We start from the raw sequence: 115,343 nt of genomic DNA, 5'->3' as shown, positions 1-115,343 counted from the left end.
ATTTCCCTTAGTAGACGCACAGGTCGACAAAACCCTGACGTCACATCGCCATTTTTTTTACGACTTTTTTGCTTTGCTGTTACGCGGCACGATCAGTGTGCTGTCACCCTGCTTCTTCAGTACCACCGGCAGCACGGCGGGTAGCGCTCTGGCAAAACTGTCCAGCCGCTGCAATTCGAAACTTCCTGTGATGCGCAAATCCGCCAGCTGCGGATCTGCCTGATAGTTCACCGCACCGTAGCGGGCGAATTCGGCCAGCGCCAGCGGTAGCGGGGTGTTATCAAAGTTGACTCGCGCCTGCTGCCAGGGGGCGACCGCCTGCGGAGCAATGGCGTTTTCTGCCACCAGCAAACCACGGGCATCACTGCGGCCCTGTTGCCCGGCGCGCAGCACCTGAAGATGAGCATCAGCCTGAGACAGTCCAACGGTTTTCACCAATCGCCACCAGCTGTATTCCCAGCCTGACAGCGGGCCAACGCGCACGGCACCGGAACGCACTGCGACATCCACCCCTTCCCCACTCATCGAGTGCGGAATATAACGAACGCTGAAGGCGGTGCCGAGTACCGTCACCCGTGACGGGCCACTACGCACCGTCAGAGGGCGTTCTGCCTGATGCGCCACCTGGAAAAAGGCCTGCCCCTGCTCCAGCCACACTTCGCGCCGCTGCGGATAAAAAGCAACATGCAGCCGGGTGCCTGCATCCAGATTCAGTTCACTGCCATCAGGAAGGGTAATCAGACGCTGTTCGCCGCGTGCAGTGGCGTAGCTCTGTTCGAACTGAGCCGGGGCGAGGCTCTGCCAGGCAGGCCAGACCAGCACCGCCAGCAACAGCATCGCCATTGCAGGCCAAAGCAGTCGGGTCCGCCGTGTCGGGGCGGACAGTTCGCGCCGGGTTTGCTGGCGCAGGCGGGCAATATCAGCCGCAGGCAACGCACCCAGTTGCTGCCACAAGCGCTGCGCCCGGGCAAACTCAGCAGCATTGTCGTCATCAGCCTGCCAGCGCGCAAACTCCCGCTGCTGCCGGGGCGTTAACCCCGCCTGCTGTTGTAGTAGCCAGTGCTGGGCTTTCTCCGCCCGTTCGGTGCGTGAGGAATCAGAGGTATTCATCGCATTATCCCTTGCTGTCCTGCCAGCGTTCGCTGCATTCCCGGCAGGCCGTCATCGCCCGAATAATATGTTTTTCAACCATATTGGTAGAAATCCCCATCTGCTTCGCCACCTCATTCTGTGAGAGCCCGTCAAAACGGTGCAGCACGAACGCCTGACGACAGCGCGGTGGCAGACTGTCGATAGTCGCCACCAGTTGAGCCGCATACTGGCTGCTTTCGGCCTGAGCCTCAGGCTGCCAGCCGCCGGGTGCGACAATACAGGATTCATCGATGTCATCAAGGTTTTCATGGGATTGACGCTGCTGATGGCGATAGCGGTCGACCAGCAGGTTACGTGCGATGTGATAGAGCAGGCCGCGCGGTGATTGCACCGGCCCACCGGATGGCAACGTCAACGCCCGGCTGAACGTTTCCTGCGTCATCTCCTGGGCGCTGTCGCGGTCGCGCAGCTTACGCGTCAGAAAGCGCAGGACTTCTACGTAATACTGTTCAAACGCTGACACGATAGGTTCTCACTGGCGACAGAGCAAAGCGGCCGCCTGAGCGTAGCATTAAGTTGAATGATAATCATTTTTATTATTACGCGAAAGGAAGAACTATTTTCGGGCAGCCAATGTCATGCAACGTCAATCTACTGCGTGAAATAACGTTGTCAGTCAGCGTTCTGCAAGCAATGTAAAACGCTGTCAATTTTCAATCAAATTATTTGATATAGATGAGCAAATCACTCCGCTATCACTACTTCATTAGCAAGCGTAGTATTGCTTTCAACGAGGCAACAAGCCTCAATCATACAAACTTAATAAAGGAACTACCCCATGAAATCCATCAAAACTTTTGCAGCAGTTATCGTGCTTTCTACCGTTTCTTTCGCCAGCTTCGCACAAAGCGTGACAGCAACCGGTTCAACGCTGGACAGCGCAGAAGCCAGTATCGCCGCTCAGGCACAGCAGGCGGGTGCATCGTCTTACAAAATTACTGAAGCCAATACCAACAATGGCGTTCACATGACAGCTGAACTGCTGAAATAACACCGACAGACAGTTTACGGTTATATGCCCGGTCCCTGGATAACAGGGAACGGGCATACCCGATCCTGCAATCAGACAATCACTGGCACATAGTAGTCGATGCGACCGGTAGCGGAACTTCTGATGCGCTGCGGATCGATGCGCTCAATATCGTAGCCATCACGGCGCACCGCGCCCGCTGTCGGCAGAGCATGTTCATAAATCAGCTTGATGAAATCAGCGAACTGCTGCACATCGCCGCTGAAAGTGAAATGCAGATAAGTTTGCTTTTCGATATCCACCTGCACCAAAGGCTCTTCCCCACTTGCCGTATCAGGATCAAAGCAAGCCAGGTACTGCAGGGTGGCGCAATCATCGGCACGCGGGCCACCTTTGATCACATTGGTCAGACCGTACAGCGCGGTGGGTTTTGCCACCGCTGACGCCAGTCGCTCCCGCCATAAAATGGCGCGTTGATCCCAGCAAAAGTGGCAAATGGTATCCAGCGTGAAAGCATAATCCGTCACGCGCCCCTGCAAGGTCATCGCATCCAGCTCGACCAGTTGACCTTCAGGAACAGCCATTTCGCTGAGGTTAATCGGCGGACACAATCCTTTGCATGACCAGTGCAACGCATCACGATACTGTGCGGGCGTCACATTGAAATGGCGCTTGAAGGTTTTGTGGTAGACGTTATGGCTGGAGAAACCGTGCTCACTGCCAACGGAGTCGATCTGTTTATCAAACAGACGCAGCATCACTGCACTGGAGGTCAGCCGCCGCTGACGACAATACGATGCCAGCTTCTGCCCGGTCACCTCTTTGAAAATACGTTGCAGATGCCATTTTGAATAGCCCGACTTTTCAACAAAGTCGTTAATGGTCAGCGGCGTATGGATATTCCCTTCCAGCCAGTGCAGCAGTTGATGAACAACTTCCTGTTTGAAGGTCGTTTTCACGATAAAGGTCGCTCTCTGGTGAGTGTCAGCAAAATGTTTTTCAGGGATAACGCGTCACGAATGCCGCGGCCATTACCCAGTGAATAGGCCAGCCATGCGCCATCAGCCGCCAGTCGTGCCACCTCATGCTGTGGAAGACTGTCCGTCTCGTGGTGGCGTTGCAGTCGCCCCGCCAGCCACAACGACCAGCGTTCACACAGCTCGCGTGATGCCATCATCGACAGCGATAACGGGATCCTCAGGCTTTTCTCCGCCTGTAAAATGTCATCAAACGCCACGCTAATATACGCACGTGTGAAGCAACCGGATGATGGCTCATCAGCGGCCATAACACGGTCAATAGCTTGTTCATTCTCCGCGAGGAAACTTTCGAAGACCGCATCCAGCAGCGCCTGCTTATGGGGAAAATGATGAAAGAACCCGCCTTTCGTCACGCCCGCAGCAGCAGACACGGCCTGAACAGTGACGCCTGTCAGCCCCTCGAGGGCGGCAAGTTCGGCAGCGGAGTGGATCAGCGCCGCCCTGACCTGTTCCGGTTGTTTTTTACGCTTATAACCCCGTTCACAGCAGAGCGCTTCGCGCAGTGAATGAGATGATGTGGGATGTTTAATCATGACGTTTTCGGCTAAAAGATACCACGCGGTATGTTTGCAGAAAGATAGCATAATTTTGGAAATATCTGGTTTTTTTTACCTTTACTGACACCGGCCAAAAATGAAATTTTTAAATCTTATTTGTGCACAATAAAAAAAATAATCTGATGAGCATCATATCCTGAGTATTTAGTCCTCTGCCTGTACTGTTGCCCTGTGGGCAGACGTGATAGTTTTTTGTCATTGCTTATATCAGGGAATCCAGGATGAAAAAAACCACATTAACGGACATCGCCCGCGAAGCTGGCGTGGGTGTTGCCACGGTCGACAGGGTACTGAACCGACGAGCTCCCGTTCGCCCGGACACCGAACATCGCGTGGTTCAGGCCGCGTCCCGGCTCGGCTATCGTTTTGATCCTGATTTTCTTAACGTCAGCGCCCCACGCCAGAGTTCAGGTTCGCTGCGGATTGGCGTCATTCTGCTGTCGCGTGACTACTCGTTCTACGATACGTTTTCCCGGGCACTGGAACAGCACGCCGCACCGTATTTACAGGAGGGCACCCGCATTGAATTCGCCTTTCATGATATCCATGCCATTGAAGAAACGGCGGCAACGATTGATGAACTGAGCGATCACGTTAACGTGCTGGCACTGATCGCGCTGGATAATGCGCTCATCCGTCGGGCGGTGGAGAAAGCCACACAAAAAGGCGTAAAAGTATTTACCGTTCTCTCCGATCTCTCGCCCTGTGGCCACGCCGGGTATATCGGCCTGGATAACCGAAAAGCGGGCCGAACCGCCGCATGGGCTGTTCAGCGTCTAAGCGGCCCACCGGGAAAAGTCGGGGTGATTGTCGGTGATAATCGCTTTTTATGTCAGGAAACGTGCGAAATCAGCTTCCGTTCGTACCTGCGGGAATACGCCACCGGCCATACGGTACTGGAACCGGTTAAGAGTTTTGAAAACGTTGAGCGGGGCTATCAGGTCACTGCCGAACTGATTCATCGCCACCCGGAATTGTCCGTGATCTATGCGCCCTGCGGCGGCGTGGAAGGTGTCGTCAATGCCCTGCGTGACAGTGCCCGGCGGCAGGACATTACGTTAATCTGCCACGGCCCGTTGCAGGATGCTCAGCTGGCACTGATCGACGGCACGCTGGATATCATGATAGCCCATCGACTGGACGAGCTGGCCGCCCGCGTCATTGAGGCGATGCAGCAAGCCAGCACAGAGGAACGTGGTGGCTTTATCGCCCTGACCAGCAGTTTCGAATTGATAACCAAAGAGAATTACTGACGCACTGCGGGTCAACAGCGAAATCCGACAGAACTATCGAATAACTCACTGAAATAGCGGAAATGATAGAATATTATCATTCAAAGCTATCAAAAATAGTGAGATCACCATCAAAAAACAAACATTCCATCATTGTAGGTAATGGAATGTTTGTTTGATACTCCCTTCAAATAATAATTGAAGGATCTCCTCCGTGCCTCTATCAACACCAAAACATAACATGGCCTATGTGATGGCGATTTGCGCCGTTGCTGCCCTCGGTGGTCTGCTGTTTGGCTATGATTCGTCGGTCATCTCCGGCGCTATCGAACCTATCAGCCACCACTATCAACTCTCACCTGCCGAAACGGGCTGGGCGGTGTCTAACGTCATCATCGGCTGTGTTATTGGCTGTCTGGTGGCAGGAAAACTGGCTGACCGTTATGGCCGTAAAAAAATGCTGATCGTCACCGCCATTCTGTTTGTGGTCTCCGTTGCCGGCACTGCACTGGCCCCGGACTTCACCACCTTTGTGGTGTTCCGCATTATCGGCGGACTGGGCATCGGCCTTGCCTCGGTGATCTCCCCTATCTACATTGCCGAAGTCGCGCCGAAAGATTATCGCGGTCGGGCCATGACCATGCACATGATCTGCTGCGTTGGCGGCCAGGTGCTGGTCCTGCTGACCAACTACCTGATTGCCAAAAATGCCGATCCAGAGTGGCTGAATGCCTACGGCTGGCGCTGGATGCTGGGTGCCGCCTTTGTTCCCTGCATCCTTTTCTTCCTGTTTGTCGGTTTTATTCCTGAGTCACCCCGCTGGAACGCGATGGTCGGCCGCAACGAGCAGGCACTGAAAACCCTGTCGCGCATCTCCACCCCTGAGCATGCACAACGCGTGATGAACGAGATCCAGGAGTCGCTGCGTTATAACGCCGATAAACAGGTGAACCGCGAGCGTGTCAGCTTCAACCGTAAGACCTCGATCTTCCTGGTGATTGGCGTTGGCCTGGCCATCTTTAACCAGCTCACCGGCATCAACGTCATCCAGTATTTTGGCCCGACCTTGCTGATGAACGTGACCCATAACATGCAGGAAGCGATGTACATGACCATCTGGCTGGCGGTGCTGCAGTTTGTGGGCGTGGTGGTCGGCATGATGCTGATCGACAAAATGGGACGCAAATCACTGCTGCTGATCGGTTCCCTCGGCTCTGCCGTCTGCCTGCTGATCACCTTCTATACCTTCTACAGCGGCATGACCGGCTGGGTCTCCGTTATCGGCCTGTTCGGCTTTATGTTCCTGTTCGGCGGCACCTGGGGCCAGGTGGTGTGGACGGTGATTGGTGAAATCTTCCCCACCCGCCTGCGCGGTGCTGGCATGGGCTTCTCTATCTGCGCCATGTGGGCCGGTAACTTCTTTGTCAGCCAGTCCTTCCCGATGATGAACCAGAACGCCTATCTCAACGATAACTTCCACGGCGCCTTCCCACTGCTGCTGTTCGCGGTGTGTTCACTGGCTTCCTGGTGGTTTGTGAAAGCTCTGCTGCCTGAAACCAAAGGGGTTTCACTGGAAAAAATGGAAGCGCTGATTCTGGAACGCTTCAACACCCCCCAACAAGAAAGCAAAACAGCCACTCGCTGAGTGCGATTTATTGATAAAGAAAGGACACCGAAATGACTATTCATATTGCTAACGCACCCTGCAGCTGGGGCGTCGATGACCCAAAGAACCCGCACCTGCCGCCGTATGAGAAAGTGCTGAAAGAAGCCGCACAGGCCGGTTACAAGAGCATAGAGCTGGGTCCCTGGACGTATCTGCCAACCGACCCGGCACTGCTGACCGAAAAACTGAACCAGTACGGGCTGACGATTGTGGCGGGCACCATCTTTGACGATCTGGTGAGCGAAGCGAACTTCCCGGCGATGATTGAGCTGACGCATAACCTGTGCCGCAATGTCTCGCAAGTGCCGACGGCAACCCCGACTCACGGCGACAACCTTCCTGCGCCCTACCTGGTGATTATCGACTTTGGCGATGCAGAACGCGCACGTCTTGCCGGGCAGTACGATAAAGCCGTGCGCCTGTCCGACACCGACTGGCAGCGCATGATGAGCCATATCACCGAGATCAGCCGTATCGCCAAAGGGTACGGCGTGCGCCCGGTTATCCATCCGCATGCAGGCGGCAGCATTGAGTTTGCCGATGAATTGGCAAAACTGGTGCAGGACATCCCGCACAGCGTGGCTGGCCTGTGTCTGGATACCGGGCATCTGTACTACGCCGGTATGGACCCGATCCCTGCGCTGGCACAGTACTTTGACCGTATCGACTACCTGCACTTTAAGGATGTTAACGACAAGGTATTCCGCGATGTGATCGCCCGTGAGCTGGACTTCTTCACCGCCTGTGCCGAAGGGGTGATGTGCCCGATTGGCAAAGGGGCCATCGACTACCCGGCAGTGCGTGCCTTCCTGGTCGAACGCCACTACCAGGGCTGGATCACCATTGAACAGGAACGTGACCCGCGCAATGCCGATGGCAGCCTGCACGACGTGACCGAAAGCCTGCGTTACCTCAACTCTGTTGGATTCTGATTAAGGACTTACCATGATTAACGGCATCAAACCTCTCGATCGCTCCCTGCGCTGGGGCATGGTTGGCGGCGGCGGCACCAGCCAGATCGGCTATATCCACCGTTCAGCGGCACTGCGTGACAACACCTTTACCCTGGTGGCGGGCGCATTTGATATTGATGCGGCACGCGGCCGCGCCTTCGGTGAAAGCCTGGGCGTGACGGGCGATCGCTGCTATCCCGATTATCAGACGTTATTCCAGCAGGAAGCTGGGCGCGCTGACGGCATTGAAGCCGTATCCATCGCCACGCCGAACAACACGCATTTCGCCATCTGTAAAGCCGCGCTGGAATCGGGCCTGCACGTGGTGTGTGAGAAACCGTTGTGCTTCACCACCGCAGAAGCCAAAGAGCTGGCGGAACTCAGCAAAAAACAGAATAAAATCATCGGTGTCACCTACGGTTATTCAGGCCATCAGCTGATCCAACAGGCGCGCAGCATGATTGCGGAAGGCCTGCTGGGCGATATCCGTATTGTGAATATGTCGTTCTCCCACGGCTTCCACAATGAAGCGGTGGAACTGGCGAACCCCAGCACCCGCTGGCGTGTTGACCCGAAATTTGTCGGGCCAAGCTACGTACTGGGCGATCTGGCCACGCATCCGATGTTCCTCGCGGAAACCATGCTGCCTGACCTGAAAATCACGCGTCTGATGTGTTCCCGTCAGAGCTTTGTGAAAACCCGTGCGCCGCTGGAAGATAACGCCTTTGTGCTGATGGAATACGACAACGGTGCCGTGGGATCGCTGTGGTGCTCTGCGGTGAACTGCGGATCGATGCATGGTCAGAAGATCCGCGTGATCGGATCGAAAGCCAGCCTGGAGTGGTGGGACGAGCAGCCGAACCAGTTACGCTATGAAATTCAGGGCGAGCCGGTACGCATTCTGGAGCGCGGCATGGGCTACCTGGCCCCGCGTGCGCTGGAAGAAGACCGTATCGGTGGCGGCCATCCGGAAGGGTTGTTCGAAGCCTGGTCAAACCTCTATCGTCGCTTTGCCGTAGCCATGGATGCCACCGATCGTGGTGATAAAGCGCTGCTGGCAGACTTCTGGTACCCGGATGTTCATGCGGGTGTTGCCGGTGTGCAGTGGGTTGAGCGCTGCGTTGAGTCGGCCGATGCCGGCGCGACCTGGGTCGATTTCGAATAACGACGCGAGCGGGCGGACCGAAACAGCAGGTCCGCCCCTACAGCAATCGCCTCAACGTAGGGTTCGACCTTTTTTTCCGGTCGAACCCTGCTGATGGTTTTCACTCACCATAATGAATACCTTCTTTATCCAGCTGTTTTTAGCTGAATCTGTAGAACTCATTTTTAACCCTCCGTATTTTCTTTATTTTTTCATTATTTTTACTAAAGACAACCCCCTTGAATATGTGTAATAACTCACATTGCGTGAGTTTAACTTTCGCGAATTTTAATTATGACACAATGATTATCGTTCTGGTTCATGATTGCATATCAAATCATAACTTCATCAGTAATTTTACGTTTAAAAAACAAGGAAGGTTTTATGGAATATTTCAAAGGAACGGGGATATATCTTATAAAAGAACAGATATACACCAAGTCAGGATTACCGAGCATTGCAAACACAATAGGCCCAACCTCTATTCAGGTTGTAAAGTCTGTTTATCATTTAATGAGAGAGCAAGAATTGTTTTATAATGATAGCCCGGTGAACTATAGCAATGTAAACACTTGGGGTAAATTCAAAATTTCTTTTGGCATTGGCATTAGTGAAAAAGATAAAAAGAATGGAAAACTAATTTTCAACCTTGAGTATTGCGGTTTTAGTACTTTTATAACTCCAATTGATGGGTTCGATAGAATTTTACCCAGGTGGTTATCTAGCAAACATAAGATCAGTGCGCCAACACCCTACAAGTTCGGAAGGGATCCGATAAGTTCCGTGAATCTTTATGACAGTATAAGATCAAAATTCTTTATTGAAAATGGTGGGGATGGCGCACCTGTTTCCCTGGCGAAGTATAATTCAAAAACAAAAGAGATAATATACATAAATAGTGAGATTGAATTTATATCCATAGCTAAAAAACTAATGAAAATCAAGTAACTCACGATCAGTAAATAAATACTTTAAATATAACCGAAACAATTAACAACCAGCAAGGAATTGAGAAATAAAATATATCTTTATTTTTCTTGCTGGAATTCACATAGAGCAGAACTATTAGCACCATGAGTATTATGGAAATATAGGAAACTTGCAGAGGAACACTTCCGTTTGCAACAACAAAAGAAAAATACAACATAATGCTGGATACAATTTTAAAGAGTTTTATCTCCTTGGTGAAGGCAATAACACCAACACACAAAAACATTAAAGAAATTATTTCAGCCATTTCATTTCTCCTTCCTTGAAAAATTATTTTCATATTATCATTGTTGTTTTGTTTTTGTAAGAAAAATAAAATTAATGCAATAATTTTATTTACCTACCAGTTCCCTGCAAGATGACTAAGCTCTATCCATCCTGATGACAGTGACCAGCCCCACTATTGGTTATTCCCGCCGTGTCGGTTGCGCGCGAATATACTGCCAAAACCGTTCAGCGGAAAGGTTCAGCCTGGAGCCGGAACGGTAAACATAGGCGCTGATCCCGAGGGAAACAGAAGGGTCCATAATTGCCAGTTTTCCCTGGCTGAGTTCCTCTTTTATTGAGTACTGCGGTAACCAGCCCACACCCTGCCCGTTAACGATCATACGCTTTAACAGCTCACTCATCGACGAGACAAAACGCAGCGTAAAAGTGTCCTCAGACAATGTGTCGATCACCTGGTTAACCTGCCGTCCCATATAGCTGTCGGTAGCGTATTTCATTAACGGCAAAATATCGTGGCTCAGGGAGTACAACGGCTGACCATCATCATCGCAGGGGGTGACCAGATGGAGATGAGAATCAAAAATCTTGTGATGAACAAAGGGATAGTTCATTAACTCTTCGTTATAAAAACTCAGAATAAAATCACATTTTCCCTCTTTCAGGTTATAGACCGCATCATTCACATTAATCGATTCCACATAGTGGATGCGCTCATTACTGTCGTTGTATCCGGCAATCATTTCGGGCAGCCACAGCACGGAAAGAGAGGGCGCGGCATCGATCTTGATGCTCTGCCGGAGGTTATCTAACCCTTTGATGCGGTTGAGCTGAAAATCCATATCGTCCAGCATATTGCGCGCATAGCCGATGAAGTTTTTACCCTGTTGCGTCAGCTGTAACGGGTTTTTGCTGCGATCAAAAATCATAAAACCCAGCGCGGATTCCAGCGACTGTATGCGTCGGCTAAACGATGACTGTGAGATGTTCCTTTTCTCCGCCGCCAGGGTAAAGCTCCGGCTCTCTTCCAGTGCAATCACATCATAAAACCATTTCACTTCAAGGTTACCGATCACCGCTGTCCGTCTCCCGCATCGCAAAAATAGTATGCAAATTTTGCATCCAGAATAGAAATTATGCAATTAAAGCATCTGTTATCCGGTGCTAGTATCCGTGGAATAGTTCGCAACAAACCATTAACTCATCCTCAGCCCCTAAATAGTCAGGTATCTCATGTCCAGCACTGCATCCCTTAACACAGCCTTGTCAGACCTTGGAATCACCGACCTCCAGGACGTGATTTACAACCCCAGCTATGAACTGCTGATGGCGCATGAAACCGCGGCGGACTTAGTGGGCTGGGAACGCGCAACCATTACCGCCTCCGGTGCAGTAGCCGTGGATACCGGGGAATTCACCGGACGTTCACCGCGTGATAAATACATCGTGCGCGATGCACTGACCGAAGATAACGTCTGGTGGTCGGATGCCGGTCAGGGCCGCAACGATAATCATCCTCTCTCACCTGCCGTCTGGTCAGAGCTGCGTGCACTGGTCTGCACGCAGCTGTCAGGTAAAAAACTCTACGTTGTCGATGCCTGGTGTGGTGCGAATAAAGACTCGCGACTGGCAGTGAGGGTGGTGACCGAGGTCGCCTGGCAGGCACATTTCGTGAAGAACATGTTCATTGTCCCTTCCGCAGAAGAGCTGGCGAACTTTACCCCTGACTTCACCGTGATGAACGGCTCCAAGTGCACCAACAGCCAGTGGCAGGCTCAGGGGATGAACTCTGAAAACTTTGTGGCCTTCAACCTCACCGAGAAAATCCAGCTTATCGGCGGCACCTGGTACGCGGGTGAAATGAAAAAAGGTCTGTTCTCGGTGATGAACTACCTGCTGCCACAGCGTGGCATCGCCTCGATGCACTGCTCTGCTAACCGCGGCGCTGCGGGTGATGTCGCTCTGTTCTTCGGCCTGTCAGGCACCGGGAAAACCACGCTTTCCACCGATCCACTGCGCGAGTTGATTGGTGATGATGAACACGGCTGGGATGCCGAGGGCGTGTTCAACTTCGAAGGCGGTTGCTATGCCAAAACCATCAACCTCAGTGAAGCCGCAGAGCCGGAGATCTACCGCGCTATTCGTCAGGATGCGTTGTTGGAAAACGTGGTGCTCAAAGAGGATGGAACCGTCGATTACGCGGATGGCAGCAAAACCGAGAACACCCGCGTGTCCTACCCCCTCTCGCACATTGAGAATATTGTCAGGCCGGTGTCCGCCGCAGGTCACCCGTCGAAGGTGATTTTCCTTGCCGCTGATGCCTTCGGCGTACTGCCTCCGGTCTCACGCCTGACCCGCGAACAGATGAAGTATCACTTCCTGTCTGGGTTTACCTCAAAATTAGCCGGAACAGAACGCGGCATCACCCAGCCGACACCGACGTTCTCGGCCTGCTATGGCGCGGCGTTTTTAATGCTGCCGCCAACGTGCTATGCCAGCGTGCTGGAAGAAAAAATGAATGAGACTCAGGCGGAAGCCTGGCTGGTTAACACCGGATGGAATGGCGCAGGCAAGCGCCTGTCACTGCGGGATACGCGCACTATCATCAACGCGATCCTGAACGGCACCATTGAGCAAAATGATAGCCAGTTGCCGATCTTCGGGCTGGCTATCCCGGCGCAGGTGCCGGGTGTTGACGATGCGCTGCTCGACCCGCGTAATGGCTGGGAAAGCGCAGAAGCGTGGCAGCAGGCAGCCGAAAAATTAGCCCAGCTGTTTGTCGCGAATTTCGAGCAGTACACCCGCACGGAAGAGGGTGCACGCATCGCCCAGGCAGGCCCGACCGCATAACAGGCAAAGCCGGCATTGAGGCTTTTTCTGCCTCAATGCCGATAACTGACTAAAAACGGATCTCTTGCGTCGTCAGCAGCTGCACAAATGGCCCCGACAACGTCGCATTATGATGGGCAATAATCTGCTCTGCCGTTAACACCGCATTATCCGTGGTGCTGTGTGCATCGCTTACCAGCACCACCTCAAATCCCCGATCTGCCGCCGCACGACAAGTGGTATCCACGCAATATTCGGTCTTCATCCCCACGATCACCAGCCGTTTTATCCCGGCATTCTGTAGCCAGGCCAGTAACGGTGTGTCGGCAAAACAGCTCGGACGCGTTTTGTTAAAACAGCGGTCAGAATCCAGCAGTGGCAGTTCAGGTGCGATTTGCCAGAGTTCACTGCCTGCGGCAATCGGTGAACCCGCCGCGCCGGTGTGCTGGGCAAAAAACAGCGGTATCTGCTGCGCGCGCGCCGATGTGATCAAATAGGAAACGTGATCCAGCAACTGTGCTTTGTTATGGGGCACCTGCGGGCCGTGCAGTAAACCTGCCTGCATATCGATCACGAGCAACGCGGAGGCGTCAGACATGGCATTTCTCCTTTATTCTGGCTTCAGTTGAACCGGCAACAACGGAGAACAATGCAGCCCCGTCGGTAACCGGCGGGAGGGGAAAGGTTTGCTAACTACTCAGCCACGCAAACTCGCCACTCTCCGCCAGAAGCGGTGGTGGTCGTGGTGGTGAGGAACAGCTGAGTATTTTGCATAGCAGTCAGATTCGCGCAGGACGCACGATGATGCAATATTTTTATAAAGTGATTATCAGAAGAGGTGATAACCATCGGTCAAATCCCTGACCGACGCGTTATCGAGGGTGTTCGGTGCAGCCGGCGCTTAAAGAACAGCGCCTGGCGGTACGTGTTTGAAGGTGTCGACATAAACCCGGAACACGTATTTGAAGAATTTTTTCATGATGACCTGTTTGCAGCTTTTGTTGAAAATCGCTAAAAAATTATACATGCCGCGCGTTTTTCAGGCAATATTTTATGAGCCAGATCACAAAATTGAGTTAATTATGCCGATAAAAAGGTAAACCGTTGCTAAACGGCAAACCCGGCCCGGGATGAAATCCCGACTTGCTGCGCAATTTTTTCCAATATTTCTGCAAGATGCCTGATGATAATGGCGGCCTCACTCATCCTGGATCGGACGCCAATGCCCTTCTCTAATGGTTTTCTCCTCAGTCTTTCCCTGTGCCTGGATATCGGCATCGCCAACATTGCGATGATCACCCTGGCGATGCAGCGCGGTTTTTTCCATGGCTTCTGGCTGGGGATCGGCACCTGCGTGGGCGATCTGATCTATGCGGTCCTCGCGATGGCCGGAATGGCGGTGCTGCTGCAGTTCACTCCGGTACGCTGGGTATTGTGGATCGGCGGCTCCCTGATCCTGCTGTGGTTTGCCTGGAAGATGGTGCAAAGCGCCCTGCGCCCGACCGCAGAACTGAGCGCCGGGGATATCGGTGAAGCACTGAGTCTGCGCCAGAATTTTTTCCGAGGCATCTTCCTTGCCATGTCCTCACCCACGGCAATCCTGTGGTTTGCCGCCGTCGGCGGGGCGTTGATTTCGCGGATGAGCAGCAACGGCACCGCGGCTTCAGGCTGGTTCCTGAGCGGATTTTTCCTTGCAGGCGTTGTCTGGACGGCCGTGCTGTGCACGGTGGGCAGCGTGGGCGGACGGATGCTGGGGGCAAAGATGCTACGCTGGTCGTACATCGCGTCAGCGGTGATTTTTTGCTACTTCGCGGGTTACGTTATCCTTTCCGGTTACCGTGAATTTATTGGCTGAAGATACGCAGATAGTGATGCGGCGTAATGCCCATCATCTTCCGAAAGCTGTTAATAAAATGGCTCTGATCGTAGAAACCCAGCCGGTGCGCCACATCCAGCGCACTGTGCTGGTGCCGTAGCAGGTTACGCGCTGCCAGCAGGCGCAGCTGCATATGATATTGCAACGGCGCAATGCCGATCTGCTGGCGAAACTGACGCACAAAATGATATTTACTCAGCCCGGCGGCGGCGGCCAACTCATCCAGCGTCATCTTCATCGTCAGATTGTCACGCATGCACTCCAGCGCCCGCCCGATGGTGACGGGTGCCAGCGGGGTCTCCTCCCCATGGCTGTGTTTCAGCAGTTGGCTGGTCAGCCACAGCAGGTTTTGCTGCTGAACCTGCTCTTCATCCGGCGACAACACATAACCACATATCGCCGCGAACAATGCGGGATCGCGCAGCACCCCTTCCCGCAGGATCGGCAGTGATCGATCGGTGAGATCGGCAAAAACCTGTTGCGGTAAATGAATGCTAAAAAACTCAACCGGCTCGGCTCCAAACTGCGAAGACTGGAGCGTTTCAGGGTTATAAATGGTGATATCCCCGGCATGAACTGACAGGGTTTGCTGATGGAGGCTGAGGGTTTCAATGCCGCTGAGATTCGCACTGATGACATATTCTTCGTGGGTGTGCAGCGGGAAGGCCGCATGACTGGCGGTCAGATGTGAACATTCAATGTGATTACGGCTGTTCCAGTCGACTACCGATAACGCCATACCCACTCCGCCCCAGAAAGAGGCCGGAATTTCTGTTTACCGGCCCAGATGTTCAATCAAAATACTACAGCCGATACCAATGAGCACTACGCCGCCGAAAATTTCTGCCCATTTTCCCATCACCGGGCCAAGGAAGCGCCCCAGCAGAATACCCGCAGAGGCCATGACCATGGTGGAAAAACCAATCGCCAGCGCAGTGGTGACGATATTCACCTGCAAGAAGGCCAGGCCGACGCCGACTGCCATAGCATCCAGGCTGGTGGCGACAGCCGTACAGGCCAGCAGCCAGAAACCGTGGCTGGTTGGCGCTTCTTCTGGTTTGCACTCTTTCTTACGCACACCTTCAACGATCATCCGGCTGCCAAGAATAAACAGCAGTCCGAAGGCCACCCAGTGGTCCCACGCCATGATGTACTGGCTGGCAGCCAGACCAATCGCCCAACCAATCAGCGGTGTCAGTGCTTCAATCACACCGAAGATCAAACCGGTACGCAGTGCTTCTTTCAGGCTGGGGCGATGCAGACTGGCCCCTTTGCCGATAGCGGCCGCAAAGGCATCCATCGACATAGCAAAAGCCAGAATAAGAGTGGCGTATAGGTTCATTGTATTTATCCGGTCTGAAACCGCAGTTGCGTTCCAGTTCGTTAAAACATCAGCTTATGTTGGAAAAATAATCACAAGCTCGTTCAAGTGAAGCGCATCCTAGCACGCTAATCGCCAGAAAAAAAGACAGTAAAATCAGGGATTTGAGTATAGCCCTGGCTATACTTTTTAACGATTGCTATTTTAGCGGGGAAAATGTGGGCGAAAACTCTAAAAGAATTACCGTCTTACAAAAAGTGTAGGGATATACATCCCTGCGGGGGTTGGGGGATATTTCGCCACTTTTCAGCATCAATATCCCCACCTCATATGTCCTGAATAATTGGCGCTGGATCAAGGCGGTAAATAAATGCATCCCGATGAGCTGACTTAAGTCAGTGACTCGGGTAAGTGCATGCAACCAACGCAGAGCCAGCGTCAAGTATGACGGACATTACCAGACGCGGAAAACACGTCCGGTATCGATTCCCTCTACACTACGGCGATAGGCCAGTGCCACACGGCTTGCCGCTGCGCTTTCAAAACCGGGGAAGAACGGGCCGTAGCTTTCCAGCGATTCGGTTAAGACCGTTGGGCTGACGGCGTTAATGCGCAACCCGTTCAGTTCATTGGCCGCCGCCAGTACAAAGCCTTCCAGCGCGGCATTGACGGCGGTGGCATTGACCCCAGTGCGGATCGGCTGCTGGGCCAGAATCCCCGTTGTCAGCGTGAAGGAACCGCCGGGATTGACGAATGCCTGGCCGATCAGCACCAGCCGCACCTGCCCCATCAGCTTGTCCTGTAGCCCGCTGTTAAACTGTTCACTGCTCATGTCAGCCAGCGGGCCAAAGTGGACACCGCCTGCCGCTGAGATCACCGCATCTACCTTACCCGTTTGGGCAAACAGCGCTTTGACACTCTCCTCACGTGTAAGATCGACTTGAAAATCGCCCCGGGTTTTCCCCACGCGAATGACCTGATGGTCGCGCCCCAACTCCTGCACAATGCCCTGACCCACCGTACCTGATGCGCCAATCACTAAAATTTTCATGTTGTGTCTCCTGCCTGATGAATGAGTCCGGTCAGTGTGACGCAGTGCAGTTGCGGGATAAATGCGCGATACTTTCGGGAACTCCAAACCCAGAGTTTGCAATCATGGATAAATTACGCAGCATTGAAGCCTTTATCTGCGCTGTTGAGAGCGGCAACTTCAGCGAAGCCGCGCGGCGGCTGGATATCACCGCCGTGATGGTCGGTAAACATGTTCGCCAGTTGGAAACCGCGCTGAATACCCGCCTGTTGCAGCGAAACACCCGACGCCAGCATCTGACAGAAGCCGGAGAACGTTACTACCAGCAGTGCAAACAGGCACTGGTCCTGCTCAGGGAAGCGGATGAAAGCGTGGAAAATATGAAGCAGACGCCGTCCGGCTTGCTGCGTATCAGCGCCCCGCTCAATCTGGGGGCCAGCGCTATCGCGACCGTCGTCACCGGCTATCAGTTACGTTATCCACAGGTGAAGATCGCGCTGGATCTCAACGACCGCTTTGTCGATCTGATTGCCGAAGGGTTTGATTTTGCCATCCGTATCGGGGGGCTGAAGCATAATGAACCGCTGGTTGCCCAGTTTCTTGGGGAGTATCAGATGGTGGTGTGCGCAGCGCCGGACTATCTGGCACAACACGGCACGCCACAAACGCCCGGGGATCTGCATCGGCACCGTTGCCTCGCCAATATGGCATGGAATAAGAATAACGCCTGGCAGTGGGGCGATGTCACCTGGCCTTTCGACAACAGCTTTACCTGTAACGATGGTCAGGCGCTGCGTCAGGCGGCGCTGGCCGGTGCCGGGTTGATACTGCAACCGCATATTCTGCTGGCGCAGGATATTGCTGCGGGTCGGCTGGTGCCATTGCTGCAACAGTGGCAACCGGCCAGTCGCCCGATTAATCTGCTGTGGCGCCAGGACCTCAGCCCGTCGGAAAAACGTAGCAGCTTTGTGCGCTGGATGCGTGAGCAAGTGCCCGCAGCCCTGGTGGTTAATGATTGAAGACGGTCTGGGATTAACAGAAAATAGCCGCAACTGACTAACACGGAATTGTGATGAAAAACCCGTTTGAAACTTTCCTGATGCCAATGAGCGCCCTGCTGCTCGGCTTTCTCTCGGCGCTGCTGCTGCCTGCGCCTTCATTCGGTCTGACGCTGGCACGCAGGCTGGTAGAGATGTTCCACCTGGCAGATATCGGCCAGCTGTATACGCTGGTGTTCTGCCTGTGGTTCCTGCTGCTGGGCGTGATTGAGTTTTACATCATCCGCTTTATTTACGTGCGGTTTATTCGCCCGTAAAAAAAATGGGCCGATCTTCTGTTTCGGTCGGCCCGTTCAACAAAAGAACTATGGAAAGAACTCATGTAACATTTTCTCTTGTCCCAGCGTAAAGACCAAGAAATCAGATTCTTTAAACTTATTTTCTTTAATTAGTTCGTGTCTTAACGCTTCAAATCTTTTGTCATCCATAAAAAACAGGGCACTGATATAGTCTGAATCAATAGCATTTTTTTCTTCAGACAGAGCAATAACTTTTTTATAGCACCCCTCGTCTCTTTTCTCTAGCCGTTCCTGCAACATACACTGAGTGAGTAAGTTAGTCCGCGTGAGGTTTTTCTTGTTCATCGCACGGAGATATTTCAACCCTTCTTCATAATGTTTTTCTGCAATCAGATTATTGATATACATATTTCTGATGGTGATATTTCCTGGGTTTTCATCCATTAATTCTTTAAAAGAAGAGAAGATTTTATTCTTCTCTTCTTCATCTGAAAAAATCATTTTTTTCGTGAGTTCAACGGCTTCCTGGGTGGGTTCATCTCTGGATAAAGAACCATCCTTCGCTGATGCACAAGAGCAAAGAAAGACCATCACAAAGATAAATAAAACAAAAAAACCGAAGAGTCAATTTTGCTTTTCATAAGAATCCATATTGAATTTATTTAATGAAATACGTTGAGTCATGTCTAAGGGAAAAGGCCTTACTGTTCCTGTATAACCCGTATCTAAAACATATCCCGCCTGTACTTCTAAAATTGGATGTATGTTTTTCTTATATGAAATTATAAAAATCGAACTACCGATAAGTATTTCATCTAAACCGAGGGAAAATGATTTACCTTTGGTATCAAGTATATATTTATTATGATTAACATTATTTTTTACTGTACACCAGGGTATGACTTTCCCTGACCCGTGAGTAAAACGAAATGATTTTATCGGCATTATATCCCTCTTGTTTTTCATCTTCCATATGAGGACTCAGGTTGATTTCTTTTTATTCAGTCGTCAAGCTCAGTCCATTGTATTAATGAAAAATGGATAAAACCCGAGGTGCCGGTACAAATCATCGGAACGGGGTGACCGGAAAAATGGTCTTCATTACGGTGGGTGCAAACTATCGGTTCGCGGCCACCTGGATTCTGTAGGGGCGGACCTTCTCTTTCGGTCCGCCCGTTTTATTTATCCGCTAAATATCATCGCAATACTGCTGGAAAAAATCAGCAATCCAACGAAAAACAGCACGATAGCCGTAACGGCATTCGAATTTTTCATGATCTCTTCTCCTCAGAACCACTGACCGAAACGGCGCATATAAAGACGTTTCATGCCCTGCGTCACCAGGCAGTAGCCCAGCAGTGTCGCCAGCAGCCACGGGAAGTAATTCCACGGCAATGGCACCAGCCCCACCGCATGGCCCAGCGGTGAGAAGGGAATCAAAATACCCAGCGCCATCACCAGCCCGGTCATCAGCATCACCGGCAACGCGGCGCGGCTCTGAATAAACGGAATTTTCTGCGTGCGCAGCATATGCACCACCAGCGTCTGCGACAGCAACCCTTCAACAAACCAGCCAGACTGGAACAGCGCCTGCGCCTCAACGCTGTTCGCGGCAAAGACATGCCACATCAGCCAGAAGGTGGTGATATCGAAGATCGATGAAGTGGGCCCCATCCACAGCATAAAGCGACCGATATTCTTCGCATCCCACTGACGCGGTTTACGCAGAAACTCCTTGTCCATCTTGTCCCACGGCAGCGCCAGCTGGGACAGGTCATACATCAGGTTCTGCAAGAGCAGATGAATCGCCATCATCGGCAGAAACGGAATAAAGGCGCTGGCCACCAGCACGGAGAACACGTTGCCGAAGTTGGAGCTGGCGGTCATATTCAGGTACTTGATGATGTTGCCAAACGTCTCGCGGCCTTTGATCACCCCCTGTTCCAGCACCAGCAGGCTTTTCTCCAGAAGAATGATGTCTGCTGACTCCTTGGCGATGTCAGTTGCACTGTCGACGGAAATCCCGACATCCGCCGCGCGCAGCGCCGGGGCATCGTTAATCCCATCACCGAGGAAACCCACGGTGTGCCCGTTACCTTGCAGCGCCTGCAACACGCGCGTTTTCTGCTGCGGGCTGAGACGGCAGAACAGGGTTCTCTGCTCTACCAGACGTGCCAGCTCAGCATCACTGATACGCGCAAGCTCACTGCCGCACAGCGGCTCCCCCGGCTCCAGCCCCACGTCCCGGCAAATTTTGCTGGTGATCACTGCGTTATCCCCGGTCAGTACTTTGACCGTCACACCCTGTTCATGCAGTGCGGCTATCGCGGCAGCCGCACTCTCTTTCGGCGGGTCGAGGAACGTCAGCAGGCCAGTAATGACCAGTTCACGTTCATCGGCGGCGCTGAGCTGAGTGATTAGCGAGTGCTCACTTATCTGGCGAGTTGCCACCACCAGCACACGGAAGCCCTGCTGGTTATAGTCCGCTGCTAACTGCCGAATCTGACGGCATGTTGCTTCATCCAGTGGACGCACTTCTCCTTCATCCTGCCACCAGGCTGACACCGCCAGCATCTCCTCCACCGCCCCTTTACAAATCAGGGTCTGCTGGCCATCGTCTGCGACCAGCACCGACAGGCGGCGGCGTTCAAAATCAAACGGCAGTTCATCGATTTTACGAAAGCGCCACAGCCCACTGACGGCAGCGTTACCCTGGCTGAACCCGAGTACTGCGCGGTCCATCAGATTTTTTACCCCGGTCTGATGACGGCTGTTAAGCCAGGCCAGTTGCAGTACGCCATCATCACTGTTGCCCCGCACATTGAGGTGCCCGGCGAGAATGATTTTGTCCTGGGTTAAGGTGCCGGTTTTATCACTGCATAACACATCCATCGCCCCCAGGTTCTGGATAGCATTCAGACGCTTCACGACCACTTTGCGTTTCGACAGGGCAATCGCCCCTTTCGCCAGATTGGAACTGACAATCATTGGCAGCATTTCTGGCGTCAGGCCAACGGCGACAGCCAGCGCAAACAGCAGCGCATCGCTCCAGTCGCCTTTGGTGTAGCCATTAATCAGCAAGACCACCGGGACCATCACCAGCATAAAACGGATAAGTAACCAACTGACACTGTTGACGCCACGGTCGAAGGAGGTTTGTGGGCGCTCACCGACCAGCGACTTCGCCAGGGAACCAAACCAGGTCTGATTGCCCGTTGCGACCACTACCGCCGTCGCACTGCCGCTGGCCACATTGGTACCCATCAGGCAGATACCGGGCTGGCTCAGCAAATCTTGCTCATCGGCCAGCGGGCTGGCGCGATGAAGATGACTGTGGCTGTCGTATTTCTCGATCGGCAACGCTTCACCGCTCAGCGCCGCCTGGCTGACAAACAGGTCGCGTGAGGAGAGCAGCCGCACGTCTGCCGGGATCATATCGCCTGCTGATAACAGCACGATGTCGCCTGGAACCACCTCCTGCAGCGGCACCTCAATGCTGACCGCTTCACTGTCGGCATGGCTGCGGCGCTGTACCGTAGCGGTGGTGCTGACCAGCGATTTCAGGGCTTCTGTGGCTTTATTGGTGCGATATTCCTGCCAGAAGCGCAGCAATCCACTGAGACTAATCATCACCAGCATAATGATGGCACCGGTCAAATCGGTCTCTTCTCCCCGGCGTAGCGGGAGGATGTAGTCGGTCAGCACGCTGATGGCCGCCAGCACCATCAGGATCCAGATAAACGGATTATTAAACGCCTGCAACAGCTGGGTCAGCGCTGCCGGGGCATTATCACTGGCGATTTGGTTGGCGCCGTACTGCTGTAAACGTGCCGCCGCCTCTTCACGGGTGAGGCCCTGGCGTTGGGTATTAAGACGAGCGAGGGTGTGATCCTGGCTCTGGGTGGCCGCGCTGGCGATCGCCAGGTCACGTGCCATTTTCAGGTTGCTCTGGTGCATTTTCATCATGCCATTCCTTGAACAAAGGTGTTTCACGCGCAGGCATAGCACGCCTGCACACGAGGATTTTTTATTGATTCAGGGGGGAGGCGACGGGCAGGATGAACAGCAGGCTGGAATTATTTCCGCACGCGCCTCCTGTTATCACACCACTGCCTCTCCCGGGACGGAGGTTCTTTCATCGTTATGCTCCTGTGTGGGGTTAAATCGCCTGGTCTGGCGCTATCCGCCAGTGCACCGCACTGACACTCTTTTCCAGACTGATGCGGCAGACAATACTTTCAATCTCCCGCTGCGCGGCGGGAAATGCCATCACGTCAGCGCTCACTTCCAGATGACCCGGGCGGGCGATATCCGCGCTGTATAGCGACTGCAGGCGCAGCGCCATTCCATTCAGCGCTTGCAGGATCAGCGTGCGCACCAGTATTTCATCTTCACTGCCGCACACAATCTGAATGCGGTAGCGCTGCTCCGGTTCATGCTCTGTCGCGCTGGGCCGGGTATTGATACGCTGGGCCGCTTCACGCAGCAGGATATTGGCGCATAGCAGCACCAGGGTTGCTGCGGTGGCATTGGCAAACTGCCCAAGACCGCACAGCACGCCCACTCCCGCAGAGCACCACAGCGTTGCTGCCGTGTTCAGCCCGGAGATGTTCATTCCCTGGCGCATAATGACGCCGGCACCTAAAAAACCGATACCGGAAACAATCTGTGCGGCGATACGCCCAGGGCTGTCCGGCGAGGTGCTGACCGAACTGAGAATAAAAATAGCCGCACCGGTGGCTACCAGCGCATTGGTACGCAGGCCAGCCATACGCTGTCGCCACTGGCGCTCGGCACCAATAATCGCCCCCAGCGCTACCGCCAGGGTCAAATGCAGGATAAAAGGAGTCCATGTCATCTTTGTCGTTCTCATTGTCGTCTCACGACGGGAATTGAGATGCGCACAGGCGCACCGGTTGCACAGGAATTAACGCAGGCAGCCCGGAGGAAAAAGATGATGACGTTGTGGTGTGAAAACAAAAAAGCGCATACGCAATCCCAGTCCGGCCACAGGCTGGACATCTTAAAGTTCTTTATACGGGATGCTACTGCTCTGAGAAGAGAGGAAACATAGCCCGCCGATTAACGGCAGGCGCACAACGGAGTGGGCCTGCCTTTATAACGCGTGAGTTACAGGGTGACTGTCCAATTGTGTGCTCCTGAGAAGAAAGTGACGAGATTCTATTCCGCCGAAACCAGGTTGTAAACCGTGCTGATAGTTTCCTTTCTAAACCTTTTATCAACAATACTAAGAATCTCCTTATCTGCCAGGTCGCCACCTGAGGAGGCAGCCAGTTGAAAATCTCGATACCTGGTGATTAATTCGCCAAAGAACAGCATTAATGGCTGAGACATAACTTTAATTTGGCTATTTTGCAGTGATTCACGCCAGAAATAGTCGATTTCACCCTGCCATCCACCCGCAAATATCGCGGAATGAAAATTATCCTCTTTTCGCTGGATTAACCCGCCTTTTCGGTGCTTTTTCGCCATTGAATGCGGCTTTGCCTGTGCGTAAGATTCGTTGTTACGCCGTTTACATTCACATTCAAATAAGAAAAATTTATGCAAGCTTCCATCGCGCCATCCATCGACACCGATCCCAACGCCACGCCCGTCAACTCTCGCGGTAAAGTCGTTATTGCTTCACTGGTCGGCACTGCTATCGAATTCTTCGATTTCTATATTTATGCTACTGCCGCGGTAATCGTGTTCCCGCATATCTTCTTCCCACAGGGTGATGCCACCGTTGCCACGCTGCAGTCACTGGCCACCTTCGCCATTGCCTTTATCGCGCGCCCTATCGGTTCAGCGGTGTTTGGCCACTTTGGTGACCGTGTCGGGCGTAAAGTGACGCTGGTCGCCTCGCTGCTGACCATGGGAATTTCAACCGTGGCGATCGGCCTGCTGCCGAGCTATGAAACGATTGGCGTGTTTGCCCCCCTGCTGCTGGCGCTGGCACGTTTTGGTCAGGGTCTGGGACTGGGCGGCGAATGGGGCGGTGCTGCACTGCTGGCCACGGAAAACGCTCCGGCGAAAAAACGCGCCCTGTATGGCTCCTTCCCGCAGCTTGGCGCGCCGATTGGCTTTTTCTTTGCCAACGGCACCTTCCTGCTGCTCTCCTGGCTGCTGACCGACGAACAGTTTATGAGCTGGGGCTGGCGCGTGCCGTTTATCCTCTCAGCGGTATTAGTGCTGATCGGCCTGTATGTGCGCGTCTCATTGCATGAGTCACCGGTTTTCGCCAAAGTACAGAAAGAGAAGAAACAGGTGAAAGTGCCGATTGGCACCCTGTTCAGCAAGCATCTGGGTACCACCATTATTGGTACATTCATCATGCTGGCAACCTACACCCTGTTCTATATCATGACCGTCTACTCCATGACCTACGGCACCACGCCCGCGCCTAACGGACTGGGTATTCCACGTAATACTTTCCTGTGGATGCTGATGCTGGCGGTGATTGGTTTTGGCATCATGGTGCCGATTGCCGGGCTGCTGGCCGACCGCTTTGGTCGCCGCAGGACGATGATCGTCATTACCCTGATTATTATCGGCTTTTCGATGATCTTCCCCTCGATGCTGGGTTCCGGTAATCAGATGCTGATTATGGCTTTCCTGGTCTGTGGCCTGAGCATTATGGGGCTGACTTTCGGACCGATGGGCGCACTGTTACCGGAGCTGTTCCCGACCGAAGTCCGTTATACCGGAGCATCGTTCTCCTATAACCTGTCGTCGATTCTGGGTGCATCCATCGCGCCATATATTGCCACCTGGTTAGCGCACACTTACGGGCTGTTCTATGTCGGCGTTTACCTGGCGTCGATGGCCTGCCTGACGCTGATTGCGCTGATCCTGTGCAAAGAAACCCGTCACGAATCGTTGTTTGATTGATATTGCCTGATGGCGGGTCGGGCATGCCCGACCCCTACAGCGGATCCAGGGGCGAGGCATGGGTACAGACCGACCACATGCCTCGCCCGTATCGATGACTGTAGGGGCGAGGCATGCCTCGCCCGTGTCAATGATTGTAGCGGTGAGGTCTGCCTCGTCCTTATCAATATCCGCCCTGCACGACGTTATTTCCCACTTTTCATCTGCTGCAATACGCGGCTGCATTGATTATCGTCGTTGTCACTCGGTGAGATCAGCGCCAGCAGCGCCGCTGCCGGGGCCACCACGGCACCTAATGCCACCGCCGCCGCACCACGAGCAATCAGTGGCCCGGGTTTCACACCGGCATCGGGATTTTTAAAGGTGCCACGCACATACAGCGGTGAGCGCAGCGTGATAATCCTGATGCCTTTGCTGTCCGGGTTAATCGACAGATCCAGCCGTTCGTTAGCAAAATTGGTGGTGCCGGTAATATTGATAATCGCGTTTTCAGTATCGAAGACAAACAACCGTGACGAGGCCAGCCCGTTGTTCACCTGAAGATTGGCGGCCGCGCAGTTGATTTTCACTTCATCATCACCAAACAGCTTACCCACCACGTAGTTACCCACGTTCAGACCCACAATTTCCATCAGACTGCGGCTGATCAGGCCATCGTTCATCAGCAGCTTCAGGTCACCGTTGCTGGTTGCCAGCAAATCGGCCACTGAATTACCGCGCCCGCTCAGCGTCGCATCACCGTTCATCTGGCCAAGCGCACTCTGCATCGCTTCCACGCCCGGGAACAGCTGCCGCAGCTTCAGATTGCGGGCATGGAGATCCACGCGTCCCTGCATTGGCGATTTGTCGCCTTCCAGCCGGACGCTGGCATTCAGGTTTCCTCCCGCCATGCCGAAGCGCAGCGGGTCGAGGCGCAGATCGCCGTTTTTCAGGATCAGATGAGTGGAAAGATCGCTGATCGGCAATGAGCTGCTGTGCTCTATGCGCCGACCTTTGAATGTCACATCCGCATCCATCACATCCCAGTTTTTCGTGTCGAACTTATCATGCGGCAGCACGCGATCGGCGGGCTGCGTGGCGGCCTCTCCACGTTGTGCCTTGGCCTTTTCGGTCTTTTCACTGCCTTTACCGGAATTGACGCCAATCAGCGGGCCGAGATCGGCCATACGCAGCTGACGCGACTCCAGCGTCCCTTCCAGCTTAGGTCGGGGTTTGCTCTGACTGTAGGTCAGGGAACCATGAATATCGCTGTCGCCGATATGGCCGTTAAAGCCCTGATAGCGAAACACCGCACCGGCGGCCTGCTGGAAACGCGCCGTCAGATGGCCATCCGTTTCATACGGCGGCGTATCCGGCAGCAGAACGCCCGTCAACCCATAGAGGTTGGCCAGGGTATCACCGGAGAAACGCAGGCGAATATCTACCCCGCCGAGGTTCATCGGGTCCTGCACGGTCCCCGCCACCCGCACGCGCGTGGTGCCACTGCGGATATCAGCCTGAATCGGGAATGGCGTATTCTGGCTGCGTAACGACAGCATGCCGCCCATTTTGCCGTCACCGTTCAGTTTCTCGTTGTTGTACGTCCCGCTGACTCGCCAGCCGAAGACAAAATCTGCCGCCCCTTTTTGCTGGTCGTTGCCTCCTGCCAACTGGGCATAAGGCACCGGTTTACCCAGCGGATCGACGGTGATCTGCACATCCGCCTTATTGATCGCATCACGATAAGCGATGTTCCCCTGGTCAAAAACGATATTATCCAGACGGAACGACCATGCGGAAGGCGGCTGATTTTCCTGTTTTGAGTCACTGCCCGCGAGGTTAAACGTCCAGTTATTTTTGCGGTCGGCCGTTTGCACCAGCTTTGCGGTCGGTTGTTGCAGTTTGATCCACGGCAGATACACCTGCTTACTCAGCAGCGCCAGGGGTGAGAGAGTGGCGTCGATACGCGCCAGATGCAGCATGGTGACATCAGGAATGTCAGGAGGGTTACCCAGCATAATGTCCTGGGCATGGACGTGCGGCCAGGGCACCCAACGACGCCAGCCAGGTTCGCTGCGGTTGCGCTCCCACGCCACACCCAGATCGCCACGAATGGCAAACGGGCGGTTAATCTCGGCAGAAACTTTCTGGTTGATGGTGGGCTTCAGGCGATTCCAGTCGAAGGTGGCGATCACAATGACCATCACCACCACCAACAGCACAAAAATCCCGGCAATCCAGCTAATGACTTTCCCCGTACGCGACATTCGTCGTCTCCTTGATGGCTATCCGTCTCTGGTTAAAGATAGTCGAGACGACAGCACATGGGATCAGACGAGGTTCAGCGGCAATGCCTCAAGCTGTTCAAACGGCATAGGACGGGCAAAGAAATACCCCTGTGCAGCATAGGCAGGAGAGTTACGTACCTGCTCCCACTCTTCAGGTGTTTCTACCCCTTCAACAATCACCCCTTTGCAGTAGCGATTGATCAGGGCCAGCAGCATTCCAAACAGATTTCGGCCCTCTTCGCTTTCACGCAGCAGGATAAACAGCTCGCGTGCGAGCTTGATGTAGTCGTACTTCAGTTCGGTCAGCGCGGAGAAGTTCGCCATGCCGGAGCCGAAGTCATCCAGCCACAGCGGCCCCAGTTCAGGCATCTGCGCAACAATCACTTCCTGTGGCAACACATGGTGCTCGACCAGTTCAAAACGCACCCACGGGCAGCGTGCAATTAACTGACGAACGGTTCTGTTATGCTGGATTTCCAACAGCGTTGGCCCGTCGATATTGACGGAGGCGACGATGTTAGTACTGGCAAATTTTCTTTCCCATTTAGCCAGCAGCGTCAGCTGCTCGGCCACAATATGCAGGCGTTGAGGGATCTCAAGCGTTGCAAAATAAAGCTCCGGCGAAACTCTCTGGCTCGGCGCGGATGGGTGAAACACCGCTGTGAGCAACTCAATTGCCATCAGGCTACCGTCTACCCGGTAAATCGGCTGGAAGTTATAGGAACGCTGACACTGTTGCCAGTAAACAGGTTCTTTAAGCTGCTCTTGTTCGACGATTGCGTTCGGTAACCGGTGACTGAGGCTATTCAGCACCATTATTATGATCCTTTATTTGTGAGACCGCCTTCGTATGGCATCCCGTGTTGCAAGTATCGGCACTGTCCCTGAGAACTTTATCGACATACAGCCACGTTAGCCTTGCTAAGATTACCCATCTTTTGCCCTTTCAATCGCTAAAACAGGCGCTGTTTAGGGCGTTTTATCATCAGTTGGCCCGGACTAAACCCACGTCACAATAAAATTAAAACATCGTTTTAAATCATTGACTGTTGCCCCGCACGCAGCGAGACTGAACGCAGACTTTTCATTGAGCGAATGACCATGACGCAACAGAAACTGGCCGTGATCGGCGAATGTATGATTGAACTCTCCCAGCAGGGTCGCGATATGAGCCGGGGATTTGGTGGCGATACGCTGAATACCGCGGTGTACGTAGCTCGCCAGGTACCAGAGCAGGCGCTGCGGGTGGATTATGTGACCGCATTGGGTCAGGACAGCTTCAGCAGTGAGATGATCGCCGCCTGGCAAAGCGAGTCGCTACAGACCGGCCTGATCCAGCGCATGAAGAACAAACTGCCAGGCCTGTATGTGATTGAAACCGACCCGCAGGGTGAGCGTACGTTTTACTACTGGCGCAACGATGCTGCCGCGCGTTACTGGCTGGAAGGCGAGCGTGCAGAAGCGATCTGTCAGCAGCTGGCCCATTATGACTATCTCTATCTGAGCGGGATCAGCCTCGCGATCTTAAGCCCAGAGAGCCGGGAAACCCTCTACGCCCTGCTGGCCGCGTGCCGCAAAAACGGCGGCAAGATTATTTTCGATAATAACTACCGCCCACGCCTGTGGCAGAACCCGCAAGAGGCGCAGAGTGCCTATCAGGCAATCCTCGCCTGCACCGATATCGCGTTCCTGACGCTGGACGATGAAACCCTGCTGTGGGGCGAAGCCAGCGTAGCAGACGTGATTGCACGCACGCAGCAGGCGGGCGTCAGTGAGATTGTGATTAAACGCGGTGCCGATGCCTGCCTGGTAGCGAATGGCAGCGAGCCGCTGCTGGAGATCCCCGCGGTGCGTCTGCCGGCATCAGCGATAGTTGATACCACGGCAGCAGGTGACTCCTTCAGCGCTGGCTACCTCGCCGTACGTCTGACTGGCGGGAGCGCAACCGAAGCCGCACAGCGCGGCCACCTCACCGCCAGTACGGTGATCCAGCATCGCGGGGCGATTATTCCCCGTGAGCGGATGCCTGCGCCTCGCTAACGCGCGGCACGGCCAGCAGCCAGGTATCACGTAGTGCGGAGATCGTTGCCCCGCGCCCTTCTCCGCCATTGGGCAGATCCCAGTTAGCCTGACGGATCGCCGCCTGATAGCGATCGCTATTACGCTGATTATCGGCCTGCGACAGCAACGGGATCAGGCGCACGCCAATACGGTCAAGGCTGTGGTAGGGCCAGATTTTGTTGTTGCCGCTGTACGGTGCCATAAAATCCAGCGCTGTCAGCAGGCTGGCCTGCTGCGGGGTACGGTAATGCCACAGATCGCCGGTATGACTGTTCTGCGCCACCGTGGCCAGCGCGGTCAGTGCCTGCAAATTAAACCAGCTGTAGTGGAAAGATCGGGTGCGTGCCAGCTCTTTCGGCTGGCTGCCATCGGCAGCAATCTGGTGATTCATGCGTTTTTTTGCCTGCTCCAGCATGGGTGTGATCGCCTCAGGCCGTTGCAGATACCAGGCAATACCCGCCACCTGCACGTTGTACCAGCTACCGTGATTATTCTCCGCCTGCGCTTCCCCCTTACCCTGTTTGCTGGTCTGTAGCCAGTGCAGGTAATCACTCATCCACTGCTGCATCTGCTGTTCATCCTGCGCACGCCAGCCAGGCGCGGTGCGCAGCATCAGCAGGGAATCCACAATCCGCGTGGCAAAGTAACGTCCATCGAGCACGCCGGATCGCCGCCCTTCCGCCTTGCCCGGTACGCTCTGGGCCCAGTTCAGGTTAGGGTTCATCCGCGTGGCAGGATCGAGAAACCAGTGGCGGATCAGGGCGATCGCGCGATCGGCATACCGTTCATCGCCGGAGAAATACCAGGCCAGCGTCAGGGTCTGTACCCGGGCGGTAAACGTCGCCAGCCGCACACCGTCGCTGTCATTGTTCTTGGTTGAAGGGTTGATTTTACCGTCACGGCGTACCCACGGCAGCCCATCCGGAGACGCGTCATCTGGCCACCAGTAGGCACTGAGGCTCAGGTAATCGTGTTTTGAACCGCTGGGAGGCGTAAGCCCTTTCTCTGTCACGCTCAGCAGTGGCGCAACCAGCGCCTTATCGGCCTCGTGCTGTAGCTGATGCCAGGCTTTCAGTGTCAGCGTGGGTGCCTGCTGCTGCTGCAACCGCGTTTTATTCAGCACCAGGTCATCCTGGTTGAGAAACGCATACTGCTGCGCAAACAGGGGCAAACTGACGAACATCCCCAGACATAAAATCAGGATATAACGCACACTGCGTTTCATCTTCACTCTCCGTTCAGATTCCGTCTGACAGCATAGTCTCTGACAGTAAAATATGCCGTTCTGATGAATCAATAATATTAAGTCAAATTATTACCGGGGAAAGTTCCTGAGCAAAGAACCATTATTAATGAGTAAAAACAGCAGCCGCATAAATAGTTTGTGTTTAGGTCAATATTTAAAAAAATCTAATGTAAAAGCCGCCCAGAGCAGCAATGACAGTGCATCAGGCCGGAAAAAAGAAAGAATTGAGTATATTCCGAAATTGATTACCGATGAGGTGAAATAGTAGACGGCGGAAAAATAAAGCGGCACAGTTTCTGTTCAATACGCCGTGATAAATATCACCTTCCTTTTTTCTACGGCTTCTATAATTTCTAATTATTGTTGCAGCAATAATATTGAGGCGCCTATGAACGCAGAAATTTTCAACCTCTGGCCACACGGCGATGCGCCAGGCGCCAGCGATTCACGGGCGCAGCCGCAGATTATTGATTTGGCCAAACCTTATGAGCCCTTCGACCGTGCTGCCAGCGGCGTCCGCTGTCCGGAGCTGGCGGTGTGGTACCCGGAACAGTCGAACGGCATCACGCTGCTGGTCGCCCCTGGCGGCGGTTACCAGCGCATCATGATCGATAAAGAGGGCAGCGCCCTGGCGATGTTCTTTACCTCTATGGGCTATACGCTGGCGGTCATGACCTATCGTCTGCCCGCAGATGGTCACCATGAAGGTGCTGATGCGCCACTGGCCGATGCCCAGCGCGCCGTCAGAGTGCTGCGTGAACGTGCGCTGCGTGGCCGCAATGGTGAGAAAATTGTCATGATGGGTTTCTCAGCCGGAGGGCATGTCGCCGCCAGTCTGGGAACGCGTTTCGGTGAAAAACTCTATCCGGTGCAGGATGCTGCTGATGCGCGCTCTCCGCGCCCCGATGCGCTGGTACTGATCTATCCGGTCATCAGTATGCGTGACGGGCTGGCTCATAGCGGGTCGCGTCTGCAACTGCTGGGTGAAAACCCAGGCCAGAAGGAAATTGACGCGTACTCAATGGAGAATCGCGTGAGCGATAACACACCGCAGACGCTGCTGATCCACGCCGTTGATGACGCGTCAGTCCCGGTGAATAACAGCATGGTGATGTTTAGCGCTTTGCGTGAACATCAGGTGCCGTGCGAGCTGCACTTCTATGAAAAAGGCGGCCACGGCTTTGGCATTCGCAACGTGGCCGACCTGCCGCTCGCCAGCTGGCCGATGCTGGTCAACGAATGGCTACGCGCGCGGAAATGGTGATATCACGGGCGGGCCAAAACAGCGGGTCCGCCCCGTGATCACACCTGTCACTGTGCCGGTGCGCTGCCGTCCGTTTGTGCCGCGTCCGCTGGGGCAGCCACTGGCGCTATCGGCGTCATAATTTTCTGCCAGCTTTCGAGCAACATCTTCACCTTGGTTTCAGGTTCGCCCTGCGGCTGCATCAGCACCATCGTCATATCCTGGGTTAACTGCTGACGTAGCTCCTGGTTGAGCTGGTCGAGGGTTAACTCTGACAGGAAAGTCTGACGCAGTTTCTGATATTGCTCAGGAGCGATATCCACCACTGCGTTCTGTTGAGAGCGAAGGCGCTGGCTCATCAGAACATCGGTATCGGTGCGTGCATAGGTGGCAAACAGCTTGGTCAGTTCACTTTTCTTCTGCGTCATCAACGCATCGAACTCCTGCTGAGTCAGCCCTTTATCACGCACGTTGACCATCTCTTTGGCGATCAGCTCCAGGTTGTTGTTCAGTGCCGCGTTGTCTGCGTCCATATTGATGGCACACTGGGCGCGCTGATACAGCACCCGGCAATCGAAGCCAACCTGCATTCCCTGGGTTTTGTTATCACTCAGGACTTTCTGCACATGCCAGAACAGCGCTTCACGCGCCAGATCGCTCTGCCAGTAGCGCAGCAGGTTTTGTGATTCGCGGATGGGCTGCCACGGCGTATCCCACACCAGCGACAGACGATCCTGGCTAATACCGTTGTTCACCAGATTCACCGGCTGCTGTGGCAACGGCGAAAGCGTTGGCATCGCGGAAGGCTGATCGCGCTTGCCCTCCAGCGGGGAGAACACTTTATTGATTTGCTCGGCCAGGCTGCGGCTGTCAACGTTACCCACCACAAACAGCGTCATGGCATCGGGCGTGTACCACTGCTTATAGAACGCATAGAGCTGCGCCATATCGACCGGGGTTTTTACCGCGGCGGCCGGGTCATGCGCCAGCATCGAAGAGCCTTTCAGACGGTAACGCCACCAGACATCCTGCGGATTACCCGGCCAGGTGGCAATCGGGTCATCAGCATTGAGGGCGGTGTTCACCACCTGATCGTTAATCGTCATTTTACCTGCGGTTGCCGCCAGCCAGTTCAGGGCTTCTTTCAACATTTCCGGGCGGTTATTCGGCAGGCTCAGATTGTAAAGCGTGTAATCGTATGAGGTGATGGCTGGCGGTTGGGGGTGCTGCGGATCAATACTTTGCTGCCACAGTGAGCGCTGCTGCGCCGGATCCAGCGTGGCATTATGCACCAGCGCCAGACGGGGTAACAGATGACTGTAGCCAGCCTGCTGGGCGCTTTCAACCAGCGAGCCCGTGTTAACTAACAGGCGAATTTCAACGCGGTCACTTGGACGCTGCGGGGTGGTGAGCAACTGCCAGCTAAAACCGTTCTCCAGTTTGCCCTGCTGCCAGGCAGGATCGGGTTGGAGTGTTTCAGCCTGTACAGTGCTACTGGCCACTGCCAGTAAGATTCCACCAATCAATAAACGAATTCTGGTGCCCTGCATGTGAACCCCTACTCAATCACAAACCAAATAATTATCACTGGCGGTCTACGGCCTGATTCTGTCACGGTGACAGATGGCTCCGGAAAGCCACTGTTTTTAAAAGGAACAGCTCTTAGACCACGCATCGACGAGGATGTCACACAGCGGAATGAAAAATCATAAAATAATATGAGGGTTATTATGCAAATGCCCGCCGTGAGGGCAAGTCACGACGGGCATTTGAGGTGATTTTTTGTGAATTAAGTACTTATCGCGATGTTTCAGGCTACTTTTTGCTGCTTTTTACTCGCATTCAACGTCTCTTTTAACTGCTTTTCGTCCAGCTGACCCACCCATTTGGCCACCACCACGGTCGCCACGCCGTTACCCACGAGATTCGTCAGTGCGCGGGCTTCGGACATAAAGCGGTCAATGCCGAGAATCAGTGCCAGGCCCGCCACCGGCAGGTGCCCAACGGCCGAGAGCGTTGCCGCCAGCACGATAAAACCACTGCCGGTCACCCCTGCTGCACCTTTCGAGGAGAGCAGCAACACCACCAGCAGGGTAATCTGATGCCAGATATCCATATGGCTATTGGTGGCCTGAGCGATAAAGACTGCCGCCATCGTCAGGTAAATCGAGGTGCCGTCGAGGTTGAAGGAGTAACCGGTGGGTATCACCAGGCCGACGACCGATTTCTTACACCCCAGCTTCTCCATTTTATCCAGCATACGTGGCAGCGCCGACTCAGAAGAGGACGTCCCCAGGACAATCAGCAGCTCCTCTTTGATATAGGCAATAAATTTGAAGATATTGAAACCAACCACGCGAGCAATCAGCCCCAGCACCACCACCACAAACAGCAGGCAGGTGATGTAGAAGCAGATGATCAGTTGGCCGAGCTGTACCAGTGAACCCACGCCGTATTTGCCAATGGTGAAGGCCATCGCACCGAAAGCCCCGATCGGTGCCAGGCGCATAATCATATTGATGATGCCGAAAATGACCTTGGAGAAGCTGTCGATAAAGTTGAACACCAGCGTGCCTTTATCGCCCATACGGTGCAGAGCAAAGCCAAACAGGATCGCGAACAACAGCACCTGCAAAATATTGCCGCTGGCAAAGGCACCAATGACGCTGCCCGGGATCACATCCAGCAGGAATGCCACCACGCCCTGCTGTTCAGCCTGCTGGGCGTACATCGCCACCGCTTTAGCATCCAGCGTAGCCGGGTCAACGTTCATGCCCACGCCAGGCTGCAACACGTTCACTACCACCAGGCCGATAATCAGCGCAATGGTACTGACCACTTCAAAATAGAGTAGCGCCACGGCACCGGTGCGCCCGACCGCTTTCATGCTTTCCATACCGGCAATACCGGTCACCACGGTACAGAAGATCACCGGGGCAATAATCATTTTGATCAGCTTGACGAAGGCATCACCCAGCGGCTTCATCTGCGCGCCCAGCTCCGGGTAGAAATGCCCGAGCAGAACACCGACGGCGATAGCTGTCAGTACCTGGAAATAAAGACTTTTGAACAGGGAAGTTTTCATAAAGGTATCCGTTAACCGCGTTAATTGTTGTTTTTTAGTCCAACGACAGCGCGAAAGTAACATCCGGTTAACAGGATTGGTACGGGGTGGCCCGGCGTGGGGCCACCTAATCGACATTTATAAGAGCTGAATCACGTCAGCAGAAAGTTGTATAACTAAAGAAAGTAGAAGGTAGACCCGCGTCTCAGGATTGTGACAGATAACGTTGCTCAAATTGCGGCAGCGGCAGCGCCTCTGAATACAGATAACCCTGACCAATAGAGATACCCCGTGCCAGCAGCCAGTCACGCTGCTCTTCGGTTTCCACACCCTCGGCCACGACGTCCAGATGCATTATCTCAGCGATGAAAGAAACAATTCTCACCATACTGTCATTATTCGGCAACGCGGCGACAAAGCTGCGATCCATTTTTAGTTTGCTAATCGGCAGCGTTTTAAACTGATTCAGCCAGTTCAGATTGGCATAGCCCATACCGAAATCGTCCAGCGCGATGGAAACGCCGGTTTTCTGTAATTCCTGCAAAAGGTGCAGCGCCTGCTCTGGCTCACCGATCTGGGCGGTTTCAGTGATCTCCAGCATCAGACGACCAGGACGGATGTCATAACGCTGAATCAGCTCCTGTAAATGACTGACCATTGTGGCTTCGCGCAGTTGGATTGCCGAGAGATTCACACTCAGCGTCAATTCGATCCCCTGCTGCTGCCAGTCGGCCAGGAGGCGGCAGGAGGCTTCAAACACCCAGCGGCCCAGCGCGGTAATCACCCCAATCTCCTCCGCGTTAGTAATCAGATCTTCCGGCAGGCACCAGGAGCCATCGGGCTGACGCTGGCGCAGCAGCGCCTCAGCGCCCACCAGCTTACCGCTGTTCATATCGATTTGCGGCTGCAACCACAGTGCAAACTGCTGCTGCTCCAGCCCCTGCAAAATATCATGTTCCTGGGTGAGCCGTTTCTGCGCGCGCTCGGTTAATGCCGGGTCGAAGAACAAGATCTGGTTTTTCCCCTGATGGCGTGCTGAGACCATGGCCGAGGTCGCGCGGGCCAGCAGATCGGCGGCACTCAGGCTGTCGGCTTCACGCAGTACCATGCCCACGCTGATATTCGGCCGCAGCTGCATATGCTGCAAACCGATCGGCTGATTCAGGCGCACCATCAGAGTCCGCGCCAGCCGCAGTCCACGGAACGGGTTATTCGCGCGTTTCACCAGCAGGGCAAAATCGCAGATCGACAGCTGCGCCAGTACCGTACGCTCATCAATACACTCGCGCATTTTCTCCACCAGCGTCAGCAGCATGGCATGACGTTGTTCGTCGGTGACCAGCCCGTTGGTCTCCAGCAGCGTTTCAATACGCACCACGATCAGAGTAAACATACCCGCCGGGCCAACAGCGCGCAGATGCTGCTCCAGCAGCGCCAGGAACAGCGTTTTATTCGGCAGGCCGGTGAGAGAAAAATGGGTGCTCATGTGGCTCATCTCATCAAAGGACGATGCCAGCATCTTCTGGTTACGGTTGTAGTGGCGGATCAACATGCCGATTTCATCATCACGATGATGACGCGGCAACGACAGCTGATGACCGATCGCCTGTTGCAGGCTCAGGTCCCGCAGCTCGTGGGCAATATTGCGCAGCGGGCGCACCATCAACCGATTAATACACCAGCTGATAGAGACAGAGAGGATCAGCGCCAGCAGCAGATAGGCGGTGACCATCGTCGAGACAGCACTAAGGATAAACTGATACACGCGCCAGGAATCGGCCTGCAACACCAGTATCGCCAGGGGCTTAGGGTTGGCCGGTTGGACAGAATAGAGAGGGACCGTGATTTGCACCGGCAGCTCAAACAACTCCATGATAAAACGTGGCACCGGTTTCTCGGGCTCAAAGTCCGTATGCAGCGCCTGGAGCCCATTGGGCAGCACCACTTCTGCGCGCGCCAGAATACCGGCCGGACGCAGTGAGTTAAGAATATATTCAGCCTGAGGAATATCCGCTTTGAGTACCGCCTGTGACAACGGCTGGCGAACGGTATGTGCCACGTTCTCCATTTGCTGGGCGTAGTCGATTCTGCGCTGCTGCACAAAATGAAAAAGCTGTATGACGATAAAAATACAAATGGTCACGACTGCAACGCTGGAAATCGTCGCCATTTGCTTAATCGTTAACGAACGACTGACGCGCAAGCCTGTTCTCCGAAGCACCGAATCTCTGATTCAGGGCATATAGGGCAAAAAAACAGTCCCGAGTATATCCTAAGGCAAGCGTATTTTAAGCTATCACGCCTCGCAATCGTTCGTTTAGGGGTTTTCCTGGTCTTCCTGTCCCCTTTTCAGGCTCCCTGCGCATTATTTAAAATCTGCATAGGGGATCAGCGGCTGCGGCGGCATATCCAGATCGCCCTGCCAGCCCGCCATCGAATAGCGCAGATACATCAATCCGTGGCTGGGGGTGTAATCCTTCGCCTGCTGAATATCCACCCCGAGCCCCAGCGTCCAGTGTGACGATAACCGCCGTTCCACCAGCGCCTGTAACGTGTAGCCAACGCCGCTGCCGCCCCCGTCACTGCCCGGCGGATTATCGCGGGTCAGGTCGCCAAAACTGAGAGGATAGCGCGGCTGAGCACGCGTTTTTGAGTGGGACAGCGAAACCGAACCGCCAAGGTCAAATGACCAGTTTTCTGTGCGCTGACGGAAGGTGACAGGCACTGACACTGACGCATAACGCTGTGGACTGTAGTAGCCGCCCTGGCCGAGAGAGTAGTCGCTGAGATCCTTCGCGTAATGCCACAGCATGCCATTCAGGCCAATCGTTGCGCGGCGGTTATCCTCGTTAATCCACTTATAGTAGTAGCCACTCATCAGGCGTTCGCGAGAGTTATCCGCCACGTTAGTGCCGCCGATCTGATGAGCGCTGATATCGGCCCAGATGCCATGTGCCTCACCCCGGTCATAGCTCAGGCCAATGGCACCCCCGGTAGCCACCACCCCGCCCCAGGTTTTTCCACTGGCCGGGTTCGGGTCGCGCGCCCCGGCAAAAGCCAGTAACGAGCTGGAAATCGGTCGCCGTGAGGCGGTCAGCGAAACACCCACCTCATCAATATCGGTATTCCAGGTCAGGCCCCCTACCCAGTTCGTGACCTCGAAACCGAGTGGGGTGGTGCCGAGATCGGCTGACCAGCGATCGCTGCGATATCCTGCGCCGATGCTGGTGCCATTCTGGTGCTGTTTAACGTCCTGGCGGCACTGCGCATCGTCATTGGCGCAGGTGCCGAAATTTTCGGTGATATTACCGCTGCTATTGCGTGAAAAGGTCCCCGCCGACACATCGACATTGTCCAGTCGTAGCCAGCTACGGCCCTCATCCCAGGGCGTTTCCGCCTGCAACATGGTGGTACGTGCGGTGAAATCTGAAATACCGCCGGTGCCTTTATTACGCGAGTAATCTTCTTCGAGCGTGAACACCGTATCCTGCTGCTTATACAGGTCGGCACTGTCGCTGCGGATACTCCGTTTCAGCCAGTCATCGCGCACATCGTTACGCGTCAGCCGGGTAAAGGTATCGTTATCGACCGGGGGCTGTGCAGCAATACCGCTGGACACCATCGCCTGCCGGTAATCGTTCAGTGCGGCCGCGGACTGGCCCTGTGCGGCCTCCAGCCTGGCGGCATCACGCAGGACCAGCGCACTCAGCTCCGACGGGCTCTCTTTTTCTGCCTGCGCTTTCAGCCCGGCATACTGTGTCCGCGCACGATCGGTTTCACCGATGCTCGCCCAGGCATTCGCCACCCGGCGTCCGTTGCTGAGGCTGGCTGCACTGACCACAGGGGGCAACGCCTGTAACAGACGCTGCGCATCAGCAGGCTGCTGCTGCGCTATCTGAGCATCAATCTGGTCGAGCAGACGCTGGCTTTCCAGACGGTCTGACAACGCCTGAATATCGGGCGTCCACCGGGATTTTGGCAGAGTATTTAGCTGCTTCAACGCGGCATCATCGTTATCACGCCCGGAGAGCCACAGCCCGTAGGTATAGACCTGTGCCGGGTCCTGCGGCTGGCGCCGGGCCATCGCCGCCATCACCGCCTCTGCCGCTGCCGTCTGGCCGTTTTCGCGCAGCGCTCCGGCGTAGCGATAATTCAGCCAGACATCATCCGGGGCATCCGGCTGCGCCTGGCGATATTTTGCTACTGCCTGCGACCATTTCCCCTGCTGCCCCAGCCGATCGGCCTCATCACTGAGCGCACTGCTACGCAGACTGGCAAGGGTATCGCCCAGCGCACGCTGCTGCGCAACGGGCAGGGTATTCAGGAAATCCAGCGCCCGCTGCGGGGACTGTTGCTGATAAACAGCGGCCAGCCGACGCACCGCCGTGGTGTTACCCGGCTCAACGCGCAGCGCTTCGCGGTAATGCTGTTCGGCCTGACTATTGTCCTTACGGGCCAGCGCCACATCACCCAGGCCAATGCGCGCATAGCCGTCACGCGGGTCAAGCGGCCGTGCCTGCAGGTAGTAACGCTCTGCCGCGCGAGTATCCCCCTGCGCCAGCGCCTTATCGCCCTGTTCAATGGCCAGCCAGTACTGATTCGAACGCAGCAGGCTCTGCCATTTACTCACGTCGTCACCCTCCGGGGCAGCAGCGATCGCCTGGCGAAACCAGGTCGTGGCAGCCGCACGGTTACCGGCCTGAGTCAGCGCCTGGCCGCGTGCGCCCAGCGCCGCGGCACGGGTATCCGCTTGTGTGCGGCCGACATCCTGCTTTATCAGAGTAATCGACTGCTGTAGCTCTGCATTGCCCGGTGCCTGGCCGTCCAGTGCCTGCATTTCTGCCAGCGCCAGCGCCTGCTGGCCGGGCAGCCGCGCCACCAGACGCCAGTACTCCAGCGCAATATCAGTTGACGGAAACGCGCCGTGGAATAGCTGGTCCCAGGCGGTCCGGGCTTCCTCCAGCCGACCTGACGCCGCCAGTAGCCGTGCCTGCTGGAACTGCTGACGCCCTTCCGGCGTGATCAGCAGCATACTGGCTGCTGCCTGCCGCGCTGCCGCCGAAGACGGGGCAATCTGATTAAGCTGGCTCATCAGCCGGGCAGCGGTGGCCTGATCGCCCTGGCGCAGCGCCAGACGCAGTTTTGCCGCCAGCACATCCGGGTTATCCGGGGCAATTTTGTCCAGTCGGTAGAGTGACTGGGCGACCAGGTCGTACTTATTGGTCGCCTCCCCGGTACGCACCTGTTGTAACAGCCACGCTACCGGCGCCACACTGTCCGCCGCAAAAACGACACTGAGCGGCAACAGGAGAACAGGCAGCAGCAGCCCATGCAGCGGGCGCATCACTCTTCGTCATCCTCGTCGTACAGACGACGACGGCTGATGCCGCGCATCACGCGCCAGACCAGTACCGCGAACAGGATCACCACCACACCCGCCAACGCTGCCAGCCACAGCGGGTGCGTCGCCAGCAGGTTCCACAGGCGCTCCCACCACGGCAGGTGCCCGACATAATAGGTCTCACCCACACGCAGACTGTTAACGCCGGACTCTCGAATAATCGACACCGACCCAAACATCGCGTCCCGTTTGCCGCTGTCATTCATGGCATCGGCCAGCAGTCGCCATGCCTGTGGACTGTCGGCCAGCAGTGCGACCACGCTACGCTGCTCAAAGAACGGCGACTGGAAGCCCACAACGGCGGCCATCGGCCCGGCGGAAACAATGGTGGTCTGGCTTTCCGGCTGCCGATCGACCGCCGGGCCGTCAACGCTGCTGAGTACCGGCTGACGCAGCGGTTTGTTAACCCAGCTTTTTGCCGCATCCACCAGCAGATTAATTTTGCTGTCATCTTTTAAGTCTGCGGGCAGGCTGCCAATCATCAGCAGGTCAGCATCCTCTGTTTTCGCCTGCGACCAGTTATCAGTCAGGCGAACCTTCATCGCCGGATAGCCGCTCTGTGCGCTGATGGTGGCCAGTGCGTCGAGCATTGCGGTCACCTGCTCAGGCTGCGGCTGCGCGTTGACCAGTACCAGGGTCTTCGCCAGGTCGGCCTGACGGCTGAACGGGAACCCGGCGGAGGCAAAAGCACGCAGGGACGGCATTTCGATAAAGTGGCGATAACCCGAGAAGTCGACGGTGGAGCTACCGTCGATCACCACGTGATTTTTGACCGGCACCACCGTTTCACAGCGCCCGTCGGCGGTTCCACCAATAAAGGTCAGGGCATAGTCAAAATCGAAGCGCAGCTGATTGACCACATCCAGGCGCAGTGCCGGGATCGTCAGGTTAGTACTGCCATCCTGCAGTCCCTGGATCAGCGGAATGTGTAGCAGCTGCTGACTGCGGTCTTTCTTCACCACCAGCGGGTAGTCCTGCACAAACTGATTATTCAGGTGAACGGCCAGTCGTGAACTGTCGTTCAGGATCGGCGAGGTGTAGCGATAGCGCAGATCCATATCAATCCCACGCGCGCGGATCAGGAACAGGTCCGGCGGCAGATTGAGGGTGAAATTGAGCGGCGAAGGTTGCAGGCCATCAGACTGCAACTGCCCCTGATACTGCTGCAATTCCGCGAAGGTGGTGGCGCGGTCGGTACGCACCCAGTTGGGGGCATCGTAAGGCTGACGGTCAGCCAGCGGTTTCAGTGAGTCAACGATGGACGTCTGTCCACGTAACAGCAACTCCCCCTGCGCGATCCCCTGAACCGCCATAATCAGATCGTTATCGTCACGGCCCATGACCAGCAGCATTTTCTGATAGGGATTGTCTGGCTGGCTGACGATCGACACGGTCGGCTTATTCACCGGCGGAAGATCCTTCAGGAAATCCGGGCGCTTAGCGTTGGTCGCAAACACCACGGCATGCTGATCCTGCGGCAGCTGGTTGTACATCACCGGGAAGTTCTGCCCGCGCCACTGCGCTTTGGTACCAAACCAGGACGCCAGAATACCCGCCGCACGCTGTTCGGCAAGGTCCGGCGCTGAGGCAAACACCACCGGCAGCGACATCGGACGGTTATCGCGGCTGTCGAAGAACGGTTCCGGGAAATGTGAAAGATCGTTGGTCAGCGGCAGCTTTTGCAGCGTCAGCTCCAGACGGCTCTCTTTACCGATATCCAGCCATATCGAACTGTACGCCGGGTTTTCGCAGACGTTGGTGTAATGTCCCACCAGCTCAAAACGAATGCGGTTGAAATCACCAATAAAACGCGGGTCAATCGGCACTTCCACCTGGTTCTCTTTTCCCAGCTGTTCGGCGGTGAGCGTCACCAGTCCGACCATTTCGTCATTCAGGTAGATTTTCAGGTGCGACAGCGTCGGGAGCAGCGCGGGGGACGGGCGGAAACTCAGCATCAGCAGCGCCTTTGTCGCCACCTCATCGCTGCGCACGCCAAATTCAATCTGCCCCTCGGGATGGGTGCCGCGCAGGGAGAAAGCCCCGGGCGGCGGCGCGATTTTTGCAAAATTGAGCACGGACTCGCGCAGCGGTGCAGCGGGCAGCGGTGATATCACAGGCGCCTGTGGCGTGGGGATATCGGCCGCCTGACTCAGTGGCATCACCCCGATCAACAGCGCAGTAAACCAGCTTTTTTTTATCATCATCATTTTATCTTCACTGTTGCGTCACGGGGCTGCGCACGCGCCCCACACCATGAGGGAGGAAAGAGGTTATCCACGCTGCCAGCGCGGTTAAACCAACAAATAACTGGCGCAGGCGCGGTGGCCCGTACTCCGCCAGACGCAGATAGCCTTTAAAGCCCAGCACCACGATATCAACCAGACTTTGTACCGGTTTATCTTCCGGGAAGCCGTCCTGCCAGAGTGCCCAGGTATCGGCCCGGGCAAAGGTGCACTGAATAAATTCAACGTGCTGCTGCGTCGTCAGGTTATCCAGCCGGATGCCCGCCCGGCGGCCAAAGGTGCGCTGCACAATGCACGGGAAGCTGAACTCCTGCTGGCCCCGTTTAAGCAGTAAAAATACCGCCTCATCATCGCTCAGCGCATTGCCTTCACGCAGCTCCACCCCAACGCCACCGTCTGAATAGTCACGCAACGTGCAGGGCAGCAGATGCCCGTCTGCGCGGGCAATCGCCGCAGGCATCGCAATCTCCACGCGATGCGCTTCACGGATCTGCCGGGCCTCAACGGACACCGCCACCGCGCCCCCCAGAATAATCAGGTTGTAAAACACCCAGATCAGGCTGACCAGCACCGTCAGGATCTCGCTGGGCGGGCCGTATGCAAGGCGCCAGACGGCAGCGACAACGCCGGCAAGGTTAATCAGCACCAGGCACATATAGGGGCGGGTGATCACCCAGTCGAGGTGCTCTTCCGCGACCAGCCCGCCCTTGGCCGTAACGTTGAATTTCCCCTTATGCGGATTCAGCAGCGCCACGGTGGTCGGGCGCGCGATATACCAGGCCAGCACGGTTTCATAGACCTCACTCCAGAAGGAGTGCCGCCAGCGTCCCTGGATACGCGAGTTGGTCAGACTGGTGTGCAGCATATGTGGCAGCACGTAAATGGCGATCGCCAGCGCCGGGGCGAAGATAATAAACGCGTGGCACAGCAGGAAGGCCAGCGGGGCCAGCAGGAAAATCAGCCGGGGAATGCCCGAAAGGAAGTGCAGCATGGCATTGGCGTAGCACAGGCGCTGAACCAGCTTCAGCCCTTTGCCGAGCAAAGGGTTGTCCAGGCGGAAAATTTGTACCATCCCGCGCGCCCAGCGTATGCGCTGCCCGATATGCGCCGACAGGCTCTCCGTTGCAAGCCCGGCGGCCTGCGGAATGCGGATATAGGCCGAGGTATAGCCTTTACGGTGCAGGCGTAGCGAGGTATGGGCATCCTCCGTGACGGTCTCAACGGCAATCCCGCCTATTTCCTCCAGGGCGCTACGGCGCAGGACCGCGCAGGAACCGCAAAAGAAAGTGGCATCCCAGACATCATTCCCATCCTGGACCAGCCCGTAGAACAGCGTGCCCTCATTGGGCGTGCGGCGAAATCGTCCGAGATTACGCTCAAAGGGGTCCGGCGAGAAGAAGTGATGCGGTGTCTGCAACATCGCCAGTTTAGGATCTTTGAGAAACCAGCCCAGGGTCATTTGCAGGAACGAGCGCGTCGGCACGTGGTCGCAGTCAAAGATGGCGACGTACTCACTGCGACACACCGTGCGCAGGGCATGGTTAATATTGCCGGCTTTCGCATGCTCGTGGGTCTCGCGCGCCACATACTGAATGCCAACGCTGGCGGCAAATTCACGAAACTCCGGGCGTTGCCCATCGTCCAGCAGATAGATCGTCAGCTTCTCTCGCGGCCAGTCGAGGCCCAGTGCAGCATAAATGGACGGCTTAACGACGCTTAACGGTTCATTGTAGGTTGGCACCAGCAGGTCAATCGTCGGCCAGCTATGAGTATCCTCCGGCATCGACACCGGCTGACGGTGCAGTGGCCACAGGCTCTGGAAATATCCCAGTAACAGCACCACCCAGGCATAAGTTTCAGCGGCAATCAGCAGCAAACCAAAAAACAGGCTTAGCCGATCATCCCAGTTCAGCGTAACGGTATAGCGCCACCACAGATAACGGCAGGAGATGGTCAGTGACAGGACAATCATCATCATGACCGGCAGGCGGCCCGGAATACGCCGCACCACCATCGCCACCATCCACAGCACCACAACAAAAATAAACTGCGTCCAGATATCAAACGGCTGCGAGATGCACAGCAGGGCCAGCGCCGTAGCCACCAGCACCGCCACGCTGAACAAGGCTTTGCGCAGCCACGGATGCAGCTGATTTAACCAGCGCTCACCCCGGCTCTCCAGCCTGCTGCCTTGCGCTTTTTGCGACAGGCGGTGCAGCCAGCGATGAAAAAGTTTGCGCCTGAGTGCCAGCGGGCGGAAGGCATTCAGCCGCACGCGCTCACTGCGCGGTGAGGCATCAAGCGGCATAAACAACATCAGCCACAGGCTCTGCACCAGATAACGCAACAGATCCGCCGGGCGTGGACGTTCCGGCGAAATCTGCGGGTAAAGATGGCGACGGCGGGCACGCACGGACTGCCACTCCGGGGATTCAAATCGCAGCAGCGTCCAGCCCAACATCACCAGCAGGCACTGGAGCGCGGCGGCCAGCACCGGGGTACGATGACGGCGATAGTCGCGATAACGCTGGTGTAATGCCTGCCACACCGGGGGGATCAACAGCCAGCGCAGCGGGTTCATGCCGCTTTACCTTTAAGGTTGACCAGGCACCAGGTCGCCAGTGTCGCCATCTCCTCTGCCGCCAGGCTGAGTGGGCGATATTCGCCCAGCGGTTGCTTGCTCAACAGCGCTTCGGCCACTGCCTCATCGCGATGGATCACCAGCGGAACCATCGCCCTGAGCGAGCTTAACCACAGCTGGTGCAAATCCTGCTGCGCCTTGCTGACGGAAGTAAACTGGTTGATCAGGAACAGGGTGTTGGCAGGAAAGCTCGCCTGATGCAGGCGCAGATGGCAGTTGCCATCCGGGTTGAGCACCAGTAAATGGTGATCGGCCTGCAGCAGCGAAGGATTCAGATGGGATAACTCCGCCGGGATATCCAGCAGTACCCAGCGATACTCGCTACGCAGGGCTTCAAGACGCGTGGACCACGGGGTCAGTAACGCTTCAGGCTGACGAAAATAATCCTGTCCTTCTTCACGCGGAAGCTGCCCAAAGGGAATAAAGTCGAGTTGCGCGGTATAACGCATCGCGCTCTGCTGCCACGGCTGCTGGTGTCGCATGCTGTGTGCCCAGCCACGGGACTGTGTTACGGGAGAATTAAAATGGGTACTCAGCTGATTATGTGGTGAAAAATCAATGGCAATAGTCCTTTCCCCAAGGCGGTTCAGCGCCCAGGCCAGCCCTGCTGTGACAGAAGTGGTACCCACACCGCCACGTAATCCCGACAATGCAACGATCGGCATTAACTTTCCTTATTCTGAAGTGCACCCAATTCTGTCAGTAGTGGCCATCGCGCATAAATGGCAGCCAGTCTTTCCTGACGGGCAATATCGATATAACGAAATGCGCCGAGTGAAAATGCCTCCCCCAATGCACTAATATCATCAGGTGGCTCACTCTCGATTTGTAAAGCAGGACGCTGATTTTTATTCATCTTTGCCAGCCATTATGCAGGAACAGGTCGATTTAATAATACACATTTGTCACGTTAATGAGTTAAAGCTCATTGCTTTACCATGCCAGAAAAGACATCGATGGCGCACGACCCCACACTGACCGCCGTCAGTGGTCAGACTATCCCGACAATCTAATGCATAAAAATGTGAAAGCGATATCAATGATTCACTGGCACCTGTTAAGTAGTAATGTATATTTACAGTATAACAAGCGGTATGAAAAATTTTTTCCAGGCTGCCATCACGCTGGATTATTCCTGGTGCAAAAAAATCTTATGACGATTTCATTTACCTTAGGGCTTGGACAGGTTCAAAATGAATTAGTGTTGATGCAACCGCCAGGCTGCTACTGGGTCACAGTAAACAGGCAGGAAGATGCACGCCTGCTGGTGCGCCAGACGATAGCCGCTCAACGAGCGTTGACCCTGATCAGCACGACTGAACCTCCCCACAGCCTGCTGACACCTGCCCCACAAGGCGGCCCGAATAAGATCCCGTTATTCTCTTTGCCTGAAACGACCGAAGCGCTGATGGATTTAGCGGAAGATTTTTCCCGGGTATTAGCCAATAAACCCCGATTCCTGATTTTTTATACCGCCTTCAGTACGTGGGAGACGTTATCGTCCATTGAGTTAAATAACTGGCTGAAGGGGATTCAAAAATGGTTAACCGCGCGAAAATCAACATTGTTGATTATCACCTCCGGTCCCGGCGTTAATCTTCTGCGCAATGATTTACAGACACGCTATCGCCATCTGGATGGTTTGTCGCATCTTGAATGGCAACAGGACAGCTGGAATTACCGGGTTAACTGGTGGTGTAATAAAAGTGGCATGCTGGCAGATCGTGCGCTGCGCCTCACTTTGATTCAGGATGCTTTCCAGCAAATTAATGAAGAAGAGCAAAACACACCGTTAACATTAAATGATGAATATCTTTATCTGGCAGAAAAAACGGTACTGGAAGGTGCGCCCCCTCTTTCCAGCGCATGGACGCTGTTTGATGATAACAGCCAGCTTGCCAGCCGGGCACAGCAGGCCAGTGCCGCCACGGTGATCTTTAATCTGCATCATAACGACCAGATCGCGACTCTGGCGGGTGATATTCACGGCCTGCGCCGCACGCGCGGCAGCGCCCTGAAAATTGTGGTGCGTGAAATGCAAACGTCCCTGCGCTACAGCGATGAACGCCTGCTGCTGGCCTGCGGCGTGAATGCCATCGTGCCCTTCAATGCCACTATGTCGCGTTTTCTGACCACTCTGGAAGGGTTGCAGGGGCAGTTCTATAACCGCCATGTGCCTGCTGACCTTGGCGTTTTACTGCGCTCCATGCAGCCACTGCAGGAGAAAGGCTACCTGCCGCTGGAGCATTTTTGCCGCTCAGTGGCACGGTTGATCGATAACACCATGCTGCCGGAGGATGGCAAAGGTCTGCTGGTGGCCCTGCGTCCCGTTCCGGAACTCAGCCCTGAACAGGCACTGACGCTGTGCAAGCCGCGACGCTACGGTGACCTTGTGACGCGTATAGAGGACCGGGTGTATCTGTTCCTCTCTTCCTGCCGTTACAACGACCTGGATACGGCATTGCAGTACATTTTCCATCTGCCACCCAACGAGATTTTCACCAACCGGATGGTGTGGTTTGAAGATTTACAAATCCTCTCGGAAGTCAGGCAGATAACCAGTATGTTGCCCAGCGCCTGGCGTGATGCCCCACCGACTGAGACCCACGAATTGGCGGCCGATACCAAACAGCCAGAGATCCGCCTGGTGCCGGAAGAAGTGACGCTCGCCACCCGTTCAGATAAAGAGGGCCCGCAATGACACTGATGGATGGGGTGCAGATCGTCATTCTGCTGCTGTTGATCCTGTTATTACTGAAGCCTTTTTACAGCCGCTGGCTGCCCAAAAAATGGCGCGGGATCCTGCACCGTGTTCTGCCCCCCCGCGCCCTGAAATATGAAGGGACCTGGCGGCGAAAATCTCCTGATTCGGAAACCAAGAAACGATGAACGATCGCCAACCTGTCACTTCTTCTTCCCCCCCTGTCTGGCGCTACTGGCGCGGGCTGGGCGGCTGGAATTTTTACTTTCTGCTCAAGTTTGGGTTGCTGTGGTTTGGCTACCTTAATTTCCATGCGCTGAACAATCTGATTTTCCTGGCGTGGCTGCTGATGCCGATCCCATCGGTGAAGCTGCACCGGCTGCGTCACTGGGTCTCCATTCCTATTGGTATTGCCCTGTTCTGGCAGGATACCTGGCTACCGGGCCTGCAAACACTGCTTAGCCAGGGCGGGCAGCTCGCCGGGTTTTCCGCCGACTATCTGCTGGACTTAACGACCCGCTTCATCAACTGGCAGATGGTCGGCGGTGCCTTTATTCTGCTGGTGCTGTATCTGTTCCTTGCCCAATGGGTGCGGGTGACGGTGGTGGTTTCGCTGATGCTGGTGTGGGTGAACGTAGTGAACCTCGCCGGACCGGCATTTAACCTGCTGCCTGCCGGGGAAGCCACACCGCCGGTGGCAACAAACCCGGCACCTGAGGCCACAAAAAGTGCGGCAAGCGGTATGGAAGAGACGCTTCCTCCCACCAGCGCCAACCTGACGGCTCATCTGAACGCCTTCTATAACAGCGAAAAACAGCGCATTACGCAGTTCCCGGAGACGCTGCCTGCGGACTCCGCGCCCTTTGATATTCTGGTGATCAATATCTGCTCGCTGGCCTGGTCAGACATCGAGTTTGCGAAACTGCGCAATCACCCACTGTGGCAGCACTTTGATGTGGTGCTGGATAACTACAATGCCGCGACCGGCTACAGCGGCCCGGCGGGGATCCGCCTGCTGCGTGCCAGCTGTGGTCAGAGTTCGCACAGCGATCTGTACAAACCGGTTGATGAGCGTTGCTATCTGTTTGATAACCTGGCGAAGCTCGGCTTTAAGCAACAGCTGATGCTGGACCATCCGGGTGTATTTGGCGGTTATTTGCAGGAACTGCGTGATGACGGCAATTTACAGGCACCGCTGATGTCACAGGCCGGGCTGAAACCTCAGTTAACCTCGTTTGACGGGGAACCAGTGTTTGATGATGCCCAGGTGATGCAGCGCTGGCTGGATGACCGGCAGAAAAGCAGCGAGGCCCGCAGTGCCACTTTCTATAATCTGATCCCACTGCACGACGGCACGCGTGAACTGGGTAGCAACAAAACCGCCCCCTGGGAGCCACGGGCGAAAAAGCTGTTCGATCAGCTGGATGATTTTCTGACCAATCTGGATAAGTCCGGCCGCCGGGTGATGGTGCTGGTGGTGCCAGAGCACGGTGCGGCGCTGGAAGGTGACCGGATGCAGATGTCCGGCCTGCGCGATATTCCCAGCCCGTCGATTACCCATGTTCCGGTGGGCATCAAGTTTGTTGGGATGAAGGCACCCCATGCTGCACAGCCGCTGAATGTCAGTACGCCGACCAGCCTGCTTGCGATTTCCGAGTTGGTTTCCCGCGTGGTTGATGGTCAGGTGTTTAATGCCGCCAATGTGAATATGGCGACACTGACGGCTGATTTACCCCAAACCCCGGTGATCTCCGAGAATGATAATGCGGTGGTGATGATGTATCAGGGGAAACCGTGGATTCGGCTGAACGGTGGGGATTGGGTGGCGTATCCACAGTAGGGGTCGGGCATGCCCGACCCGTTTCAGGGCGAGGCGTGCCTCGCCCCTACGCAAATGAGGGTGAGTAGCCTGTCCGTTGCAGGGATCGGGCGTGCCTCGCCCCTACGCAAAATGAGGGTGGGTAGCCTGTCCGTTGTAGGGGTCGGGCATGCCCGACCCACAGGCATTAGCGGTCGTTCAGTGCCAGGAACGTCAACAGACGCAGACTGGCCGAATAATAATCCTCACTGCTGTTCAACGCATCATTAATATAACCGGTATCATCCAGCGTCAAATCACGCACCGCCAGCAGACCGCCCGCCATATTGTACGGCGCTTTATCGTTACTCAGCACATCAATCCAGGCCGGCGTTTGCAGCCGCTGGAAGTTCATCCAGAAACGCTGGAACGGCACAAGTTGCAGCGAGGCAGGATCATACCAGTGCAGATAAAGCGGAACACGGATTGCATCATAACTGAAACGCGGCGGCCAGGCGGTAGCCGGAGCCATTGAACCGTCGGCGTTCATTGCCACCCAGTCCATTGGCAGGCCACTGTCACCAAAACGCATTTCAGAGAGCAACTGCGTACCGTCGTCAATCAGAGCATTCCACACCTTCAAATGGCTGCGGGCAGCAAAGTCACGCCATGCCGGGAAAACAAAGTAAGACGGGTTGAGGATCACATAGCTGGTTTTGTTAAAACCCTGGGCGCCAGGCAACATAATCGTCCGCCCGGCAAAGGTGATCACATTGCGGTCAATAATCGCTTTTTGCAGACGATCGGACGCTTGTAAATACGCCGGTACGTTCCACTTATTGCCCGCTTTCAGCAGGGCCCAGGCGATCAGCACATCACCATCAGAAGCGTTGTTGCGGTCACTGACCGGGTCGCTGGCACCGGGGGTGTACTTCCAGTAGAACAGACCGTTGTTCGGATTGCTGAGGTTCTTCTGCGTCCAGCCCCACAGGCTGTCAAAACTGCTGCGGTCGTTGTAATACACCGCCATCAGCATCGCATAGCCCTGGCCTTCCGTGTGGCTGACATTCTTATTGCCCGTATCCTGGATACGTCCTTCGGATGTCATAAAACGCGTTTTAAACGTGCTCCAACCCTCTGCGGCACTGGCCTGGGACATCCCCAGCACCAGTGCGAGCAGAATCATGCCTGTCCTGAGCATTGCCATCATCATATTCCTCACGCCTGGTAACGAAAACGCAGTGAGCTTTCACCGGTTTCTTCACAGGTCAGGGCAACGTTATCGCTCCCTCCCTGACCGCGCAGCCAGCGGGCATACAGGCCCAGCAGAACCGCACCCAACGCCAGACGCCACTGACGGTCTGGCATCACCCCATCGCCCGGCGGCAGCGCCAGATGATCGATAACAATCGCCGTCTCCGACGGTTTAAGATCAACAAACCCCCAGTTGAAGCGCGCCAGCACCTGATTGATCTGTGCTTCCAGATCCGCCACGGTAGCGATCGCGCCCAGCGGGTAACGGTGGGCCAGGTTATCGCCCATCTGACGTAAAAAAGCCTGACTTTCGCGCTCACCGGCGTTATTCAGCATCCCGTTAATCATCACACTTAGCAGATCAAACCAGCCCGGCTGATACTGCTGCTGACGGTAATATTGCAGGGTGCGTTCCTGTAACTGACTCATGCTTATTTGCCTCCCAGCATGTAGCGGAAGTAGAGCTGCGCTGTACTTTCGTTATAGTCGCCAAAGGTGTCATAGCCCAACTGACCGCCAATGGTAACGTCTTTGTTGATCTTGTAATCGGCACCCGCATGCAGGTTATAGCCGATGCCGCTTTTGCTGCCGCCGGAATATTGATCTTCTTTGCTATATCCGTCGTCAACAAGCTCTTTCAGCAATGCCTGGTAATCACTGTTATTCGGGAAATAATCGCTTTTATCCTGCGTATAGGACTGATAGCCCGCCGCGCCACCGATCTTCACGCTCAGGTCATCATAGGTCTGCGTAAACTCGACCGGGAACGACACGCTGACATAGTTCTGCGGGCTGAAGTAGCCGCCCTGTCCGTAGCTGTAATAACTGAGGTTTTTAGAGAAATCCATCCAGCTCAAGCTAATACCGGTTTTCAGCTCGCGGTCATTAAAGTGGAACGGACGCACATAGGCACCGGCGTTCCCCACTAACGAGGTGTTGCTGGCGACGTTTTCACCGATATAGCTGTAACCGCCTGCGCCCACATAGAATCCGGCATCGCCATCATCATAACTTAACAGCGCGTTACCGCCGTTTTTGGTCACGCGACCCCAGCTCTTACCAGTGAACTTGTCTTTCACACCCACATAAGAGAGCAGGCTGTCGGTGACGGCACGGCGTTCACCGGTCAGAACCAGTGTCAGGTAGTCCGTCAGCTTCGGCGCCCACTTTACACCACCGACCAAAGTACTGAGATCCTGACCAAGCGGCGTGCTGCCGAGGTCAATTTTGTAGCTGTCACCACTCAAGGCCAGGTTAAGCTCTACGCCGGAAGCTGTCTGTGAATCACCAGAACCGTTACCGTCACTGTCAACATTGGGTTTGAATGAAGAGGCTTTTAAATAATTCCGGATATCTTTATTGTTATCAATATAGTTAAGGTTATCCAAGCCCGTTGACGTTAGTGGATTTAAATCATCAAACTTCAGCAATTTAAGCTCATCGATATTCAGCTCAGGATGCGCAGCGAGTAAAGCCGTCCGTGTTGCATTTGTGTTCGTGTCATTGGCTTCGCCCGTTATAGTCGAGACCAAATTATTTACACCCTGCTGGATCGCACCTGTTCCTGAACGGCGATAAGCATCCCCATCAGCACTACCCGCACTCAGCGTCATTGGCGTTACGGTAAACTCAAAACGCGCATCACCCAGCGGAGAACTTGACCACACCAGCGGGGCTTTGGCTTCGGTCAGCTTACTTAAGCCGTTTTCGCCGTCACGTCCACGGATCTGCACGCCCCCCTGCATCCAGGTTCCGGTATCTTTCGTCAGATCGTCCATCATGGTGTCGATCTGGTGCAGCGTCTGGTTCTGCTTGAGGGCGGCCTCTGAGCCACCGCCAACCACCGTCAGGCCGCCGCTGACACCCTCAATATCACGGTAGTCACGTGCATCCGGTGCCTGCTGCCAGGGCATGGTATTGCCATACACCGAAGGTGATTTGCGTACCGTCATGGTGGTGCGGTTGATAAACGGGTTATCTGATAACGTCAGCCCGCCAATACCGACCGTGCTGCCCACGCTGCTGCCATCCAGGCCAATCATCTTGCCTTTCGCCGTGCGCAGATAGCTCAGCGCCTGGTTGTGGTCGCCTTCCGCTTCGGACACTCGCGCCAGCAGCAGCAGACGTTCCGGTGAAGGTTCCCCGCGCAGGCCACTGGCCAGACCGCGTGCTTTTGGCACGTCATTCAGCGCCAGGGCAGTATTGATTGCCCCTTCGCGCGCGTCCTGGGTCTCGGTGTCGCGCGTCATCAGGTAGTCGTAAACCACCGCCGCTTCTTTGTTCATTTTGCCGGACTGGTACAGACGCGCCATCGCGAACATCAGATCGGTGTTCTGTGGATCTTTCTGCAGGGCACCAATCAGCTTGTCGTAGGCCGCAGCATACTGTTTGCGTTCGCGCAGGTTATCCACTTCATTGATCACCCCGCCGTTACGCAGACCTGCCAGCTGTTCGCTGGTGCTGCGTGACTGCAATTCCGGGTTACTGAGGAAGGCCTGCCCTTCTGCGCCCAGGCCCGCCTGGTTCAGTACCGCCACCTGTGCCGCGTAGTCACCGGCATTACCCTGCACGCCGCGCTGCATATTCGCGCGCACCAGAGCCACCGCCGTGGACATATCGCCCGCCTGCGCCAGCCCTTTCGCCAGGTTACCCACATCGGCCGGGTTCTGTGGCGGGTTCGCCGCCAGCGCTTTCAGCGTATTCGCTGCCGCTGCATTCGAGCCCTGCGCCAGATACTGTTGAGCGACGGACATCTGTTGATTGAAGTTCACACGTTGCACCAGCGCACGCATATCAGCATTCTGGCTGCGAGCAGGAATGCGGGACAGCAGGCTCTGCGCCTGTGCCCAGGCACCGCTTTCGCTGGCAAACAGCGCAGCAGCATACACTTCATTGCTGCTGGCACCGTTACGGAAGGCAGGCTGCATCACACCCGATGCGGCGGCGGTATTGCCCTGCTGCTGATAAATACGCGCCAGATCGAGGCGCAACCAGCCGTCAGCCGGGAAGCGCTGCATGCCCTGTTGCAGGATGCTGATGGCGCGCTGTGGATTACCCGCAGCCAGCGCCTGTTTCGCTTCACGACGTACCGGCTCGCTGGTCGCCACCGGACGTGGGGTCACCGCTTCGCGCACGCTGGAAGGCAGCGAGGCCAGCAGCGTGTTGGCTTCGGCGGTATTGCCCTGCTGACGCAGCACATAGAACAGCCCTTCTTTCGCCGGGCGGTTATCTGCATCACTCGCCAGCACATCACGATAGCTCTGTGCGGCCTGATCCAGTTGATTATTACGGCGCAGCACGTCAGCGCGGAACAGCTTCGCCGCTACGCCTTTCTCGCCCGCCGCCTGCGTTAACGGTTCACTCAGGCTCAGCGCCTGGGCGCTGTCGCCGGATTTCATCGCCTGCTGCGCACTGGCTAGCTGACCGTAGAAACGGGCATCTGTTGCCTGCTGCTGGCGCTGCTCGCTGTTAGTACCACCCAGCTTCGCGGCACGATCCAGGTAATCAGCCGCTTTGGCGTAATTACCGCTGCGCTGCGCCACATAGCCGAGGCCGGCCAGCGCATCCGCATCTTCCGGGTTGGTTTGCAGGACCTGGTCGAACGCGGTTTGCGCACCCGTGACGTCGCCGCTGTTCAGTGCGTTAAAGCCCTGGCCTTTCGCTGCGCCGCCCACGTTTTTACGGAAGTAGTCCATCACCGTCTTATCCTGCGGATGACGTTGCTGGTAATTTTGGTACAGCGGGGCATCCCCGGCTTGCGGACCCAGCCAGAGCAGGGCCTGACGCAGAGAGCGGTCAGCATCGGCATTGCCGCCTGCCAGCCCTTCCAGCGTTTGCAGACCTTCACGGCGGGTCGCTTCCTGATAGGTTAGCGCTTTACCGAGTGCCAGCTTCGCGCCCGTATCCTGTGGATGCTGTGCTGCAAACTGGCGCAGGTTGTCTACCGCCTGCGGCAGCATGGCGCGGTCACCGGCCATTGTCAGGTAATACTCCGCCGCCACACTGGCAGGAGGCTCGGTGCCTTTAAAGGTATTACGCCAGGTCTGTAATGCGGCGGCGGTGTTGCCGCTGCGCGCCTGCTGACGTGCCAGCGACAGCTGCGCCGCCGGAATCGTTTGCAACTGGCGTGCGTTATCCAGCTCAGACAGACGCGAATCCTGCGGAGACACCTGACTCAGGCGTGCACGCCATTTAGCCGCCGCTGCCCCGTCACCGCTCTGCTGGGACCAGAGCGCCATCAGATACAGCGCCTGGGTGTTGTTGCCGTCAACCATCAGCACTTTGTTTAACGCATCACGCGCCAGCTCATCATGGGCTTTCTGATGCCAGTAGTTCGCCTGGTCAAACAGCGCCTGAATCGCCGGGTTACTCTCTGCGGCAAACAATGGGGATGCCATCACCGACAGCGCAAGCCCGCTGCCAATCATCCAGCAATGACGAATTCTGGCGGTTAATGGGGTGAGTTTGGTTTTCATCATTCTTTTGTCTCGCCAGAGCTATTGGAATTATTATTCGGTTGCAGACGACGCCGTGCATGGCGTTTCAGCAAGACATAGACACTCAGGCCCACCACCGTTGAACAGAACAGCGCCAGCAACGACAGCAATACCGCATGCTGGTTGGCATACCACACGACCATCATGTACCACGGCATCTGCCCGCTCGGGAACTGCGCGCCAACGCGGAAGCTGCGAATACCGTTTTCATCCGTAATGATCGCCGTATCGCCACGAATACCGGCGTTAATCCGCGATGAAGTCATGTCGGTATGCAAACGGGCCAGTTGGTTATCATCCGTTGCCACCGTCATGACCACGAGGCGGCTGCTGTTCCACGGTGAGCGATAGCTGATAAAGCCACGCCAGTCTTCATTTGACGAGAAGTAACGGTCAGCATCCAGCGTCTGGCGATACCAGTCACCCGTCAGCCAGCCACGCAGGTTATCCAGTATATTCGGGACTTTAACGCCCAGCGTATGGTTATTCAGCTCATACGGTGAACTCTCCAGCATCTCGCGGTTAAAGCTGGCCTGCGACAGCGTGGATACCGAGAGAATATCGCTGTTTTCCAGACGACCGCGCAGTGTGCCGGTCGTCGGAATACCAAACATCACGCTGTTCTGACTCAGCGCCGCACCCGTTGCATTACCCGAACGCCCTGCCATATCCAGCAGCGTGCTGATTTCAGCATCGGTTGGGTTTGAGGGCAGCAGCAGCACCGTCTGCGAATAGTCAGCCAGACGCGAGAACGGGAAAGAGGCACCCACGAAGTAAGAGAGGTTCGGCAACAGCGTAAAGTGACGGGTATGACTCAGATCGATAAACGAATCATCCTCAATCCGGCTCTTAATGTTGTTATTGGTCAGCACGCTACAGGGGGCGCTGGCCTTGGGTTTGATGTTGAAATAGAGCTGCATCTGGTTGTCGCCGTAAATCAGGTACGGGTCCAGTCTCAGACTGTATTTCTCCTGACGTGCATCGCCGCCAAGGCGATGCCAGATGTTCTCCAGCAGGCCCACTTTGTTCACCGTCAGGTTACGCAGGAAGGTGCCGTTTAGCGTGACGTTGAGCAGGGAACGATCTTCATCAATCCAGCTTTCTGACGGGAAGCGATAGTTCAGCTGCACCGGAATGCTGTCACCGTCCCACAGGAACAGATCTGGCGCGGCGCGGAAGTTGACGCGCAGCGCATCGTGCCAGAGGCCGGTGGTGGTCAGGTTCTGATCTTTACGCAGCAGCTCGCTCAGGCGAACCGGGCGGTCGGTATTAATCCAGCGTGGCGCATCGTAAGGCTGACGAAGCGGCATACTCTGCGGAGACACGGCCAGCGTAGACTCATCCACGCTGAGGGGTTGGATCAGTCGCCAGGTCGCCTGACGCAGCTGGTCGTCGGTTTTCCCGATAATCAGCAGCAGTTTATAGACCGGGTTATCCGGGTTATTCACGATTTGCAGTGACGGACCTTCGCTGTCCGGTAACGTCAGGCTGCCAATTTTCTCGCCGGGGTGACCAAACACCACGCCGTTTTTCTCGGGCAGTTGTCCACGAATCACCGGGAAGTTGATGCCGCGATAGTCTGCCTGAATCCCCATCCAGGATGACAGGATCGCCGCTGCACTGACTTCACCTGGCGTCACATTTTCGCCGAAGATCATGGCAACGCTGGACGGACTCATCCGCAGGGGATCAATAAACGGACGTGGGAAATTACGCAGGCTGGTGCCGATGTTCAACTGCTGGCCTTCCAGCGACAGCGTGGTTTTCGGCAGGATTGTCACCTGATACAGCTGATCGCTATCGCGCTCACAGATTAACTGGTCTGCATCGTTAACTTTGAAGCTCAGGTTATTGCTCGATACCACCATCGCAGCGGGAATATCCAGCTGATAATCTTCGCTGGCACGGTCGGACGCACTCAGTGGCAAGGTGCCCAGTGGCTGACCGTTCAGCATCAGTTGCAGCGAGGTGTTACGCGCTGCCAGTGCCTGTGACACTTTCAGCGACAGGTTCAGACGCGCATTGGTGATGACTTCATCCGTCGGCAGTGTAAAGACGATGCCTGACTGCAACTGTCCGCCGGTCAGTGTAATACCCTGCGTCTGGCCCATCTGCGCCACGCTGACCGTACTGGTCAGCGGCTGGTTGAGCATCACCGTTTCTGCTGGCGCCGCATCGTCCATCACCGGGGCCGGTAACGGTGGCAGGCCCGCAGGCAGCCCCTCATTAGTCCCCGGCGGCAGTGCGGCTTCTTCGCCCGCAGGTAAGTCGCCTTCCGCAGCAGCGGCAGGCTGATCGTTTTCTTGTAACTCAGCAGACGGTGCAACAGGTTCCGCAGCCGCACCGACATCGGCCGGCGGCGGAATATCAGACAGCGCGCTGCTGTCCTGGGTCACGCTGGTCGGATCGGCCTGAACACTGCCCAGGGTAAGCGCTGTACTCAGGCACAGTGCGCGCAGTAATAAATGCTTCATGCCACACTATCCTCTTCCGCTTGTGCCAGACGTTTTTTCTTGGCACGACGGTCTTTCCACGTTAGCCAGAACAGTTCAAATACCGTACGAATAATGGTTAACAACGAACGCAGCGGATTATCTTTACGTCCTTCCGGCTGAATCCATGCATCGGCACGCGACAGCACCACACGCACCAGTTCACGGCGGCGCGACAGCGGCATTTCGTGGAATTGCAGACGGATGACGTCATCTTCAGCACCGATAAACTGCGCAGGGATGGAGATCACACCGGATTGCAGGATGACATCAATCGCTTCAATCTCATCGTTTTCATGACGCTGGTCCGGGGCCTGAATCTGCGCCCCCCCCATCGACAGGTTGATGGTGGTGGCCCGCGAAGAGATGCCGCTGGCGTAATGCACTACGACCGGCAGACTGACATCAATACGGATGGTTTTACGCACCTGCTTGGTCTCACGCGCAACGGCGATGGCGGCCATCAGAATAATCAGGCTGAAGAAAGCCCAGCCGACGTTTAGCGCAATCACGTAAGGGTCAACGCCAAAGTAATCATGGGCGGTAGCGCGGATGATGCCGCTGACCACACCCACTAGCAGCAGCAGGGCGCAGATCACATGTGGACGAACGATGTTAAAGTCGAAGAAACCGACATCCAGCAGGCCGCCTTTATCCGTCACGTTAAACTTACCGTGCTTCGGTGAAATCATGGTCAGGAAGGTCGGGATCACCAGATGGAATGCCATCACCGTTTCGTATATCTCCCCCCAGAAGGTGGCACGGAAGCGACCATTCATTCGGGAGTTAACATACAGCGACATCACCAGATGCGGCAGCACATAAGCAAAGATCAGGCTGGCTGATGAGTGAATAATGTTCAGGTTAAACAGCAGGTAGGCCAGCGGTGCCGTCAGGAAGATGACGCGCGGCAGACCAAACTGGAAGTGCAGCATGGCGTTGAGATAGCACAGACGCTGCTGCCATTTCAGACCCCGGCCCAGCAGTGGGTTATCGACGCGGAAAATCTGCGTCATGCCCCGCGCCCAGCGGGTACGCTGAACAATATGCAGGCCCAGACGTTCGGTCGCAAGACCGGCCGCCAGCGGGATCGCCAGGAAGGCAGAGCCCCAGCCCAGACGCTGCATTTTCAGCGCGGTATGCGCATCTTCGGTGACGGTTTCAACCGCAAAGCCGCCAATCTCTTCCAGCGCTGAACGGCGGATCACCGCACAGGAACCGCAAAAGAAAGTCGCGTTCCAGTTATCGTTACCCTGCTGTACCGGGCCGTAGAACAATGCGCCTTCGTTAGGAATGTCACGTGCGGCTTTGAGGTTGCGTTCAAACGGGTCCGGTGAATAGAAGTAGTGAGGCGTTTGCAGCAGCGCCAGCTTTTCATCTTTCAGGAAGGCACCCACGGTCGCCTGGAGGAAAGTACGGGTCGCGACGTGGTCACAGTCAAACACGCAGATCAGTTCACCTTTGGTGATTTTCATCGCGTGGTTGAGGTTACCGGCTTTCGCATGGCGGTTATCATCACGGGTGATGTAACCCACGCCCACATCGGCGGCAAAGCGGGCAAATTCGCTGCGCTTACCGTCATCAAGCAGATAAATTTTAATCTTATCGCGCGGGTAGTCGATGCACTGGGCGGCCAGCACGGTATCACGCACCACATCCAGGCTTTCGTTATAGCTGGGGACGTAAACATCCACGGTTGGCCACAGGCTGACATCGTCCGGCATTGGCTCAATAGTACGTTTAAGCGGCCATGAGGTTTGCAGATAACCGAGGATTAATATCAGCCAGACATAAAGTTCGGCAATAAATAACCCGATACCGAGAATGGCTTCTACTTCAGAATTAAAATGCAGCGTTTCCGTTGCGCGCCAGTAAATATAACGCGTAGACATCATTGCGGAGAGAATCACCATCACCAGCGAGATTTTTTTGCTCTTACTGATCCCTAATAAGAACAGGATCGCGATAGAGATTAAGCCGAAAATATATTGTTTCTGACTATCCATCGGCGTGATGATGATCACTGCGGCTAAGGGGGATAATATCAGCAGCAGCAGATAAAACATGACTTTATTCATAAGTCATCCTGAATACGGATTGTTATAGTTCGTGGCAGCCCCAAATAATCGGACCGCGCGTCTTCAGGCATCCCTGCCTGGCAATATTCCGGCGGTTAGCGGGACTTTAGCGGGGCGTGCATTTCACCGTCACCGACTTTGATGTCAAGCAACGCGGCAAGGCGTTTACCGATCAGCTCAATGTCAAATGCCGCGGCAGAGACCGGGCTAAAATCAAAAATAGACTGCTGGGAAGCATTGGCTTCCGCCACGCTTTCATCGCGGTTGACGATGCCCATCAGCTTGTCGCCGAGGCGTTGCTGCATGAAAGCGGTAACATCCCGGCTGATATTGCGGCGGCTATCGCTTTGATTAAGAACGAAATAATGACCATCACGGTGGTTGAGTGGGCCACCAATCATTTTCTCATTTTCAATTTGTGGTAACAGAGACAGTGAGGCCGTGTCTGCCAGCATAACCACTAAATGCATATCGGCCAGTGCAGCCATAGCTTTAAGGGCCGGACCCGGACCCGGAGGGAAATCAGCGATGATCACCAGCCCGGGATAGTTCAGGACCGTATGCAGACCACGCGCAAGAAAGTTAGAATCCTTGGTTAAATTCTCTTCGAATTCAACACGTTGCTCTTCTGTCGCCTCGCCATAAGGCAGAACAAAAATATTGCCACCCGTGGTAAGAATGGACTGACTCCAGTCAGAAGATTCGGCGGACTTCGCCACAAAACCACGGCTATCGGCCAGCGGAACACCAAAGTGCAGGCGCAGCGCATTTTGCACGTCAAAATCGATCGCCAGCACCTTACTGCCGCCACGAGCGAGGGCGTGAGCAAGGTTGGCTGCCATGGTGGTTTTACCCACACCGCCTTTAGGGGAGCAAACACAAACTAACGGCATGAGGCAATTTTCTCCAGCAAGGGATGTAACAACATATCTTTCGGAAGTGCAGCGGAGCCCGGCGCGGCTGCCGTGCTAAACAACTGTTTGTAGCTCACATTCGCCGGTGCTTCGACAGCAGGCGAATGTGCCGGCATAACGGGTTGAGCGTCAACAGCCTGCGGTACGTGAGCAGTGCCGGCCTGGAACACTGGCTGTGCCGGAACGACAGCGGCTGGCTGTGGTGCAGGCGCGGTACTGACGGCCAACTGCGCTAATAGTGAGCTACCGGATACCGTCGTTTGCTGTGCAACCGGCATGGCGCGCAGCGGAGCAGGCTCGGCTGCCGGTGCCTTAACCGTCGAGGGTTCAACCGCTTCAGCAGGCGCAGCGGCAGGCTGCAACGAGGCCGAAATACTGTCGAGCAGCGAGGCGCCAACACGATCTGAAGCGCCCGGCGTGGCAGGCACAAAGGACTGAACCGGCAGCGATGATATAGCCGGCGCGTTTTCCACCGATGACGATGTAAAAGCAGCAAAATCAACCGGTTGAGGAACAGCCCGATCAATACGCTGACTGTTATCCAGCACCGACCCTGCGCCCTCATTCAGCAACTGTTTGATGATGGCCCAATTGGTGGTTGTCGAGTTCAGCGTTTGCTCAGACATATCTTTGAATTCAATGTGGTTTGTTTGCGTTTTTTCCTTAAAACGCTGCAGGTCATCATAACTGTTCATATGTCTGATCGCGCAAGGTGGATGATTTCGCGGCAATATAACATACATTTTTAAATAGTTCAGACTATTCTCATATCATAGAAGAAACACTTTTAATGAGCTAATAACCTGAAATTTAATAAAAAAATATAATTACATAAGTGATATATCAGCCGGGTGATTATTTGTCTTAATCGTCTATTTATGACATTTTGATGTGAGCTATTTCGTGAAAATGAAATACCCTGCTAACTCTTACTCTTTCATAGCGGTTCATTTACCTCTGTAATATTCTTTCCAGTACATCGTTTTTTCTCTTTTCGCGTACAGGCTACCTAACCTACTGAAAAGAAACGTCTGTTGCGCGTGTTCTGCTCATTTCTGAGCACCTGGACTTAGAATCGATACATTAGCCTGCTTTTCATACAGCATAGCAGTACTTCATGAATCTCGTATTTCTCTTAAGCATTTCATCCGGCTTATGAGTAGAGGCATCTGAAAAATAAGAAGGGAAAAGACTGGTTGGGGCGGCGGCGCCCGGTCGATAGCGGGCGGGAAATGCAAAATGGCCCTTCCGGAGAAGAGCCATTTTCAGGGTAGCCAGATAGGTCAGGCCTGACTGTTTTCGTCCTGCTCCACGGCAAAGCAGGCTACCTGTTGTGCGCCGAAGGTTTTCAACTGCGGTTGCAGCTGCACGCAAGTGCCAAACTGGCGGCGGCAGCGTGCGTTAAACGCACATCCCGGCGGCGGATTCAGCGGGCTTGGCAGCTCACCGGTCAGTTTAATACGCTCACGCCGCTCATCCGGGTTGAGACGTGGCGTCGCTGACAGCAGCGCCTGAGTGTAAGGATGGCGCGGATTGGCGAAGATCTCTTCTTTACTCCCCTTCTCCACACAGCGGCCCAGATACATCACCATCACCTCATCCGCGATATGTTCCACCACCGACAGGTCGTGGGAGATAAACACGTAAGAGAGGCCGAGGTCCTGCTGCAGGTCCATCATCAGGTTCAGCACCTGCGCACGCACCGACACGTCGAGCGCTGATACCGGTTCATCGGCAATCAGCACGTCCGGGTCCAGCATCAACCCGCGTGCGATAGCAATACGCTGACGCTGGCCGCCTGAGAACATATGTGGGTAGCGATCATAATGTTCGGTTTTCAGGCCAACCTTCGCCATCATCTCCAGGGTTTTCTCCCGGCGCTCGGCGCGCGTAAAGTCCGTATTAATCAATAACGGTTCTTCGAGGATCTGACTGACCTTCTTACGCGGGTTCAGAGAACCGTACGGGTTCTGGAAAACGATCTGGATTTTCTGGCGACGAAGCTTTTGCGCCTGCGGGTCATGCTTCAGCAGATCCTGCCCCTGATAGAACAGCTGACCTTCCGTTGGCGTTTCAATCATGGTCAGCAGACGGCCGAGCGTTGATTTTCCGCAACCGGATTCCCCCACCACGGCCAGCGTTTTGCCCCGTTCCAGATCGAACGAGACACCATCCAGCGCTTTGACCAGACGCTCCTGACCAAACAAGCCTTTTTTAACCGGATAGTGCTTTTTCAGATCGATCGCCTGCATCAGCAGCGTCGATTTATCGTGTTCAGGCTTCATAAGTGGGCCTCCCGGCATCATCCAGTGGGAAATGACATTTGGACTGACGCCCGGCAATATCACGCAGTGGCGGTTCCTCGTTGCGGCAGCGATCTTTGGCATACGGGCAGCGTGGGTTCAGCAGGCAGCCGTTCGGGCGATCATACTTGCCGGGTACCACCCCGGGTAACGAGGCGAGGCGCGCTTTATCCGCCGCGAACTCCGGCAGCGCACGCAGCAAGGCCTGGGTATAAGGATGGCGCGGGGCTTTAAAGATATCTACCGCCTTGCCGGTTTCCACCACCTGACCTGCGTACATCACGATAATGTGCTGCGCGGCTTCCGCCACCAGCGCCAGATCGTGTGTAATCAGGATCAGCGCCATATTCTCCTGGCGTTGCAGGTCAAGCAGCAGCTCAATGATCTGCGCCTGAATGGTCACGTCGAGCGCCGTGGTCGGCTCATCAGCAATCAGCAGCTTAGGTCGGCAGGCAATCGCCATGGCGATCATCACGCGCTGGCTCATCCCCCCCGAAAGCTGATGCGGATACACATCAAGGCGCGACGACGGGTCAGGAATACCAACCTGGTTGAGCAGGTCGATAGCACGCTGACGTCGGGTACGTTTGTTGCCGCCCTGATGCACCTTGATGGCTTCCATAATCTGGAAACCCACGGTGTAGCACGGATTGAGGCTGGTCATCGGGTCCTGGAAAATCATCGCAACGTCGGAGCCCACCAGCTGGCGGCGCTCTTTTTCCGAAATGCGTTTCAGGTCTCGCTGGTTAAACACCAGGTTGTCTGCCATGACTTTGCCGGGGTAATCAATCAGCCCCATGATCGCCAGCGAACTGACGGACTTACCGGAGCCGGACTCACCGACAATACCCACCACCTGCCCCTGCTCAACCTGGTAGCTGATGCGGTCGACGGCACGGAAAGGTGCTTTTTCGTCACCGAAATGCACCGAAAGCTTATCTACAGTTAAAAGTGCCATCTCGCTGCCTACTGTTTGAGTTTCGGGTCAAGAGCGTCGCGTAAACCATCGCCCATCAGGTTGAATGCCAGTACCGTCAGCAGAATGGCAACACCCGGGAAGGTGACCACCCACCAGGCACTTTGCGCAAACTGCAACACGTCGGAGAGCATGGTGCCCCACTCCGGTGTTGGTGGCTGCGCACCCATACCCAGGAAACCCAGCGCGGCCATATCGAGGATCGCGTTGGAAAAACCGAGAGACGCCTGCACGATCAGCGGTGCCAGGCAGTTTGGTAAAATATTGACGAACATCTGACGTACAGCTCCGGCCCCGGCCACGCGGGAGGCGGTCACATAGTCGCGCGTCACCTCCACCAGCACCGCCGCACGGGTCAGACGGATATAGTGCGGCAGAGCAACGAAGGTCAGCGCTATCGAGGCGTTAACAATCGATGGACCAAAGATCGCCACCAGCACCAGCGCCAGCAGCAGGCTTGGCAGCGCCAGCATAATATCCACCAGACGCATAATCGCCGCATCCACGGAACCGCCAACGTAGCCAGCAATCAGGCCGAAAATGACGCCGAAGATCAGGGACAATACCACCACCAGACAGCCAACCAGCAGCGAGAGACGGGCGCCGTACATCAGGCGCGACAGAACGTCACGGCCAACATCATCCGTGCCGAAAACATACTGCCAGCTGCCACCTTCTTGCCAGGCTGGCGGACGCAGTAACGCATCGCGGAACTGCTCAGCAGGCGCGTGGGGCGCCAGCACGTTGGCAAACACCGCGATAATAATCATCAGTACCACGTAAACCAGGCCAATCACTGCACCTTTATTACGCTTAAAGTAGTGCCAGAATTCCTGTAACGGGGTCATCGGCTTGGGTGCAGCGTTGACGCTGCCTGGATCCACAACAGACATGTTGGCCCCTTATTTCTTGTGACGGATGCGTGGGTTAACCACACCGTAAAGCACGTCGACCAGCAGGTTGACGAAGATAATCAGCGTGGCCACCATCAGCACCCCACCCTGAACCACCGGGTAGTCGCGGCGCTGAAGTGCGTCGATTAACCAGCGCCCCAGGCCTGGCCAGGAGAAGATGGTTTCCGTCAGGATGGCACCCGCAAGCAGCGTACCGACCTGAAGACCAATCACCGTGACCACCGGCAGCATGGCGTTACGTAACGCATGCACCACAATCACCCGCATCGGCGTCAGCCCTTTGGCACGTGCAGTACGGATATAGTCTTCGCCGAGCACTTCCAGCATCGCCGAGCGCGTCATACGCACAATCACGGCCAGCGGAATGGTCCCCAGCACAATGGCGGGCAGGATCATATGCATCACAGCATCTTTGAAATCACCGGGTTCGCCCCAGATCAGGGTATCAATCAGCATAAAGCCGGTGAGCGGCATGGTGTCATCAAGAAACACCGTATCGCCAATGCGCCCGGATACCGGGGTCAGGTTGAGCTGCACCGAAACCAGCATGATCAGCATCATGCCCCACCAGAAGATCGGCATGGAGTAACCGGTCAGGGAGATGCCCACCGCCGTGTGGTCAAAAATGGAACCGCGTTTAACCGCAGCCAGCACGCCTACCGGGATACCGACGGCAACGGCAAACAGCATCGCGCAGATACCCAGCTCAAGCGTGGCCTTAAAGCGCGGGACGAACTCTTCCCACACCGGGACACGGCTTTTCAGTGAGATGCCGAGGTCACCATGCATCACGCCTTTGATATAGGAGAGATATTGCTGCCAGAGTGGCTGATCCAGACCGAGCTGGGCCATCAGCTGTGCATGACGTTCAGGGGAGATACCGCGCTCGCCCACCATGATCATCACCGGGTCACCGGGGATCATATGAACAAACGCGAAGGTTAACAGGGTGATACCGATAAACGTTGGGATGACAAGCCCCAAGCGTCGGAGTATGAACTGCAGCATATTCCGCATTCTCTATTAGTTCCTGCCAGCCGTAACCAACAGGATTATTATTGCTCACATCTTGCGCGCGAAAATCCTCAGGGGACATCCACCCGCGACGCAGCGAACCGCGCCTTGACGACCTTTTTGCTTCCTGGCAAGAAGGGTCAGGCATGCCTGACCCCTACAAATAATGATGTGGGACGGGTCAGTCCCGTCCCTGAACACTATTCCTGGATATCAACCTGAGCGAAGTAATGCCCGCCTAACGGATCAACAACATAGCCTGACACTTTCTTACTCACTGGCTCGTAGACCGTAGAGTGCGCGACAATCAGCGCTGGTGCCTGGTCATGCATCACAACCTGAGCCTGTTTGTACAGCTCGATACGTTTGTTGTGGTCGTCGGTGGCACGTGCTGGCTGGATCTGATCTTCAAACGGCTTGTAGCACCAGCGTGAATAGTTCGAGCCATCTTTCGCGGCTGCACAGCTGAACAGGGTGGCGAAGAAGTTATCCGGGTCCCCATTGTCGCCGGTCCAGCCCATCATGACGGTCTGGTGTTCACCGGCTTTAGCACGCTTCAGATACTCGCCCCACTCGTAGGTGACAATCTTGGCTTTCACACCAATTTTCGCCCAGTCGCTCTGAATCATTTCAGCCATACGACGTGCGTTCGGGTTGTACGGACGCTGTACTGGCATCGCCCACAGATCGATAGCGAAGCCGTCTGCCATACCGGCATCTTTCAGCAAGGCTTTAGCTTTGACCGGATCGTACGGATAGTCCTGAACGGCATCGTTGTAGCCCCACATGGTCGGTGGGATCAGGTTTTTCGCTTCCTGGCCCGCCCCCTGGTAGACCGCTTCGATGATCGCTTTCTTGTTCACTGCCATGGTCAGCGCCTGACGAACTTTCAGGTTATCCAGTGGCTTTTTCTCAACGTTAAACGACAGATAACCGACGTTCAGACCTGGCTGCTCCAGCAGGTTGATGTTTTTATCCTGCTTCATGCGTGCAATATCAGCCGGGTTCGGGTACGGCATCACCTGACATTCGCCTTTCTGCATTTTGGCGTAACGTACGGAAGCGTCTGGAGTGATGGAGAACACCAGGCGATCAATTTTCGGTTTAGTACCCCAGTATTCCGGGTTGGCTTTGTACAGAATGCGCGAATCTTTCTGGTACTGCTGTAACTGGAACGGGCCCGTACCGACCGGGTTAAGGTCCAGTTTTTCCGGCGTACCGGCTTTCATCATATTGTCAGCGTATTCAGCCGACAGAATGGAGGCGAAATCCATGCCCAGGTCGGCCAGGAACGGCGACTCAGGACGGGTCAGCTCGAAACGTACAGTAGAGTCATCCACTTTCACGATTTTGCTGATCAGGTTCGGCATGTCCATGCCTTCGAAGTATTCGTAGCTGCCGCCAGACACGCCGTGATACTTGTTATTTTTATCCAGCTGACGTTCAAAGGTGAATACCACGTCATCGGCATTAAAGTCGCGCGTCGGTTTAAAGTCTTTGGTGGTCTGCCACTTCACGCCTTTACGCAGGTGGAAGGTGTAGGTTTTACCGTCAGCACTCACATCCCATTTTTCTGCCAGCGCAGGATGTAATTCGGTGGTACCAATGGTGAATTCCACCAAACGGTTATAGATCTGACGCGAGCTGGCGTCATAGGTGGTGCCAGAGGTGAATAACTGCGGGTTAAAACCTTCAGGCGAACCTTCAGAACAATACACCAGGGTCTTCGCCTGAACACCTGTAGCCATTAACAACGCGATCGCGCTGAGACCGACTTTCAGCATCCCGGATTTAGCCAGGGAAATACTCATGCTTATGCTCCAATAGTGATGTGATGTTGTTGTGTGCATACCCGACTTACTGTTTTTGGCAGAAAGAGGAGTAGTTACGCCGGCCGATAATTTTTTTGAGTGGCCTGTGCGTGGTGCCTTGCGGCATCAGTCAATCTGACGGGATGTGGAGACGTTCTGACGATGCAGAAACTATCAGAAAAATCCCCTTACCTTTTGTACTGAGGCTTCAATTTGTCAATTGTTTCAGGGAACGTCAATACAAGCGTAGGGTATTTACTCAGAGTGTGAGAAACAGCAAGCAAATATAAAAAAAACAATTTAATAACATTTGTAGCGTAAAACGTTATTACGTGTGATGAATACCACATTAAACCCTGGGTTAATGGCATAACTACAGAACATCACGCCGAAAAAAAACCCACAAAATAATCCACAAACAACCAATTTCCACCCGATAAAATGGTCTATATGGCTAACTTATAGATAAAAATGCTGCAACGCTAAGATAAGAAACAGGCAACAAGTCACATTCGGTCATAAGAAAAACGCGTTGCGAATTAAGTGGCAATACAGGCGGGATAAGGATTTATGCGGTTTTATGGGAATTGATTTGCAAAAAAGGGGGGCTGTTCAGAGGTTGAGCGGCAGCAGATTATTCGGTTGGATGATGGCAAACGTAGGGCGAGGCATGCCTCGCCCAGGTCAGGGTCAGGAATGCCTGACCCCTACGTTTGTTTATGGTTTAGCACACCAGTTGTTGGCCGGATTTATTCCACCATCGGGAGAAGTATAGCCGAGGCATCCCATGATGGTGTCAAACAGCTCCACATGGCGGTGCGTCTTGCCCGCTTTCTGCTCAGCCTGCAGGCGCTCAAACGCGCTCTTATTGGCCGGGTCTGCCAGATATTTATCCGACGCCCAGACAATCATCGGCACACGGAACTGCTCCGGCGGCGCCATATTGCGTGGCGTACCGTGCAGGTGCATGTTTTCGCTGATGGACTCACCATGATCGGCGGCGTAAAACACAATCGCTTTCTTATCACGCAGCTGGTCAAACACGCTGTCCAGCATCGTATCAACATACAGAATGGAGTTATCGTAAGCGTTAATCAGCATCGCTTTACTGCAGGTATCATCCACGCCCATGCACTCCGGCTGGTAGCGAGCGAATTCACGCGGATAGCGCTGAGAGTAAAGATAGTGAGAGCCTTTAGTATGCAGGATCACCAGGTGCTTACCTTTCGGGTGGTCGTCAATCGACGATTTCAGCTCCGGGATCAGCAGCATATCGTCCACGGATTTCCCCTGGTTACGCTTCTCTGAGCCAATCTGTTCGCGGAAGGCATAGCTGTCAGCATTGGTGTTGTTGTAGAACCACACCTCACTCTGCATGGCGTACAGATCCGAACTGAAGCCCAGCGATTTCAACACCGAAAAGACATTTTGCTCTTTCAGCGTGCGTCCCGGGTTATCCATCGTTCCCCCTTCACGCACAAACATGCAGCGCAGGGAGAGTTTCGTGGAGGTATCACAGGACTCGCCGCGGAACGCCACCAGGTTCTTCTCTTTTGACAGCTTTGGCGTGTTGTCACGCTCATAGCCCAGCAGCCCCATATGATCCCAGCGGGTGGTTTCACCAATCACGAACACGACATAGGTATCATCCAGCCCTTCAGGCGCCTTATAGGTAAAGTTTTTTGCCGGATCGAACAGATCATCGCTGTCCATTTTTTCGTCATAGCTGGTGTAGGCAAACAGCCCGACCGCTGTGAGCCAGTTGGACGGCAGGTAAGAGTGCGCCACCACCCCGCCATAGCTCGGCAGGTCAACGTTGGTCAGCTTCTCATTGGCACTCTGCACCTTATCGAAATAGCGAATAGGGCCCCAGGTCAGCAGCAGCGCCAGCAGCAGCGTCAGTAATGGCTTGATGCGCTGGCCGGGCGTTTTAAGCTGCTCCAGCAGCGTCATGCGCAGGCTGCTCCACCAGATCAACGCCAGCGGGATCAGACTGACCAGTACCATCCACAGGACAAAGTGATAACCCACCACTTCTTTAGACAGGTCGGTATCGGTGGTCATCACGGAAGCGACAATGCCGTAGCCAATAACGACATTAAAGAAAGCCATGTAGTAGCTGGCTGAGACAGAGATCAGCACCAGCAGGCTGGCGGTAACGCGCCAGAACATTTTTCCACCCAGCGATAGCAGACGTAACAGGAAGAAGGTCAGCAGGATCGCCGCCATCCCTTCTGCCAGTGCTGAAAGCCATTGCATCATTTCAAACTTAGCGAGGAAGGGATCAAATCGACGATAAAATACCGGAAGATTTAAAAACAACCCGATGTAGACAGCCAGCAACAGCGACAACTTTTGCTGGGTAAACAATTTAATAGAATTCATTCGACCTTAATCCTGGCGTAACCTAAACAATTGCTAACACGATCTGAACGCTAATCAGACCCTGGTACGGCGTCAGAGTTCGGACGCAATACCGATAAACCTTAAGGCCGTCCATAACCAGAGGAATCTGATGATAAATGAGGGGTAACAATCCTTCGCAGGGGGCGTAGTTAAACACACTCAGCAGGGTTAGTCTGTGAGGATATGTAATTTCGGCATTTTACGTATCATTGAGAGGAAGGTGCGGAATCGTGCCGCGAACGGTATGCAAGAGTGTGGGATCAGATACAGCAGGAATGACGATAACCGGGGCGACAGCCCCGGTCAGACGGCTTAGTTGATAATATTCAACGTCACGTCAATATTGCCCTGGGTGGCATTGGAGTAAGGGCAGACGATATGGGCGGCATCGACCAGCTTTTTCGCCTCAGCACTGTCCATGCCCGGCAGATGAATGTTGAGGGTCGCTTCAATGCCAAAGCCCGTCGGCAATGGACCAATACCCACTTCCCCTTCAACAAACGCCTCTTTTGGCATAGCGAACTTGTCACGCCCCGCCACAAACTTCATCGCTCCGAGGAAGCAGGCAGAGTAACCCGCCGCGAACAGCTGCTCAGGGTTAGTGACATTGCCACCTGCGCCGCCCATCTCTTTCGGCAGGCCCAGCTGGATATCCAGCACGCCATCGGAAGAAGTAGCGCGGCCTTCACGGCCACCGGTGGCTTTTGCTTTTGCACGGTATACAACTTTTTCTAACGACATGGTGTGTTTCCTTTTTTAGTTTTCACGCGATTAAATCGCACACTATTTATATTAATAAAGCTTTTTGACTCAAAGAACAAGGGCAGATTAGCCGTTCAGATTATTGCGCAGAATTTCCAGTTCGCCTTTTAGCGACTGTAATTTTTCCATCTCACAGGACGTAGCACCGATCACTGATTCAGGGATAGCCCGCGCCTGCTGGCGTAGTTCATGTCCTTTATCCGTCAACGTCACCACCACCTGACGTTCATCTTTACGCGAACGCAGACGGTGCAGCAGCCCGGCAGTTTCCAGACGTTTCAGCAGCGGTGTCAGGGTTGCAGAGTCAAGAAACAGCCGCTCACCGATCTCCGACACCGTGACGTCATCCCGCTCCCACAGCACCATCATCACCAGATACTGGGGATAGGTGATATCCAGCGGGGCCAGCAGCTGCCGGTAGATCTTATGCAGCGCCAGGTTAGCGGAATAGATCGCGAAGCACAGCTGCCGGTCGAGCAACAGTGGCGCATCCGCCGCTTTTTTGTCATCTTTATCTGTAGTCATGAAAAATAATATAGATAGCGCACTATACAATTGCAAGCGACTTTACAGGCAGGGAGAAAAACGATGCAAACTCTGGAAGAACGGGCGCAGCGCTACGCCAGCAAAGCCCATGCCGCAGCAGATCAACGCCGAAAATACACCGATGAGCCTTATATCGTGCATCCCGCTGCGGTGGTCGAACTGGTGCGTAGCGTCAGTGACGATGAAGAGATGCTGGCTGCGGCCTGGCTGCACGATACTGTTGAAGACACCAGCAGTACGCTGGAGGATATCCGCACCCATTTCGGCGAGCGGGTGACATCGCTGGTTGAAATGCTGACCAACCAGGGTGCCGTTGCCGGACAAAACCGCACCGCACGTAAGCTGGCCCATTTTCGCCATACTCAACAGGCCTCTGCTGACGCGCAGACCATCAAGCTGGCGGATATTATCGATAATACCCGCTCAATTATTCATTTTGATCCGCATTTTGCCCGCGTCTATCTGATTGAAAAACGGGTGCAAATCCGTCTGCTGACCGCAGGGCATGCCACCCTGCACCAGATGGCCGATCAGGTTATCGAACAGGGGATTGCGCAGCTTGGTCAACCTCCCCATAACGTTCCCGCCAGCTGGTTTGAACAGCAGGAGAAAAAATACCATCCATAACAATTAGTTGAATTAAAAAAATGCAAATTACATGTCATTATGTGCTCTATATAAGACAACCGCATAAAATGACCAGTTCTGTTATGGAACATCCCTATCATTGCCCCCCAATATTGACCGGGGGGTAACATGTCGACTGATTTATCGATTATAAAAAATAAGATATTCACATTTTTAGGCGCTGCTTTGTTTCTTGGCATGATGATGGGGTTGCTCTTTGCTGATGTCGTCTGGATGAATAATGCCGTCCATGAAACCTCATTGACTGAAATGGCGCAGGAAATCATGCTGGCAGTCATTGCCTGTCTGTTTTTTCATCGCGCCTGGCGTTCTCCGGCGCAGCGGCCGGTGATGATTCTGGTGCCCGGTTTCTTCAGTTGCATGCTCATTCGTGAGCTGGATTTTTTGTTTGATACGATCAGACACGGCTGTTGGCTCTGGTTTGCCCTTGCGGTGACCCTGGCCTGCGTGGCAGTCGCGCTGCGTAACCCACGTAGCATCATCCCGGGTCTTGCCGCCTTTGTGAGCCAACCGGCATGGGGCCTGTTGTCTGCCGGGATGCTGACAATTCTGGTCTTCTCACGGCTGTTCGGTATGCACGAACTCTGGGAACATCTGATGCTGGATGGCTATAACCGCACGGTGAAAAACATGGCGGAAGAAGGCAGTGAACTGCTGGGGTATTCACTTTGCCTGTTTGCGACTTTCGGCTACTTATGTCAGGAAAAACGCCGCGTCTGAACCTGTCGTCCCGTCAGTGTCCTGCTGACGGGACGCTACTGCGGCGTCCCCCTGCCCGGCGTCAGCGATCCCCGTCTTCTAAGCGTCATCCTGCGTTAATAAAAAGTTCATCCAGTCCCGCTAGCTTAGGCCCACTTCTTATTGCAAAGACGCACAGCTGGCATGAGTTATCTCTCTCTTCACCATATTCACAAAGCCTGGGGCACCAAAACCGCGCTGAACGACATCAGCTTTGAGGTGGCAGAGGGTGATTTTATCGCGCTGCTCGGGCCTTCCGGCTGTGGCAAATCAACCATGCTACGCACCATTGCCGGGCTGGAATCGGCCGACAGTGGCGCGATCTATTTCCAGCAGTCCGATGTGACAGCATTGCCGCCTTCACAGCGCAAACTGTCGATGGTGTTCCAGTCTTACGCGCTGTTCCCGCATCTGAATGTGCGGGAAAATCTGCTGTTCGGGCTGCGCGCCCGGGGTGAAGATAAGCGTCATTTTCCCTCACGTCTGGCCGATGTCAGCCGCCTGATGGAGCTGGAACCGCTGCTCGACCGTCTGCCGTCCCAGCTTTCCGGCGGGCAGCAGCAGCGCGTGGCGCTGGGCCGTGCCGTGATCGCCAACAATAAACTGTGCCTGATGGATGAGCCGCTTTCCAACCTCGATGCCAAACTGCGCCAGAGCATGCGCCGCGAGATCCGCGCCATTCAGAAAAAGCTCGGCCTGACGATGCTTTACGTGACCCACGATCAGACCGAAGCAATGAGCATGGCCGATAAAATTATTCTGCTGAATGACGGCAACATCGAACAGCACGACACCCCGGATAACCTCTACAACAACCCGGCCACGGTATTTGCTGCGCAATTTATCGGAGCCCCACCGATGAACATCATCCCGCTGCGCCGTGAAGGCAACCATCACTACCTGGGCGAGATGCCGATCCCGGTGGTGCAGTACGGCGTTGAAGCCGGATTGAGCCTCGGATTGCGCGCCGAGGATATTCAACTGACCTCAGCCGAACATGCCGCTCTGACTGCCCGTGTGCTCAGCTACGAATACATGGGCGCAGACACGTTGCTGGTCTGCCAAATCGCCGCCTGTCAGGAGCCAATCACCGTCAAAGTGGCCGGCATGAGGCGCTTTAGCGAGCACAGCCAGGTCGGGCTGCAATGGTCTGCGAGCAAACACTATTTCTTTGTCAGCGCCAGCGGCAAACGCTGTTACGGCGCGGAACAGAACGTTTTACCGTCAGAACAAAAATATGCTGTTTAACCACTCTTTTATCGCTCAAGGGAAAACCATGTCTCCAGTTCTCCGTTTCTCACGCCTGACGTCTGTCCTGTTACTTTGTGCTGCCTCATCTGCTTTCGCGGCCGACCCTGTAAAACTTCAGATGTATTACCCGATTGCCGTGGGGGGCAAAATCAGCCACACCGTCGATACGCTGGTCGCTGACTTTGAAAAACTGCACCCGGATGTCAGCATTCAGCCTGTTTATACCGGTGACTATGCCACGACAGTGACCAAAGCCCTGACCGCGTTTCGTGGCGGCAATGCGCCACAGCTGGCCGTAATTGGTGATATCGAAGCCTATTCTCTGATCGACGCGGGTGCGATTACCGCGGCCAGCGACCTGGCGAATGATGCCGAGGGCAAAAAGTGGATTCAAGGGTTCTATCCGGCATTCCTGCGCCATATCGAAGGCAAGGTGTGGGGCATCCCGTTCCAGCGTTCCACCGTAGTGATGTACTGGAACAAACAGGCGTTTGAGAAAGCCGGTCTGGACGGCGAAACCCCACCCGCTAACTGGCAGCAGGTGGTCGACTTCGGTAAAAAACTGGTGGTGAAAGACGACAAAGGCGTCAGCCAGTGGGGCATTGAGATCCCGTCCACGCCGAACGGCTACTGGAACTTCCAGGGTCTGGCGGCCACCAACGGCAGCCGCCTGGATAACGGCAAAGGCACAGCCGTGGCCTTTAATACCCCGGCCAACGTCGAAACCTTGCAGTGGCTGACCAACCTTGGGCAGAAAGAGGGCGTGTCGCCGAAAGGCGCAATTGCCTGGAGCACCACACCTCAGGACTTTATCAGCGGCAAAACCGCCATGATGGTGACCACCACCGGTAACCTGACCACCGTGCGTGACAACGCCAAATTCCCGTTCGGCGTCGCCATGCTGCCGGAGAAAACCCAGCGCGGCAGCCCGACCGGCGGCGGTAACCTTTACGTGTTCAAAAATGCCACTCCTGAGCAGCAAAAAGCCGCGATGACATTTATTCGCTGGGTATCAGCACCTGAGCAGGCCGCTCGCTGGAGTATCGCCACCGGCTACGTGGCGACCTCACCTGCCGCGTGGGACACCACGGTGATGCAGGATTACGTCAAACAGGTGCCACAGGCGCTGGTCGCGCGTGAGCAGCTGAAATATTCACAACCGGAACTCTCGACCTACAACAGCGTGCAGATTCAGGATGCCCTGAACCATGCGGTTGAAGCCGCCGTCACTCAGGAGAAAACCCCTGAGCAGGCGCTGGAGTCGGCTCAGAAGCAGGCTGACCGCTTGCTGAAACCTTACCAGTAACGGACACCTATGCGCTCTCTTCACACTCTGGCACCGGCTGCCCGCAATCGGGGTCTGTCAATGCAGATTTATGGCTACCTGCTGCTGTTACCGGCACTGGGGTTTCTGCTGACGTTTACCCATTATCCGGCGGTGGCCACGATGTGGGAGAGCCTGTTCTCTGCGGCGCGCAACGGGCATCCGGCCCGGTTCGTCGGGCTGGATAATTACGCCGCACTGCTGGATGACGACATTTTTATGCTGTCGCTGCGTAATAACCTGTTGTATGCCGCGGTCACGATCCCGCTGGCGGTGTGGCTGGCCCTGCTGATGGCGCTGGCGGTGAATCGCCGCCTGCGCGGCAGCGCGCTGACTCGCGCCGCTTTTTTTATTCCTTCACTGCTGCCGATGATTGCCATCGCCAACCTGTGGCTGTTTTTCTACACGCCCCAGCTCGGCCTGCTCAACCAGCTACTGACGCTGTTTTCGCTGCCGCCCGTCAACTGGCTGGGGGACCCCGACAGTGCGCTCTGGAGCCTGATGGCCGTTTCCGTCTGGCGTGAGGCCGGGTTCTTTATGATTTTCTATCTGGCGGCATTGCAGCAGATAGACCCGCGGCTGAGTGAGGCGGCAGACATTGAAGGCGCCTCACGCCGCTATTTCTTCCGCCGCGTGCAGTGGCCATTACTGATGCCCACCACGCTGTTTATTTTGATCAATGCCTCGATGAACGCGTTCCGCATCGTCGACCAGGTGATCGCCATGACCAACGGTGGACCGAATAACAGCAGCAGTCTGCTGCTCTATTACATCTACCGTACCGCTTTCAGCTTCTGGGATTTACCGGCCGCTTCCGCCATGACCGTGGTGTTGCTGGTGATCCTCGGCGCGATTGCTTTAATCAAATTCCACCTGCTGGATAAGCGAGCGCATTACCAATGAGCCTGACCATGACGCTTCCCGCACGGTCGTTTTCGCTGGGCCGTCTGTGCCTGAATCTGGCGATCTGGCTGGCCGCCCTGCTGTGGTTTCTACCGATTCTGGTGGCCGTTTGGGTTGCCATTCATCCTGCATCGGATCAGGGCACCTTTGTGCTGTTCTCCCCGCTGACATTGCAGAACTTTATCGATGCCTGGCACGCCGCACCGTTCGCCCGCTATTTCCTCAACACTACGCTGCTGGTGCTGATGATTGTGATCTGCCAGCTGGTGCTGGCGACAATGGCTGCCTATGCGCTGGTCCGTTTTCGCCTCAAGTTCTCCGGTCTGCTGTTTGCCCTGATCCTGCTACAGCTGATGATCAGCCCCGACGTGCTGATCCTCAACAATTACAAAACCGTGGGCGCGCTGGGGCTGCGCGACACACTGTGGGGCATTGCACTGCCCTATCTTGCTTCGGCCTTTGCTATTTTCCTGCTGCGTCAGACGTTTAAAAGTATTCCTCTGGTGCTGGAAGAAGCGGCGATCGTTGAAGGTGCCAGCCGCTGGACCATTCTGCGCCGTATTTATGTGCCGCTGGCCAAACCGGTGTATATCGCGTTTGCGCTGGTGTCGATCAGCTTCCACTGGAACGATTTCCTCTGGCCGCTGGTGATCACCGACTCGGTCAACGTGCGGCCCATTACCGTCGGTTTGCAGCTGTTTTCCGCCCCGGAACAAGGGGTACAGTGGGCGCTGGTCGGGGCCGCAACGCTGATGACGTCATTGCCATTGCTGGTGCTGTTCCTGATTTTCCAGCGTCAGTTTGTTCAGTCGTTTATGCGTGCCGGCATCCGCTAACGGAGCGATATATGTCTTTTGAAACCACACCGCACCCGCTTTCTTCTCTGCAACGTCAGGCGCTGGGCGCTGCGGCCATGCTGTATCAGCCACCGGTGATGCGCTCCACTCATCCCGCCGACGGCACGCTGCGCTTTGGCCTGATTGCCGACCCGCAGTACGCTGATGTGGAGGCAGATGTGCCGAAAAATCTCTATTATCGCCATGCACTGCACAAGCTGCCTAAGGCGATTGCCACCTTTAACCGCAAGCCGCTCGATTTTGTCGTCACGCTGGGTGACCTGGTGGATCGCCACTGGTCAAGCTATCAGGCGCTACTGCCGCTGTATGAAACACTGCATCATCCGCATGCGATTGTGATTGGCAACCATGATGCGCAGGTGATTTCTGACCGCCTGACATCGGCGCATACGCCGCCAGCGGGCTTACCGAAAAGCTATTATCAGTTCCGCCTTGCAGGCTACCGCTTTATCGTGTTCGACGGTAATGACATCAGCCTGTATTGCAATCAGGGCAACGGTGATGACCGTCAGCAGGCGAAAGCGATACTGGCCGACCTGGTGGCCCGTCAGCAACCGCAGGCCGAGCTGTGGAACGGCGCGGTGAGCAGTGCTCAACTGGCATGGATTGAAACGCAGCTGCAACAGGCCCAGCAGTTGGGAGAAACCGTGGTGGTGTTTGGTCACTATCCGCTGGCCCCGCATACGGGTCATATCCTGTGGAATGGCGGTGAACTGGCTGATTTGCTGTGCCGCTATCAGGTACGTGCCTGCTTTACCGGGCATGACCATCGCGGTGGCTATGTGCGGCGCGACAATACCGATTTTATTATTATGAAAGGGATGCTCGACGGCGCGGAAGACGTCCCTTACGCGGTGGTGGAACTGCTGGATGGCGTCGTGACTGTAAGGGGATACGGAAATGAAATCAGCCGGATACTGACAAAAGATTAGTACTTATCCGATTCTTGCGGCAACGGGCGGACGGCAGCAAGAATCGGCATGACGAAAAGAAGAATATTAAATAATATGACGCTCAAATATTTTATAGGGCGATTCGCGCTCAGAATAGTTGACGATCGAGATCCCAAGGGTTTTTGCATTCTCCTGCGCCAGGACCATTTTTCTCTCGATATATTCCGGGCCATATCGCATTGGATCAGGCGTACCATGGCCATAGAAAAAGTCTTTTTCAAACCCCTGAAAATAATTATCCGCCCACTCTTTTATGGTTTTTTCTTTTTTATTATTAAAAAAATTCTGAATATTAGGCTTGTCGTCCGCGACCCATTTATCCGTTTTATTTTTGTTATAGTCGTGGTCAAACCCAAGCAAACCAATTCTTTCTGGCGATAAACCCAGCATTATCCAGTACAGGCCCTGGAAAAAAGAGGTGTAGCCAATATTTATTTCAATATCAAAGCCTGTATCCGCCTGAATACCCAAACGACGGGCACCTTCATGAATAACCGCAGAGTATTCTTCATGCCTGATCTCATGTTGATAATTCACGCAAGAAGGGAAATTCTCCTTCGGAAAATCATTAGGATGTATCCAGTAATCAAACTCGCCTCCCTCATAGATACGCCAGGCATTATTGAGGCACACTTTGATATGGTCGTGATATTTATCACTACGCGCCTGCTGGGCCGATAGACCGCTTCCGACAAAAAGAACCTTCATAAATATAATCCTTTATATTTTTCAACATGTTATTCATTTGATTTCTGAGTTTTTCGCGTTCCCAAACGCGGTGGCAACTTATCAGTTCAAGGTCATAGCGACAATGAGTAAAAATACTATTTTGAGGCGAAAAAAAGCGAATTTTCCTGTTATTTTTTCAGGGACGGTGAAAGACCTGAAAATCAGACGTTGCGCCCACCGGAACCCCGGCGGGCGCAACGCATCAGCCGTGAGCTTTAAAAGTTATACTGAACCCCGATGCGCAAGCGGGTCTGCCTGTCATCGGCGGTTTTCCTGACAGAAACATCACCCACCTGCACATACGGCGTCCACTGCTTATTGATGTTATACGCCACCTTCAGATCCTGCTCATAATCCCATTTGTCGTTGTCGTATAACACCTGGTCACTGTGCTTATAAATATAGTTATATTCAAAGCGCCAGTCCGCCAGACGATAACCCAGCCAGAGTTCACCCCGGTTCGTTTTCTTATCATCCGTATTTTCTTTCGTCGAGCGCGTATATTCATAACGGTAGCGCACGTTAAAATAAATACCGTTTTCAAACTGGTATCCGGTGGTTAAAAATGGCTTATAAATACTGTTATCCGAACTGGATTCCAGGGTGAACCCCGGCTGCAGGAACCAGGCGGGCGTGACTTTGTACTGATAACTGACGGTACTTTCTGTACCGCTATCCACCAGATCGGTAAAGGCTTTATTCTTATTATCGCCCCCCGATTTCCATTTGGCTTCCAGTGAAAAACCAAAGCCATTATCAAACCGGTGTGACACCATGAATCGATCTTTGTGTTGTTTACTGTCGTCCAGCCACTCATGGCGAACGTCGAGAGTGACGGCCTGACTACTGGCGCTGGCCAGCAGCAGACCGCAGAGCAGCAGTCTGTTATTTTTCATTTTGGTATCCCAGAGAGTTTGATGTTATTTTTGGATCGTACTTTTGATTAATTCACTCGTTTTCACGTGATAAAAAACATTCGTGTCATCGGTATTCCCGCTGACCACATCGTCATATTTCCCCGGCACGGTACGCAGAGAAATATTGCCGCTAAACGTGCCCTGTTTATCTGGCGGGGTGTAAGGCGACGGACGGAACAGGAAGTTAAACCGCTGGTTATCCAGCGCCCGGTTGCCTGCAATAATCAGCGCGCCAGGATTGAAGTTATCGCTGAAGCCATCCATGCCGTTGTTCAGTGCCATGTTGTTGCGCGCCACATGTGCCACGGGCAGCCCTTCGCCTCCCAGTTTGAAGCCGTTGCTGCCGTTATTTACCGACAGACTGTTTTCGATGGTGACGCTGCCGTTCGGGCCGTCTTCAATTTTGTTGAACAGGTCAAAACCGTCATCAATATTGTCGTGGGAATAGCAGTTCACCAGGTGGTTGCCCTCACCGACACGCATTTTCACCGCAAAACCGTCAGCGTTTTTCCGTCCCGGGTCCTGATTACCCCAGGACTCAGCGTTGCTGATCAGATTATGGCTGGCCCACAGCGCGCGGCCGATGCCATCCGGTGAGGCGACCCAGATGCCGGTATCATCGGCATGATGAGCACGGACGCGGTCGATATGGTTGTGACTGCCGGCAATATGGAAACTTTTCTTCGTGACGGTGATGCCCTGAATATGCCAGTAGCTGGCATTGAGCGTCAGACCGTTAAACACCACGTTGTCGCCCAGCGGCCGCAGCATTTTACGGTGCTGCCCGGTGCCGCTGGCCGTGGCAGGGATCACCGTGGCCGGATACTCGCCCTCCGCCAGCCACAGCGTGCCGCCCGGCGCCAGCAGATTGACGGCGCTGGCTACATCCAGCGGATGTTCACGTGAGCCATCGTTATCCGCAGCCCCCTGCGCGGAAGCGTATAACGTATCCGGATGACTGACCTGCGCCAGGCTTAGCGGGTACGTTTGCGTCAGGCGCTGGCCGTTATCCGGTGTAAAGGTGACCTTAAGATCGCGCGGCGTCGATGTGACCTTCACCGGCAGCGCCACTACGTCGCCGCCACGCACTCTTTTCTGGCGCAGCAGCACGGTGTCACCACGTTCTATAGTGATCAGACCGTTGCCGTTGGTGCGCAGCTGGAACACGCCGTCACGCCTGGTGAGGCGAGGGGATGACATCACTTCAATACGCGATTGCAGCACAGGCGCGATATACGGCGCACCGGGCTGCGTATGTGCCTCACTGAGCGTCAGCGTGGCGTGATTCACCGTGATGCTGGCATTACGTGACGCAAAGAAGCCGACGTAATACTGCGTTTTATCCAGTTGGGTGATACGGTCTGCACCCGCCACCGTTTTGCTGCTCCATGCGCTGCCGCCTTGAGGGGCATACGCCACCTCAAACCCGCTGTCTGTTCGGCTCAGACGCAGTGAAAAATGCTGTGGCGTATTCAACGATTGATACGGCTCACGCACGATGCCGATGCCGGTATTGCCCCAGGGCTGCTGCACGCCCTGACGGGCCACCAGCGCCACCACGGGCAGCTTGTCACCGATCGCCATCACCGTATTCATCACCATATTCGAGGCGGCCGGTAACTCTTCAATGCCCGGCTGAACAGCGGGCGCGCGTGCAGGGCCTAAAATATCGCGGACCAGCAATCCCGCGCCTTCCTGCCCGGCCGGTTTTGCCCCGTTTTCCGGGCCGAACTGATTCAGCGTGATATCGGCTTCCAGCAGGAAATTGGCGTCCGCCGGTAAGCGCGTATAGAAATACGTCAGACCATCGTGACTGTTCCCCACCTTGCCGCCACGGCTTTCCAGCGTGAAGGGCGTGGTGAGCAGGCTGCCTTCTGCCGGCACCGCCTTACCCCCGGCCAGCAGGGTTTCATTGCGGCCGATTTTGTCTGCCAGTACGTTGGTGGCAAAATTAACGTCGGTCGACTGACCAAAGGTGATGCTGTGCCAGACCAGCGTGCCAGGCTCCGGCAGCGCCGCCGCAACGGGCGCGCTCAGCCCGAGGGACAACGTGATAATACAGAGTTGACGTTCCCACATAATCATTCTCATCCTTTAGGCGCAGGGCGCCGCTGGCCGGGTTTTCCGGCCAGTCGGTAGGTGGATAAATCGCGTGTTAAATCGGGGTATTACGGATGCTGTGTGCGGTTCACCAGCGGTTTCGGTGCAGGCTCCTCAACCAGTTCAACGGCAGGGGTATCGAAGATTTTGCGGCACACTTTGCTGTTGCCCCAGCACTCTTCATAGGGGTAACCGATCAGCTCTTCCATCACTAAGCGCACGTCTGGCTGAACATGCCCGATCAGCCCACCCGATTTGATTCTGGCGACTTCGCCCAACACCACCAGGTGCGTTTTGCGGTTCAGCTTCATCTGATGGCTGAAGACCATCGCCATCAGCGCCAGCGCAATCACGCCCACACAGAAGACCAGCGCAATTGCCGTAATAGCACTTTCCGGCTGCGTTTGAGATTTAGACTGGAAGCCGTAGAAGCTGAGGATGGCGCCCATCGCGAAGACAATGATCGAACGCATCAGCTTGCCGGAAAAGGTCATGGCACCGGCGTAGATCCCTTCACGGCGACGGCCGGTAAAGGCTTCATCGATATCCGCCAGGAAGGTATAGACCGTCCAGGGAATGTAGTAGACGCCGCCCGTACCAATGCCGAATACCACGGTGATGCCCAGCATGGCGGCGGTGGCGTACTGCTGCGGCAAATGCAGGAAGTGCAGCAGGCTGTAACACACCACGGAGAACACCACGATGCCCAGCGCCAGAATGTAGGGTTTGCTGAAACCGTGCTTGACGCAGATGCCGATAAAGATCGCGGTGGAGAACAGCTGTAACAGGGAGTTAAGGCTGCTCAGGCCCGCCACCATCGCCGGGTCGTACTGCAACACGAAGATGATGAAGTAGGTGAAGACCGAGGCGAACAGCCACTCGGCGCCGAACCCGCACAGGTACATACCCAGATGTTTGCGGAACACGCGCAGATGGAAGGTCGACTTCATATCGCGCACCAGCGTCAGCATGGTTTTCGCCAGCGTCATTTTCTTCTCATCGACCGGCGTCGTCTCTTCTACCGGGCGTTCCCAGGAGGAGATATACAGCATGATCATCGCCACGCATAAAATCACGCCGTAGGTCAGCGCCGTGAAGAAGAACGGCTCGGCAGATTCTTTACCGTAAATGAGAATGAACTGGCCAGGGATAAATGCCGCGAGGAAATTGGCCACCTTACCGAAAATCGCCTTGTAGCCGGTCAGCTTCGAGCGCGCCGAGAAATCGGTGGTCATCTCAGTGGCGAGGGTTTCATAAGGCACCATCACCGAGGTGTAGATCAGCTCAAACAGCACGTAGGTTGAGAGGTAGTACCAGAACCCGAAGCCTTCCACCCACAGCAGCGGGTAGACCATCATCAGCGGGATGCCGAGTAAGATAAAGAAGCGACGGCGGCCAAAGCGTTTGCCGAGGCGGGTTTTGCCGAAGTTATCCGAAAGATAGCCCATCAGCGGATTACTGATCGCATCGATGATGCTGGCAACAGAGAAGATCGCCGACGCCTGTAACAGCGTCAGCCCGCAAAAAGTGGTATAGAAGTAAAGCAGCCAGATACCGGCAATCGCCAGCGCCCCGCTACCGAGTAAATTACCACCGCCGTATGCCAGCTGATGTCTGAAGAGAATTGGTTTTTCTACGTTCATGTGAGCCCCGCCCAGAGAGATTTTATAAAAATGAACCGTTGTTTTATTTTTATAGATACGGTGTTTTATATAGATCTCCCCACTGAATAGATGTGAATTAACTCACAGTTAAAACAGCGGGCGGTGATTTCTCAGACAGATTTGCGAGACATGTAACATTCTTATCAATAAAACGACTAAGCCAGCCTCACCTGGCCCACCGTGATGCCGCGTAAAAATGATGAAATAGCTGTTATTTTTACTACAATACAGACACTTAAATATAACAATTTGTCCGAAGCATCCCGGTGAGAAAAGAAAAAAACGTCCCACTACCTGCGCCATCTATCCCGCTTTTCTGAACAAAAAACGGCTGTTTTGTGATCGGCTTTGCATTTCTGGCAGCGACTGACCCCGTAGCCTTCTCCACGGTGGTAATGTGTTTTCATATTTATGAAACAGCATTTCAATTAAATGAAGGCGCTCAACACAGAGCGACACTCATGGCCACCGATGGAGTGAATCATGGCAAAAGGTTCTCAGATCCAATTCAACTTCCACACCGTTCAGGATGCGCAGACCGGCGCCCGGGTGACGCGCTTAACGCCACCTGATGTGCTGTGCCACCGTAACTACTTCTATCAGAAGTGCTTTACCCGCGACGGCAGCAAGCTGCTGTTTGCCGGAGAGTTCGACGGTCATCGTAACTATTACCTGCTCGACCTGAAGTCGCAGAAGGCGGTACAGCTGACGGAGGGCGCCGGCGATAACACCTTCGGCGGTTTCCTGTCGCCGGATGACCAGCACCTTTATTACGTAAAAAATGAACGCCTGCTGCAACGCGTTACGCTGGCTGACTTCAGTGAGGAAACCGTCTATCAGGTGCCGGATGCCTGGGTCGGTTACGGCACCTGGGTGGCCAACAGCGAGTGCACCAGCCTGGTAGGGATTGAGATCGACCGCAAGGACTGGACGCCGCTCTCTGACTGGACCATTTTCCAGTCGTTCTACCACAGTAACCCGCACTGCCGCCTGCTGCGCATCGACTTGCTCAGCGGCCAGTCTCACGTCATCCACGAGAAAAATGAGTGGCTGGGGCACCCGATCTATCGTCCGTTTGACGACAGCACCGTGGCATTCTGCCATGAAGGCCCGCACGATCTGGTGGATGCGCGTATGTGGCTGGTGAATGAAGACGGCAGCAACGTGCGTAAAGTGAAAGAACACGCGCCAGGGGAGAGTTGCACTCATGAGTTCTGGGTGCCGGACGGCTCTGCGCTGATCTATGTTTCCTATCTGAAGGGCCAGCACGACCGCCATATTCGCCGCTTCGACCCGCAAACGGGGGAAGACATCAGCCTGATGACCATGCCTGCCTGCTCGCATCTGATGAGCAATGATAACGGCACACTGCTGGTCGGCGATGGCTCCGGTACACCGGTAGATGTGAAAGATACCGCCAGCCATACGATTGAGAACGACCCGTGGCTATACCTGTTCGACGCCCAAACGCGCCAGTACGCGCCGCTGGCTGCACATAACAGTTCCTGGCAGGTGCTGGACGGTGACCGCCAGGTAACCCATCCGCACCCCTCTTTCTCGCCGGACGATCGCCACGTACTGTTCACCACGGATTACGAAGGGCTGCCCGCGCTCTATCTGGCGGAGATCCCGGACGCCCTGCGCCACTCATTAAGGAAGGATTAAACCGTGTTTATCTACAAGCAAGACAGACCCTTACAAGACCTGGGCGATGGTGTGAGCCGTCGCGTTCTGGCCCACGGCGGCAGCATGATGGCGGTGGAGGTCAGCTTTGAGACCGGGGCCATCGGCCCGATGCATAACCATGTGCATGAGCAGCTTACCTATGTGCTTTCCGGCCGCTTCCGCTTTACCATCGGCGATGAAACTCACGAAGTCGGCGCGGGCGATACGCTGTATAAAAAGCCGGACATTGTTCACGGCTGCATCTGCCTGGAAAAAGGCGTGCTGTTAGACACCTTTACCCCGCAGCGGCAGGACTTTTTATAAGTTATCGTGCCCAATAAAAAACCGGTGCTGATTCAGCACCGGTTTTTTTATGCCTGAAGAAAGAGAGCGCGTTATGCGAGGATTTCACGCACAAAGTTTTCGATCTCTTTGTTCTGGCTGTTCTCGAAGAAGCATTTCTGGAAGCGCTCGCCGGAGACCGCCGTTTTTACCAGCTCTTTATCGATAGCGCGCAGTGTATCCAGGTAGTTCTCTTTAACGATGGCGGCTTTCACCTGATTTAAGATGCCGGCATTGCGTACCTGAGGCTCTTTACGATCGGCCGGATAGCCCTGACCTTTCGCACCGCTAAAGGCTTTTTCGAAGATAAAGCGCACGTTCAGCTCGGCACCCCAGCCAAATCCTTTGGCAAACGGCAGCGACAGCGCATTGCCGTTGTTGATCTGGGCAAACAGGAAGGCGTCTGCCGGGTCAATGCAGTAACCGCAGATCACGCCCGGATGCAGGTTCAGCGACATCAGCGCGCCCTGCCCGGTGCCGCAGCCCGCCACCACAAAGTCCACCGCCTTCGAGTTCAGCAGAATGCTGGCCATGATCCCCAGGTGAATATAGGTCAGGTGGTGATCCTGCTCGTCTGACATGCCAACGTTATACACCGGGTACTCTTTCTCCCCGGCGACCGCGTTCAGCTCTTTCAGGATAATCGCGTTTTTAGCCGCCTGGCTGTTTTCCATCATCAGTGCAATTTTCATTTTAACGTCCTCTTGGGTGCAGCGGGATCGCCCGCTGCACATCAGTGAATTAGGGGGTATTAACGCGCCAGCCAGCCGCCGTCGACGGCGATGGTGTAGCCATTAATATAGTCAGATGCTGTAGATGCGAGGAACACCACCGGCCCCATCAGGTCGGCTGGCAGGCCCCAGCGCCCGGCCGGGATGCGGCCGAGGATCTCTTCGCTACGGGCTTCATCGGCGCGCAGCTGCTGAGTGTTGTTGGTGGCCATATAGCCGGGTGCAATCGCGTTGACGTTGATCTGGTGCTTCGCCCATTCGTTCGCCAGCAGACGGGTGACGCCCATCACCGCGCTTTTCGAGGCAGTATAAGAAGGCACACGGATACCCCCCTGATAAGAGAGCATCGACGCAATGTTAATAATTTTCCCGCCTGTTCCCTGCGCGATAAACTGTTTTGCCACCGCCTGCGACATAAAGAACACGGATTTGATGTTCAGGTTCATCACGTCATCCCAGTTCTTTTCACTGAAGTCGATGGCGTCTTCACGGCGGATAATCCCGGCGTTATTCACCAGAATATCCAGGTGGCCCATCTCGGCGACTGCGCGCTCCAGCAATCCCGGGATCACTTTGGTGTCACTGAGGTCGGCGGTCAGGCTGAGGAAACGACGCCCGGTTGCCGCGATGCGTTCAATGGTCTCTGTGGGTTCGACAATATTGATACCGACAATATCGCAGCCCGCTTCCGCCAGGCCGAGCGCCATGCCCTGGCCTAAACCGGTATCGCATCCGGTCACCACCGCCACTTTTCCCGACAGGGAGAAATTATCCAGAATCATGTTATTTCCTTGAGTTTGACCAAACATGTTCAGGCGCTTGCCGTGACCCTAAAGTGTGCGGACAGTGCCCGATACCAAAACTGATACAGGCAGCTTAACGGCAAAGTGGGGTAAACTCAACAAAATGAAACGATGTTTCATTTTATATAAACCTGAGTATCTATTTTTGCTGCGGGGATCACATCCTGGAGAGTTCAGGAATGATGTAGAGGCCGATCATCTTTTCCGATCGGCCCGGGCGGATGGTGTGTACCACGGGCCAGGTCTGCATCACAAACAGGAGTGGCTGCTCATCCGGCGTCAGGTCCGGGGCCAGTTTGAGCACGCCGGATCGGCAAAAGACGCATCCATGCGGGCCTCGACACGCGCCGTCCTGGCGCGTGACGCCCGGCTTACCTCAAGCTGGCCCCCTCCACGCAAAATCGTACTCGCTGTCGGTTTTAAAAACCCAACGCGATTGCGATTTCTCGTAGGGGTCGATCATCTTTTCCGAACGACCCTTTATCATTGGTTTATTTAACATATTGGATCATCACCTAAGCCATAGGTGCAGGCATAAGGATCGGTCCATTGGTTGTCTTTTAGAAAGAAAGTGGCTGCCTCTCCATTATCGAAGATTACAAGCCCCAGACCGCTGGATTGCACCGTCCAGTGCCCGGAAGAACCATCTTGGAATTTTACTTCGCCAGTAGAAACACAAGGTGAATAGTATTCATGAAGCAGGTTCCCACTTTTTTTTGACTCTTTAGCCTGGTTGAAAAAACGGATCATCTGTTTATTCGTCGGCCTGAAGACCTTACAAGCTTCTTCTTCATTTTTGTCTGTACGTCCATCGTAATGTAATCCTATCCCTTCAACGTCAAGTTGACTGACTTCTCTTCCCTGTGCTTGCGTTGAAATAAAGAAGAAGATGAATAAGACAACACTAAATGATTTTTTAAATTTTACCATTGTGCTGTACTAGCCTCCGTTTCGTTTTTTCTTCCTATTTCCGGATGACGATATATTTCATTCATACTGACGTTGAGTGTTTCAGATAATTCTTTAATTAACCATGTCAAAGAGTCATTTTGTCGCGCATTGACTGCCTCATAGATATATTCGTCTTTACCCGTTTTTTTGTTCTTAACCTCTACTGACTCACCCACAATCTCAATCCCAATACTATCAACATTGCTCGGGAATCGGTCAGGGTAGTTTTTCAATTTCTCAATCTGATGCACTTTGTCAGAATTTCTCCATGACTTTTCCAGTTCAGCCACTTTTTGAAAATCCGTCGGTTCGCATTTTTTGGTCAGAAAACAGCGGGATTGTAATTTTCCCACATGCCAGGTGATCTGGAATAACGAAGCGGTCTGATAGATGGTGCCATCTCTGTCAATCAGGAAGTGAGCGCCGGTGGCGCCTTTCGTTTGATAACTGTGAAAGGTACTGCTGGCTGTCGGCGCATTGGTCTGATGCACAACGATGCCATTAACCGCATCCATCTTTCCACGCTCAATATTATTGAATATTTTCAGGATGATGCGTTCTGCATCAATATAACCACCCTCGTCGATATAAAGCATAAGTCCCTTCCTTAGGTTACAAAAATCAAATAATGGCGTTGGCTTTAATGTCATACCCCATGGAAACCGTGCCTGCCATTCCGCCCTCTGCATTTTGCAAAACATAATCCATTTTCACCCGTGAGAATGATAACCCGACCTTTTCTCGCGGACTGCGCATGGTGTCATAACCGAAAGACTCAACCCGGGTAATGATCACCTCCTCTAAGGTCACACGCAGATACTCCAGCGGAGAGCCGCCGGCTTTGCGAACGGTCAGCACGACTTCCGGTATGTGCTTGCCAGTAAGACAGTATTGAAGAAGATTGGGGCTGGCTTTATCGAGGCGGTGATCGAAGTACAGATCGCCGACGGTCGACTTTCCGGCCCCCCCGCCGCTTCCTGAGTGCATGTTGGCAGGCTGACTGACGGCCCATTTCCAGCGTATAACCTCAATCTCACCTTTATGTGAAAAATCCAGAGATTCACCCTCAATCCCCTTAAATGTAATGAAAATATCCTGAGCCATACGTCCTCCTTGTATATGAGTAAAACGATAAAACTCATGGCTATTGGTTTAGCCTGAGCTTATTAGTGGAATAATTAATAAGCTGAATATTTATAAACAAGGGAAGGTACGGCTAATTGAGGAGGGTTATAAATAGTAAAAAAATGATTTTCTAATTGTTGCTGAAGAGATGAGGCCTGCTATCCGCTGTGCGATTAACACAACCCTGGCGAGGCCTCAAGTAAAGGCGTTAAATTTTCTTGCAGCTTTCCAGCCAGCCGGCGGTATCAATCTTGCCGTTCTCCAGATATTTCTGCTGGTTCTGCCAGTGTGCGGCCAGGAAAGGTTTGAGCCCGGACAGACGCTTGTTCAGGGTCAGCATCTGATCAAAGACGCCAACCTCATGTTTCAGCCCTTCCTGCCCATATAAGGTCGCCGAATCTACCAGGCTACTGGCGTAGTAACTGGTCACCTGCTGTAAACTTTTTGTTTGCTCACCCAGTTTGGTTTTACGGATAGCACAGTTCTGATCGCTGCTGTCTTTATCCTTACACAGCGCCTCATAGTTATGTGTGAGGAAATCGAGGAAGCGACCATCATCCTGCAGCTTGGTGCAGAGGAACGATCCCAGGTTAAGGCTGGCGCGGATCGATTGCGCGCGCTCTTCCTGCTGCTGCTGATTGCTGGCCCGCAGCTGACTTTCCAGGTCATTGAGCTTTTTCTTCAGTGCGGCATCATCTACCCCTGAGGCCAGCGTTCCCAGTGCTTTGACGGTGTCTTTCGCTTCATCTTTTTTCTTATCTGCACCGCTACTGTCTGCCCCGAGCGCAGCCCAGCTTTTTTCCAGCTGCTTAACCCGGCCCGTTGAGGTCATCGCGGGGGCTACCAGCACCAGACGCAGCCCGGTGGTTTTACTGGTCGCAGGGCTGGTACTGTCGTAATAGTTCACCTCTTTGCGCGCCGAACTGCGGATCTCCGCTGCACTGGTCTGGAAGTTGCCCCCGCGCACCACAAAGCCCCCAGCCTGACCGTGCAGGCGATTGAGTTTATTGAGATAAAACGGGGTAAACATCATCTCCGAGACATTGCCCAACATATCATGCAGGCCAAGAGGATTCGGGCTGAGACGCCCGATCAGCTGCACCTTGCCATTGGACGATTGCGCACCGGAATACCACTCAAAGTTTTTCATGTCATCCATTGGATAATGGACATCACGAAACTCCGCGCTGTTGACCTTCAGTCCGCCACGGGCAGCAAACTCCCACTCCACCTCCGTAGGCAGGCGTAAAAAGCCAGCGATACCGTCTTCTTTCGGCAGTTTATCGGCCGCATTACTGCGTAGCCATTCATTGTATTTATTCGCCACGCTGACCGCATCAAACCAGCTGATACCGGTCTCCGGCACGCTGAGTTTACGCGACGGCGTGGGGCAGGTTCCCTGCGTCAGTGCCTGATATTGCAATGCGGTAAGCTCATATTTTGCCATCAGGTAATAACGGCCTTTGCTCTTACCGGCATCGGAGAAGCTCCCGGCGATAAAAGCCGGATAGCTGTGTTCAACAAAGCCCCATTCTCCGCCATCCTGCCCCAGCGTGATCGGCAGGTCATCAAGGGGGCCAGCAAGGGGAATCTCGACCCGGCGAAAAGCCATCGATCCCTCGCAGGGCATCGGCAGAATGATATCGTCATCATCAGGTTTAGGATTGTAGCTATCGCCTGTCCAGGGCTCGGCCAGGGCAGGTGCGGCACTGGCGAGCAAAGCCAGAAACAGCCAGGATGACAATGAGGAAGGCGTAAAGGTCACGAACAGTCTCCGCTAATCAGTAATAAGAAAATAAGGGTGGCAGCATCACACCTCGCGCAGACTCTGCGCGGGTTCAATATGGATGGCACGGTAAGCGCCAATACTGGCGACCAGCAGCGCTACCACCGCCGTCAGGGCCATGGCCAGCAGGCTATGCATCGGCGTGATTTTGCACAGCATCTGCCCCGTGGCCTGGCTACCCGCCAGCGCCCGGTTAAAGACCTGGCTGGCAATCAGATAGATGCTGTAGCCACCGACATACGCCAGCAAACTGAGCAGACAGCCCTGTATCATCACGTAGAGGCCGACGGCCGGGCCGGTGAAGCCGAGCAGGCGCAGGACAGCGATATGCTTACGTTTGCGATCGACGTTGGCGATAAAAGAGCCCACCAGCGAGGCGATGCAGCCGATCAGGGCCGTCGCGGCGATGGTATTAAAAATCACCCCCAGCACCCGGTTAATGCTTTTCACATTTTCAATATCTGCCAGGCGGCTGGCGGTTTCGATGCGCTGCGCCCGGAGATCGCGCTCAAGACCGGCCACCTGATCAATATCTTTGGCGTACAGTCGGGCGCGGGCATAGCGCGGTGACATGTCGCTGAGGGGGTTGCCGCTGCTGACGCCGAGGGCCGGGGTAGCGAAGCCGTCACGGAAATGTTCCAGCATCAGTAACAGGGTCGGGCGAGTAAAGATGGCCGGGCGATTGAAGTAGGTAGCCGGTAAAATACCCACCACGGTCAGACGCTGACGCCCCCACTCGCGGCGCTCTTCAAACAGGCGGTTCACCCGGAGATCGATCGTCTCCCCGACGCTGACGGCAAGCTTGCGTGCGGCTTCCTGGGTTAACACCACCTCATTGTCATGACGCAGGATAAGGCTGCCCAGTAACGGGTCACCTGACGCAGTGGGGATCACTTCGGCGCTTTCGATAAAATGGGTGCTGTCGGTTTGCAGATCGGCCAGCGTGTTCAGCGAACGCGTCTGCCCGATAGCAAAGCCCACGTCGGGCCGCTGTTGCAACTGTTCGATCCAGGCCTGGTCATAGCTGTTGCTGCTCAACATGCGGATCTCAAGATTACGCGGGTCTTTCGCCAGGTCGTCCTGTAACTGGCTGACAATGCCAAAACGCAGGCCGAACAGCAGCAGCAGAGGGGCTATCACCGCCACCAGCGAAGAAATGATGCAAAAGGAGATGGTGCGGTCGTGCCACAGGTCCTGCAAAGCGAGCCGGGCAAGCAGCGGAGTTCGGTTAAAGGACAAAGCGGGTTTCCCCCTGGACAGGCTCTGATGAATCGGCCGGATTCACGGCTGGGGCATCGGTGCGGGCGATCAGGCAAGGTAAGCCGAAACGTTCGACCAGTGGCCAGTCGTGACACACCACCAGCGCCATCATCCCTTCCTGACGCACCAGCTCAATAAACAGATTAAACAGCTGCTGCGCATTGTGAGGATCCAGCGCGGCGGTGGGTTCATCCGCCAGCACCAGCGCGGGACGATGGACAATGGCCCGGGCAAAGGCGGTTCGCTGTCTTTCACCAAAGGATAACTGCGCCGGATAGCGGGCCAGTAAAGGGCCCAGTTTCAGGGTGTCGATAATCCGGTTCAGCAGGGTTTTGTCGGGCGTTTTGCCCAGCAGCTGGCAGGGCAGGCGGATATTGTCGCGCACGTTCAGATAGGGAAGCAGGCCGCCATTTTGCAGGACGAACCCTAACTGGCGTGCACGCATATCGGCCAGCTCCGCCTGACGATCGCCATTGAGCAAGGCGGCAACATCCCGTTGCCCGCTCGCCTGGCTCAACATAAAACGCCCGATGTGGCTGGGGCGCAGCAATAAGCCGATGGCTTCCAGCAGCGTACTTTTACCACAGCCGCTTTCGCCGGTGACAGCCATCACCTCGCCCGGCCGCAGTGCCAGCTGCGGCAGCGAGACACGGTGGGCCTGGCTTCCCTGCCCCCGGACAATACACAGGTCCTCAATGTGCAGCATCAGGGCATCATTTCCAGCGGCACCGGGTAGACGCGATCGCGCGGATCGCTGCCAGCGGCAAGCTCAACCCAGCGATCAACATCGGCGTTATATTTCTGGTAGTGGCGCAACTTGGCCGACAGCGTGCGAATAAATTTCTCCTGCGACAGCCCATCCCAGCTTTTCCATGTCTCTTCGTCCAGATTCAACACGTCGCTGCGATAAGGTAAGTCGGCGAGATATTCGCCCAGCACCCCGAGATCGTTGATTTTGGTATTATCCTGCTGCTTAAGCTGGTTAGGATCGGCGCCCATAGTGGCGGCGACAGTACGTAAACGCTCAAACATTTTTGCCGGAGAGATCATGCCCTCGTTCGCGGCTTGCAGGATCTGACTGACCACATCGCTTAAATCACTTAGCTGTCCCTTAGTCAGCAGCACCCGCACATCCGTGGTGGGGATATTCTGCTTAATCAGGTCACGGTCGCTGATCCAGGCTTTAAACACCAACGGTGCCTGGGTGCCGTTCTTTTTGCCGAGATAGGCCAGCTGCATTGCATGACCAATCAGCGCCGTATCCTGCAGTAATTTCTGCTCGGGCGTCAGCTTCTTACCATCATCTTTGGCATAGATCGCACTGCCGATGGCTGCATCCCCCATATAGGCGGACTTCACCTGCGCGGTAATGGCAGAGGCCAGGGCATCAATCTGCTGACCAAAGACGGACAGATCGCCGGCATCCACCGTCTGGTACAGGTTGGACTGCGTGCTGTCAAAGTTAGAGAGATCGCGATACTGGCTTTCTGCTTTAGCGTGGTCATCTTTGCCGCTGGCGGTTTTCAGGTGCAGGGTATAGATGGCGATGCCACGATTGCCCGCCTCCAGGCGCAGCTGGCTGGCATCCAGACCGGTACCTGACAGTTTATTGCTGCCCTCAATGGCACCGGCATCGGTGATTAATACCACGTAGCGGGCGCCAAACGGGCTCCAGTCGATGTCGTCGATAGCCGACATCACACCGGCATAGGCATCTTCGTCATACAGCGAACTGGAGACTTTGGCTTCTTTCAGGTCGGCGACCTTTTTCAGGAAGTCCGGGCCATCTTTCACCTGATTGGGATCGGCGAAGATTTTGGTGCTGAATTCCAGGCCCGGCACCGCTTTGGTGTTTGAGCGATAGGACACCAGACCAAATTTCACCTGCTCCCCCAGATTTTCCTGTTTGATTTTATCGTAGATCTTATTCACCGCTTCCCTGGTGCGATCGATATACGGTCCCATTGAAATGGTGGAGTCGATAACAAACACCACCGAGGCGTTGAACCCTTTGATTTTGTTAACGCTCTCTTCTTCTTTGGCGGCGGCGGCGGTGGCGTCGGCTTTACTCACCGAAGCGACGTTCAGCAGGCGGGTATAGAAGCCCTCTTCTGTCATCACCTCTTCACCGCTGAGGATCGGCAGCAGGTAAAACTGCTTTTGCAGATCGACAAATAACGCCGGTTCCTGGGCCTGTACCCCGTCTGCATGGCCGTCACGCTTCAGTTTGGCACGCAGCGGTGCAACCAGAGAAACCGGGTCTGCTGCGGAGAGAATATCGTCCAGACTTTTTCGCTCTTTGAAAAACAGCAGGCGGTCGCGGTTGGCCGGATTGGTGAAGGCCAGGGTCAGCTGCATTTTCCAGTCAACGGTGCAGGCCTGGGGTAACCAGCCGATTTTTTTGCCGTAGCTGTCGGGCCCGACTTCGATCCAGCTTGCGCCCTTCACCTCTGTTTTTTGGTAAACGTACAGACTGCTGAAGGCGGGCTGTATCGTGCCTTTCGCTTCGCCAGCAGCGTTGCTCAGAGTGCAACCCGGCGTGGTGAGTACTCGCTGAAATAAGGTTTTTTTCCCTTCCTGCAGCAGCGGTTTATCGCCATCAGCGGCCAGCGCATGGCTGGACAGCAGCAGGGCACACAGCGGCAGCGCCAGACGCAACATCGGGGAAGGGATCATTTTTCCAGCTCCTCAAGGCGTTGTTTGACCTGTTTATTGTCCGGTTCAGCCTGCAGTGCGGTCTCGTACCAGTAGGCTGCCGTGTCTTTATCCGCCGTTTTGAAGCACTCGCCCGGCTGATGGGATTCAGGATCGTATTCACGGGCGTAAGCGATGGCGATCTTACTGTCACCCCCCTGTGCGCGGTTGGCATACAAACGCTGTGCCACGCCGCATTTCTTCGCCTCTTTGGCGGCCTGAATAATGGTCAGTAACGCCTCGCTGTCGAGCTTCTGCTCAACACAGCCCTGCACGAAATCGAGCTCTTTCTGGCTATTCAGGTTAGCAACGGTACAGGTGCTGGCAGCGGTGGTCTCTGCCGTTTTTTCTGCGCCTGCCGCAGGTGCCGAAGAGGGTTCCGTCGTGGCCGACGCTGGCGGCACCGCGGCGGCGGACGTGGCTTCCTGTTGCGCATCGGCAGCAGCAGGGGTGGCAGTATCGCGCCCCAGGAACCACCAGAGCCCGGCGGCGATCAGCAGCAGGGCCAGCACGGCACCGGCGATAATGGCGATCAGCGGTACACGGGATGGCGTGCTTTTCCCTTTGGGTTTATCCGCAGCAGACACGGCAACCGTGGGCGCAGGCTGGACAACGGGCGGGGCAACCGGGGCGGCTACCGGCGGGGACACCGGTTCCGGCGTGGGCAGCACGCTGCTGCTGCTGTAGTTGCCGGTCTGGCCACGCGCCTCCGACGAGAACAGCTCATCGCGCGCCAGCTGGAGCGTGGTGTTACGCACTTCACCTGAGGCCAGTTTGACCTGGATTTGCACCTGGCTGGCATTGGCCAGCAGTGGGTCAAGGATCGTTGGGCCAAGACGAAAACCACTGCCGCCTGCCAGCGCATAGCCGCCAGCGACGGTAAACCAGTGTTGTGCCGCCCCCCATCTGCCATCAGGTTGCAGGTAATCCTGCTCGTTGTTGCAAAGAATAAAGGTCAGGTCAGACAGGATGGCCTGCTCGCCGCGCAGGCGCACCATCAGTTGTGCCGTACCCGGCGCTGCCGGTTGGCAGGCAAAGATTTTAGCTAGCATGGGGTGTTCTCTTGTTTCAACTGGCGGATAATCTGACCCAGCTGCTGGTTATGTTCGAAGGAGATATCGCGCGTGGCGCTGTGACCGGCGTTGTCCAGAATGACGGTCATCAAGGCCGATAACCAGTCACCCATCCAGGCCACACCGGGCTGCGGTGCCACGGCTGCCAGCTGAGGTAACGCATCGCCGGTCAGCGGTGTCTGACGCGCAAACACTTTCTTTTTCTCACCCACATAGCTGTTGGGCACCTGCTCTTCCGGCAGAGAGAGATAGCCGAACCAGGCAATAAAATCACGCATCGCCAGCTGGGTACGCAGCACCTGACGCGCCCTCAGCTGGTCATGATGGGTATCTGCCTGCTCCTGACCCGCCAGCGCATGTTTCAGGGTGCCCTCCAGATCGAGGCGAGTGGCGGCCGCAATCAACTCTTCAGTGAGCAGATTCATCAGTTCGCTGTTCAGGCCGAGGGCGGACCAGTGGGCCGTTTGCTGCGGTAACTCCCTCAGATGAGCCACCCAGGCTTTGAAGGCCTGATGGGCGAACTCGTCCTCCTGGCTCACCCTTACAGACGCAGGCGCGGTGTCGGCAACGGCGGCCACCTCCGCCGTCACTGAACCGGAGAAGGGATCGCTGGCAAACGGATTGCTGCCAAACGGATTATCGCCAAACGGATTGCTCGCCAGCACCTGAACGGGGCGCGGGTCACCGGCCGCCGCGGATGCCTCATCCTCATGGCGAATACTCAGATAGATGTTGTTGAGTTCAGGCGTGGGAAGTTCCAGGCGACTGATCATTTCACCGATGCTGTGCGCACTGGCGGATAACCCCTGCCACAGATCTTTGGCAATCGCCTGTTTCTTCGCCCGCTGATCTTCGCCACCCTGTTCGTACCAGCGGCCAAGCTGTTGATCGCCGGTTTCATGGCGGCACTGCACTAACTGCTGATTCAGGCGCTTCAGTTTGAAATCCAGATGAGCAACGCGGCGCAGGGCTTCGGTGAGGCGACGCATCCCGCCATCGTTCAGCGTCAGCATCGCCTTCCATGCATCCTGCGGTTCGGCCAGATATTTCCGCACCAGCTCGCCATCGATAAAGGTATTGCCCATTCTGTCGAGCACCTCGTGATAGCGTTCAGCCAGGGACACTTCTTTAAGTACCTCCTGACCGGGTTCACGCACCAGGTCCAGGAAGGGATTATCAATCCCCGGTTTACGCACCAGGAAGACATTCTGGAACGGTTTCCCTGGCATCCACTCCTGGAGCCATTCGTAATGAGCAAAACGCTCGCGCAGGGTGATATGCAACATATCTTCCCAGCCCATTTTTAGCTGAGTGTCAGTATGTTCCAGGCTGTCGCTGATGCGTTTGTCACACATCGTGATGGCCCAGAACAGACCCGGGGCGCCGCTGCGTTCACCCGCCTTACCCTGAGTTTTTTCAACCCACCGGTTTAACACCGGGCCGACATCGGCCACGTCGCTCTGCTTGGCGGCACTGGCGCACACCACCAGCGCATTCATCTCCTGGTTATCGGTGTAGCGCTCGAAAAGATAGGCCACTTTACCGCGCAGCAGTAACTGCGAGATGGGGTTGAGCCCGCCCTGGCCGGCATCTTCCAGCTTGTCAATTTTGAGGCGTCCGCGGTAACCCGGGAAATCAAGCAAATCGACCTGCTCCACAATGCTGTCCTGCGGGACTTCCGCCAGCGGGAAAATCAGCTCCGCGGTGAGCGCGGTCAGTTCGGCTTGTGACAAAGAGGCGCTGACGGATTGTTGATCGTCGTTCCAGTAACGGATATCAACATTGCGATCCTGATGGGAACCGAGGCGATTCAGGCTATCGACGTTCATGATGCTGCCGCTACTGTGATCGGTCAGCGTCTCCAGCGGCGCAAACACCATTCTGGCATGGTTTATTTTCACCAGCACCCTGGCCAGTGAACGATAGGTTTCCGTCAGTGCGCTCTGTTTACCCCACAGCAGAGAGAACAATTCTGCACGTTCCTCCGGACGCAGCCCAGGGGCTATTTTCAGTACCTGCGGCCAGTAAACCGATCTGAGTTTTCCCACGGATCTTTTGAACGATGTATCAAGGTAGTCCCATAAAGACACCACATCTTCGCTGCTGACGCCGGCGCAGATTTCACGCTGTTCGGCACGAAGCAGGAAGGGACGCAGGTGTTCTTCAATGTGACTTTCATCGAGTTCATCGCCCAGTTGCTCCTGATTAAAGTCGTTAAACCAGGTGTTCGTCAGGATTTTGGCAATATCGATTTCGCTAAACAGACGCAGCGGGACAGGGTAACCCGCAGGTGCTTCTGGTGCCTGTCTGGTAAAGCGCGTGACCAGGCCCGTGGCCTCCTTACCCCCCCCAACCGGGTTGACCTCTTTAATAAAGTCGACTCGTCGGTCGCCATAGGCCGCTTTCAGGCTGCCGTGGCTGCCCGCTGCCAGCGCTGAGATCAGGTAGGACTTGCCCGCCTGAGAAATGCCGAAAAAACCCACCGTCATCGGCGTCGAGGCAACATGTTGCAGATTGTTGGCCAGATTGCGGGTACGCAGCAAACTGAGGTTGAGTTTGTCCGCCTCGTTATCCAGGCGGCGCGAGCCGACACGCACGGTTTCTACCCAGCCGCGTGCATCCTGACAGCTCCGGGCGATCGCTGCCCAACCTTGGGTAAGAGATTCTGGTTCGCTGTTCATTATTTTTTCACACTCCCGCTATCGAGCCAGTGCCGGCTGTCAATGAGCCCGGTATCGGGCATGGTATTCAGTTCCAGTTCTAAATCCCCTTTGCTAAAGGATTTATCGGTGTTGCTGCTGACATCTGCGATGGTCAGGCGATCGCTGATCAGCCCTAACTGGCGCGCGCGTTTGCCTTTATCCACGGTCAGCCGCACCCTGAGATAAGGGGAGCCGCTGTCACTCGACTGCGCCGTGGAGAATTTTTGACGGCCCTTTTCGTTGAAACGCAGGGTGTAGAGCGGAGCGGCAGACCAGCGTTCGGCATCCAGCTGGCGATATCCCAGCCGCAGATCGCCACGCATCACGATGCTTTGCATTGCGCCCTCGCCCTCTTCGCTGCGTTCGCCCGGCAGGGTGATCTGGCCGTTCTCTGACTGGATATGGCGGTAGACCACATCGGCATCACGCAGCAGGTTATCCATATCGATAATGCCAATATGGCGAATGGTCGAGTAAGGCTTCAGCGCCGAGACACGGAAATGGAAGTTAGGAATACTGTGATTGGCGCACAGCTGTGCCAGCATGGCGCCGACCGAGGCGGTGCTCTTCGGATCGTCGATATAGCCATTTTTGTGGAACGGATACCAGGTGCCGGTCTGGTAGCCATGCAGTGGCAGAATGCGTCCCGGCGGTAACGGCAGATTGCGACGAATGATCGCCTGGATGCCCGGTAACTGCGAAGGCCGCCCCGTCAGCAGCAGCATGTCGCAGTGATAGCAGGACAACACTTCGCACAGGGCCGTGAGCACCTTATCAATGTTGAACTTGCCCGAGCACAGATCGTTATGCACCTTCACCAGCGACAGGTTGAGGGTGATATCCACCAGCCTGAAATCATTCGGGCCACCCGCTTTTTGCACTTCGCGACGCACAAAGCCATCGACTTCGTCACGAATACTGCCAGCAGGCAGTAACTCACTCACCTTGCGGTTGATCAGCAGGTGGGTTTGCTCATCCAGCGGATCAAAGTGCTCGTAGCTGCTCAGAATATGCAGCGCCAGTGGCACAAACAGCTGCAGGCTGAGTTGCTGACGCAGTACGGCTTCAGCAGCACTGATATTTTGTGATCCGCACAGCTGCGACATCAGCGTTTCAACCGTGACTACTCCGGCATCACGCAGCGCCAGCTCGAAGGCGGGCAACACATAGGCCTGGATCACATCCAGCAGAATGTCGTCACCGGCGGTTTTGAAGCTGTCACGAAAACGCTGATGGGGAATGATATGTGCGTTAGCGCCGCTGCCTTCCAGGCCATTGCGATCCAGACGGTAGTCGGTGATCACCAGGTCCGTGGTTCCACCTCCGATATCGAGGGATGCCAGCGTGATGGTTTCACGATCTTTGCGGTCCGGGCGGCCAAGGGTATTGAAGAACACCTCCGGGTGGCCGGCAAAGTTCTGATTGATCTCGGTGTACAAATACACCAGCTGCGCACAGGAGGCCTCGTCCCATTCCACGCGAATTTTTGGTAAGGGGATACGGATATTCCCCTGGGTGGATAACTCCTGTTCATCCAGATACGGGTCATTCTCGCCGTTGTGCCAGCGCAGCGATTTCCACACTAACCCCACCGCCTGACGCATGCGGTCATCCAGGATACAGCGTTCAGCCATCGGCAGGCCTGGCGGCACCGTCAGAATGATATGACGGAGCTGGCGAGGAATACCGGCGTGGCCCTGACGGGTACGCTGTTCCACGCTGTTAATCTGGCTGATGGCCTGGGTCAGCACTTCCGACAGCATAAAGGTCATCAGCGAGCTGCGTGAATAGCGCGGTGTGAAGACCGGAATGCGATCCATCTCGTCTTCAATGGTGTGCAGCGCCTCGCCTTTTTCGTCGATGAGGTTGGCAAAGGGGGCCGCGGTCGCCAGCGGGTTGGTGTCCTGCACGTAGCTGCCGTTGAAACGCCAGCCCTGGCCATAAAACTTCTCATCCCACAGGTAGCGCTTAGGGCTGGACAGACCGGTGGAGCCTTCACTGCCGCGGCGGCGCGCCGCTAAACGGGTGGCTTCCCCGCCGATGCGGGCGATGGTCGGCCACTGGAACGCGTCATGTCGGCCGCTGCGCACAGAGCAATGGTCTTTGCCGAAAAAGGCCTGAGAGAACTCCACCCGGCTTTCAAAGGGATCGGTGTAGATGTGCTCAGGATTGCTGAGATCGCGCAGTTTCAGCACATAGTTGTGCATCAGACCGGAACCTGACTGGCCATGATCTTCAATCAGGATCCCGCAGGTGCGTGAGTTACCGACGTCGAGGATCAGATCCACCGGGATCGGTTTAATGGCATTGGTTTCGCGATTGGCGATCATGCGGAACTGCGGCAGTTCGATGGCAGGCGCGGTCTGGGTTTGCAGCCCTTCCACCGGAATGGCCATCAGTGACAGCAGGTTAAGGTAGTGCGCCAGAGGATAGTGCTGCGCCAGCTCCTGCTCCTGTTCATCCAGGTCACGGCCTTTGCTGCTCTCTTTGAACACCTCTTTCAGCCAGTCTTTGACCCAGTCCTGCGTCAGATACCAGTTGAGCGCATAGGTGGCGGTTGCCACGGCAAAGGTCGCACCGGCGTTGACGTCTTCCTGATTAGGACTGAGGTCGGCTGCCGACTGCTGCCGGGCCATGATGCGGGTATCCATCGCCAGCGTCATGCGGTGAGTGTGGCCATCCATGTCCGGTTCCGGCAGTTTGACCAGACGAAAACGCGCCCAGTTCAGCGGCCCTTCCTGATAGACATTCGGCGGACTGAAACGGAACAGGGGCAGCGGTAACCAGACGCTGTCCAGTAGCGCCAGGCTGGCATCCACCGGAATATCGTACTGGCTTTTGGCCTTCTCAATCGCGTCAGGCGTCGGTTGATAGAAATAGTAATCGCGCTGCTCGTTGTAAATCAGACGCGTGAGCACGCCATTGGCTAATTTAACAAACTCCCCCGCAGGCAGACGTTTTGGCGTCAGGCCGAAATCCATAAACTGGATACCGGAGTCGCCGACCAGGGTGATTTGACGATCAAAAGAAACAATCTCAGGCAACATAATTTAATCCGTCCCTGTTCAGGTATTGGGTTGAAGCATACGAATAGGGAAGGTTTTTTCCCCGTCGTTGCTGCCGACACACTCGGCGTGATCGGCGGCAGGCGATTTGCAGGCGATGACGGGCGCAATAAAGTCTGAACCGTCGCTACATTTCATCTGCTCTGGGTTAGTAATGCTGAGCGCCCCCTGCTGCACGTCGCCCCTGGCGGGGCCCTGGCAGGTGACACCGCTCGACTGGCGCACGCTGACGGTGCCCTCACCTTGCTTAAAGTTGTATTGCAACTGCAGCGGGCGGCCCGTGAGTTTGTCCTGGATACCGCCGTTTACCCGCCACTGGCCGTTGAGAAACTGTGCCGGACCATTAGGCAGGGTCGGCGGGATTGCCAGCGGTTTGCCCGCAGGCGGGATCACCGGCGGGACGGTATTGGGTGCCACTGCGGGCGTTTCAGCACCCGGCTCTGGCGGCGTGGTGGGCGCGGCCTCTGGATTCGCTGCAGCTTCCGGCGTCAGTGCGGGCTGAACCGGATCCGTCGTGGCTGCGGGCTCCGTAGCCTGCGCATTGTCTGCCGCGGGTGGCGTGTCGCTGGCGAGGGGTTGTGGTGCTTCCGTCGCTGACGGAACGCCCCCCACGTCCTGAGCGCTGCCCGGCAGGCTGGCGCCAGGCTCGCCTGCGACGGCACCTTTTTGCCCTGCGACATTCGGCAGTTTCAGGTCCGGCATGGCCGGCATTTCCGGCAGCTTCACGTCGGGCACCTGAGGATGGCCCTCATTGTTGACCGACAGCGCGGGGGGTTTATTCCCCGGGAAACCCGGCAGGCCCGGCAATGACAGCGTAGGAACGCAACCACGCAGCAGGCCAAACAGCAGGGCCAGTAACAGCAGCCCCAGCAGCGCCCAGAGTAACCAGCGCCAGTTCCAGCGGCGGCCACGTGTGACCGTCTCCACCACTGGCGGGCTGGCGACGGTAGCGGCCGCACGCGGCGGCGTGGTGCCAGGGATCATCGCCGCCGACGGCGCAGGCACCGATGCAGGTTCCAGCCAGTGCAGGGGGCTGCGCGTTTCACCACCGGGATGAACAAAGCCCCAGAAGGTGATCACCAGCACGCCGTTGACCAGATAGACAAAATCATAATCGGGGAAATGGCTGACTGATTTCAGCAGCTGAGCAAAGACCCGGCGATCGCCACCGGCACCGCTGTTCTCAGCGTTAAGCAGCTGTTCACTGAGTGCCTGTACCGCGATCTGGAATTCGCTGAACTGCTGACGCGCGGAGGCGCGCTCCGTTTCACTGGCGCTGCTCCACGGAATAATGTCGCCAGGAAAGCTGCTGTACCAGTCGGTGCGATCGCCCCCCTGATCGTTATGCGGGACGGCAAGGTGACGGGCCAGGTCACGTCCGGCATCAAGACGGTAGATCGCTTCGCGTAGCTGAAATGCCATCTTGAACACGGGGTAGCCCGTTTCACCCAGCGCCTTAAATGAGGAGTTATGTCCGGTACGTAGCAGTGGTCCCTGAATCGCATTTCGCATTGTCTAAACCTTGTCACGCTGTGAATGAACGAACGTTATAATGAATGTGGCTAGTTTTTGCTCGCACCCGGCTTCCATTTAAATCCCCAGCCGTAATACTTATCCATCGGCTCCCGATCGCGGAAGAAGCGGTTAAGGCGTTCCACTTTTATCTCGCCATCGACGTTTTTTAATCGGGCGATCGCCGCAACATTATTGCGCTGACTGCCCTCCTTCAGGGTGGTGCTGATCGGCGCCTGGCCCGGTACATGCACCGTGATCGTCGCATCGGTGCCCTGCCAGTTACTGGCTCCGCCAAAAATGAAGCTGTAAATCAGTACCTCATCAATCTCCGCCCAGCGGCTGCCGTTGATGAAGAGCCACTCACCGTCCTGGTTGTTACCGTTACGCAAATCTTCTTTCAGCTGGATGTAAGGCGGTTTTTCATAGTCGCCCGCGGCGTGGCTGAGGGCTTCCACCCCGCTGATGTCGCCATTTTTAAAGCGGACAAACGCGGCGATATCCAGGTCGATAGGCTGCTGCTGCTGGCCCTGTTTCCAGGTCAGGTTGATTTTGATGCGCCCGAAATCCTTGCGTTTCGCAAGGTTAATACTGGGGTTATCCTGCGTCAGTTCAGTACTGGCGGGTGGCGTGGGGGCAACGGCAGCGGGGGTTTCACGCGGTGCCGGCACCACGGGATCGGGGTGGGCACGATGGTGATACCACCACCAGGCGAGGGCGAGCAGTAACAGTAAAAGCAACAACAGCAATAGCCAGGGCAGCGCGCGTCGCCACCACGGCACCACCACCACCGGGGGCGGGGCCTCCGGTGCCACAATGACCCAGTTCACCAGAACCGGTTCATCGCCGACCGCATAGCAGTCCAGCTGCTGTGAATGGACGAGTAACTGCTGCAACGCCTGAGCGGGTTGCTCCTCGCCACGGGCGGTCAGCTGCTCAATCAGCCCGGCCAGTATTCCACGGTAATTCTGGAGCTTGCTGTGGAGCGCCTGCTGTTCCGCTTCATTCAGTGCCGACAATGGCCGGGCAACGCCCTGGCGGTCGGTCCACCACTCCAGATGCCCGGCAGGATCGCGCCGGGCGGTGGCAAACACCAGCGCAAGAGACGGAGGGAGATAGCGCTGGATAATCGCAACCGTCTCCTCATAGGTGGCCAGAGTAGAATCATTAATCGGCGCTGCACGTGTTAATCGTTGCATTACACAGGGTCGTCTTGTGGTTATCGTTGGCATCCGCCGCCGGTTCGCGGCGGATCAGCATATCGTCACATCAAAGGGCGCGTTACTGCAGCGTGTTCGCCTGCTCCAGTGCTTCCACCCTTTTCCTGGCATCGGCCACTTTTTTCTCAATAGCGGCAACGTCGCTGGCGCTGGTGGCCTGCTGCGCTTGCTGTTGCAGTGCCTGCAACTGTTTAATCTCTTTCTGGCTGGCTTTGCTTTTGACGTTGTCGGATTTAAGGCGTTTCATTGTCTGCGCCAGATCGGTACGCGCTGCCTGCAGTCGCACCTGTTCATTGCTCAGCTGTTGATCCGTGACCTGCTGCCGGTTCTGGGTATTGGCCAGATCCTGTTTGGCGCGCTGATTTTCCCACTGACTGAGCTGGACCTTCTGCTCTTCTTCACTGACTTTCTGCCGATAGCCACCGGAGGTGGTGCAGCTCAATTTAGTCAGGAAGCTGGGATCTTGCGCCTGCAGGTCGCAGTCCTGAGGAGAGGTGGCACAACCGGTAAGCAATACTGAAGCGAGTAATACATATTTTCTCATGAAATGTTCCATGAAATGAGGAAAACAAATAAGGTTTTAAGGCCAGTGACAGGTGTGAAAAGGGGCTGACAGTTCTGTCAGCCCCTCTGCATTAACCCAGTGAAATAGCCTGGCGCTGACTGTAAAGACCGTTCGCTTCTGATTCCAGAGCGGCGATTTTGCTATTCAGCTGGGTATATTCTTTATTTAATGCGGTCAGATTGGTTTTATCTGTTTTATTCGTCGTTGATTGTCCCTGCAGGGCGACTTTATAAGCAGCATCTTTGTCTTTCATGACTTTAATCTGGCTTTTCATTTCTTTGATATTGGCATCAATCTGATCCAGCTGCTTATTGGCGCTGGCTTTATCAAAACCGGCTTTATCTTTCTGGATGCTGATTTGGGTCAGAGTTGCCTGGTTGTCACTGATGACCTGTTTCATCGCCGTAGAGGTTTTCTCTACCGCCGTTGTATCTTTGCGGATGTCAGTGCCCATTGCCTGCAGGCGAGCAGCAGTGGTGGCGTAATCTTTTTTCAGGCTATCCAGGTAGTAGTTAGCCGTCATCCCCACCGCACAACCCGCGGCGCCCCCAATGGCAGCACCGACCAGCGCTTTTTTACCGTTACCGGCCAGCGCGCCAATCCCCGCGCCCGCCAGAGCACCCGTTAAGGCCCCCACTCCACAACCCTGTGCGCCCGATGCACTAAAGAACTTAGCCTGCTCACCGCTGGTCAGTCGCGGGTCGGCTTTTGTACCGGACAACAGAGAACTGCCTGTATTGGCACAGCCGCTCAGAAGCAGAGTGGCAGAAACAAGTAAACAGGTTGCGCTACGGCTAAAAATCTTCATCAGTGTTTCATCCTTAAATAATGGAAGGGCTGTGTGTGTGACCCGTTAATTTCATTTTTGTGAAAATTTGTCTTAAGAAGAGATATTCTTTCAGGATTATCGCGCAACGGAAGAGGTGTTATCGCGGGATAACATCTGGCGGCCAGCAGAGAGGATTAAATAATCTCATCGGGGGGCGCAAGTGCTCGACATCCTGATTCTGGTTATTTTTTGTACATAAGATTATTCGTAAATTTTTTTATGTTTTTATACATTGTTTCATGAATAAATGTAATCAAATTTGAACCTGACCGTTCAGGCTTTCTTCTACGAATGGAGGAGAGGGGCTTTTAGGGGGGCGGGACCGCCTGAGGGGCGCAAGCACTCGGTCAGACGATACGCTTCAGGATTTTCTCTAATACCGCTTGCTCATCATCTCTGCACAAATACTCCGTGACCTCCCGCGCCCAGCCTTCGCCATCACCGAGCACGGCACGACTGTACGCAGGGGCATAGAGATCGTGGCTGTCATACAGATTAATCAGCGTTTGATTCACGCCATCAAGATTCACAGCGGGGTTCTTTTGCTGCTGGGCAGCCAGCGCACGCACGATCTTTTCCTGATGCGCCGGGTCCGTCGGGAAGGTTCTTTCCCCCAGTTCACTGAGCACCAGAAACGGCGGCGGCATGCCCTCTTCGATGGCGGCCTGTAAACGGTAGTGACCATCCAGAATAACGAATGAACCCAGCCCGGCAATGAAGCGCACCAGTACCGGCGGCAGCGCCCCTTCCCGGCTCTTCTTGCGCCACCACTTCAGACGCCCCGCGTGCGGTTGAAGGGCGTAACGGGCCAGCAGCGGGGTGCCGTTCCACCACCAGTCAACCTGCGAGATGCGGGCCGGGGCCATCAGGTTCGGGATATCTTCCGCGAAGAGTGACCAGCTAAAACCGATATTCCCGCTACGGGCAGGGGCGTGAAAACGCCAGCTTTCCACCGGAGACGTTTGCTGAAGGGAATAAGGTGCAACGGGTGCGGTGGGTAGCATCGGGCGCAGCAGCCAGCGGCCCGCGGATAACAGCGGAACGTCAGGCGTCAGCAAATGGCGGGCAAAATAGCGGCACCATTCGCCCATCCACGCCTCTGGCCCGGAGCGACGAATCGACTCCAGCGCCAGCGAAGTAATGGGCGGTAATAGCGCATATGGATCAGGATGCTCAGCGTTAAACACCCGCCACAGGCCGGAATGATCTTTTAGCATCGAAGCCCAGAACAGCGGCGCACCGCGCAGTGACAGCGCCATGCGCCCATGATGCCCGCTGTGCATCTCCAGAATGGGCGGCATGGTGGGTTTCGGGCTCTGTAATTCCAGCCCCAGCCAGGCATGATTACGGTCGTGCAGGTCCTTCCACCAGTACTGTGACATCCGATGTTCCTTGCGCCAGAGAGGGGGGAAATTTTAAGGGAGTGAGGGGAAGATGCAAGGGGTGACCATGCATCGTCTTTCCGGGGCCCGGTGTTGGTCGGGGTACGCCGGGGAAAGAGTGAGCACACCGCGGGCCAGCCGTTCATTTCTGATAAAAATGTCGACCAGGCGTTCCATTAACGATATTGAACGTTCCTCTTTCCCTTTTGCGGATATCCGTCCCTCGCCAACCCCGAGAGGCTTGCGATTGGGGCCATGGATTGCTGAATAATTCATGAAACAACTGGCCCTGTTGTGTTGGACAATACCGTGTTCCCCAGACAGTACCCTCCCTAAAAGCGCCTGAAATTGCGAAATAAACACGAAGAAACCATCCGTAGTACCGGATAAAACCGGGCTGTAAACGCCACTCTCAGTCCCAGAGATTTTTTAAAATTTTATTCTAAGAATTATCGGAAACTGCCCTGTTAACACTCACACTTATATTTACAGCTCTTAACAATTCTTTTATCATCCGCGCAGTTTGTTTATTAAGCACTTTCATAAAAAAATCAAGAGAAGTCACAGGGATGATGCGCAACACACCGACAGGGACGGCCCGCGGCACAACGCCGTTCATTTTTTCAGCTTTCACGCTTATCGCGCTGATGATCCCCTCTTCCCCGTCTGCCGCCCCGGTCCCTCCACCTGAGCGGCCTGCGGCTGAAAAGAACATGATCGACCGGACGCTTCAGTCCCAGCAGCAGCGGCAAAGAGCGCTGGAAGAAACCCTGACACCGCCCACCCCGGACGTGCGCCTTTCGCCGCCTTCCTCCTCGTTTGGCCGCATTCACTTTGCGCCAGAAACTCCCTGCTTTCAGATAGACCGGGTAAAACTGAGCGGCCAGGAAGCCCTGCCGCACTGGTTGCCGCTGCAGCGTCTCGCCCGTCAGGGTGAAGGCCACTGCCTCGGTGGGAAGGGCATTAATCAGCTGATGAGCACCCTGCAAAATCGCCTGATTGACCACGGCTATGTGACTTCCCGTGTACTGGCCCCGAATCAGGATCTGACCCGTGGAACCCTGTCGCTGGTGATCCTGCCCGGCTACGTTCACGAGGTGAAACGGAGCCCCGACAGCGATCGCTGGCTGACCCTCTGGACCGCTTTCCCTGCTCATGCCGGAAACCTGCTCGACCTGCGTGATATCGAACAGGGGCTGGAAAACCTGCAGCGTCTGCCGACGGTGGAGGCCAATATGGAAGTGGCACCCGGCGAGCTGCCGGGCGAGAGCGATATCGTGGTGCAGTGGCAACAGCGCAAGATGTGGCGCCTGGGGGCCTCGCTGGATGACTCAGGTTCCGTCGCCACCGGGCGTTATCAGGGTGGTGCGACCCTGTCGCTGGATAACCCCTTCTCCCTGAGCGATCTCTTTTATCTTTCCGGCACCCGCAGCCTCAAAACCGGCGACGATAAAGGCAGTAAAAACATCACCGCCCATTATTCGGTGCCTTTTGGCTACTGGATGGCCAGCGCCACGGCCAGCGATTATGACTATCACCAGACGGTGGCGGGCCTGAATCAGGACTATCTCTACAGCGGAAAACGCAAAAACCTCGACGTCCAGCTCAGCCGGGTACTGCACCGCAGCGGCACGCAGAAGACGTCCGTCAGCTGGGACGTGCTGACCAGCGAATCGCGCAACTACATCGCCGATACCGAGGTCGAGGTGCAGCATCGCAAGACCGCCGCCTGGCGGCTGGGGCTGTCCCATCGTCACTATATCGGGCAAAGCACGCTGGATGCGGGCATCAGCTATCAGCGCGGTACCCGCTGGTTTGGGGCCATCCCGGCCCCGGAGGAGTACAACGGCGACGCCACGGCGAAGAGCAAAATCGTTACCCTCAGCGCCGGTCTGGATATTCCCTTTGAGATCGTCGGCGAGTCGTTCCGCTACAACGTGCAGTATCTGCGCCAGATGAGTTCAATGTCCCTGACGCCGCAGGATGAATTCTCCATCGGCGGACGCTGGACGGTGCGCGGCTTCGATGGCGAACGCAACCTGAGCGCCAGCCGTGGCTGGTTCGTGCGCAATGACCTCGCCTGGCAAACGCCGTTGCCGCAACAGGAGTTCTATCTGGGCGCGGATTATGGCGAAGTCGGCGGCACCAGCAGCGCAGGCATGCTGATTGGTCAACATCTTGCAGGCGGCGTTGCCGGCCTGCGCGGCACTGTTTTTAATACCGGGTACGACGCCTTTGCGGGCGTGCCGTTCTCGAGACCTGACGGCTTTAAAACCAGCCCTTACACCCTGGGTTTTAGCCTGAACTGGAGTTACTGAGTCGTCACCTCACGACATAACGGGTTTCCATTGATGAGTGGGATTTAAGGATGAATAAAAATCTGTATCGTATCGTGTTCAATAAAGCACGCGGTATGTTGGTCGTGGTGGCAGAAATCACCCGAAGCTGTCGTGCGGTAGCCTGCCCGGCGTCTGGCACCGCCAGCGTGCAGCGTCAGTGCATCACTCGCCTGAATGCCCTCGCCTTCGGCCTGCTGCTGGCACTGGGCGCAGTCCAACCGGCAACGGCCAATGTCGTGGCCGATAAGAGCGCGCCGGGTTCGCAGCAGCCGACTATTATCAGCAGCGCCAACGGTACACCCCAGGTCAATATCCAGACACCGAGCCAGGGCGGGGTCTCCCGCAACGTTTACAGCCAGTTCGACGTGAACAACAAAGGCGTCATCCTCAACAACAGCCGTACCCATGCCTCCACCCAGATCGGCGGTATGGTGGCCAGCAACCCGTGGCTGTCGCGCGGTGAAGCCAAAATCATCCTTAACGAAGTGAACTCGCGCAATCCGAGTCAGCTTAACGGCTACATCGAAGTGGCGGGCAAAAAGGCCCAGGTGGTGATTGCCAACCCATCGGGTATTACCTGCGACGGATGCGGCTTTATCAACGCCAACCGTGCCACCCTGACCACCGGGCAGGCGCAGCTGAACAATGGCAACCTGACCGGCTACGACGTCAGCAAGGGCGATATCGTTATTCAGGGCAAAGGGATGGATACCTCCCGCCAGGATTACACCGACATTATCGCCCGTTCGGTAAAAGTGAATGCCGGACTCTGGGCCAATGACCTGAAGGTCACCGCCGGAGCCAGCACCGTTGATGCCGCCCATGAAAAAATCGTGGCCAAAAACGGTGATGCGGCGACGCGTCCTCAGCTTGCCGTGGATGTCGCCAGTCTTGGCGGGATGTATGCGGGAAAAATCCGCCTCACCGGGAGCGAAGCGGGTGTCGGCGTGCGCAACGCCGGGAATATCGGGGCCCAGGCCGGAACGGTGGTGGTCACCGCCGATGGCCAGATTGACAACAGCGGCAACCTGAACAGCGCGGGAGATATGAGGCTGACCGCAGGCAGCGTCAGAAATAGCGGAAAAATCTACGCTGGCGGGAGTGCGGAGGTGAACAGCCGGGGCGAAATCGAACACAGCGGCACCCTCGCCACCGCCGATAATCTGACCCTGCGCGGAAACCGCATCACCGCGACCGCACAAAGCACCGTTGCCGCCGGTATCGATAAAGACGGGCAGGCAGGCGAGCATGGCGACGTCACCCTTTCCAGCCACGGTCGCCTGACCCTGCAGGGACAAAATATTGCCGGCGGCACCCTCACCGCCAACGCTCAGGGGATTGATGCCAGCGGCAGCCGGACGGCAACAGGCAATACCGCCCTGGACGCCGGTCATGGCGATCTGGATCTCCGCCTGGCCAGCGTGGACGCCACCGGCAAGCTTGAGGCCCGCAGCACAGGCCGCCTGCTGAATGACGGCGGCACCCTGAGCGGCAAAAATGTGGACCTCAACGCCCGCAGCATCGCTAACCGCGAGGGCAACCTTGTCGCCGGGCAGCGCATGGACATCACGGCGGATACGGTCAGCGGCGACGGAAAAATCCTCTCCGAAGGCGATCTGAACCTCAGCCTGCAGCAGGGCATGACCAACCAGAGCCTGCTGCTGGCAAATGGCGACCTGACGCTGACCAGCGGCGGCACCGTGGACAACCAGGGCAAACTGCTGGCGGGTAAGACGCTGACGCTGCAGGCCGTCAGCGCCACCAATGCGCGGGACGCGGAGCTGGGGGGCGGTGAATCCCATCTCTTACTGAGCGATTCTTTGGTCAACCGGGGCCTGATCGACGGCACCCTGACCCATATTGACACCGGCACCCTCACCAACCTCGGCGCCGGGCGTATTTACGGCGACCATATCGCTATTAAGGCGAACACCCTGGATAACGGGGCAGAAAACGGCGTGGCCGCGACCGTGGCGGCCCGCGATCGGCTGGATATCGCCGCCGGGACGCTGAACAACACCGGCCATGGCCTGATCTACAGCGCGGGTGCGATGGGCATAGGCGGCAGCCTGGACACGAATCTGAACGCCACCGGGCGCGGCGGAGTGCTGACCAATCGCGGTGCCACCATTGAGTCGGGCGGCGATATGCGCCTTGATATGGAGACTATCCATAACCTGAATAACCATCTGGTGACGGACGTGGTGGTGACGGGGACCAGCCGCCACCATGAAGCCGTGCTGAGCGGCAAGACTCAGCGCTACGACTGGAGCCAGGTTAACACCAGTCAGAAAAATAAGTACGGCGTCCACTCGGCGAAAATGCCGGACGGCAGCAGCAGCGATAAATTCTACGAATACAACTACACCCGCACCGTCCAGGAAACGCGTGTTATTGAGAGCGATCCGGGAAAAATTCTCTCCGGCGGCAACCTCACCATTAACAGCGACCAGATGAATAACCTGGACAGCCAGGTCATCGCCGCGAAGGTGCTGGGTGGGGTGATTAGCCTGCTCAATAATGATGCCACCAGTGGGGTGAAAATCATCACCGACATTGGCAGCCAGACCCGCTGGTATGCGAAGAAAAAGAAAAAGAAACTGGGCGGTACCAAAACCTCGCAGGGGAAAGATACCAACAGCTACCGCCCCTCTCCGGTGACCCAGACTATCTCCCTCAGTACGATGGCATGGGAAGACAATAACCCGGCCCAGGGCGGCAGCGATCGCCCGGTGGCGCTGCCTGCAGGCCAGACGTGGGAAAGCGCGAAAAACAGCAGCGGCGAAGTCGTGCGCACCGGCGTCGGGGACACCCGCGTTCCCTCAGGCAGCCTCTATACGGTTCACGCCTCCACGACCAGCCACTACCTGGTGGAGACCGATCCGCGCTTTACCCAAGAGCGCACCTGGCTGGGCTCCGACTATATGCAGAACGCCCTGTCATCGAACGGGGATACGATCCTTAAACGCCTCGGCGACGGCTTCTATGAACAGCAGCTGATCCGCAACCAGGTCACCAGCCTAACCGGCCAGCGCTATCTCAGCGGCTTCGACGATGATAATGCCCAGTACAAGGCCCTGATGGATGCCGGTGTCGCCTTTACCCGTGAGCACAACCTCACCACGGGCGTGGCGCTCAGCGCGGAACAGATGGCCCTGCTGACATCAGATATGGTGTGGATGGTAGAGCAGACCGTTCAGCTCCCGGACGGCAGCAGCCAGCGCGTGCTGGTCCCGCAGGTGTATGTGCGGGTGAAAGAGGGCGACGTGGATGGTAACGGCTCCCTGATGGCGGGCAACCGCGTGGCATTGCAGACCGCAGACGACCTCAACAACAGCGGCACCCTCGCCGGGCGCGAGATCACTGCCATCGCGGCGAACAACGTCACTAACAGCGGTCTGATCCGCGGCGGCACGATCGATATCGCCACCCTCACCGATTTCAACAACGTGGGAGGCACACTGCTGGCGGACGATGCCCTGCAGGTCACTGCCGGACGCAACCTGAACAGTACCAGCACCCTGAGCGGCGATGACAGCAACCGCAGCCTGGATCGCACCGCCGGGATTTACGTCCAGAATGACAGCGGCAAACTGGTCCTGCAGGGCGTGAACGACATCAACCTTAACGCCACTCTGGTGGGTAATAACGGCAAAGAGAGCACCACCGTGCTGAGCGCCGGGCACAACATTAATCTCGGCACGATCGCCACCACCCACAGCGAACGCGGCGACTGGGGCGGCGATAATTATCGCGCCCTCACCCAGCGCAGCGACGTCGGCAGCCAGATCGCCGGCAACGGCAGCGTGCAGCTGTCGGCAGGCAATGACCTGAACGCCCTTGCGGCCTCGATCAATGCCACCGACGCCCTGAGCGCGGTGGCCGGGAACGATATGAATATCGTGGCCGGGGAGTCCGCGTATCACCTGACCGAACACAGCAGGCAGACCAGCAAGGGCTTCCTCTCCGGCCGCTCGCTGGAGACCCACGATGAGATCGAGGCCACCCAGGCAACCGCCAGCAACGTGACCGGCGACAGCGTGACCCTGCTGGCAGGTAACAATCTGACGGTACGCGGCAGCAACGTGGCGGGCGAAAACGACGTCCGGCTGGCGGCGGGCAATAACCTGACCCTCGACACCGCTGAAGAGCAACGTCAGGAAAACCATCTTATCAAAGAGAGCAAATCCGGCCTGATGGGGACCGGCGGTATCGGCTTCTCTTACGGCCGTCAGAGCGTCAAAACCACCGACGACGGCAACAGCACCGCCCACGCCATCAGCACCGTCGGCAGCAGCGCGGGCAGCCTCAGCCTTGAAGCAGGCAACGACCTCTCCGCCCGCAGCGCTGAGCTGATTGCCGCGAAAGAGATGAGCCTGGCGGGCAAAAACGTTGCCATTACCGCCGCCAGCGACAGCAGCGTGCAGACTCACAGGGTCGAGCAGAAACAGAGCGGCTTAACCCTCGCCCTCTCCGGCGCCGTCGGCAGCGCGCTCAACACCGCCGTCGAGACCGCCAACCAGGCGCAGGAAACCGAGGACAGCCGCATCGCCGCCCTGCAGCAGACCAAAGCGGCACTCTCCGGGGTGCAGGCCGCTCAGGCCGCGAGCCTGGCCAGTGCCCAGTCCGGGACGCCGGGCGCGTCAGACAATACGGTCGGTATCAGCCTCTCTTACGGTTCTCAGTCGTCTACGTCCACCCAGCACAGCGAGCAGGTTACCGCCCGCGGCGGCAGCCTGACCGCCGGGGATAACGTAAAAATCACCGCTAACGGCGGCGGCACCAAAGGTACCGACGGCGATATCCTCCTCCAGGGCACCACCGTTCAGGCCGGAAAAAACATCGACCTGACGGCTAACCGCGATATCACCCTGACGTCCGCGCAGAACACCTCCCTGCTGACCGGCAGCAACAAGAGCAGCGGCGGCAGCGTCGGGGTCGGCATCGGCGTTGGCTCCGGCGGGTTCGGCATCAGCGTCTCCGCCAGCCTCAACAAGGGCAAAGGCCACGAAAGCGGCAACGGCACCACCCATACGGAGACGCTGCTTAACGCCGGGCAGGCGGTGAACCTGGTCAGCGGCCGCGACACCACCCTGACGGGCGCGCAGGTCAGCGGCGAGACGGTCAGGGCCGACGTCGCCCGCAACCTGACGATGACCAGCGAGCAGGACAGCGACCGCTACGACTCGAAGCAGCAGAACGCCAGCGTCGGCGGCAGCTTTACCTTCGGCTCCATGACCGGCTCCGCCAGCGTCAACCTCAGCCGTGACAAAATGCACAGCAACTACGACAGCGTGGTTGAGCAGACCGGCATCTTCGCGGGCAAAGGCGGCTTTGACGTCACCGTCGGTGAACACACCCAGCTGAACGGCGCGGTTATCGGCTCCACCGCCACCGCGGACAACAAC

Annotated in this window: 91 protein-coding genes; 28 read left to right on the top strand and 63 right to left on the bottom strand. The window is 55.6% G+C overall.

Features of this window, described 5'->3' with window-relative positions; genetic code table 11:
• Nucleotides 1-57 precede the first annotated feature (57 nt).
• Both FVB43_RS14195 and FVB43_RS14190 read right to left on the bottom strand, forming a co-directional pair.
• Nucleotides 58-1,110 carry a FecR family protein gene (locus FVB43_RS14195; RefSeq protein ID WP_167864204.1) on the bottom strand — a complete coding sequence of 351 codons (1,053 nt, stop codon included), beginning with the start codon at nucleotides 1,108-1,110 and terminating at the stop codon, nucleotides 58-60.
• 4 nt (nucleotides 1,111-1,114) lie between these two features.
• Nucleotides 1,115-1,615, bottom strand: a complete 501-nt coding sequence (locus FVB43_RS14190) for an RNA polymerase sigma factor (RefSeq protein WP_133844539.1) — start codon at nucleotides 1,613-1,615, stop codon at nucleotides 1,115-1,117.
• Nucleotides 1,616-1,930: 315 nt separating this feature from the next.
• Here FVB43_RS14190 and FVB43_RS14185 point away from each other — a divergent pair, with 315 nt between their 5' ends.
• The gene (locus FVB43_RS14185) at nucleotides 1,931-2,143 is read left to right on the top strand and encodes a YdgH/BhsA/McbA-like domain containing protein (RefSeq protein ID WP_133844541.1); all 213 of its coding nucleotides are present in this window, start codon (nucleotides 1,931-1,933) and stop codon (nucleotides 2,141-2,143) included.
• A 71-nt stretch (nucleotides 2,144-2,214) separates the two neighbouring features.
• Here the strand turns inward: FVB43_RS14185 and FVB43_RS14180 are convergent, their stop codons facing one another.
• Both FVB43_RS14180 and FVB43_RS14175 read right to left on the bottom strand, forming a co-directional pair.
• Nucleotides 2,215-3,081, bottom strand: coding sequence for a helix-turn-helix domain-containing protein (locus FVB43_RS14180; RefSeq protein WP_133844543.1), 867 nt, complete (start codon nucleotides 3,079-3,081; stop codon nucleotides 2,215-2,217).
• The gene (locus tag FVB43_RS14175) at nucleotides 3,078-3,695 is read right to left on the bottom strand and encodes a TetR/AcrR family transcriptional regulator (RefSeq protein WP_167864203.1); all 618 of its coding nucleotides are present in this window, start codon (nucleotides 3,693-3,695) and stop codon (nucleotides 3,078-3,080) included. Before FVB43_RS14175 ends, FVB43_RS14180 begins: the two co-directional genes overlap by 4 nt.
• A gap of 245 nt (nucleotides 3,696-3,940) precedes the next feature.
• On the opposite strand from FVB43_RS14175, the gene FVB43_RS14170 reads away from it, so the two are divergent.
• The 5 genes from FVB43_RS14170 to FVB43_RS24650 all read left to right on the top strand — a co-directional run bounded on the left by FVB43_RS14170 (nucleotide 3,941) and on the right by FVB43_RS24650 (nucleotide 9,662).
• On the top strand, nucleotides 3,941-4,972 hold the full coding sequence (locus tag FVB43_RS14170; protein ID WP_167864202.1) for a LacI family DNA-binding transcriptional regulator: 1,032 nt from the start codon (nucleotides 3,941-3,943) through the stop codon (nucleotides 4,970-4,972).
• A gap of 193 nt (nucleotides 4,973-5,165) precedes the next feature.
• The gene (locus FVB43_RS14165) at nucleotides 5,166-6,596 is read left to right on the top strand and encodes a sugar porter family MFS transporter (protein WP_227535478.1); all 1,431 of its coding nucleotides are present in this window, start codon (nucleotides 5,166-5,168) and stop codon (nucleotides 6,594-6,596) included.
• Nucleotides 6,597-6,628: 32 nt separating this feature from the next.
• The gene (locus FVB43_RS14160; protein ID WP_159338364.1) at nucleotides 6,629-7,549 is read left to right on the top strand and encodes a TIM barrel protein; all 921 of its coding nucleotides are present in this window, start codon (nucleotides 6,629-6,631) and stop codon (nucleotides 7,547-7,549) included.
• Nucleotides 7,550-7,562: 13 nt separating this feature from the next.
• Nucleotides 7,563-8,735 carry a Gfo/Idh/MocA family protein gene (locus tag FVB43_RS14155; RefSeq protein WP_167864201.1) on the top strand — a complete coding sequence of 391 codons (1,173 nt, stop codon included), beginning with the start codon at nucleotides 7,563-7,565 and terminating at the stop codon, nucleotides 8,733-8,735.
• Nucleotides 8,736-9,098: 363 nt separating this feature from the next.
• The gene (locus FVB43_RS24650; RefSeq protein ID WP_238337119.1) at nucleotides 9,099-9,662 is read left to right on the top strand and encodes a hypothetical protein; all 564 of its coding nucleotides are present in this window, start codon (nucleotides 9,099-9,101) and stop codon (nucleotides 9,660-9,662) included.
• A gap of 7 nt (nucleotides 9,663-9,669) precedes the next feature.
• Here FVB43_RS24650 and FVB43_RS14145 read toward each other — a convergent pair whose 3' ends face one another.
• The gene (locus tag FVB43_RS14145) at nucleotides 9,670-9,951 is read right to left on the bottom strand and encodes a hypothetical protein (RefSeq protein ID WP_133844554.1); all 282 of its coding nucleotides are present in this window, start codon (nucleotides 9,949-9,951) and stop codon (nucleotides 9,670-9,672) included.
• A 160-nt stretch (nucleotides 9,952-10,111) separates the two neighbouring features.
• Nucleotides 10,112-11,005: a LysR substrate-binding domain-containing protein gene (locus tag FVB43_RS14140; protein ID WP_167864200.1), complete on the bottom strand. Its 894-nt coding sequence runs from the start codon at nucleotides 11,003-11,005 to the stop codon at nucleotides 10,112-10,114.
• A 157-nt stretch (nucleotides 11,006-11,162) separates the two neighbouring features.
• Between FVB43_RS14140 and pckA the strand changes: the two genes are divergently transcribed.
• The gene (gene pckA, locus FVB43_RS14135) at nucleotides 11,163-12,779 is read left to right on the top strand and encodes a phosphoenolpyruvate carboxykinase (ATP) (RefSeq protein WP_133844558.1); all 1,617 of its coding nucleotides are present in this window, start codon (nucleotides 11,163-11,165) and stop codon (nucleotides 12,777-12,779) included.
• A 49-nt stretch (nucleotides 12,780-12,828) separates the two neighbouring features.
• Here the strand turns inward: pckA and FVB43_RS14130 are convergent, their stop codons facing one another.
• Entirely contained in the window at nucleotides 12,829-13,356 is a 528-nt protein-coding gene (locus FVB43_RS14130) for a cysteine hydrolase family protein (RefSeq protein ID WP_133844559.1), read from the bottom strand.
• Nucleotides 13,357-13,980: 624 nt separating this feature from the next.
• On the opposite strand from FVB43_RS14130, the gene FVB43_RS14125 reads away from it, so the two are divergent.
• Nucleotides 13,981-14,613, top strand: a complete 633-nt coding sequence (locus FVB43_RS14125; protein WP_167864276.1) for a LysE family translocator — start codon at nucleotides 13,981-13,983, stop codon at nucleotides 14,611-14,613.
• Here FVB43_RS14125 and FVB43_RS14120 read toward each other — a convergent pair.
• The 3 genes from FVB43_RS14120 to FVB43_RS14110 form a co-directional block, all read right to left on the bottom strand.
• On the bottom strand, nucleotides 14,603-15,373 hold the full coding sequence (locus tag FVB43_RS14120) for a helix-turn-helix transcriptional regulator (protein ID WP_159338360.1): 771 nt from the start codon (nucleotides 15,371-15,373) through the stop codon (nucleotides 14,603-14,605). The two genes, FVB43_RS14125 and FVB43_RS14120, sit on opposite strands and share 11 nt — an antisense overlap.
• Before the next feature lie 36 nt (nucleotides 15,374-15,409).
• Nucleotides 15,410-15,976: a manganese efflux pump MntP gene (gene mntP, locus FVB43_RS14115; protein WP_133844564.1), complete on the bottom strand. Its 567-nt coding sequence runs from the start codon at nucleotides 15,974-15,976 to the stop codon at nucleotides 15,410-15,412.
• 433 nt (nucleotides 15,977-16,409) lie between these two features.
• Nucleotides 16,410-17,006 (bottom strand): short chain dehydrogenase, encoded by a 597-nt coding sequence (locus FVB43_RS14110; RefSeq protein WP_167864199.1) that lies wholly within the window; start codon nucleotides 17,004-17,006, stop codon nucleotides 16,410-16,412.
• A gap of 104 nt (nucleotides 17,007-17,110) precedes the next feature.
• On the opposite strand from FVB43_RS14110, the gene FVB43_RS14105 reads away from it, so the two are divergent.
• Both FVB43_RS14105 and FVB43_RS14100 read left to right on the top strand, forming a co-directional pair.
• Nucleotides 17,111-18,004, top strand: coding sequence for a LysR family transcriptional regulator (locus FVB43_RS14105; protein ID WP_167864198.1), 894 nt, complete (start codon nucleotides 17,111-17,113; stop codon nucleotides 18,002-18,004).
• 53 nt (nucleotides 18,005-18,057) lie between these two features.
• The gene (locus tag FVB43_RS14100) at nucleotides 18,058-18,300 is read left to right on the top strand and encodes a DUF1158 family protein (protein WP_133844569.1); all 243 of its coding nucleotides are present in this window, start codon (nucleotides 18,058-18,060) and stop codon (nucleotides 18,298-18,300) included.
• A gap of 48 nt (nucleotides 18,301-18,348) precedes the next feature.
• Here FVB43_RS14100 and FVB43_RS14095 read toward each other — a convergent pair whose 3' ends face one another.
• The 5 genes from FVB43_RS14095 to FVB43_RS14075 form a co-directional block, all read right to left on the bottom strand.
• Entirely contained in the window at nucleotides 18,349-18,873 is a 525-nt protein-coding gene (locus FVB43_RS14095; RefSeq protein WP_167864197.1) for a hypothetical protein, read from the bottom strand.
• Nucleotides 18,874-18,906: 33 nt separating this feature from the next.
• Nucleotides 18,907-19,227: a hypothetical protein gene (locus FVB43_RS14090; RefSeq protein WP_167864196.1), complete on the bottom strand. Its 321-nt coding sequence runs from the start codon at nucleotides 19,225-19,227 to the stop codon at nucleotides 18,907-18,909.
• Nucleotides 19,228-19,569: 342 nt separating this feature from the next.
• Nucleotides 19,570-22,245, bottom strand: a complete 2,676-nt coding sequence (gene mgtA, locus FVB43_RS14085) for a magnesium-translocating P-type ATPase (RefSeq protein ID WP_238337123.1) — start codon at nucleotides 22,243-22,245, stop codon at nucleotides 19,570-19,572.
• Between the two features lie 196 nt (nucleotides 22,246-22,441).
• Complete coding sequence (locus FVB43_RS14080; RefSeq protein WP_133844575.1) at nucleotides 22,442-23,140, bottom strand: MgtC family protein; 699 nt, start codon at nucleotides 23,138-23,140, stop codon at nucleotides 22,442-22,444.
• A 323-nt stretch (nucleotides 23,141-23,463) separates the two neighbouring features.
• Complete coding sequence (locus FVB43_RS14075) at nucleotides 23,464-23,775, bottom strand: hypothetical protein (RefSeq protein WP_167864195.1); 312 nt, start codon at nucleotides 23,773-23,775, stop codon at nucleotides 23,464-23,466.
• Between the two features lie 72 nt (nucleotides 23,776-23,847).
• Between FVB43_RS14075 and FVB43_RS14070 the strand changes: the two genes are divergently transcribed.
• Entirely contained in the window at nucleotides 23,848-25,176 is a 1,329-nt protein-coding gene (locus FVB43_RS14070) for an MFS transporter (RefSeq protein WP_133844578.1), read from the top strand.
• Nucleotides 25,177-25,361: 185 nt separating this feature from the next.
• On the opposite strand, the gene FVB43_RS14065 is transcribed toward FVB43_RS14070, so the two are convergent.
• Both FVB43_RS14065 and pdeH read right to left on the bottom strand, forming a co-directional pair.
• The gene (locus FVB43_RS14065) at nucleotides 25,362-27,422 is read right to left on the bottom strand and encodes an AsmA family protein (RefSeq protein ID WP_133844580.1); all 2,061 of its coding nucleotides are present in this window, start codon (nucleotides 27,420-27,422) and stop codon (nucleotides 25,362-25,364) included.
• A 63-nt stretch (nucleotides 27,423-27,485) separates the two neighbouring features.
• Entirely contained in the window at nucleotides 27,486-28,259 is a 774-nt protein-coding gene (gene pdeH / locus FVB43_RS14060) for a cyclic-guanylate-specific phosphodiesterase (protein ID WP_133844583.1), read from the bottom strand.
• Nucleotides 28,260-28,544: 285 nt separating this feature from the next.
• On the opposite strand from pdeH, the gene kdgK reads away from it, so the two are divergent.
• Nucleotides 28,545-29,483, top strand: a complete 939-nt coding sequence (gene kdgK / locus FVB43_RS14055; RefSeq protein ID WP_167864194.1) for a 2-dehydro-3-deoxygluconokinase — start codon at nucleotides 28,545-28,547, stop codon at nucleotides 29,481-29,483.
• Here kdgK and FVB43_RS14050 read toward each other — a convergent pair.
• Nucleotides 29,449-30,729, bottom strand: coding sequence for an alginate lyase family protein (locus FVB43_RS14050; RefSeq protein WP_167864193.1), 1,281 nt, complete (start codon nucleotides 30,727-30,729; stop codon nucleotides 29,449-29,451). The two genes, kdgK and FVB43_RS14050, sit on opposite strands and share 35 nt — an antisense overlap.
• A gap of 127 nt (nucleotides 30,730-30,856) precedes the next feature.
• On the opposite strand from FVB43_RS14050, the gene FVB43_RS14045 reads away from it, so the two are divergent.
• Nucleotides 30,857-31,015, top strand: a complete 159-nt coding sequence (locus tag FVB43_RS14045) for a hypothetical protein (RefSeq protein WP_159338354.1) — start codon at nucleotides 30,857-30,859, stop codon at nucleotides 31,013-31,015.
• 123 nt (nucleotides 31,016-31,138) lie between these two features.
• Nucleotides 31,139-32,014: an alpha/beta hydrolase gene (locus FVB43_RS14040; protein WP_133844590.1), complete on the top strand. Its 876-nt coding sequence runs from the start codon at nucleotides 31,139-31,141 to the stop codon at nucleotides 32,012-32,014.
• A 47-nt stretch (nucleotides 32,015-32,061) separates the two neighbouring features.
• Here the strand turns inward: FVB43_RS14040 and FVB43_RS14035 are convergent, their stop codons facing one another.
• The 8 genes from FVB43_RS14035 to bcsR all read right to left on the bottom strand — a co-directional run bounded on the left by FVB43_RS14035 (nucleotide 32,062) and on the right by bcsR (nucleotide 46,198).
• Entirely contained in the window at nucleotides 32,062-33,543 is a 1,482-nt protein-coding gene (locus FVB43_RS14035; RefSeq protein ID WP_167864192.1) for a M16 family metallopeptidase, read from the bottom strand.
• 260 nt (nucleotides 33,544-33,803) lie between these two features.
• Entirely contained in the window at nucleotides 33,804-35,078 is a 1,275-nt protein-coding gene (locus FVB43_RS14030) for a dicarboxylate/amino acid:cation symporter (protein ID WP_133844594.1), read from the bottom strand.
• A gap of 184 nt (nucleotides 35,079-35,262) precedes the next feature.
• The gene (gene hmsP, locus FVB43_RS14025) at nucleotides 35,263-37,260 is read right to left on the bottom strand and encodes a biofilm formation regulator HmsP (RefSeq protein ID WP_167864191.1); all 1,998 of its coding nucleotides are present in this window, start codon (nucleotides 37,258-37,260) and stop codon (nucleotides 35,263-35,265) included.
• Nucleotides 37,261-37,422: 162 nt separating this feature from the next.
• Complete coding sequence (locus FVB43_RS14020) at nucleotides 37,423-40,401, bottom strand: cellulose synthase subunit BcsC-related outer membrane protein (protein WP_167864190.1); 2,979 nt, start codon at nucleotides 40,399-40,401, stop codon at nucleotides 37,423-37,425.
• Nucleotides 40,401-42,662, bottom strand: coding sequence for a cellulose biosynthesis cyclic di-GMP-binding regulatory protein BcsB (bcsB, locus tag FVB43_RS14015; protein ID WP_167864275.1), 2,262 nt, complete (start codon nucleotides 42,660-42,662; stop codon nucleotides 40,401-40,403). Before bcsB (FVB43_RS14015) ends, FVB43_RS14020 begins: the two co-directional genes overlap by 1 nt.
• A 10-nt stretch (nucleotides 42,663-42,672) precedes the next feature.
• Nucleotides 42,673-45,282: a UDP-forming cellulose synthase catalytic subunit gene (gene bcsA, locus FVB43_RS14010; protein ID WP_167864189.1), complete on the bottom strand. Its 2,610-nt coding sequence runs from the start codon at nucleotides 45,280-45,282 to the stop codon at nucleotides 42,673-42,675.
• A complete protein-coding gene (gene bcsQ, locus FVB43_RS14005; protein ID WP_167864188.1) occupies nucleotides 45,279-46,007 on the bottom strand; it encodes a cellulose biosynthesis protein BcsQ in 729 nt (242 codons plus the stop codon). The genes bcsA (FVB43_RS14010) and bcsQ (FVB43_RS14005) overlap by 4 nt, the downstream gene beginning before the upstream one ends.
• Complete coding sequence (bcsR, locus tag FVB43_RS14000; RefSeq protein ID WP_159338350.1) at nucleotides 46,007-46,198, bottom strand: cellulose biosynthesis protein BcsR; 192 nt, start codon at nucleotides 46,196-46,198, stop codon at nucleotides 46,007-46,009. The genes bcsQ (FVB43_RS14005) and bcsR overlap by 1 nt, the downstream gene beginning before the upstream one ends.
• A gap of 297 nt (nucleotides 46,199-46,495) precedes the next feature.
• On the opposite strand from bcsR, the gene bcsE reads away from it, so the two are divergent.
• Genes bcsE through bcsG form a run of 3 tightly spaced genes read left to right on the top strand, consistent with a single transcriptional unit; the run spans nucleotide 46,496 to nucleotide 49,883 of the window.
• Nucleotides 46,496-48,043, top strand: a complete 1,548-nt coding sequence (bcsE, locus tag FVB43_RS13995) for a cellulose biosynthesis protein BcsE (protein WP_133844604.1) — start codon at nucleotides 46,496-46,498, stop codon at nucleotides 48,041-48,043.
• Nucleotides 48,040-48,231, top strand: a complete 192-nt coding sequence (bcsF, locus tag FVB43_RS13990; RefSeq protein ID WP_133844606.1) for a cellulose biosynthesis protein BcsF — start codon at nucleotides 48,040-48,042, stop codon at nucleotides 48,229-48,231. Before bcsE ends, bcsF begins: the two co-directional genes overlap by 4 nt.
• Nucleotides 48,228-49,883, top strand: coding sequence for a cellulose biosynthesis protein BcsG (bcsG, locus tag FVB43_RS13985; protein ID WP_167864187.1), 1,656 nt, complete (start codon nucleotides 48,228-48,230; stop codon nucleotides 49,881-49,883). Before bcsF ends, bcsG begins: the two co-directional genes overlap by 4 nt.
• A gap of 166 nt (nucleotides 49,884-50,049) precedes the next feature.
• On the opposite strand, the gene FVB43_RS13980 is transcribed toward bcsG, so the two are convergent.
• The 15 genes from FVB43_RS13980 to FVB43_RS13910 form a co-directional block, all read right to left on the bottom strand.
• Nucleotides 50,050-51,048: a glycosyl hydrolase family 8 gene (locus FVB43_RS13980; protein ID WP_167864274.1), complete on the bottom strand. Its 999-nt coding sequence runs from the start codon at nucleotides 51,046-51,048 to the stop codon at nucleotides 50,050-50,052.
• 11 nt (nucleotides 51,049-51,059) lie between these two features.
• Nucleotides 51,060-51,524, bottom strand: a complete 465-nt coding sequence (gene bcsD / locus FVB43_RS13975) for a cellulose biosynthesis protein BcsD (protein WP_133844610.1) — start codon at nucleotides 51,522-51,524, stop codon at nucleotides 51,060-51,062.
• 2 nt (nucleotides 51,525-51,526) lie between these two features.
• A complete protein-coding gene (locus FVB43_RS13970; protein ID WP_167864273.1) occupies nucleotides 51,527-55,570 on the bottom strand; it encodes a cellulose biosynthesis protein BcsC in 4,044 nt (1,347 codons plus the stop codon).
• Nucleotides 55,570-58,065, bottom strand: a complete 2,496-nt coding sequence (gene bcsB / locus FVB43_RS13965; RefSeq protein WP_133844612.1) for a cellulose biosynthesis cyclic di-GMP-binding regulatory protein BcsB — start codon at nucleotides 58,063-58,065, stop codon at nucleotides 55,570-55,572. Before bcsB (FVB43_RS13965) ends, FVB43_RS13970 begins: the two co-directional genes overlap by 1 nt.
• A complete protein-coding gene (bcsA, locus tag FVB43_RS13960) occupies nucleotides 58,062-60,161 on the bottom strand; it encodes a UDP-forming cellulose synthase catalytic subunit (RefSeq protein ID WP_133844614.1) in 2,100 nt (699 codons plus the stop codon). Before bcsA (FVB43_RS13960) ends, bcsB (FVB43_RS13965) begins: the two co-directional genes overlap by 4 nt.
• Nucleotides 60,162-60,256: 95 nt before the next feature.
• Nucleotides 60,257-61,054, bottom strand: a complete 798-nt coding sequence (bcsQ, locus tag FVB43_RS13955) for a cellulose biosynthesis protein BcsQ (protein ID WP_167864186.1) — start codon at nucleotides 61,052-61,054, stop codon at nucleotides 60,257-60,259.
• Nucleotides 61,045-61,770: a cellulose biosynthesis protein BcsO gene (gene bcsO / locus FVB43_RS13950; RefSeq protein ID WP_167864185.1), complete on the bottom strand. Its 726-nt coding sequence runs from the start codon at nucleotides 61,768-61,770 to the stop codon at nucleotides 61,045-61,047. Before bcsO ends, bcsQ (FVB43_RS13955) begins: the two co-directional genes overlap by 10 nt.
• A 588-nt stretch (nucleotides 61,771-62,358) precedes the next feature.
• Nucleotides 62,359-63,360 carry a dipeptide ABC transporter ATP-binding subunit DppF gene (dppF, locus tag FVB43_RS13945; RefSeq protein WP_159338348.1) on the bottom strand — a complete coding sequence of 334 codons (1,002 nt, stop codon included), beginning with the start codon at nucleotides 63,358-63,360 and terminating at the stop codon, nucleotides 62,359-62,361.
• Nucleotides 63,350-64,336, bottom strand: coding sequence for a dipeptide ABC transporter ATP-binding protein (dppD, locus tag FVB43_RS13940; protein ID WP_167864184.1), 987 nt, complete (start codon nucleotides 64,334-64,336; stop codon nucleotides 63,350-63,352). The genes dppF and dppD overlap by 11 nt, the downstream gene beginning before the upstream one ends.
• Nucleotides 64,337-64,344: 8 nt before the next feature.
• Nucleotides 64,345-65,247: a dipeptide ABC transporter permease DppC gene (gene dppC, locus FVB43_RS13935; RefSeq protein ID WP_133844624.1), complete on the bottom strand. Its 903-nt coding sequence runs from the start codon at nucleotides 65,245-65,247 to the stop codon at nucleotides 64,345-64,347.
• A gap of 9 nt (nucleotides 65,248-65,256) precedes the next feature.
• Nucleotides 65,257-66,276, bottom strand: coding sequence for a dipeptide ABC transporter permease DppB (gene dppB / locus FVB43_RS13930; RefSeq protein ID WP_133844626.1), 1,020 nt, complete (start codon nucleotides 66,274-66,276; stop codon nucleotides 65,257-65,259).
• A gap of 206 nt (nucleotides 66,277-66,482) precedes the next feature.
• Nucleotides 66,483-68,093, bottom strand: a complete 1,611-nt coding sequence (gene dppA / locus FVB43_RS13925; protein ID WP_133844628.1) for a dipeptide ABC transporter periplasmic-binding protein DppA — start codon at nucleotides 68,091-68,093, stop codon at nucleotides 66,483-66,485.
• A gap of 717 nt (nucleotides 68,094-68,810) precedes the next feature.
• Nucleotides 68,811-70,478 (bottom strand): kdo(2)-lipid A phosphoethanolamine 7''-transferase, encoded by a 1,668-nt coding sequence (gene eptB / locus FVB43_RS13920; RefSeq protein ID WP_133844630.1) that lies wholly within the window; start codon nucleotides 70,476-70,478, stop codon nucleotides 68,811-68,813.
• Between the two features lie 333 nt (nucleotides 70,479-70,811).
• Nucleotides 70,812-71,240 carry an organic hydroperoxide resistance protein gene (locus tag FVB43_RS13915; protein WP_133844632.1) on the bottom strand — a complete coding sequence of 143 codons (429 nt, stop codon included), beginning with the start codon at nucleotides 71,238-71,240 and terminating at the stop codon, nucleotides 70,812-70,814.
• Between the two features lie 87 nt (nucleotides 71,241-71,327).
• Complete coding sequence (locus tag FVB43_RS13910; RefSeq protein WP_133844634.1) at nucleotides 71,328-71,786, bottom strand: MarR family winged helix-turn-helix transcriptional regulator; 459 nt, start codon at nucleotides 71,784-71,786, stop codon at nucleotides 71,328-71,330.
• A 63-nt stretch (nucleotides 71,787-71,849) separates the two neighbouring features.
• Here FVB43_RS13910 and FVB43_RS13905 point away from each other — a divergent pair, with 63 nt between their 5' ends.
• From FVB43_RS13905 to FVB43_RS13875, 7 genes are all read left to right on the top strand, one after another.
• Nucleotides 71,850-72,434 carry an HD domain-containing protein gene (locus FVB43_RS13905; protein ID WP_159338346.1) on the top strand — a complete coding sequence of 195 codons (585 nt, stop codon included), beginning with the start codon at nucleotides 71,850-71,852 and terminating at the stop codon, nucleotides 72,432-72,434.
• A 129-nt stretch (nucleotides 72,435-72,563) separates the two neighbouring features.
• Nucleotides 72,564-73,175: a hypothetical protein gene (locus tag FVB43_RS13900; RefSeq protein WP_167864183.1), complete on the top strand. Its 612-nt coding sequence runs from the start codon at nucleotides 72,564-72,566 to the stop codon at nucleotides 73,173-73,175.
• Nucleotides 73,176-73,337: 162 nt separating this feature from the next.
• On the top strand, nucleotides 73,338-74,441 hold the full coding sequence (locus FVB43_RS13895) for an ABC transporter ATP-binding protein (RefSeq protein WP_159338344.1): 1,104 nt from the start codon (nucleotides 73,338-73,340) through the stop codon (nucleotides 74,439-74,441).
• 28 nt (nucleotides 74,442-74,469) lie between these two features.
• Entirely contained in the window at nucleotides 74,470-75,750 is a 1,281-nt protein-coding gene (locus tag FVB43_RS13890; RefSeq protein WP_167864182.1) for an ABC transporter substrate-binding protein, read from the top strand.
• A 9-nt stretch (nucleotides 75,751-75,759) separates the two neighbouring features.
• Nucleotides 75,760-76,671, top strand: a complete 912-nt coding sequence (locus FVB43_RS13885) for a carbohydrate ABC transporter permease (RefSeq protein WP_167864181.1) — start codon at nucleotides 75,760-75,762, stop codon at nucleotides 76,669-76,671.
• Nucleotides 76,672-76,679: 8 nt separating this feature from the next.
• Nucleotides 76,680-77,507: a carbohydrate ABC transporter permease gene (locus FVB43_RS13880; RefSeq protein ID WP_374760147.1), complete on the top strand. Its 828-nt coding sequence runs from the start codon at nucleotides 76,680-76,682 to the stop codon at nucleotides 77,505-77,507.
• Between the two features lie 11 nt (nucleotides 77,508-77,518).
• On the top strand, nucleotides 77,519-78,460 hold the full coding sequence (locus FVB43_RS13875; RefSeq protein WP_159338342.1) for a metallophosphoesterase: 942 nt from the start codon (nucleotides 77,519-77,521) through the stop codon (nucleotides 78,458-78,460).
• Nucleotides 78,461-78,526: 66 nt separating this feature from the next.
• Here FVB43_RS13875 and FVB43_RS13870 read toward each other — a convergent pair whose 3' ends face one another.
• The 4 genes from FVB43_RS13870 to FVB43_RS13855 form a co-directional block, all read right to left on the bottom strand.
• Nucleotides 78,527-79,189, bottom strand: a complete 663-nt coding sequence (locus FVB43_RS13870) for a hypothetical protein (RefSeq protein ID WP_159338341.1) — start codon at nucleotides 79,187-79,189, stop codon at nucleotides 78,527-78,529.
• A 236-nt stretch (nucleotides 79,190-79,425) separates the two neighbouring features.
• A complete protein-coding gene (locus FVB43_RS13865) occupies nucleotides 79,426-80,106 on the bottom strand; it encodes an oligogalacturonate-specific porin KdgM family protein (protein ID WP_133844653.1) in 681 nt (226 codons plus the stop codon).
• Between the two features lie 24 nt (nucleotides 80,107-80,130).
• Nucleotides 80,131-82,206: a right-handed parallel beta-helix repeat-containing protein gene (locus tag FVB43_RS13860; RefSeq protein ID WP_167864180.1), complete on the bottom strand. Its 2,076-nt coding sequence runs from the start codon at nucleotides 82,204-82,206 to the stop codon at nucleotides 80,131-80,133.
• An 89-nt stretch (nucleotides 82,207-82,295) separates the two neighbouring features.
• Nucleotides 82,296-83,870 carry an MFS transporter gene (locus tag FVB43_RS13855; RefSeq protein ID WP_167864179.1) on the bottom strand — a complete coding sequence of 525 codons (1,575 nt, stop codon included), beginning with the start codon at nucleotides 83,868-83,870 and terminating at the stop codon, nucleotides 82,296-82,298.
• A gap of 504 nt (nucleotides 83,871-84,374) precedes the next feature.
• Between FVB43_RS13855 and FVB43_RS13850 the strand changes: the two genes are divergently transcribed.
• The gene (locus FVB43_RS13850; RefSeq protein WP_167864178.1) at nucleotides 84,375-85,556 is read left to right on the top strand and encodes an oligogalacturonate lyase family protein; all 1,182 of its coding nucleotides are present in this window, start codon (nucleotides 84,375-84,377) and stop codon (nucleotides 85,554-85,556) included.
• A 3-nt stretch (nucleotides 85,557-85,559) separates the two neighbouring features.
• Entirely contained in the window at nucleotides 85,560-85,880 is a 321-nt protein-coding gene (locus tag FVB43_RS13845; protein ID WP_167864177.1) for a cupin domain-containing protein, read from the top strand.
• Between the two features lie 71 nt (nucleotides 85,881-85,951).
• On the opposite strand, the gene FVB43_RS13840 is transcribed toward FVB43_RS13845, so the two are convergent.
• The 18 genes from FVB43_RS13840 to FVB43_RS13755 all read right to left on the bottom strand — a co-directional run bounded on the left by FVB43_RS13840 (nucleotide 85,952) and on the right by FVB43_RS13755 (nucleotide 108,311).
• Complete coding sequence (locus FVB43_RS13840) at nucleotides 85,952-86,590, bottom strand: RpiB/LacA/LacB family sugar-phosphate isomerase (RefSeq protein ID WP_133844663.1); 639 nt, start codon at nucleotides 86,588-86,590, stop codon at nucleotides 85,952-85,954.
• 59 nt (nucleotides 86,591-86,649) lie between these two features.
• Entirely contained in the window at nucleotides 86,650-87,411 is a 762-nt protein-coding gene (kduD, locus tag FVB43_RS13835) for a 2-dehydro-3-deoxy-D-gluconate 5-dehydrogenase KduD (protein ID WP_159338338.1), read from the bottom strand.
• A 516-nt stretch (nucleotides 87,412-87,927) separates the two neighbouring features.
• Nucleotides 87,928-88,362, bottom strand: a complete 435-nt coding sequence (locus FVB43_RS13830; protein WP_167864176.1) for a hypothetical protein — start codon at nucleotides 88,360-88,362, stop codon at nucleotides 87,928-87,930.
• The gene (locus FVB43_RS13825) at nucleotides 88,356-88,979 is read right to left on the bottom strand and encodes a peptidoglycan recognition protein family protein (RefSeq protein ID WP_167864175.1); all 624 of its coding nucleotides are present in this window, start codon (nucleotides 88,977-88,979) and stop codon (nucleotides 88,356-88,358) included. The genes FVB43_RS13830 and FVB43_RS13825 overlap by 7 nt, the downstream gene beginning before the upstream one ends.
• A 25-nt stretch (nucleotides 88,980-89,004) precedes the next feature.
• A complete protein-coding gene (locus FVB43_RS13820; RefSeq protein ID WP_167864174.1) occupies nucleotides 89,005-89,487 on the bottom strand; it encodes an Hcp family type VI secretion system effector in 483 nt (160 codons plus the stop codon).
• Between the two features lie 229 nt (nucleotides 89,488-89,716).
• Nucleotides 89,717-91,273 (bottom strand): SUMF1/EgtB/PvdO family nonheme iron enzyme, encoded by a 1,557-nt coding sequence (locus FVB43_RS13815; RefSeq protein ID WP_197931290.1) that lies wholly within the window; start codon nucleotides 91,271-91,273, stop codon nucleotides 89,717-89,719.
• Nucleotides 91,274-91,318: 45 nt separating this feature from the next.
• Nucleotides 91,319-92,533: an ABC transporter permease gene (locus FVB43_RS13810; RefSeq protein ID WP_159338592.1), complete on the bottom strand. Its 1,215-nt coding sequence runs from the start codon at nucleotides 92,531-92,533 to the stop codon at nucleotides 91,319-91,321.
• A complete protein-coding gene (locus FVB43_RS13805; protein WP_159338593.1) occupies nucleotides 92,523-93,260 on the bottom strand; it encodes an ABC transporter ATP-binding protein in 738 nt (245 codons plus the stop codon). Before FVB43_RS13805 ends, FVB43_RS13810 begins: the two co-directional genes overlap by 11 nt.
• Nucleotides 93,260-95,230, bottom strand: coding sequence for a vWA domain-containing protein (locus FVB43_RS13800; RefSeq protein ID WP_167864173.1), 1,971 nt, complete (start codon nucleotides 95,228-95,230; stop codon nucleotides 93,260-93,262). Before FVB43_RS13800 ends, FVB43_RS13805 begins: the two co-directional genes overlap by 1 nt.
• Nucleotides 95,227-96,300: a hypothetical protein gene (locus tag FVB43_RS13795; RefSeq protein WP_133844681.1), complete on the bottom strand. Its 1,074-nt coding sequence runs from the start codon at nucleotides 96,298-96,300 to the stop codon at nucleotides 95,227-95,229. Before FVB43_RS13795 ends, FVB43_RS13800 begins: the two co-directional genes overlap by 4 nt.
• A complete protein-coding gene (locus tag FVB43_RS13790; RefSeq protein WP_167864172.1) occupies nucleotides 96,294-99,002 on the bottom strand; it encodes a virulence factor SrfC family protein in 2,709 nt (902 codons plus the stop codon). Before FVB43_RS13790 ends, FVB43_RS13795 begins: the two co-directional genes overlap by 7 nt.
• Entirely contained in the window at nucleotides 99,002-102,070 is a 3,069-nt protein-coding gene (locus FVB43_RS13785; RefSeq protein ID WP_133844685.1) for a virulence factor SrfB, read from the bottom strand. Before FVB43_RS13785 ends, FVB43_RS13790 begins: the two co-directional genes overlap by 1 nt.
• Before the next feature lie 18 nt (nucleotides 102,071-102,088).
• Entirely contained in the window at nucleotides 102,089-103,600 is a 1,512-nt protein-coding gene (locus tag FVB43_RS13780) for an SrfA family protein (RefSeq protein ID WP_167864171.1), read from the bottom strand.
• A 50-nt stretch (nucleotides 103,601-103,650) separates the two neighbouring features.
• A complete protein-coding gene (locus FVB43_RS13775) occupies nucleotides 103,651-104,799 on the bottom strand; it encodes a tellurite resistance domain protein (RefSeq protein ID WP_133844689.1) in 1,149 nt (382 codons plus the stop codon).
• 82 nt (nucleotides 104,800-104,881) lie between these two features.
• Complete coding sequence (locus tag FVB43_RS13770) at nucleotides 104,882-105,364, bottom strand: hypothetical protein (protein WP_133844691.1); 483 nt, start codon at nucleotides 105,362-105,364, stop codon at nucleotides 104,882-104,884.
• 91 nt (nucleotides 105,365-105,455) lie between these two features.
• A complete protein-coding gene (locus tag FVB43_RS13765) occupies nucleotides 105,456-106,193 on the bottom strand; it encodes a hypothetical protein (protein WP_133844693.1) in 738 nt (245 codons plus the stop codon).
• 368 nt (nucleotides 106,194-106,561) lie between these two features.
• Nucleotides 106,562-107,596, bottom strand: a complete 1,035-nt coding sequence (locus tag FVB43_RS13760; protein WP_167864170.1) for a hypothetical protein — start codon at nucleotides 107,594-107,596, stop codon at nucleotides 106,562-106,564.
• 442 nt (nucleotides 107,597-108,038) lie between these two features.
• A complete protein-coding gene (locus FVB43_RS13755) occupies nucleotides 108,039-108,311 on the bottom strand; it encodes a hypothetical protein (RefSeq protein ID WP_167864168.1) in 273 nt (90 codons plus the stop codon).
• Here FVB43_RS13755 and FVB43_RS13750 point away from each other — a divergent pair.
• Both FVB43_RS13750 and FVB43_RS13745 read left to right on the top strand, forming a co-directional pair.
• Nucleotides 108,310-109,914: a ShlB/FhaC/HecB family hemolysin secretion/activation protein gene (locus FVB43_RS13750; protein WP_234472312.1), complete on the top strand. Its 1,605-nt coding sequence runs from the start codon at nucleotides 108,310-108,312 to the stop codon at nucleotides 109,912-109,914. The two genes, FVB43_RS13755 and FVB43_RS13750, sit on opposite strands and share 2 nt — an antisense overlap.
• A gap of 50 nt (nucleotides 109,915-109,964) precedes the next feature.
• Nucleotides 109,965-115,343 (top strand): hemagglutinin repeat-containing protein (locus FVB43_RS13745; protein WP_167864169.1); only part of this gene is annotated, 5,379 nt, incomplete at its 3' end.

The sequence above is a fragment of the Erwinia rhapontici genome, from assembly GCF_012271765.1.
Taxonomy (GTDB): domain Bacteria; phylum Pseudomonadota; class Gammaproteobacteria; order Enterobacterales; family Enterobacteriaceae; genus Erwinia; species Erwinia rhapontici.
This window is presented reverse-complemented; position numbering and strand designations above follow the sequence as displayed.

Bases quoted from the DNA above. Each gene is read 5' to 3' on its own strand.
- FVB43_RS14195 (WP_167864204.1), bottom strand. From the start codon at position 1,110: ATGAATACCTCTGATTCCTCACGCACCGAACGGGCGGAGAAAGCCCAG.
- FVB43_RS14185 (WP_133844541.1), top strand. From the start codon at position 1,931: ATGAAATCCATCAAAACTTTTGCAGCAGTTATCGTGCTTTCTACCGTT.
- FVB43_RS14175 (WP_167864203.1), bottom strand. From the start codon at position 3,695: ATGATTAAACATCCCACATCATCTCATTCACTGCGCGAAGCGCTCTGC.
- FVB43_RS14170 (WP_167864202.1), top strand. From the start codon at position 3,941: ATGAAAAAAACCACATTAACGGACATCGCCCGCGAAGCTGGCGTGGGT.
- FVB43_RS14160 (WP_159338364.1), top strand. From the start codon at position 6,629: ATGACTATTCATATTGCTAACGCACCCTGCAGCTGGGGCGTCGATGAC.
- FVB43_RS14155 (WP_167864201.1), top strand. From the start codon at position 7,563: ATGATTAACGGCATCAAACCTCTCGATCGCTCCCTGCGCTGGGGCATG.
- FVB43_RS24650 (WP_238337119.1), top strand. From the start codon at position 9,099: ATGGAATATTTCAAAGGAACGGGGATATATCTTATAAAAGAACAGATA.
- FVB43_RS14145 (WP_133844554.1), bottom strand. From the start codon at position 9,951: ATGGCTGAAATAATTTCTTTAATGTTTTTGTGTGTTGGTGTTATTGCC.
- pckA (WP_133844558.1), top strand. From the start codon at position 11,163: ATGTCCAGCACTGCATCCCTTAACACAGCCTTGTCAGACCTTGGAATC.
- FVB43_RS14130 (WP_133844559.1), bottom strand. From the start codon at position 13,356: ATGTCTGACGCCTCCGCGTTGCTCGTGATCGATATGCAGGCAGGTTTA.
- FVB43_RS14125 (WP_167864276.1), top strand. From the start codon at position 13,981: ATGCCCTTCTCTAATGGTTTTCTCCTCAGTCTTTCCCTGTGCCTGGAT.
- FVB43_RS14120 (WP_159338360.1), bottom strand. From the start codon at position 15,373: ATGGCGTTATCGGTAGTCGACTGGAACAGCCGTAATCACATTGAATGT.
- mntP (WP_133844564.1), bottom strand. From the start codon at position 15,976: ATGAACCTATACGCCACTCTTATTCTGGCTTTTGCTATGTCGATGGAT.
- FVB43_RS14110 (WP_167864199.1), bottom strand. From the start codon at position 17,006: ATGAAAATTTTAGTGATTGGCGCATCAGGTACGGTGGGTCAGGGCATT.
- FVB43_RS14105 (WP_167864198.1), top strand. From the start codon at position 17,111: ATGGATAAATTACGCAGCATTGAAGCCTTTATCTGCGCTGTTGAGAGC.
- FVB43_RS14100 (WP_133844569.1), top strand. From the start codon at position 18,058: ATGAAAAACCCGTTTGAAACTTTCCTGATGCCAATGAGCGCCCTGCTG.
- FVB43_RS14095 (WP_167864197.1), bottom strand. From the start codon at position 18,873: ATGGTCTTTCTTTGCTCTTGTGCATCAGCGAAGGATGGTTCTTTATCC.
- FVB43_RS14090 (WP_167864196.1), bottom strand. From the start codon at position 19,227: ATGCCGATAAAATCATTTCGTTTTACTCACGGGTCAGGGAAAGTCATA.
- mgtA (WP_238337123.1), bottom strand. From the start codon at position 22,245: ATGAAAATGCACCAGAGCAACCTGAAAATGGCACGTGACCTGGCGATC.
- FVB43_RS14080 (WP_133844575.1), bottom strand. From the start codon at position 23,140: ATGACATGGACTCCTTTTATCCTGCATTTGACCCTGGCGGTAGCGCTG.
- FVB43_RS14075 (WP_167864195.1), bottom strand. From the start codon at position 23,775: ATGGCGAAAAAGCACCGAAAAGGCGGGTTAATCCAGCGAAAAGAGGAT.
- FVB43_RS14070 (WP_133844578.1), top strand. From the start codon at position 23,848: ATGCAAGCTTCCATCGCGCCATCCATCGACACCGATCCCAACGCCACG.
- FVB43_RS14065 (WP_133844580.1), bottom strand. From the start codon at position 27,422: ATGTCGCGTACGGGGAAAGTCATTAGCTGGATTGCCGGGATTTTTGTG.
- pdeH (WP_133844583.1), bottom strand. From the start codon at position 28,259: ATGGTGCTGAATAGCCTCAGTCACCGGTTACCGAACGCAATCGTCGAA.
- kdgK (WP_167864194.1), top strand. From the start codon at position 28,545: ATGACGCAACAGAAACTGGCCGTGATCGGCGAATGTATGATTGAACTC.
- FVB43_RS14050 (WP_167864193.1), bottom strand. From the start codon at position 30,729: ATGAAACGCAGTGTGCGTTATATCCTGATTTTATGTCTGGGGATGTTC.
- FVB43_RS14045 (WP_159338354.1), top strand. From the start codon at position 30,857: ATGAGTAAAAACAGCAGCCGCATAAATAGTTTGTGTTTAGGTCAATAT.
- FVB43_RS14040 (WP_133844590.1), top strand. From the start codon at position 31,139: ATGAACGCAGAAATTTTCAACCTCTGGCCACACGGCGATGCGCCAGGC.
- FVB43_RS14035 (WP_167864192.1), bottom strand. From the start codon at position 33,543: ATGCAGGGCACCAGAATTCGTTTATTGATTGGTGGAATCTTACTGGCA.
- FVB43_RS14030 (WP_133844594.1), bottom strand. From the start codon at position 35,078: ATGAAAACTTCCCTGTTCAAAAGTCTTTATTTCCAGGTACTGACAGCT.
- FVB43_RS14020 (WP_167864190.1), bottom strand. From the start codon at position 40,401: ATGCGCCCGCTGCATGGGCTGCTGCTGCCTGTTCTCCTGTTGCCGCTC.
- bcsB (WP_167864275.1), bottom strand. From the start codon at position 42,662: ATGATGATAAAAAAAAGCTGGTTTACTGCGCTGTTGATCGGGGTGATG.
- bcsA (WP_167864189.1), bottom strand. From the start codon at position 45,282: ATGAACCCGCTGCGCTGGCTGTTGATCCCCCCGGTGTGGCAGGCATTA.
- bcsQ (WP_167864188.1), bottom strand. From the start codon at position 46,007: ATGCCGATCGTTGCATTGTCGGGATTACGTGGCGGTGTGGGTACCACT.
- bcsR (WP_159338350.1), bottom strand. From the start codon at position 46,198: ATGAATAAAAATCAGCGTCCTGCTTTACAAATCGAGAGTGAGCCACCT.
- bcsE (WP_133844604.1), top strand. From the start codon at position 46,496: ATGACGATTTCATTTACCTTAGGGCTTGGACAGGTTCAAAATGAATTA.
- bcsF (WP_133844606.1), top strand. From the start codon at position 48,040: ATGACACTGATGGATGGGGTGCAGATCGTCATTCTGCTGCTGTTGATC.
- bcsG (WP_167864187.1), top strand. From the start codon at position 48,228: ATGAACGATCGCCAACCTGTCACTTCTTCTTCCCCCCCTGTCTGGCGC.
- FVB43_RS13980 (WP_167864274.1), bottom strand. From the start codon at position 51,048: ATGGCAATGCTCAGGACAGGCATGATTCTGCTCGCACTGGTGCTGGGG.
- bcsD (WP_133844610.1), bottom strand. From the start codon at position 51,524: ATGAGTCAGTTACAGGAACGCACCCTGCAATATTACCGTCAGCAGCAG.
- FVB43_RS13970 (WP_167864273.1), bottom strand. From the start codon at position 55,570: ATGAAAACCAAACTCACCCCATTAACCGCCAGAATTCGTCATTGCTGG.
- bcsB (WP_133844612.1), bottom strand. From the start codon at position 58,065: ATGAAGCATTTATTACTGCGCGCACTGTGCCTGAGTACAGCGCTTACC.
- bcsA (WP_133844614.1), bottom strand. From the start codon at position 60,161: ATGAATAAAGTCATGTTTTATCTGCTGCTGCTGATATTATCCCCCTTA.
- bcsQ (WP_167864186.1), bottom strand. From the start codon at position 61,054: ATGCCGTTAGTTTGTGTTTGCTCCCCTAAAGGCGGTGTGGGTAAAACC.
- bcsO (WP_167864185.1), bottom strand. From the start codon at position 61,770: ATGAACAGTTATGATGACCTGCAGCGTTTTAAGGAAAAAACGCAAACA.
- dppF (WP_159338348.1), bottom strand. From the start codon at position 63,360: ATGAAGCCTGAACACGATAAATCGACGCTGCTGATGCAGGCGATCGAT.
- dppD (WP_167864184.1), bottom strand. From the start codon at position 64,336: ATGGCACTTTTAACTGTAGATAAGCTTTCGGTGCATTTCGGTGACGAA.
- dppC (WP_133844624.1), bottom strand. From the start codon at position 65,247: ATGTCTGTTGTGGATCCAGGCAGCGTCAACGCTGCACCCAAGCCGATG.
- dppB (WP_133844626.1), bottom strand. From the start codon at position 66,276: ATGCTGCAGTTCATACTCCGACGCTTGGGGCTTGTCATCCCAACGTTT.
- dppA (WP_133844628.1), bottom strand. From the start codon at position 68,093: ATGAGTATTTCCCTGGCTAAATCCGGGATGCTGAAAGTCGGTCTCAGC.
- eptB (WP_133844630.1), bottom strand. From the start codon at position 70,478: ATGAATTCTATTAAATTGTTTACCCAGCAAAAGTTGTCGCTGTTGCTG.
- FVB43_RS13915 (WP_133844632.1), bottom strand. From the start codon at position 71,240: ATGTCGTTAGAAAAAGTTGTATACCGTGCAAAAGCAAAAGCCACCGGT.
- FVB43_RS13910 (WP_133844634.1), bottom strand. From the start codon at position 71,786: ATGACTACAGATAAAGATGACAAAAAAGCGGCGGATGCGCCACTGTTG.
- FVB43_RS13905 (WP_159338346.1), top strand. From the start codon at position 71,850: ATGCAAACTCTGGAAGAACGGGCGCAGCGCTACGCCAGCAAAGCCCAT.
- FVB43_RS13900 (WP_167864183.1), top strand. From the start codon at position 72,564: ATGTCGACTGATTTATCGATTATAAAAAATAAGATATTCACATTTTTA.
- FVB43_RS13895 (WP_159338344.1), top strand. From the start codon at position 73,338: ATGAGTTATCTCTCTCTTCACCATATTCACAAAGCCTGGGGCACCAAA.
- FVB43_RS13890 (WP_167864182.1), top strand. From the start codon at position 74,470: ATGTCTCCAGTTCTCCGTTTCTCACGCCTGACGTCTGTCCTGTTACTT.
- FVB43_RS13885 (WP_167864181.1), top strand. From the start codon at position 75,760: ATGCGCTCTCTTCACACTCTGGCACCGGCTGCCCGCAATCGGGGTCTG.
- FVB43_RS13880 (WP_374760147.1), top strand. From the start codon at position 76,680: ATGACGCTTCCCGCACGGTCGTTTTCGCTGGGCCGTCTGTGCCTGAAT.
- FVB43_RS13875 (WP_159338342.1), top strand. From the start codon at position 77,519: ATGTCTTTTGAAACCACACCGCACCCGCTTTCTTCTCTGCAACGTCAG.
- FVB43_RS13870 (WP_159338341.1), bottom strand. From the start codon at position 79,189: ATGAAGGTTCTTTTTGTCGGAAGCGGTCTATCGGCCCAGCAGGCGCGT.
- FVB43_RS13865 (WP_133844653.1), bottom strand. From the start codon at position 80,106: ATGAAAAATAACAGACTGCTGCTCTGCGGTCTGCTGCTGGCCAGCGCC.
- FVB43_RS13860 (WP_167864180.1), bottom strand. From the start codon at position 82,206: ATGTGGGAACGTCAACTCTGTATTATCACGTTGTCCCTCGGGCTGAGC.
- FVB43_RS13855 (WP_167864179.1), bottom strand. From the start codon at position 83,870: ATGAACGTAGAAAAACCAATTCTCTTCAGACATCAGCTGGCATACGGC.
- FVB43_RS13850 (WP_167864178.1), top strand. From the start codon at position 84,375: ATGGCAAAAGGTTCTCAGATCCAATTCAACTTCCACACCGTTCAGGAT.
- FVB43_RS13840 (WP_133844663.1), bottom strand. From the start codon at position 86,590: ATGAAAATTGCACTGATGATGGAAAACAGCCAGGCGGCTAAAAACGCG.
- kduD (WP_159338338.1), bottom strand. From the start codon at position 87,411: ATGATTCTGGATAATTTCTCCCTGTCGGGAAAAGTGGCGGTGGTGACC.
- FVB43_RS13830 (WP_167864176.1), bottom strand. From the start codon at position 88,362: ATGGTAAAATTTAAAAAATCATTTAGTGTTGTCTTATTCATCTTCTTC.
- FVB43_RS13825 (WP_167864175.1), bottom strand. From the start codon at position 88,979: ATGCTTTATATCGACGAGGGTGGTTATATTGATGCAGAACGCATCATC.
- FVB43_RS13820 (WP_167864174.1), bottom strand. From the start codon at position 89,487: ATGGCTCAGGATATTTTCATTACATTTAAGGGGATTGAGGGTGAATCT.
- FVB43_RS13805 (WP_159338593.1), bottom strand. From the start codon at position 93,260: ATGCTGCACATTGAGGACCTGTGTATTGTCCGGGGGCAGGGAAGCCAG.
- FVB43_RS13800 (WP_167864173.1), bottom strand. From the start codon at position 95,230: ATGATCCCTTCCCCGATGTTGCGTCTGGCGCTGCCGCTGTGTGCCCTG.
- FVB43_RS13795 (WP_133844681.1), bottom strand. From the start codon at position 96,300: ATGCTAGCTAAAATCTTTGCCTGCCAACCGGCAGCGCCGGGTACGGCA.
- FVB43_RS13790 (WP_167864172.1), bottom strand. From the start codon at position 99,002: ATGAACAGCGAACCAGAATCTCTTACCCAAGGTTGGGCAGCGATCGCC.
- FVB43_RS13785 (WP_133844685.1), bottom strand. From the start codon at position 102,070: ATGTTGCCTGAGATTGTTTCTTTTGATCGTCAAATCACCCTGGTCGGC.
- FVB43_RS13780 (WP_167864171.1), bottom strand. From the start codon at position 103,600: ATGCGAAATGCGATTCAGGGACCACTGCTACGTACCGGACATAACTCC.
- FVB43_RS13775 (WP_133844689.1), bottom strand. From the start codon at position 104,799: ATGCAACGATTAACACGTGCAGCGCCGATTAATGATTCTACTCTGGCC.
- FVB43_RS13770 (WP_133844691.1), bottom strand. From the start codon at position 105,364: ATGAGAAAATATGTATTACTCGCTTCAGTATTGCTTACCGGTTGTGCC.
- FVB43_RS13765 (WP_133844693.1), bottom strand. From the start codon at position 106,193: ATGAAGATTTTTAGCCGTAGCGCAACCTGTTTACTTGTTTCTGCCACT.
- FVB43_RS13760 (WP_167864170.1), bottom strand. From the start codon at position 107,596: ATGTCACAGTACTGGTGGAAGGACCTGCACGACCGTAATCATGCCTGG.
- FVB43_RS13750 (WP_234472312.1), top strand. From the start codon at position 108,310: ATGATCGACCGGACGCTTCAGTCCCAGCAGCAGCGGCAAAGAGCGCTG.
- FVB43_RS13755 (WP_167864168.1), bottom strand. From the start codon at position 108,311: ATGTTCTTTTCAGCCGCAGGCCGCTCAGGTGGAGGGACCGGGGCGGCA.